General features: G+C 71.7%; 87 protein-coding genes. 40 read left to right on the forward strand and 47 right to left on the reverse strand.

Annotation, left to right across the window (positions count from 1 at the left end; all coding sequences use genetic code 11):
- Positions 1 to 148: 148 nt before the first annotated feature.
- From ACFTQE_RS01815 to ACFTQE_RS01830, 4 genes are all read right to left on the reverse strand, one after another.
- Entirely contained in the window at positions 149 to 1,771 is a 1,623-nt protein-coding gene (locus ACFTQE_RS01815) for a sodium:solute symporter (RefSeq protein ID WP_376923459.1), read from the reverse strand.
- A 90-nt stretch (positions 1,772 to 1,861) separates the two neighbouring features.
- Positions 1,862 to 3,538: a thiamine pyrophosphate-binding protein gene (locus ACFTQE_RS01820; RefSeq protein WP_376923460.1), complete on the reverse strand. Its 1,677-nt coding sequence runs from the start codon at positions 3,536 to 3,538 to the stop codon at positions 1,862 to 1,864.
- Positions 3,531 to 4,490 (reverse strand): agmatinase, encoded by a 960-nt coding sequence (speB, locus tag ACFTQE_RS01825; RefSeq protein ID WP_204461645.1) that lies wholly within the window; start codon positions 4,488 to 4,490, stop codon positions 3,531 to 3,533. The genes ACFTQE_RS01820 and speB overlap by 8 nt, the downstream gene beginning before the upstream one ends.
- 211 nt (positions 4,491 to 4,701) lie before the next feature.
- The gene (locus tag ACFTQE_RS01830) at positions 4,702 to 5,280 is read right to left on the reverse strand and encodes a helix-turn-helix domain-containing protein (protein ID WP_376923537.1); all 579 of its coding nucleotides are present in this window, start codon (positions 5,278 to 5,280) and stop codon (positions 4,702 to 4,704) included.
- A 44-nt stretch (positions 5,281 to 5,324) separates the two neighbouring features.
- Here ACFTQE_RS01830 and ACFTQE_RS01835 point away from each other — a divergent pair, with 44 nt between their 5' ends.
- Positions 5,325 to 6,248: a rhodanese-related sulfurtransferase gene (locus ACFTQE_RS01835; protein ID WP_376923461.1), complete on the forward strand. Its 924-nt coding sequence runs from the start codon at positions 5,325 to 5,327 to the stop codon at positions 6,246 to 6,248.
- On the opposite strand, the gene ACFTQE_RS01840 is transcribed toward ACFTQE_RS01835, so the two are convergent.
- Both ACFTQE_RS01840 and ACFTQE_RS01845 read right to left on the reverse strand, forming a co-directional pair.
- Positions 6,218 to 7,324, reverse strand: coding sequence for a serine hydrolase domain-containing protein (locus ACFTQE_RS01840; protein ID WP_376923462.1), 1,107 nt, complete (start codon positions 7,322 to 7,324; stop codon positions 6,218 to 6,220). The genes ACFTQE_RS01835 and ACFTQE_RS01840 overlap by 31 nt on opposite strands.
- 47 nt (positions 7,325 to 7,371) lie before the next feature.
- Positions 7,372 to 7,965 carry a TetR/AcrR family transcriptional regulator gene (locus tag ACFTQE_RS01845; RefSeq protein ID WP_376923463.1) on the reverse strand — a complete coding sequence of 198 codons (594 nt, stop codon included), beginning with the start codon at positions 7,963 to 7,965 and terminating at the stop codon, positions 7,372 to 7,374.
- Positions 7,966 to 8,070: 105 nt separating this feature from the next.
- Here ACFTQE_RS01845 and ACFTQE_RS01850 point away from each other — a divergent pair, with 105 nt between their 5' ends.
- The gene (locus ACFTQE_RS01850; protein ID WP_376923464.1) at positions 8,071 to 9,312 is read left to right on the forward strand and encodes an FAD-dependent monooxygenase; all 1,242 of its coding nucleotides are present in this window, start codon (positions 8,071 to 8,073) and stop codon (positions 9,310 to 9,312) included.
- Between the two features lie 39 nt (positions 9,313 to 9,351).
- Here the strand turns inward: ACFTQE_RS01850 and ACFTQE_RS01855 are convergent, their stop codons facing one another.
- From ACFTQE_RS01855 to ACFTQE_RS01865, 3 genes are all read right to left on the reverse strand, one after another.
- Positions 9,352 to 10,023 carry a DUF2306 domain-containing protein gene (locus tag ACFTQE_RS01855; RefSeq protein ID WP_376923465.1) on the reverse strand — a complete coding sequence of 224 codons (672 nt, stop codon included), beginning with the start codon at positions 10,021 to 10,023 and terminating at the stop codon, positions 9,352 to 9,354.
- A gap of 92 nt (positions 10,024 to 10,115) precedes the next feature.
- The gene (locus ACFTQE_RS01860; protein WP_376923466.1) at positions 10,116 to 10,625 is read right to left on the reverse strand and encodes a hypothetical protein; all 510 of its coding nucleotides are present in this window, start codon (positions 10,623 to 10,625) and stop codon (positions 10,116 to 10,118) included.
- On the reverse strand, positions 10,622 to 11,521 hold the full coding sequence (locus tag ACFTQE_RS01865; protein WP_376923467.1) for an LssY C-terminal domain-containing protein: 900 nt from the start codon (positions 11,519 to 11,521) through the stop codon (positions 10,622 to 10,624). The genes ACFTQE_RS01860 and ACFTQE_RS01865 overlap by 4 nt, the downstream gene beginning before the upstream one ends.
- Positions 11,522 to 11,569: 48 nt before the next feature.
- Here ACFTQE_RS01865 and ACFTQE_RS01870 point away from each other — a divergent pair, with 48 nt between their 5' ends.
- The 5 genes from ACFTQE_RS01870 to ACFTQE_RS01890 all read left to right on the forward strand — a co-directional run bounded on the left by ACFTQE_RS01870 (position 11,570) and on the right by ACFTQE_RS01890 (position 16,683).
- Positions 11,570 to 12,784 (forward strand): cysteine desulfurase-like protein, encoded by a 1,215-nt coding sequence (locus tag ACFTQE_RS01870; RefSeq protein WP_376923468.1) that lies wholly within the window; start codon positions 11,570 to 11,572, stop codon positions 12,782 to 12,784.
- A gap of 97 nt (positions 12,785 to 12,881) precedes the next feature.
- Positions 12,882 to 13,655 carry an isocitrate lyase/phosphoenolpyruvate mutase family protein gene (locus tag ACFTQE_RS01875; RefSeq protein WP_376923469.1) on the forward strand — a complete coding sequence of 258 codons (774 nt, stop codon included), beginning with the start codon at positions 12,882 to 12,884 and terminating at the stop codon, positions 13,653 to 13,655.
- 177 nt (positions 13,656 to 13,832) lie between these two features.
- On the forward strand, positions 13,833 to 14,732 hold the full coding sequence (locus tag ACFTQE_RS01880) for an ATP-binding cassette domain-containing protein (protein WP_376923470.1): 900 nt from the start codon (positions 13,833 to 13,835) through the stop codon (positions 14,730 to 14,732).
- Entirely contained in the window at positions 14,729 to 15,559 is an 831-nt protein-coding gene (locus tag ACFTQE_RS01885; RefSeq protein WP_376923471.1) for an ABC transporter permease, read from the forward strand. The genes ACFTQE_RS01880 and ACFTQE_RS01885 overlap by 4 nt, the downstream gene beginning before the upstream one ends.
- Positions 15,560 to 15,561: 2 nt before the next feature.
- Positions 15,562 to 16,683 (forward strand): winged helix DNA-binding domain-containing protein, encoded by a 1,122-nt coding sequence (locus ACFTQE_RS01890; RefSeq protein ID WP_376923472.1) that lies wholly within the window; start codon positions 15,562 to 15,564, stop codon positions 16,681 to 16,683.
- Positions 16,684 to 16,704: 21 nt separating this feature from the next.
- Here the strand turns inward: ACFTQE_RS01890 and ACFTQE_RS01895 are convergent, their stop codons facing one another.
- A complete protein-coding gene (locus tag ACFTQE_RS01895) occupies positions 16,705 to 17,094 on the reverse strand; it encodes a winged helix-turn-helix transcriptional regulator (protein ID WP_376923473.1) in 390 nt (129 codons plus the stop codon).
- Between the two features lie 165 nt (positions 17,095 to 17,259).
- Between ACFTQE_RS01895 and ACFTQE_RS01900 the strand changes: the two genes are divergently transcribed.
- On the forward strand, positions 17,260 to 17,910 hold the full coding sequence (locus ACFTQE_RS01900) for an FMN-dependent NADH-azoreductase (protein ID WP_376923474.1): 651 nt from the start codon (positions 17,260 to 17,262) through the stop codon (positions 17,908 to 17,910).
- 40 nt (positions 17,911 to 17,950) lie between these two features.
- The gene (locus tag ACFTQE_RS01905; protein ID WP_375836396.1) at positions 17,951 to 18,331 is read left to right on the forward strand and encodes a DUF1304 domain-containing protein; all 381 of its coding nucleotides are present in this window, start codon (positions 17,951 to 17,953) and stop codon (positions 18,329 to 18,331) included.
- 56 nt (positions 18,332 to 18,387) lie between these two features.
- On the opposite strand, the gene ACFTQE_RS01910 is transcribed toward ACFTQE_RS01905, so the two are convergent.
- From ACFTQE_RS01910 to hemB, 3 genes are all read right to left on the reverse strand, one after another.
- Positions 18,388 to 18,762 carry a hypothetical protein gene (locus ACFTQE_RS01910; RefSeq protein ID WP_376923475.1) on the reverse strand — a complete coding sequence of 125 codons (375 nt, stop codon included), beginning with the start codon at positions 18,760 to 18,762 and terminating at the stop codon, positions 18,388 to 18,390.
- Positions 18,763 to 18,860: 98 nt separating this feature from the next.
- Positions 18,861 to 20,186 (reverse strand): glutamate-1-semialdehyde 2,1-aminomutase, encoded by a 1,326-nt coding sequence (gene hemL, locus ACFTQE_RS01915; RefSeq protein WP_376923476.1) that lies wholly within the window; start codon positions 20,184 to 20,186, stop codon positions 18,861 to 18,863.
- Entirely contained in the window at positions 20,183 to 21,184 is a 1,002-nt protein-coding gene (gene hemB, locus ACFTQE_RS01920; protein WP_376923538.1) for a porphobilinogen synthase, read from the reverse strand. The genes hemL and hemB overlap by 4 nt, the downstream gene beginning before the upstream one ends.
- Before the next feature lie 93 nt (positions 21,185 to 21,277).
- Here hemB and ACFTQE_RS01925 point away from each other — a divergent pair, with 93 nt between their 5' ends.
- The gene (locus ACFTQE_RS01925; RefSeq protein WP_376923477.1) at positions 21,278 to 22,177 is read left to right on the forward strand and encodes an SDR family NAD(P)-dependent oxidoreductase; all 900 of its coding nucleotides are present in this window, start codon (positions 21,278 to 21,280) and stop codon (positions 22,175 to 22,177) included.
- Between the two features lie 81 nt (positions 22,178 to 22,258).
- On the opposite strand, the gene ACFTQE_RS01930 is transcribed toward ACFTQE_RS01925, so the two are convergent.
- Genes ACFTQE_RS01930 through hemQ form a run of 4 tightly spaced genes read right to left on the reverse strand, consistent with a single transcriptional unit; the run spans position 22,259 to position 25,825 of the window.
- A complete protein-coding gene (locus ACFTQE_RS01930) occupies positions 22,259 to 23,053 on the reverse strand; it encodes a uroporphyrinogen-III synthase (protein ID WP_376923539.1) in 795 nt (264 codons plus the stop codon).
- A 14-nt stretch (positions 23,054 to 23,067) separates the two neighbouring features.
- Positions 23,068 to 24,021: a hydroxymethylbilane synthase gene (gene hemC / locus ACFTQE_RS01935; protein ID WP_376923478.1), complete on the reverse strand. Its 954-nt coding sequence runs from the start codon at positions 24,019 to 24,021 to the stop codon at positions 23,068 to 23,070.
- Positions 24,018 to 25,088, reverse strand: a complete 1,071-nt coding sequence (locus ACFTQE_RS01940; protein WP_376923479.1) for a ferrochelatase — start codon at positions 25,086 to 25,088, stop codon at positions 24,018 to 24,020. The genes hemC and ACFTQE_RS01940 overlap by 4 nt, the downstream gene beginning before the upstream one ends.
- Positions 25,088 to 25,825, reverse strand: a complete 738-nt coding sequence (gene hemQ, locus ACFTQE_RS01945) for a hydrogen peroxide-dependent heme synthase (protein ID WP_376923480.1) — start codon at positions 25,823 to 25,825, stop codon at positions 25,088 to 25,090. Before hemQ ends, ACFTQE_RS01940 begins: the two co-directional genes overlap by 1 nt.
- Positions 25,826 to 25,938: 113 nt before the next feature.
- Here hemQ and ACFTQE_RS01950 point away from each other — a divergent pair, with 113 nt between their 5' ends.
- On the forward strand, positions 25,939 to 26,406 hold the full coding sequence (locus tag ACFTQE_RS01950; RefSeq protein ID WP_376923481.1) for a pyrimidine dimer DNA glycosylase/endonuclease V: 468 nt from the start codon (positions 25,939 to 25,941) through the stop codon (positions 26,404 to 26,406).
- Here ACFTQE_RS01950 and ACFTQE_RS01955 read toward each other — a convergent pair.
- A complete protein-coding gene (locus ACFTQE_RS01955) occupies positions 26,397 to 26,948 on the reverse strand; it encodes a MarR family winged helix-turn-helix transcriptional regulator (protein ID WP_376923482.1) in 552 nt (183 codons plus the stop codon). The genes ACFTQE_RS01950 and ACFTQE_RS01955 overlap by 10 nt on opposite strands.
- 75 nt (positions 26,949 to 27,023) lie before the next feature.
- Here ACFTQE_RS01955 and idi point away from each other — a divergent pair, with 75 nt between their 5' ends.
- The 7 genes from idi to ACFTQE_RS01990 are packed head-to-tail and all read left to right on the forward strand — an operon-like array spanning position 27,024 to position 32,662.
- Complete coding sequence (idi, locus tag ACFTQE_RS01960) at positions 27,024 to 27,611, forward strand: isopentenyl-diphosphate Delta-isomerase (protein ID WP_376923483.1); 588 nt, start codon at positions 27,024 to 27,026, stop codon at positions 27,609 to 27,611.
- On the forward strand, positions 27,608 to 28,672 hold the full coding sequence (locus tag ACFTQE_RS01965) for a polyprenyl synthetase family protein (RefSeq protein WP_376923484.1): 1,065 nt from the start codon (positions 27,608 to 27,610) through the stop codon (positions 28,670 to 28,672). The genes idi and ACFTQE_RS01965 overlap by 4 nt, the downstream gene beginning before the upstream one ends.
- The gene (locus ACFTQE_RS01970; protein ID WP_376923485.1) at positions 28,669 to 29,595 is read left to right on the forward strand and encodes a phytoene/squalene synthase family protein; all 927 of its coding nucleotides are present in this window, start codon (positions 28,669 to 28,671) and stop codon (positions 29,593 to 29,595) included. Before ACFTQE_RS01965 ends, ACFTQE_RS01970 begins: the two co-directional genes overlap by 4 nt.
- Positions 29,592 to 31,157 (forward strand): phytoene desaturase family protein, encoded by a 1,566-nt coding sequence (gene crtI / locus ACFTQE_RS01975; RefSeq protein ID WP_376923486.1) that lies wholly within the window; start codon positions 29,592 to 29,594, stop codon positions 31,155 to 31,157. Before ACFTQE_RS01970 ends, crtI begins: the two co-directional genes overlap by 4 nt.
- Positions 31,154 to 31,486 (forward strand): lycopene cyclase domain-containing protein, encoded by a 333-nt coding sequence (locus tag ACFTQE_RS01980; protein WP_376923487.1) that lies wholly within the window; start codon positions 31,154 to 31,156, stop codon positions 31,484 to 31,486. Before crtI ends, ACFTQE_RS01980 begins: the two co-directional genes overlap by 4 nt.
- On the forward strand, positions 31,483 to 31,788 hold the full coding sequence (locus ACFTQE_RS01985; RefSeq protein WP_376923488.1) for a lycopene cyclase domain-containing protein: 306 nt from the start codon (positions 31,483 to 31,485) through the stop codon (positions 31,786 to 31,788). Before ACFTQE_RS01980 ends, ACFTQE_RS01985 begins: the two co-directional genes overlap by 4 nt.
- A complete protein-coding gene (locus ACFTQE_RS01990; RefSeq protein WP_376923489.1) occupies positions 31,778 to 32,662 on the forward strand; it encodes a prenyltransferase in 885 nt (294 codons plus the stop codon). Before ACFTQE_RS01985 ends, ACFTQE_RS01990 begins: the two co-directional genes overlap by 11 nt.
- Positions 32,663 to 32,742: 80 nt before the next feature.
- On the opposite strand, the gene ACFTQE_RS01995 is transcribed toward ACFTQE_RS01990, so the two are convergent.
- The 9 genes from ACFTQE_RS01995 to ACFTQE_RS02035 all read right to left on the reverse strand — a co-directional run bounded on the left by ACFTQE_RS01995 (position 32,743) and on the right by ACFTQE_RS02035 (position 40,376).
- Positions 32,743 to 33,903, reverse strand: a complete 1,161-nt coding sequence (locus ACFTQE_RS01995; RefSeq protein WP_376923490.1) for a class I SAM-dependent methyltransferase — start codon at positions 33,901 to 33,903, stop codon at positions 32,743 to 32,745.
- A gap of 35 nt (positions 33,904 to 33,938) precedes the next feature.
- Entirely contained in the window at positions 33,939 to 34,628 is a 690-nt protein-coding gene (locus ACFTQE_RS02000; protein ID WP_376923491.1) for a GntR family transcriptional regulator, read from the reverse strand.
- Between the two features lie 43 nt (positions 34,629 to 34,671).
- Entirely contained in the window at positions 34,672 to 34,983 is a 312-nt protein-coding gene (locus ACFTQE_RS02005; protein ID WP_375836375.1) for a DUF3618 domain-containing protein, read from the reverse strand.
- On the reverse strand, positions 34,967 to 35,374 hold the full coding sequence (locus tag ACFTQE_RS02010; protein WP_056006637.1) for a phage holin family protein: 408 nt from the start codon (positions 35,372 to 35,374) through the stop codon (positions 34,967 to 34,969). Before ACFTQE_RS02010 ends, ACFTQE_RS02005 begins: the two co-directional genes overlap by 17 nt.
- Before the next feature lie 19 nt (positions 35,375 to 35,393).
- The gene (locus ACFTQE_RS02015) at positions 35,394 to 35,879 is read right to left on the reverse strand and encodes a hypothetical protein (RefSeq protein ID WP_376923492.1); all 486 of its coding nucleotides are present in this window, start codon (positions 35,877 to 35,879) and stop codon (positions 35,394 to 35,396) included.
- Between the two features lie 100 nt (positions 35,880 to 35,979).
- Entirely contained in the window at positions 35,980 to 37,539 is a 1,560-nt protein-coding gene (gene hemG / locus ACFTQE_RS02020; protein ID WP_376923493.1) for a protoporphyrinogen oxidase, read from the reverse strand.
- The gene (hemE, locus tag ACFTQE_RS02025) at positions 37,536 to 38,693 is read right to left on the reverse strand and encodes a uroporphyrinogen decarboxylase (protein WP_376923494.1); all 1,158 of its coding nucleotides are present in this window, start codon (positions 38,691 to 38,693) and stop codon (positions 37,536 to 37,538) included. Before hemE ends, hemG begins: the two co-directional genes overlap by 4 nt.
- Positions 38,694 to 38,742: 49 nt before the next feature.
- The gene (locus ACFTQE_RS02030) at positions 38,743 to 39,567 is read right to left on the reverse strand and encodes a GDSL-type esterase/lipase family protein (RefSeq protein ID WP_376923495.1); all 825 of its coding nucleotides are present in this window, start codon (positions 39,565 to 39,567) and stop codon (positions 38,743 to 38,745) included.
- Positions 39,564 to 40,376 carry a hypothetical protein gene (locus ACFTQE_RS02035; RefSeq protein WP_376923496.1) on the reverse strand — a complete coding sequence of 271 codons (813 nt, stop codon included), beginning with the start codon at positions 40,374 to 40,376 and terminating at the stop codon, positions 39,564 to 39,566. Before ACFTQE_RS02035 ends, ACFTQE_RS02030 begins: the two co-directional genes overlap by 4 nt.
- Before the next feature lie 52 nt (positions 40,377 to 40,428).
- Here ACFTQE_RS02035 and ACFTQE_RS02040 point away from each other — a divergent pair, with 52 nt between their 5' ends.
- From ACFTQE_RS02040 to ACFTQE_RS02075, 8 genes are all read left to right on the forward strand, one after another.
- A complete protein-coding gene (locus ACFTQE_RS02040) occupies positions 40,429 to 40,920 on the forward strand; it encodes a MarR family winged helix-turn-helix transcriptional regulator (RefSeq protein ID WP_376923497.1) in 492 nt (163 codons plus the stop codon).
- Between the two features lie 122 nt (positions 40,921 to 41,042).
- Positions 41,043 to 41,531: an ATPase gene (locus ACFTQE_RS02045; RefSeq protein WP_376923498.1), complete on the forward strand. Its 489-nt coding sequence runs from the start codon at positions 41,043 to 41,045 to the stop codon at positions 41,529 to 41,531.
- Entirely contained in the window at positions 41,528 to 41,848 is a 321-nt protein-coding gene (locus tag ACFTQE_RS02050) for an ArsR/SmtB family transcription factor (RefSeq protein WP_376923499.1), read from the forward strand. The genes ACFTQE_RS02045 and ACFTQE_RS02050 overlap by 4 nt, the downstream gene beginning before the upstream one ends.
- Positions 41,849 to 42,116: 268 nt before the next feature.
- Complete coding sequence (locus ACFTQE_RS02055) at positions 42,117 to 42,839, forward strand: hypothetical protein (RefSeq protein WP_376923500.1); 723 nt, start codon at positions 42,117 to 42,119, stop codon at positions 42,837 to 42,839.
- 78 nt (positions 42,840 to 42,917) lie between these two features.
- On the forward strand, positions 42,918 to 44,330 hold the full coding sequence (locus ACFTQE_RS02060; protein ID WP_376923501.1) for a glutamyl-tRNA reductase: 1,413 nt from the start codon (positions 42,918 to 42,920) through the stop codon (positions 44,328 to 44,330).
- On the forward strand, positions 44,308 to 44,997 hold the full coding sequence (locus ACFTQE_RS02065) for a GNAT family N-acetyltransferase (protein ID WP_376923502.1): 690 nt from the start codon (positions 44,308 to 44,310) through the stop codon (positions 44,995 to 44,997). The genes ACFTQE_RS02060 and ACFTQE_RS02065 overlap by 23 nt, the downstream gene beginning before the upstream one ends.
- A gap of 134 nt (positions 44,998 to 45,131) precedes the next feature.
- Complete coding sequence (locus tag ACFTQE_RS02070) at positions 45,132 to 46,076, forward strand: hypothetical protein (RefSeq protein WP_376923503.1); 945 nt, start codon at positions 45,132 to 45,134, stop codon at positions 46,074 to 46,076.
- A gap of 2 nt (positions 46,077 to 46,078) precedes the next feature.
- On the forward strand, positions 46,079 to 46,603 hold the full coding sequence (locus ACFTQE_RS02075) for an HNH endonuclease signature motif containing protein (RefSeq protein ID WP_376923504.1): 525 nt from the start codon (positions 46,079 to 46,081) through the stop codon (positions 46,601 to 46,603).
- Positions 46,604 to 46,674: 71 nt separating this feature from the next.
- On the opposite strand, the gene ACFTQE_RS02080 is transcribed toward ACFTQE_RS02075, so the two are convergent.
- On the reverse strand, positions 46,675 to 48,060 hold the full coding sequence (locus tag ACFTQE_RS02080; RefSeq protein ID WP_376923505.1) for a glycine--tRNA ligase: 1,386 nt from the start codon (positions 48,058 to 48,060) through the stop codon (positions 46,675 to 46,677).
- Between the two features lie 122 nt (positions 48,061 to 48,182).
- On the opposite strand from ACFTQE_RS02080, the gene ACFTQE_RS02085 reads away from it, so the two are divergent.
- Positions 48,183 to 49,517: an alpha/beta hydrolase gene (locus tag ACFTQE_RS02085; RefSeq protein WP_376923506.1), complete on the forward strand. Its 1,335-nt coding sequence runs from the start codon at positions 48,183 to 48,185 to the stop codon at positions 49,515 to 49,517.
- Positions 49,514 to 52,111 (forward strand): rhomboid family intramembrane serine protease, encoded by a 2,598-nt coding sequence (locus ACFTQE_RS02090; RefSeq protein ID WP_376923507.1) that lies wholly within the window; start codon positions 49,514 to 49,516, stop codon positions 52,109 to 52,111. The genes ACFTQE_RS02085 and ACFTQE_RS02090 overlap by 4 nt, the downstream gene beginning before the upstream one ends.
- 4 nt (positions 52,112 to 52,115) lie before the next feature.
- Here the strand turns inward: ACFTQE_RS02090 and ACFTQE_RS02095 are convergent, their stop codons facing one another.
- Entirely contained in the window at positions 52,116 to 53,429 is a 1,314-nt protein-coding gene (locus ACFTQE_RS02095) for an alpha-hydroxy-acid oxidizing protein (RefSeq protein WP_376923508.1), read from the reverse strand.
- 72 nt (positions 53,430 to 53,501) lie between these two features.
- Between ACFTQE_RS02095 and ACFTQE_RS02100 the strand changes: the two genes are divergently transcribed.
- The gene (locus ACFTQE_RS02100) at positions 53,502 to 53,909 is read left to right on the forward strand and encodes an NUDIX domain-containing protein (protein ID WP_376923509.1); all 408 of its coding nucleotides are present in this window, start codon (positions 53,502 to 53,504) and stop codon (positions 53,907 to 53,909) included.
- A gap of 61 nt (positions 53,910 to 53,970) precedes the next feature.
- Entirely contained in the window at positions 53,971 to 54,768 is a 798-nt protein-coding gene (locus tag ACFTQE_RS02105; RefSeq protein WP_376923510.1) for an esterase/lipase family protein, read from the forward strand.
- Between the two features lie 4 nt (positions 54,769 to 54,772).
- Here the strand turns inward: ACFTQE_RS02105 and ACFTQE_RS02110 are convergent, their stop codons facing one another.
- From ACFTQE_RS02110 to ACFTQE_RS02125, 4 genes are all read right to left on the reverse strand, one after another.
- Positions 54,773 to 55,291, reverse strand: coding sequence for a GNAT family N-acetyltransferase (locus ACFTQE_RS02110; RefSeq protein ID WP_376923511.1), 519 nt, complete (start codon positions 55,289 to 55,291; stop codon positions 54,773 to 54,775).
- A 4-nt stretch (positions 55,292 to 55,295) separates the two neighbouring features.
- Positions 55,296 to 56,204, reverse strand: coding sequence for a serine hydrolase (locus tag ACFTQE_RS02115; RefSeq protein WP_056006693.1), 909 nt, complete (start codon positions 56,202 to 56,204; stop codon positions 55,296 to 55,298).
- Between the two features lie 83 nt (positions 56,205 to 56,287).
- Positions 56,288 to 58,342, reverse strand: coding sequence for a M13 family metallopeptidase (locus ACFTQE_RS02120; RefSeq protein WP_376923512.1), 2,055 nt, complete (start codon positions 58,340 to 58,342; stop codon positions 56,288 to 56,290).
- A 100-nt stretch (positions 58,343 to 58,442) separates the two neighbouring features.
- Positions 58,443 to 59,633 (reverse strand): D-alanyl-D-alanine carboxypeptidase/D-alanyl-D-alanine-endopeptidase, encoded by a 1,191-nt coding sequence (locus tag ACFTQE_RS02125; RefSeq protein WP_376923513.1) that lies wholly within the window; start codon positions 59,631 to 59,633, stop codon positions 58,443 to 58,445.
- 217 nt (positions 59,634 to 59,850) lie between these two features.
- On the opposite strand from ACFTQE_RS02125, the gene ACFTQE_RS02130 reads away from it, so the two are divergent.
- The 4 genes from ACFTQE_RS02130 to ACFTQE_RS02145 all read left to right on the forward strand — a co-directional run bounded on the left by ACFTQE_RS02130 (position 59,851) and on the right by ACFTQE_RS02145 (position 65,015).
- The gene (locus ACFTQE_RS02130) at positions 59,851 to 61,587 is read left to right on the forward strand and encodes a histidine kinase (protein ID WP_376923514.1); all 1,737 of its coding nucleotides are present in this window, start codon (positions 59,851 to 59,853) and stop codon (positions 61,585 to 61,587) included.
- A gap of 182 nt (positions 61,588 to 61,769) precedes the next feature.
- Positions 61,770 to 62,426 carry a response regulator gene (locus ACFTQE_RS02135; protein WP_376923515.1) on the forward strand — a complete coding sequence of 219 codons (657 nt, stop codon included), beginning with the start codon at positions 61,770 to 61,772 and terminating at the stop codon, positions 62,424 to 62,426.
- A gap of 130 nt (positions 62,427 to 62,556) precedes the next feature.
- Positions 62,557 to 63,486: an alpha/beta hydrolase gene (locus tag ACFTQE_RS02140; protein WP_376923516.1), complete on the forward strand. Its 930-nt coding sequence runs from the start codon at positions 62,557 to 62,559 to the stop codon at positions 63,484 to 63,486.
- A gap of 95 nt (positions 63,487 to 63,581) precedes the next feature.
- Positions 63,582 to 65,015 carry an MATE family efflux transporter gene (locus tag ACFTQE_RS02145; RefSeq protein WP_376923517.1) on the forward strand — a complete coding sequence of 478 codons (1,434 nt, stop codon included), beginning with the start codon at positions 63,582 to 63,584 and terminating at the stop codon, positions 65,013 to 65,015.
- Positions 65,016 to 65,066: 51 nt separating this feature from the next.
- Here the strand turns inward: ACFTQE_RS02145 and ACFTQE_RS02150 are convergent, their stop codons facing one another.
- The 5 genes from ACFTQE_RS02150 to ACFTQE_RS02170 all read right to left on the reverse strand — a co-directional run bounded on the left by ACFTQE_RS02150 (position 65,067) and on the right by ACFTQE_RS02170 (position 70,653).
- Positions 65,067 to 66,293 carry an amidohydrolase gene (locus ACFTQE_RS02150; protein WP_376923518.1) on the reverse strand — a complete coding sequence of 409 codons (1,227 nt, stop codon included), beginning with the start codon at positions 66,291 to 66,293 and terminating at the stop codon, positions 65,067 to 65,069.
- 32 nt (positions 66,294 to 66,325) lie between these two features.
- Entirely contained in the window at positions 66,326 to 66,793 is a 468-nt protein-coding gene (locus tag ACFTQE_RS02155) for a GbsR/MarR family transcriptional regulator (protein WP_375836350.1), read from the reverse strand.
- Positions 66,794 to 66,848: 55 nt separating this feature from the next.
- Positions 66,849 to 68,495: an ABC transporter permease gene (locus ACFTQE_RS02160; protein ID WP_376923519.1), complete on the reverse strand. Its 1,647-nt coding sequence runs from the start codon at positions 68,493 to 68,495 to the stop codon at positions 66,849 to 66,851.
- Positions 68,492 to 69,433, reverse strand: coding sequence for an ATP-binding cassette domain-containing protein (locus ACFTQE_RS02165; protein ID WP_376923520.1), 942 nt, complete (start codon positions 69,431 to 69,433; stop codon positions 68,492 to 68,494). Before ACFTQE_RS02165 ends, ACFTQE_RS02160 begins: the two co-directional genes overlap by 4 nt.
- 149 nt (positions 69,434 to 69,582) lie before the next feature.
- Positions 69,583 to 70,653, reverse strand: coding sequence for a LacI family DNA-binding transcriptional regulator (locus ACFTQE_RS02170; protein WP_376923521.1), 1,071 nt, complete (start codon positions 70,651 to 70,653; stop codon positions 69,583 to 69,585).
- An 87-nt stretch (positions 70,654 to 70,740) separates the two neighbouring features.
- Between ACFTQE_RS02170 and ACFTQE_RS02175 the strand changes: the two genes are divergently transcribed.
- The gene (locus tag ACFTQE_RS02175) at positions 70,741 to 71,505 is read left to right on the forward strand and encodes an SDR family NAD(P)-dependent oxidoreductase (protein ID WP_376923522.1); all 765 of its coding nucleotides are present in this window, start codon (positions 70,741 to 70,743) and stop codon (positions 71,503 to 71,505) included.
- 24 nt (positions 71,506 to 71,529) lie between these two features.
- Here the strand turns inward: ACFTQE_RS02175 and ACFTQE_RS02180 are convergent, their stop codons facing one another.
- Both ACFTQE_RS02180 and tdh read right to left on the reverse strand, forming a co-directional pair.
- On the reverse strand, positions 71,530 to 72,720 hold the full coding sequence (locus ACFTQE_RS02180) for a glycine C-acetyltransferase (RefSeq protein WP_376923523.1): 1,191 nt from the start codon (positions 72,718 to 72,720) through the stop codon (positions 71,530 to 71,532).
- Between the two features lie 2 nt (positions 72,721 to 72,722).
- Entirely contained in the window at positions 72,723 to 73,766 is a 1,044-nt protein-coding gene (gene tdh / locus ACFTQE_RS02185; protein WP_376923524.1) for an L-threonine 3-dehydrogenase, read from the reverse strand.
- A 347-nt stretch (positions 73,767 to 74,113) separates the two neighbouring features.
- Here tdh and ACFTQE_RS02190 point away from each other — a divergent pair, with 347 nt between their 5' ends.
- From ACFTQE_RS02190 to ACFTQE_RS02205, 4 genes are all read left to right on the forward strand, one after another.
- The gene (locus ACFTQE_RS02190) at positions 74,114 to 76,627 is read left to right on the forward strand and encodes a collagenase (protein WP_376923525.1); all 2,514 of its coding nucleotides are present in this window, start codon (positions 74,114 to 74,116) and stop codon (positions 76,625 to 76,627) included.
- 248 nt (positions 76,628 to 76,875) lie between these two features.
- The gene (locus ACFTQE_RS02195; protein WP_376923526.1) at positions 76,876 to 78,177 is read left to right on the forward strand and encodes an MFS transporter; all 1,302 of its coding nucleotides are present in this window, start codon (positions 76,876 to 76,878) and stop codon (positions 78,175 to 78,177) included.
- Between the two features lie 48 nt (positions 78,178 to 78,225).
- Entirely contained in the window at positions 78,226 to 78,921 is a 696-nt protein-coding gene (gene nucS, locus ACFTQE_RS02200; protein ID WP_376923527.1) for an endonuclease NucS, read from the forward strand.
- A 68-nt stretch (positions 78,922 to 78,989) separates the two neighbouring features.
- On the forward strand, positions 78,990 to 79,697 hold the full coding sequence (locus ACFTQE_RS02205) for an HAD hydrolase-like protein (protein ID WP_376923528.1): 708 nt from the start codon (positions 78,990 to 78,992) through the stop codon (positions 79,695 to 79,697).
- A 20-nt stretch (positions 79,698 to 79,717) separates the two neighbouring features.
- Here ACFTQE_RS02205 and ACFTQE_RS02210 read toward each other — a convergent pair whose 3' ends face one another.
- A complete protein-coding gene (locus ACFTQE_RS02210) occupies positions 79,718 to 80,137 on the reverse strand; it encodes a hypothetical protein (protein ID WP_376923529.1) in 420 nt (139 codons plus the stop codon).
- 315 nt (positions 80,138 to 80,452) lie between these two features.
- On the opposite strand from ACFTQE_RS02210, the gene ACFTQE_RS02215 reads away from it, so the two are divergent.
- Positions 80,453 to 83,332: an immune inhibitor A domain-containing protein gene (locus tag ACFTQE_RS02215; protein ID WP_376923530.1), complete on the forward strand. Its 2,880-nt coding sequence runs from the start codon at positions 80,453 to 80,455 to the stop codon at positions 83,330 to 83,332.
- A 94-nt stretch (positions 83,333 to 83,426) separates the two neighbouring features.
- On the opposite strand, the gene ACFTQE_RS02220 is transcribed toward ACFTQE_RS02215, so the two are convergent.
- From ACFTQE_RS02220 to ACFTQE_RS02245, 6 genes are all read right to left on the reverse strand, one after another.
- The gene (locus ACFTQE_RS02220; protein WP_376923531.1) at positions 83,427 to 84,551 is read right to left on the reverse strand and encodes an alcohol dehydrogenase catalytic domain-containing protein; all 1,125 of its coding nucleotides are present in this window, start codon (positions 84,549 to 84,551) and stop codon (positions 83,427 to 83,429) included.
- Positions 84,544 to 84,849, reverse strand: coding sequence for a putative quinol monooxygenase (locus tag ACFTQE_RS02225; RefSeq protein WP_376923532.1), 306 nt, complete (start codon positions 84,847 to 84,849; stop codon positions 84,544 to 84,546). Before ACFTQE_RS02225 ends, ACFTQE_RS02220 begins: the two co-directional genes overlap by 8 nt.
- Positions 84,850 to 84,931: 82 nt before the next feature.
- The gene (locus tag ACFTQE_RS02230; RefSeq protein ID WP_376923533.1) at positions 84,932 to 85,552 is read right to left on the reverse strand and encodes a glycerol-3-phosphate responsive antiterminator; all 621 of its coding nucleotides are present in this window, start codon (positions 85,550 to 85,552) and stop codon (positions 84,932 to 84,934) included.
- Between the two features lie 7 nt (positions 85,553 to 85,559).
- Positions 85,560 to 87,089: an FAD-binding oxidoreductase gene (locus tag ACFTQE_RS02235; RefSeq protein ID WP_376923534.1), complete on the reverse strand. Its 1,530-nt coding sequence runs from the start codon at positions 87,087 to 87,089 to the stop codon at positions 85,560 to 85,562.
- Positions 87,086 to 88,759 (reverse strand): FAD-dependent oxidoreductase, encoded by a 1,674-nt coding sequence (locus ACFTQE_RS02240; protein ID WP_376923535.1) that lies wholly within the window; start codon positions 88,757 to 88,759, stop codon positions 87,086 to 87,088. The genes ACFTQE_RS02235 and ACFTQE_RS02240 overlap by 4 nt, the downstream gene beginning before the upstream one ends.
- A gap of 13 nt (positions 88,760 to 88,772) precedes the next feature.
- Positions 88,773 to 90,108, reverse strand: a 1,336-nt coding sequence (locus ACFTQE_RS02245) for an FGGY-family carbohydrate kinase (protein WP_376923536.1), incomplete at its 5' end; no start/stop codon positions are given.

Here is a 90,108-nt window from a genome sequence, read left to right on the forward strand (position 1 = left end):
GTACGCCGTGGGGGCCGCGCGCGCCCCCCCACCGGGTATGCGGTGGGGGCGGGGGGGGCGCCGAACCGCGCCCCCCCCCCGGGGATCCCGATACGGCTGCCTCGCGGCCCACTCGGCGGCGGGACCGATGCCCCGCCGCCGTGCGCGACTACTCGGCCGCGGGTCGGATCGCGCCCGGTGCCGCAATGGGCGCGGCAGCGATGGCGGTCGGGGCGGCAACCGGCGCGGTGGCGGCAACGGGCGCGGCGGCATCCGACCCGGCCGCAGCCGCAGCCGCGTCGACGGCAGCTACCTCGTCGACGGCGGCTGCCTCGTCGGCCGCTTCGTCCTCGTAGCGACCGGCGAGGCGGTCGTTCCAGATCTTCAGTACCGAGGCGGGGGTCTTCGGCGTGAGCAGGCTGACCACGATGTAGACGAGGAGGCTGGCGCCGAGGCCGAAGTAGATCGGCTCGTTGGCGAGCACGTTGCCCATGACGGCCATCGTGCCGAGCGTCACGACCGTTCCGACGCCCATCGACCAGAGGGCGCCGGCGCCCGTCGCGCGCTTCCAGACGAATCCGCCGAGGATCGCCACGAGCAACCCGCCGACGAGGATGTCGTAGGCGACGGTCAACGCGGCGACCACGTCGTTCAGCAGGGCCGCGACGATGATCACGGCGATGCCGAGCACCATCACGTAGAGGCGGTTCGAGCGCACGTCGTGCTCGGGGTTGGCGTGCGCCGCGGCATCCGCTGCGCTGCGACCGAAGAGTCGCTTGACGAGCGGCATGACGTCGGCGCGGGCCACCGTCGCGGTTGCGATGAGTGCGCCCGAGGCCGTCGACATCATCGCGGCGACGGCCGCGGCGAGCACGATGCCGCTGAGTCCCACCGGGAGGATCTGCTGCGTGATCGCGGCGTACACGTCGTCGCTCGCCTCGATGCCGGGCAGGAACGCCGCCGCCGACATGCCGATGACGGCTCCGGCGACGCCGTAGAGCAGGCAGTAGACGGCTGCGGCCGTGCCGCCCCACTTGGCGACCTTCGGCGAGCGCGCGGTGAACACGCGCTGCCAGATGTCCTGGCCGATGAGCATGCCGAAGGTGTAGATCACGAAGAAGGTGATGATCGTGTCGACGCCGATCGCGCCGAGGTCGAACGCCGCGGCGCCGAGGCGGTCGACGATGCCCTCGTACCCGCCCGCGTTGGCCCACGCGAACGGCAGCAGCAGGAAGAAGACGCCGATGGTCTTCAGCACGAACTGCACCATGTCGGTGAGCGTGATCGACCACATGCCGCCGATCGAGGAGTACAGCATGACGATGCCGCCGCCGATGATGACCGAGATGGTGCGATCGGTGCCGAAGAGCACGTTGAAGATCGTCGCGTAGGCGATGGTCGACGTCACCGAGAGCATGAGGGTGTACGCCATCATCACGATGCCCGACGAGCTCGTGGCGTTCATGCCGTACCGGAGCTTCAGCATCTGGGCGACGGTGTACACCTTCAGCTTCTGGATGCGCGAGGCGAACAGGATGCTGAGGAGGAAGAGGCCCACGGCGATCGAGACGACGAGCCACATGCCCGAGATGCCGTACTTGTAGCCGAGGCCCACGCCGCCGACGGTGGAGGCGCCGCCGAGCACGACCGCGGCCATGGTGCCGGTGTAGAGGCCGGGGCCGAGGCGGCGGCCGGCGACGAGGAAGTCGGCCGAGTTCTTGGTGCGGCTCTTGCCCCACCAACCGAAGAGCAGCATCGCTCCCAGGTAGATGATGATGATCGCGATATCCATCGTTGGATCCTTTGCGTCAGGTTCGTGTCGGGTATTGGGTCGGGTGTTCCAGTCGGATGCCGCGGCACGCCGCCGAGAACGGGGTGCGCGTCAGTCCAGGTGCGTCGCCGCGAACATGCGCAGCAGTGCGGGCACGACCACGACGGCGGGGCCGGGCTCGGTGAAGGTGCGGGCGATGGTCGCGCCCACGTCTTCGAGGGTCGACTCGTGGGCCGTCACGCCGAAGGAGCGTGCGAGGGCTGCGAAGTCGGGGCGGGCGAGTTCGGTGGCGGTGGCCTGTCCGAACTCCTCCGTCATGTACTCGCGGAGGATGCCGTAGCCTCCGTCGTCGATGATGAGCCAGGTCACGTCGGCGTCGTGCTGGCGGGCGGTGGCGAGTTCGGCGATGGAGTACATCGCCCCGCCGTCGCCCGAGACCGCGAGCGTGCGACGGCCGGAGCCGATCGACGCCGCGAGCGCCGCGGGGAACGCGAAGCCGAGGCCGCCCGATCCCTGCGCGGAGTGGAACTCGCCCTGCTTCGGGTCCCATGCCGACCACGCCCAGTAGCCGGCGATCGTCATGTCCCAGAAGGTGTGGGCATCGGCGGGCACGGCCGTCCGCAGGTCGGCCATGAGCGAGAGCTCGGGGCCGAGGTCCTGTGCCGCGAGTCGCGCCTCGACGTCGGCTCGGAGCCGGGCTGCGATCTCGGCGCCGTGCGCCGGGGCATCCGCTGGCCGCGCCGGAAGCCGGTCCGCGATGGCCGACAGGGCGAGCGCGGCGTCGGCGTGGATGCCGAGGCCCTGGTGGTTCGACTCAAGCACGCGCGCCTCGGCGTCGACCTGGATGAGCCGGCCGCGCGGCGCGAACGTGAAGTAGTTGCTCGTCACCTCGCCGATCGAGGTGCCGACGGCGAGCAGCACGTCCGCCTCCTCGAGGAGCGACGTCGTGTGCCGGTCCTCGATCCAGGATGCCGCGGAGAGCGGGTGATCGAAGGCGATCGCGCCCTTGCCGCCGACGGTCGAGACGACCGGGGCGTCGAGCGACTCGGCGAGACGGCGCAGGGCCGCTCGCCCGCCCTCCGAGCGCCGCACACCGCCGCCCGCGAGGATCACGGGCATGCGCGCAGCGGCGAGGAGCGCCGCCGCCTCGTCGACGAGTTCGGCGCGCGGCATCCGCTCGGCGATCGAGGTGACCGCCGAGCGGACGGGCGGGACGTGCGTCGCCTCGAGCAGCACGTCCTCGGGGATCTCGACCCAGGTGGGACCGGCCGGAGCCGCCTGGGCGAGCGCCCACGCATCGGCGAGCGCCGACGGGATCTGCGCAGCCTCGCGGACGACGGCCGTGCTCTTCGTCACGTTCTGCGCGCTGCGCTGCTGATCGTCGAGCTGGTGCAGCAGGCCCTTGCGCGTGCCGCCGAGGCCGCGGCGCGGCACCTGGCTCGTGATGACGAGCAGTGGCACGGCCGTGGCATACGCCTCCTGCAGGGCGCCGAGCGCGGTGAGCGCGCCGGGCCCGGTGGAGAGGAACAGCACGCCGACCTCGCCGGTCGCCCGCGTGTACCCGTCGGCGCCGAATGCCGAGTTGTTCTCGACGCGCGAGCTCACGAACTCGAGGTCGCTCCGGCGGATCGCGTCGAAGAGGCCGAGCGCGTGCTGGCCCGGGATGCCGAAGACGTGCGAGACGCCGAGCGCCTCGAGCGTCTCGACGACGACGTCGCCGCCGTTGCGCACGTGCTCGCCGTGCTCGCCGGACGCGCCGGCCGTGGGCTCGGTCGTCGACTCAGGCATGAGCGGATGCCTCGTGGCGGAGGGCGAGGAGCGACACGAGGTCGTAGCCGAGGTGCGATGCCGCGACACCCGTGATCTCGGCGTGGTCGTAGGGCGGCGAGACCTCGACGACGTCGGCGCCGATGAGGTTCAGGCCGACGAAGCCGCGGAGGATCTCGAGCAGCTCGCGGCTCGTGATGCCGCCGGCCTCGGGCGTGCCCGTGCCGGGAGCGTGCGCCGGGTCCATGACGTCGACGTCGATGGAGATGTAGAGGGGGCGGTCGCCGATGCGGTCGCGGAGCTTCGCGACGACCTCGTCGACGCCCTGGCGGTAGACGTCGGCGCTCGTGACGATGCCGAAGCCGAAGCGCCGGTCGTCTTCGAGGTCCTTCTTGCCGTAGAGCGGGCCGCGGGTGCCGACGTGGCTGAGCGCCTCGGTGTCGATGATGCCCTCTTCGAAGGCCCGGCGGAACGGCGTGCCGTGCGTGTACTCGGCACCGAAGTAGGTGTCCCACGTGTCGAGGTGGGCGTCGAAGTGGAGGAGCGCGACCGGGCCGTGCCGCTCGGCCGCGGCGCGGAGCAGCGGAAGGGCGATCGTGTGGTCACCGCCGAGCGTCACGAGGCGGGTGCCGCCCTCGGTCAGTTCGAGCGCCGCGGCCTGGATCGAGTCGATCGCCTCGCCGATGTTGAAGGGGTTCACCGCGATGTCGCCGGCGTCGGCGACCTGGGCCACCTCGAAGGGCGAGACGTCGAGGGCCGGGTTGTACGGGCGCAGCAGGCGCGAGGCCTCGCGGATGTGCGTCGGCCCGAAGCGCGCCCCCGAGCGGTACGAGACGCCGCTGTCGAACGGCACACCCGCCACGACGATGTCCGCGTGCTCGACCTGGTCGAGCCGGGGCAGGCGCGCGAACCCCGCGGGGCCGGCGTAGCGCGGCGTCTTGGAGCTGTCGACAGGACCGATCGGCTGCGTCATCTCGCAACCTCCTTGTTGCTTCTCGGGAATCTTTTGTTTCGTCCTAGGCATCTAGGACTGGATGACAAGATAGCGCCGTCGGGAGGGCGCGTCAAGCGGATCATGAGCGGATGTCACGAGCGCGCGGCATCCGCTCACCTCATGGACGAGGCGTCGATCGCCTCGTGGATGAGGCGCCGGTCACGTCACGCGCGAGCCGCGGGAACCTGCCTCAGGCGCTCCAGAGCGCGGGCGCGAGCACCCAGATGACCTCGGCCCCGGAGTCGCCGACGGCCCGCCAGCTGTGCGGCTCGTGGCCGTTGAACGTCAGGCTGTCGCCGGGACCGAGCTCCCAGTCCTGGTCGGAGAACCGCACCTGCATCGTGCCCGACAGCACGTGCAGCACGTCGACCTCGGCCGCGACGGCGTAGAGCTCGTCGCCGCCGTGCCCGCCGGGCTGGATCACCGATCGGATCACCTGCACCTTCGACTCGCCGCGCGCCGAGAGCAGCCGCTCCTCGGTGTCGACACCGCCGAGGTTGATACGGGGGCCGGTGCCGGCCGGCACGAACTGCACGTCGGGCGCCTCGAACAACGAGCCGACCGAGATCGACAGGACGTCGCAGAGCGTGATGAGCGAGGAGACGCTCGGCGAGGTCATGTCCCGCTCGACGCGCGAGAGGAACCCCTTCGTGAGGCCCGTGACGCGGGCGACCTCGTCGATCGTGAGCTGCTGCGCCTGCCTGGCCGCACGCAGGCGGGAGCCGATCGCGACACGGCGACTGTTGGGCTCGAGCGGCATCGGGCGCATGATGCTCACACGCTACCCGAAGCGGCCGCCCGTATGATCTCGGGGTGGCCCTCGCCAAGATCCTCCTCTACTACGTCTTCACTCCGCTCGCCGACCCCGACGCCGTGCGGCTGTGGCAGCGCGACCTCGCCGAGACGCTCGGGCTCCGCGGTCGCATCCTGATCTCGGAGCACGGCCTGAACGGCACGCTCGGCGGCGAGCTGAAGGCGCTGAAGCGCTACGTGCGCAAGACCCGGGAGTATCCCGCCTTCAAGCACATCGACTTCAAGTGGAGCGAGAGCACCGGGCTCGACGAGCGCGGCGCGAGCGCCGACTTCCCGAAGCTGAGCGTGAAGGTGCGGGGCGAGATCGTCTCGTTCGGGGCACCCGACGAACTCTCCGTCGACGAGCAGGGCGTCGTCGGCGGCGGCACCAAGCTGAGCCCCGACGCCCTTCACGAGCTCATGGCCGAGCGCGGCGACGACGTCGTCTTCTTCGACGGGCGCAACGCCCTCGAGGCGGCGATCGGCCGTTTCGCGGGCGCGATCGTGCCCGATGTCGAGACGACCCGCGACTTCGTCGACGAACTCGACTCCGGGAAGTACGACGAGTTGAAGGGCAGGCCCGTCGTCACGTACTGCACCGGCGGCATCCGCTGCGAAGTGCTCTCGAGCCTCATGACGAGCCGCGGATTCGGCGAGGTCTACCAACTCGACGGCGGCATCGTGCGCTACGGGGAGCGGTTCGGCGACGACGGTCTCTGGCAGGGTTCGCTCTACGTCTTCGACCGGCGCGGCTCGATCGACTTCAGCGACCACGCCGCCGTCATCGGCACGTGCGCGCGCTGCGGCACGGCGACCAATCGCACCGCCAACTGCACGGATGCCTCGTGCGACGCCGAGTTCGTGCTGTGCGAGTCGTGCGGCGCCGCGACGTGCGAGGCGCACGCCGACGCGGCTCAGTCCTCGTTGTCGGCCTCGACGAGGTAGCGCAGCGCGAGCTCGTCGATATCGCGCTGGGAGTTCGCGAGCACGATCGAGGCGATGCCGGCATCCCGGTCGATCATGAGTGCGCTCCGGAAGCCGCCCGTCTCTCCGGGGTGCCCGGTGATGATCCGCGGGCGTTCCGCGCTGATCCACCAGAAGTAGCCGATGTGCTCGAACCGGTCGTAGCCCGGCGCGACCGGCTCGAGCGCCGCGCTGTCGCTGAGCGGCCCGTCGAGCACCGCCTGGGCGAGTGCGACGAGATCGTCGAGCGTCGCGTGCACGGCTCCGGCGGGCGCGAACCCCTCGCTCCACCAGGGCCCGATCGGATCGCCGGACACGTCGGTGCCGCCGGCGTGACCGTCGGGCACCTCGTCGGGTGTCGTGACGAGCACCGCGTCGTCCATGCCGAGCGGCTCGAACACGCGATCCGCGATCAGCGCCCGGTACTCGGTGCCGGCTGCGGCGGCGAGTGCGTGACCGAGCAGCGCCGCACCGAAGTTGCTGTAGACGGGACCCTCCGACGGCACCACGGGTTCGACGCGCGCGAGCGCGAGCACCTCCTCGAGCGAGGCCGCGTAGGGATTGCGACCGGCCTCGAACTCGGCCGTCGCCTCGGCCACCCATGCCGGATCGGTCGGCTCGAGGGGCAGCCCGCTCCGATGCGTGGCGAGCGACTCGAGCGTGACGGATGCCGCGGGGGCGTCGCCGAGCGGCAGGTAGGCGCCGAGGGGGTCGTCGGCCGCGACCTCCCCGCGCTCGATCGCGATCGCCAGCAGCTCCCCGGTCAGCACCTTCGTGATCGCGCCGATCTCGAAGAACGTCCCCGCGTCGGAACGCTCGTAGACCGTCGACACCTCACCGTCCTCGATCACGGCGACGGCGGCTCGTTCGTAGTCGTTCGTGAACGACCGCCGCACGTCGCTCTCGAGCGACGACTCGACGGGGCTCTCCGTGCCGGCGCCGGCCCCCGACGGATCGCCGACGGGGGCGATGCAGCCGGTGAGCGAGACCGCGAGGAGGCCCGCGAGGAGGATCGCGACCCTCCGGGCGTCTCGAATCGACACCAGCCGCGCGGGCATAGCCGTATCGTACGCCCGGGCGGGCGCCGCGTCGACGTCTTCCGGCGTCAGGCCCCGGTCGACCCGGCAGGCGCTTCGGTGCCGGCGATGACGGCCACCGCCCGGGCGAGCTCGTCGCCGCTCGGCAGGCTGTCGGGCGCGAGCAGCCACAGGATGCCGAGACTCTGCACGAGCGCGAAGTCGAGCTTCGCGACCGCGTCGACCTGCTCGTCGGAGAGCTCCGGGCGTGCGGCGCGGAGCTGCTCGGCGATGCCCAGGTAGCCCTCCCCCGCGGCCTCGGCGAGATGCCGAGCGGCCTCGGGGTCGCGCAGCACGCGCACCGTGTTGTCGAGGCTCGCGAGCAGCGGTTCGCGATTCGCCGCGAACACCTCGGGCATGCGATTCCAGAGCTCGGCGAAGCCGTCGAGCAGCGGGAGGGCGGCGGTCTCGCCGACCACAGCCTCCATGCCGTCGCCGATGCCGTCGCCGAGCGACTCCATGAGCGCTTCGGTGATGAGCTGCTCCTTCGAGCCGAAGTGATAGCCAATCGCGGCGAGGCTCACGCCGGCGGCGGTCGCGATGTCGCGCGCCGTCGCCTTCGCGACCCCGCGCTCGACGATCACCCGGCGCGCCCCGGCCAGCAGGTCTTCACGATTGCCCATGCGTCGATCGTACGCGAACGATTCAGACATACGTACTAGACATTCGTCTCAATCGTTGTTAGACATACGTATGAGACAAATGTCTGAATCGAGAGAGGCACGGCGATGACCACCACCGGCACCACCCCGCACATCCTGATCTCCGGCGGCGGCATCGCCGGGCACGCGCTCGCGCTGCAGCTCGTGCGCAGCGGCATCCGCACCACCGTCGTCGAGCGCGCCGCCGCTCCCCGCCCGGGCGGCCAGGCCGTCGACCTCCGCGGAGCGAGCCGCGAGGTCGCCGAGCGCATGGGACTCATGCCCGGCATCCGGGCGCGGCTGCTGCACGAACGCGGCCTCTCCTACGTCGACGGCGCCGGCCGGGTGTTCGGCCGCATGTCGATGGAGGACTTCGACGGCAAGGGAGCGGTCGCCGAGATCGAGATCGCCCGCGGCGACCTCGACGAAGTGCTGCGCGACCGGCTCGCCGCCGCGAGCGCGGCGGCCCCCGGACTGCTCGACCTCCGCTACGGCGACCGCATCACCGCCATCGCGCCCGACGCCGGCGGCGTCGACGTCGGCTTCGAGCACGCGGCCGACGAGCGGTTCGACCTCGTCGTGGGCGCCGACGGCGTGCACTCCGCGACCCGGCGCCTGGCGTTCGGCCCCGAGGCCGACTACTCGACCCACCTCGGCGGCTGCATGGCGTTCTTCACGCTGCCGACCCCCGCCGATGTGGAGCCGGGCTGGTTCTCGATGCGATTCGTGCCGGGCGCGACCTTCGGCATCCGGCCCGACTTCGACCCGTCGACCTCCAAGGCGATCATCACGCTCCGGGTCGACCGCGACCCGTCGCTCCGCGGCGACCGGGCGGCGCAGGAGGCGCTCGTCCGCCGGGCCCTCGACGGCGCGGGATGGCACGCACCCACGGTGCTCGCCGCCATGCCCGAGGCATCCGACTTCTACTTCGACGAGCTCGCGCGCATCGACGTTCCCGAGGTCGCGAACGGCCGGGTCGTGCTCATCGGCGACGCCGGATCGTGCGGCTCGCCGATGTCGGGCATGGGCACGGCGACCGCGCTCATCGGCGCGTACCTGCTGGCCGCCCGCATCGCCGAGACGCCCGACGACCCGGCCGCCGCCGCCGAGCGGTACGCGGGCGACATCGTGCCGTTCGCCGAGGCGGGCAAGCAGCTCATGGGCGGCGGCATCCGGCGCATGGTGCCGGCGAGCCGGTTCGAGGCGCTGATGACGCGGGCGATGACGGGGATCATGCTCTCGCGGCTCGCCCGGCCCCTCGTGAAGCGCATGTTCGCCGCGAACCAGGTCGAGCTGCCGCTCCCCGTGACCGCGCCCGCGCTCTCGTGATCGCGTCGTCGAGCACCGGCTCGACCGACATGCCGGCGGTCACGCCTCGGCGCGCGCCCCCACGGCTCGGGGCAGCCCGTCCTCGTCCGGCCGCCACCAGAGCCAGAGCTCTCCGGCGACGACGTGCATCGAGAGCCCGAGCCAGAACCCCGGCGCGAAGCTCTCCTCGAGCGAGAGGATCTGGAAGCCCGCGAAGATGCCGACCCACACGCGGATCATGCCGACGCCCAGGCCGACGGCGAACGCGCGGATCATCCAGCGCCGGTGCATCCGCACGTCGCCGCCGCGGATCGCCCGGAACGCGAGCGCGAGCGTCACGAGGAACCAGCTGCCGAAGACGGCCGCCGCGAGCGACTGCCACGCGCCGCCGTAGGAGAAGGGCACTCCGAACGCGAGGGCGAACACGCCGCTCACGAGTCCGAACGAGAGGAGCACCCGCCCGAACCGGCGGTGGAACGTGAAGTGCCGCTCCCGGAACCGCCGCCAGAGCTGCAGCGGCGCACCCACGAGGTAGATCACGCCGGGCACGATGTGCAGGTAGGCGAGCCAGGGGTTCTCGACGTAGCGCAGTTCGAAGCTGTCGCCTTCTGCGGCGGTGCCGGTCACGATCAACGGCCCATCGGTGCCGAACCGGATGCCGGCGAAGACGAGCACGATCGCGATGAGCAGGAAGACGACCGACCACATCGAGATCGCCACCGCACGCGACATCCGGTCGCCCCCTCGCCGGCTCGCGATCGCGGCCTGTCGGCGCTCAGGCTACTCCGCGACGGGACGCGCGAACAGCAGGTTACGAGGATTTCTCACCGCCTGCGCCGACGCGCATAGGCGCGGGCGTTGCGGCTCGAGAGCGCGAGCATCACGAGGATGTCGAGTGCGAGGGTGATGAGCGTCGTGCGCAGGGTGATCTCGGCGTCGGCGCCGAAGTAGTCGAACGCCGACCCCGTGATGCTGAAGGTCGCGAAGACCATCACGGTGATGCGCGCCCAGTTGCTGCCACGGAAGATGAGGAGGGCCAGCACGAGCTCGACTGCGAGCACGACGACTCCCACGACCAGCACGAAGATGAGCGCGGCGTTCGAGCCGGCATCGGCCTCGGCATCGGCATCGAGCGGGATGCCGAGGTCCTCGATGAGCGTCCTCCGCCACAGGAGCCCGAGCGAGATGAGCCACACGACACCGGCCAGGACCCTCAGCACCACGAGCACGGCGCCGAAGGTCGTGGCGACCGGGCGCCGCATCACGGGCGGGTCGGGCGCGGGGCTCGCGAGCACGATGGGCGACTCGAACGCCGGCCGCTTCTCGCCGCTCATCGCGCGCCCTCCGTCTCGCTCGGCACCGCGCCGACGGCGACGACCGGCAGGTCGCCATCGGTGCTGATCGTGTCGCCGCCGCCGTTGCGCGAGTGGTACCCGGTCGAGAAGTCGGCGAGCAGGTCGACCCGCGCCTCTGGGTTCGCGGCGAGCACGGTCTCGACGATGTGGTCGCGCTCGATGTCGATGTCGGCGTCGATCTTGTGGGTGATCTGCAGGGTGAAGAGCGAGAAGCCGACGGCACGGTCGAAGGTGCCGGCCGCGAGCCAGTCGACGCGGCGACCACCGGGCAGCAGCCAGCCGTCGGGCGTGCGCCAGAACCGCACGTGGTGGCGCTTGGCGGGATTGCCCTCGACCTCCTGCTGGTAGGCGAAGTCCTGCTGGCGGCCGAACAGGAAGAGCGGGCTGACCGGCGCCTCGTCGTAGCTGCGACGGGTGAGCGTCGAGGCGATGATGCGCCAGCTCGACGCCCCGTTCACGTCGTCGGCGCGGGTCCACCCGGCCTTCGCCATCGCCGCGTGCAGCGATTCCTCGTCGCCGTCGAAGGCGAGGTTCACCGGGTCGCCGAGCAGGCCGTCGCTCGTGCGGGCCCGACCGATGAAGTAGTCGGGCACGTAGATGGTCGTCAGGATGCGATGCAGTCGCGGCAGCACGAGGTAGGCGAGCACGAGCCAGAAGGCGACGAAGAACAGGATGCCGAACCATCCGAACGCGAAGGACTCGGTGAGCACGAGCCAGGCGAGCCAGATCGCGGCGACGCCCGCGAAGACGAAGAAGAATCCGTCGAGCAGTGCGTTGAACGAGACCCGGCGTCGACGCGCGGCGGGCATCGGCGCTGCACCGCTCGGCGCCCCGCCGATCAGGTCGCCGGATGTCTCGGCCCCCACCTCACCCATGTCTGCATGCTATCTGCGCCGGATGCCCCGAGTGGCTATCCTCACTCCATGGCCTACGACGTCGCGCGCATCCGTACGGAGTTCCCGTCGCTCGAGAGCGGTTGGGCGCAGTTCGACGGCCCGGGCGGCACCCAGACGCCGCGGTCGGTCGGCGACGCCGTGGCATCCGTGCTCACCGGCCCGCTCTCGAATCGCGGCACGATCGGCGTCTCCGAGGAACGCGCCGAGGCCGCCGTGCACGGGTTCCGGCTCGCGATGGCCGACCTCGTCGACGGGCATCCGCGCGGCATCGTGCAGGGCCGCAGCGCCACGCAGCTCGCCTACGACTTCTCGCGCCACCTCTCGAAGCAGTGGTCGGCAGGCGACGAGGTCGTCGTGACGCGGCTCGACCACGACTCCAACGTGCGCCCGTGGGTGCAGGCCGCCGAGCGCGTCGGCGCCACGGTGCGCTGGGCCGACTTCGACCCCGCCACCGGCGAGCTCCCGGTCGAGGCCGTCGCCGCCGTGCTGTCGGATCGCACCCGGCTCGTCGCCGTCACCGCGGCGTCGAACCTCATCGGCACGATGCCCGACATCCCCGCGATCGCCGCCGCCGCGCACGCTGCGGGCGCCCTCGTCTACGTCGACGGCGTGCACTACACGGCGCACGAACTGCCCGCCATCGGCGCCCTCGGCGCGGACTTCTTCACGTGCTCGCCCTACAAGTTCCTCGGTCCGCACTTCGGCGTGCTCGCGGCCGACCCCGAGCTGCTCGAATCCATCGCGCCCGACAAGCTGGCGCCGTCGACGAACGTCGTGCCCGAGCGGTTCGAGTTCGGCACGCTGCCCTACGAACTGCTCGCGGGCGGCACTGCGGCGGTCGACGCGCTGGCCGGCCTCGCCGACCTCGCCGAAGCGGATGCCGCGAGCTCCCGTCGTGCGCGACTCGTCGCGTCGTACGCGGCGCTGCACGAGCACGAGGAGGTGCTGCGCGCCCGCATCGAGGCCGGGCTCGCCGAGCTGCCGGGAGTCACCGTGTGGTCGCGTGCGGAGCGCCGCACCCCCACGCTGCTCATGACGTTCGACGGACACGAGGCATCCGAGATCACGAAGCGCCTCGCCGAGGGCGAGGTGCTCGCGCCGAGCAGCAACTTCTACGCGCTCGAGGCCTCTCGGCGGCTCGGGCTCGGCGACGCCGGCGGCCTGCGAGTCGGGCTCGCACCGTACAACGACGCGAGCGACGTCGAGCGACTGCTCGACGGCCTCGCCGCCGCACTGGGCTGAACCACCGGCAGCGCGGGTCCGCCATACGCTGGAACATGATCTTCGCCGCCGCACTGGGCTGAACCACCGGCAGCGCGGGTCGCCATACGCTGGAACCATGACCCTCGCCGACACCGCCGCCGAACTCCGCCGCCTGCACACCGACCCCGAGCTCCTCCAGGTGGTGAACGTCTGGGATGTCGTGAGCGCCACCGCGGTCGCCGCACTGCCGCAGACCCGCGCGCTCGCCACCGCGAGCCACTCGATCGCCGCGACGTTCGGCTACCCCGACGGCGAGCAGATCCCGGTCGAGCTCATGCTCGACATGTGCGGGCGCATCGCGCGCGCCGTCGACGTGCCGGTGAGCGCCGACCTCGAAGCGGGCTACGGGGATGCCGGCGAGACGATCCGCCGCGCCATCGGCGAGGGGATCGCCGGCGCGAACCTCGAGGACCAGCTGAAGCCGCTCGCCGACTCGGTCGCCGCCGTCGCCGCCGCCGTGGCCGCCGGCGAGGCCGAGGGCGTGCCGTTCGCGCTCAGCGCCCGCACGGACGCGTTCCTCCGCGGTCGTGAGCGCCCGCTCGACGTGAACGTCGCCGATGCGATCGAGCGCGGTCGCGCCTACCTCGACGCCGGAGCGACGAGCGTGTTCGTGCCCGGCATGTTCGGCGAGGAGGTCGTGGCGCAGCTCGTGGCGGGCATCGGCGAACTCAAGGTGACCCTCATCGGCCTGCCCGGCGTGCCGGCGCCCGCACGCCTGCAGGAGCTCGGCGTCGCGCGCGTCTCGTACGGGCCCACGACGCAGCGCGTCGCGCTCGGCGCCCTGCAGGACCTCGCGACGAGCCTCTACGACGGCGGCGTGCTGCCCGAGGGCATCCGGCCCCTCAACTGAGCGCGATCCGGCCCGGGGCGGTCTCGAGCGCCCCGGGCCCGAATCCGCGAATCCCCCGCGCGACGGATGCATCCGGCCCCGCTTGCTCGCTATGGTGAGCGTGAGGCGGCCTGGCTGCCCGGGTCGTGCGGGGGTGCGACCTGCGCGACCGAGCTCGCCCCCACGTGAGGAGAGCGCATGGCGAGCGGCATCCCCATCGAGATCGCGGGGCTCAGCAAGCACTTCGGCCCCGTGACCGCGGTCGATGACCTGACATTCACGGTGCAACCGGGCAAGGTCACCGGATTCCTCGGTCCGAACGGGGCCGGCAAGACCACGACGCTGCGGGTGCTGCTCGGGTTGGAGCGCGCGAGCGCCGGCACCGCGACCTTCGGGGGGACGCCGTACTCCGCGCTGCCACGGCCGCTCGAGACCGTGGGCGCCGCACTCGACGCGAACTTCCACCCGGGGCGCACGGCGCGCAACCACCTCAAGGTGTACGCGACCGCCGCCGGCCTCTCGTCGGCCCGCGTGCCCGCGGTGCTCGAGCAGGTGGGCATGTCCGAGTACGCCGACCGTCGCGTCGGCGGCTACTCGCTCGGCATGCGGCAGCGACTCGCGCTCGCCTACACGCTGCTCGGCGACCCCGGCGTCTTCGTGCTCGACGAGCCGATCAACGGCCTCGACCCCGAGGGCATCAAGTGGATCCGCGGGTTCCTGCAGAACCTCGCCCGCGAGGGTCGCACGGTGCTCGTCTCCTCGCACCTGCTCAGCGAGGTGCAGCAGAGCGTCGACGAGGTCGTCATCATCGCGAAGGGCCGGCTCATGAAGAGCGGCACGCTCGCGAGCCTCGAACTCGACTCGGCGCCGCGCACGATCGCGGACTCCCCCGATCGTCCGGCGCTGGCCGCGGCGCTCGAGGCGGCCGGCCTCGAATTCACCGAGGGCCGGAGCGGGTTCATCGTCGACGAGCCCGACCCCGCCAAGGTCGGTCATGCCGCGTTCGTCGGCGGCGTCGAGCTCGCGGCCCTGCATCGCCTGAGATCGGGGCTCGAGGAGTCGTTCCTCTCGCTCGTCGGCGGCGGTGAGGAGTCGTGAACCTCGTGCGCGCGATGGGGTCGGAGTTCCAGAAGGTCTTCACGACGCGCATGTGGTGGCTCCTCGCGCTCCTCCTCGCCGTCTACGTCGCCTTCATGGCGGGTGGGTTCGGCGCCTTCCTGGGGTGGGCGACCGAGAATCCGGATGCCGCGGCATCCGCCGGCGGCACGACCACGGTGCCGCCCGGCACCGAGCTCGCACCGCTCATCTACAGCTTCGCGTCGTCGGTCGGCTACGTGTTCCCGGTGCTGCTCGGCGCACTCGCCGTCACCGGCGAGTTCCGTCACAAGACCCTCACGCCGACCTTCCTCGCCGAGCCGCACCGCACCGTCGTGCTGAGCGCCAAGTTCGTCTCGCAGCTCGTGATCGGGGCGGGGCTCGGCGTCGTCGCCTTCGCCGTCTCGGTCGGCGCGGGGGCGGCGGCACTCGCCGGCTTCGGCCTCGACACGGGGCTCGACTCGAGCGACACGTGGGCGCTCGTCGGCCGCGGCGTGCTCGCCATGGCCCTCTGGGGCGCGATCGGCGTCGGCCTCGGCGTGCTCGTCGTCAACCAGGTGGCCGCGATCGTCATCGTCATCGCCTTCACCCAGTTCGTCGAGCCGATCCTGCGGGTCGTGGCGTCGCTCAGCGACGTCACTGCGTCGATCGGCCGGTTCCTGCCGGGCGCGGCGAGCGACGCGCTCGTCGGGGCGTCCTTCTACAACCTCGCCTCGCTCGGTTCGACCGAGACCCTCGAATGGTGGCAGGGCGGGCTCGTGCTGCTGGCCATCGCGGCCGTGGCGACGGTGATCGGCGGGGCGACGACCTGGCGACGGGACGTGTCGTAGGGGTGGAGCTCGCCGACCTCCGACGCATCCGACTGCACGTGCAGGGGCTGCGCGAGCTGCGCGCGGCGTCGGCCGCGGGCGTCGTGCGCGACTTCGTCGCGGTGCAGTCGCAGGAGTTCGTGCCGGCCCAGTGGGGGCTCGCGATGCGGGTGCCGGCGGGGCGCCGGCCCGATCTCGCGGCGGTCACCGCGGCGCTCGATCGGGGCGAGATCCTGCGCACGCACGTGCTGCGGCCGACGTGGCACTTCGTCGACCCGGCCGATGCCCGGTGGCTCATGGAGCTCTCGGCCGAGCGGGTGCATCGGGCGAACGCGACGTACTACCGTCGCACCGGCGTCGACGGCGACGCCGGAGCGCGCGCTCTCGACGTCGTCGCCGCGACGCTCGCGGGCGGCCACCGCACGCGAGCCGAACTCGCCGCTGCGCTCGAGGCGGCCGGGCTGCCCTCGACCGGACTCGGCTTCACCTACGTGCTCATGCTCGCCGAGCTCGAACGAGTCGCGATCAGCGGGGCGAACGTCGGGAAGCAGCGCACGTACGCGGCGTTCGACGAACGGGTCCCGGTGGCGCCCCCGAAGGCGCGGGAGGCGGCGCTCGTCGAGCTCGCGGCACGATTCATCCGTTCGAGGGGGCCCGTGACCGACCGCGACTTCGCCGCCTGGTCGGGGTTCACGCTCGGCGACACCAGGCGGGCGTTCACGATGCTGGCCGAGGAACACGGCGGGCCCATCGCGACCATCGAGGTCGACGGCGCGACGCACTGGCACGACGCCGAGGCGACGGCGGCTGCGACGGATGCCCCGCGGCCGCCGGCCGGCGTCGTCGACCTGCTGCAGGCCTACGACGAGTACATCATGGGCTATGCGGCGCCCCGCACGTTCCTGCAGCCGCCCGGGCGGGGCGACCCCGTGCACCCCGAGTTCCCGCTGCACGCGCTCATGATCGACGGCGTGATGGTCGGTCGCTGGGCCCCCGTCACCTCCGGGCGGAACGCGGTCGTCAGGCTCGTGCCGTGGCGCTCGTTCTCGGCCCGCGAGGAGCGTGCGCTCGAGGCATCCGTCGCCGAGGTCGAGCGGTTCCTCGGCGTGCCGGTGACCGTCGAGCGCGAGACCGCGGCCGACTGACCCGAGGCCGGCGGCCCGCGGTCACGTCCCTGCGGCGCGACGGTGCCATTCGACCTCCGCCATGTTCGCGTCCGCCCAGTCCTTCATGTGGTGCACGATCGGCATCAGGCTCTCGCCGAGCGCGGTGAGCGAGTACTCGACGTGCGCCGGGTAGACCTGCTTCACCTCTCGGGAGACGAGGCCGTCGCGTTCGAGCAGCCGCAGGGTCTCGGTGAGCATCTTCTGGCTGGCGCCGGCGACTCTGGCGCGCAGCTGCGAGTGCCGCTGGGGTCCCTCCGAGAGCGGCAGGAGCACGAGTGTCGTCCATTTCGCGCCGAGGATGTCGAGCACCTGTCGAGACGGGCACTCGGCGAGGTACGCCGCGAAGGCGTCCTTCGCGGCCGCGCGCTGCTGGTCGGCGGTCAGGGTCACTGGGTCTCCAAGCTCTCGGTCGACGACGGCGGATGGGCACCTGCGGCATCCCACGGCACTCTGAAGTGCCTGCTGGTGCCGGCGCTCAGGGCGATGTGACGATCGAAACCGCACGGCGACGCGATCCATTCCCGGACCGCGCAGAACACCAGTGAAGGAACCCCGATGACCCACCTGCTGCATGTCAACGCCTCCGCCCGCGGAGACGCCAGCCGCTCCCTCGAGCTGGCGACCAGCTTCATCGGCGAACTCGAGACGATCGACGACGGACTGGCCGTCGACCGCCTCGACGTCTTCGACGGGTCGCTGCCCGAGTTCGGCACGGTCGCGGCCGGCGCGAAGATGGCGACGTTCGCGGGACAGGGACGCACCACCACGGAGGAGCGGGCGTGGTCGGAGGCGCGCGCCGTGTTCGACCGCTTCGATGCCGCCGACTCCTACGTCTTCAACGTGCCGTTCTGGAACGCGGGAGTGCCGTATCCGCTGAAGCAGCTCGTCGACGTGATCACCCAGCCGGGCTGGGCCTTCGCCTTCTCGCCCGAGTCCGGCTACCGCGGACTGCTGCAGGGCAAGCGGGCCTTCGTCGTGTACACGAGCGGGGTCTACGCCGAGGGGTTGCCGCCGTCGTTCGGCGCCGACTTCACGACCACGTTCTTCCGCGACTGGCTGGGCTTCATCGGCATCACCGACGTCGAGGAGGTGCATTTCGCACCGACCATCGTGAACGCCGACGTCGAGGGCACCCATCGGGCGGCACTCGACGCCACGATCGCGGCCGCGCAGCGGTTCGCGTCGGCGGAGCGGTTCGCGGCGTGAGCTGACCATGCCTGGGGGCGACGGCCGCTACGATCACGGCATGGCCGTCATCGGAAGCGTGTTCGTCGCCCTCGCCGCGCTGCTGCACGGCTACATCTTCCTCATGGAGAGCGTCTGGTGGACGAGGCCCTCCACGTGGAAGCGCTTCGGCGTCGCCGACCAGGCCGCGGCCGACGTGACGAAGCCCATGGCCTACAACCAGGGCTTCTACAACCTCTTCCTCGGCATCGGCGCCGCCCTCGGCCTCGCGCTCTACTGGGCCGGCGCGATGCCCGTCGGCAAGACCCTCGTGCTCTTCACGACCGCGTGCATGGTGCTCGCCGCCGCCGTGCTCACGACCACGGGTCGCGGCTACCTGAAGCCGGCGCTCGTGCAGGGCACCCTGCCGCTCATCGGCTTCGTGCTGTTCGCCTTCGCCTGAGCCGACGAGGAGCAGAGCGGAGCGGATGCCGCAGCGCGCGCCGCGCGAGGGTTCGATCAGTCGCCGTCGACGACGTCGGGCGTCGCCGTGAGCTTCAGCCGGTCGATGAGCTCCGCGGCGTGATTGGTGCTCAAGATGATGCGCGTGAACTCGCCGGCGGCGAGCTCGAGCACGACGGCCTGACGCTTGCCCTTGACGATCACGAAGTCGCTGCCGCCGTGGTACTTCCAGACGCCGACGGCGACGACGAGCGGCACCTCGGTGCCGCGACGACGGATGCCGCGGATCCAGATCCACGGGTCGGAGGTGATGGTCGCGGACCGGATGTCGTCGCGCTGCACCACGAGATCGGCGCTGCGGAGCGCGAGCGACTTCTCGGCCGGGGTGAGGTGTACCTCGATCCGGTCGGTGTGCACGCGCAGTTTCGCCATGCTTCCATCCTGCCCGAGTCGCGCGTCGGGCGTCGTGTCGACGCCCCACAAAGCGATAACGGTTTGCTGCAGGAAACGTTGCGTACCGGTTCAGCCGGTTACGCGGGTCGAGCGGATGCCGCGGCGCGCGCCGCCCCCGGAAGGGCCTCGAACACCCGGGCGATCGCCGAGTCGTCGTGCGCCGCCGTCACGAACCACGCCTCGAACACGCTCGGCGGCAACGAGACGCCGGCGTCGAGCATCGCGTGGAAGAAGGGGGCGTAGCGCCACGACTCCTGGCGCTGCACGGTCGCGTAGTCGCGCACCGGTCCGGCCGCGGCCTCTTCGCCGAACACGAAGCTGAACAGGTTGCCGGCGTGCTGCACGCGGTGCGCGACCCCCTCGGCGTCGAGGGCGGCGGAGACCGCGTCGCTGATCGCCTCGGCGGTGGCGTCGAGCTTGCGGTACACCGAGGCATCCGCCGCCCTGAGGGTCGCGATACCGGCGGCGACCGCGACGGGGTTCCCCGAGAGCGTGCCGGCCTGGTAGACGGGGCCGAGCGGCGCGAGCTGCTCCATGATCTCGGCCCGACCGCCGAGGGCGGCGACCGGCATGCCGCCGCCGATGACCTTGCCGAACGTCATCAGGTCGGGCGTGTACGCCGTGTCGGTGCCGTCTTCGAGGCCCCACCAGCCGGCGGCCGAGACGCGGAAGCCCGTGAGCACCTCGTCGGAGATGACGAGCGAGCCGTGCGCGTGGGCGAGTTCGACGACCGCGCGGTTGAACCCGGCGGCCGGGGGCACGACGCCCATGTTCGCCGCCGCCGCCTCGGTGATGACGGCCGCGATGCGGTCGCCGTGCTCGGCGAACACCGCGGCGAGCGCGTCGAGGTCGTTGTAGGGCACCACAAGGGTGAGCGCCGCGATGTCGGCGGGCACGCCGGCGGAGCCAGGCAGCGCGAAGGTCGCGAGGCCCGAACCGGCCTCGGCGAGGAGCCCGTCGGAGTGGCCGTGGTAGTGCCCGGCGAACTTCACGAGCAGGTCGCGGCCCGTGAAGCCGCGCGCCAGGCGGATGGCGCTCATCGTCGCCTCGGTGCCCGTGGAGACGAGGCGCAGCCGCTCGATCGGGCCGACGCGCTGTTCCACGAGCTCGGCGAGTTCGGTCTCCGCCGGAGTCGATGCGCCGAACGAGAGTCCGCGCGCGGCGGCATCCGTCACCGCCTCGATGACCCGCGGGTCGGCGTGACCCAGGATCGCGGGGCCCCAGCCGGCCACGAGGTCGATGTACTCGCGACCCTCGACGTCGGTGACGTACGGGCCGCGGGCGCTCACGAGGAAGCGCGGCGTGCCGCCGACCGAGCGGAAGGCGCGCACGGGCGAGTTCACGCCGCCCGGGATCGCGGCCTGGGCGCGGGCGAAGAGCTCGTCGTTCGTGGGGGCGTTCATGCCGCGTCTCCGTTCCGGATCCACTCGGCCAGTTCGACGGCCCAGTAGGTGAGCACGGCGTCGGCGCCGGCGCGGCGGATGCCCCGGACCGACTCGATGACGGCGCGCTTCCGGTCGATCCAGCCGTGGGCGGCGGCGGCCTCGATCATCGAGTACTCCCCCGACACCTGGTAGGCCCACACGGGCACCTCCGATGCCGCGGCGACGTCGGCGAGCACGTCGAGGTAGCTGCCCGCCGGCTTCACCATGACGACGTCGGCGCCCTCGTCGATGTCGATCATCGCCTCGCGGAGCCCCTCGCGGCGGTTGCCGGGGTCGAGCTGGTAGGTGCGGCGGTCGCCCTCGAGGGTCGACTCGACGGCCTCGCGGAACGGGCCGTAGTAGGCGCTCGCATACTTCGCCGAGTAGGCGAGGATCGCCGTCTCGTGGCGACCGGCGTCGTCGAGCGCCTCGCGCACCGCGGCGACCTGGCCGTCCATCATGCCCGAGAGGCCGAGCAGCTCGGAGCCCGCCCGCGCCTGTGCGAGCGCCATCGACGTGTAGCGCTCGAGCGTGGCGTCGTTGTCGACTCGGCCGCGCTCGTCGAGCACACCGCAGTGCCCGTGGTCGGTGAACTCGTCGAGGCACAGGTCGGTCTGCACGACGAGCCGGCCGGCGGATGCCTCGGCGGCGACGCTCGTCGCGACGTTCAGGATGCCGTCGGGGTCGGTGGCGCCCGATCCGCGCGCGTCGCGCACCTCGGGCACGCCGAACAGCATCACGCCGCCGACGCCGGCCGCGGCGGCCTGCTCGACCGCGTCGGGCAGGCTCGCCAGGGAGTGCTGCACGACGCCCGGCATGGAGCCGATGGGCACCGGGGCGGAGACGCCCTCCCGCACGAAGATCGGGAGCACGAGCTCGGCGGGGTGCAACCGGGTCTCGGAGACGAGGCGGCGCAGCGCCGGGGTCTCACGCAGTCGGCGCGGGCGGACACGGGGAACGGGCGTGGAGCTCACCAGTCAAGCCTACGTCGGCCCCGCTGGACGGTCGCTGACGTGATAGATTCCCGGATCGAACCGGCGCCGAGGTCGTCGCCACGAAGGAACCCGACCATGCCACGCATCACCCCCGCCTACCGTTCCCGCCGCGCGCGCCTCGAGCTCCGTGACGCCGTCTGCGTCGTCACCGGCGCGGCGAGCGGAATGGGCCTCGAGTCCGCCCGTCTCCTCGCCCAGCGCGGCGCCGAACTCGTGATCGTCGACCGCGACGGCGCGGCGCTGCACGACCTCGCTGTCGAACTGCGCGCGGGCGGCACCACGGTCAGCATGCACGTCATCGACCTGCGCGAGACCGACGCGATCGAGGCGCTGCCGGCCGCGGTGCTCGCCACCCACGGTCGCGTCGATGTCCTCCTGAACTGCGCCGGAGTCTCGATGCTCGGGCGCTTCGAGCAGTTGAGCCTCGACGAGTTCCGCTGGGTCGTCGACATCAACCTCTGGGGCACGGTCGCGATGAACAAGGCGTTCCTGCCCGCGCTCGCGCGGCGGCCCGCAGCGCACATCGCCAACGTCGCGAGCCTCTACGCGCTCGGCGCTCCGGCCGGTCGGGTGCCGTACGTCACCTCGAAGTTCGCCGTGCGCGGCTTCACCGACGCGCTGCGCCACGAGCTCGAGCGCACCGGCATCACGATGTCCGCCGTCTACCCGGGAGGAGTGCGGACGGCCATCATCCACAACGCACGGGTCGCGGAGGGAGTGCCTGCCGACGTCGCAGCGCGAGCCGCCGACGCGCAGGCCTCGCTGTACCGCACCACGGCGCAGGAGGCCGCCGCGCGCATCGTCGACGGCATCGAACGACGCCGGCCGCGGGTGTTCATCGGGCGCGACGCACGACTCGCCGACATCGCGACGCGGCTCGCCCCCGTCTGGTACTGGTCGGTGATGCGCGGCGTCGTCGCGAAGGCGGGCCACACGGAGACGGCATCGGGGGCCTCCGCGGCACATGCGCGGTGACACGGCCGACCCGGTGACCCGGCTGCGGGTCGGACGCCGATGACCCGGCTGCGGGTCGGGCGCCGATGAACTGACTGCGGGTCAGGCCTTGGCGGTCGCCGCGTCGACCACCGCGTCGATGAGCGACTCGGCGGTGCGCTCGCGCGCGACGACGTCGACGCGGAGGCCGATCTGGGCCGCGTCCTTCTTCGTCTGCGGGCCGATCGCGGCCACGAGGATCGACTCGGGGATCGGCCCGAGCTGCTCCTGCACCTGCTCGGCGACGCTGCCCGACGTCACGAGCACCGCGTTGACGCGGCCGGAGCGCACGTCGTCGGCGACCTTCGCCGAGACGGGAACGCCGATCGTCCGGTACGCCACGACGGCCTCGACGTGATGGCCCATGCGCTCGAGGCCGATCGAGAGCACCTGCTTCGCGATCGCCGAACGCAGTGCGAGCACCTTCAGCCCGGGTGCGCCGTCGGTCGCGGCCTCCCACTCCTCGAGCATGCCTCGGGCGGAGTTGTCCTCGGACGGCACGATGTCGGCCTGATACCCCGCCGCGATGAGCGCGGCTGCGGTGGTCTCGCCGACCGCAGCGACCTTCGTCGTCTCGGGGATGACGGCGTTGTACGTCGAGAGCACGTCGACCGTCGTCGCACTCGTGACGGTGAGCCAGTCGAAGCCGCCGGCGGCGAGCTTCGCGAGCGCCGCCTCGAGGGCGGGCTGGTCGTCGCTCGGCGCGAAGTTGATCAACGGGGCGATCACGGGCGAAGCGCCGCGGGCGCGCAGGGCGGCGGCGACGCCGTCGCCCCAGGGCCCGCCGCGCGGCACGAGCACCCGCCAACCGGCGAGGGGCTTGCCGGCGGAAGCAGGCAGGTTGATGGCACCCGTCATCGATTCGAATTCGCTCACAGCGACTCCTCTGGTGGTGCAAGATCAGCGGCGCCATTGCCGAGGAGTTCCGCGACGACGCGTTCGGCGAGGTCGCGTGCCGCATCCGCCAGGTCGGCGGCCGAGCGGCTTTCGGGGGTGGCCGCGTGCGAACTCACGAGTCGCCGGGCCCCGTCGGCACTGTACACGCTCGCCGACAGGAACAGAAGTTCGTCCTCCATGAAGGCCGTGGCGCCGATGGGGGCCGAGCAACCGGCCTCGAGACCGGCGAGCACGAGCCGCTCGGCGAGCACCGTCGCGCGGGTCATCGTGTGGTCGACGGCCTCGAGCGCGCGTTCGAGCGAAGCGTCGCCGACCTCGCGGCGCACCTCGATCGCGAGCGCGCCCTGACCCGGTGCCGTCGGCCAGTCGCCGAGTGACAGGAGGTCGGTCACGGCGTCGGAGCGGCCGAGACGACCGAGGCCGGCGGCGGCGAGCAGCACGGCGTCGAGCTCACCCGACTCGACCTTGCCGAGGCGGGTGTCGATGTTGCCGCGCAGGTCGACGGCCACCACGTCGGGACGCGCGGCGCCGAGCTGGGCGATGCGACGGGGCGAACCCGTGCCGACCCGCGCACCCTCGGGCAGCGTCGCGATCGTGAACCCGTCGCGCGCGCAGAGCGCATCCCGGGCGTCGGCGCGCTTCGGCACCGCGCCGAGGCGCAGCCCATCGTGCTCGGCGGTCGGCAGGTCCTTCAGGGAATGCACCACGACGTCGCACTCGCCGGCGAGGAGCGCCTCGCGGAGTGCGGCGGCGAACACGCCCGTGCCGCCGATCGATGCCAGCGATGCCCGCGACGTGTCACCCTGGGTCGTGATCGGCACGAGCTCGATCTCGGCCTTGGCGGCCTTCGCGAGCCGCTCGGAGATCTGACGGGTCTGGGCCATCGCGAGTGCGCTGCCCCGGGTGCCGACACGGATGACGCCGGTCATCGCGACGTCGCCTCCTGAGCGGCGACCGAGCCGTCGACCTCTGCTCCATCGGCGATGCGGGCGTGGTCGGGCCACGGGCCGAGCGCGGTGAGGTGCGGGCGCTCGGCGTCGGGCACGTCGTTCACGCGCTCGAGCACGAGGTCGACGAGCCCCGAGACGTAGGCGGGGTGCACCCCGGGGGTCGGGGCGCGGCGCACCTTCAGCCCGTGCTCACCCGCCGTCTCGACGGCCTCGTTGTCGAGGTCCCACATGACCTCCATGTGGTCGCTGACGAAGCCGAACGGCACGATGACGATCGCCTCGGTGAGGCCGCCTGCTGCGAGCTCGCCGATCGCGTCGTTGATGTCGGGCTCGAGCCACGGGGTGCGCGGGTCACCCGAACGCGACTGGTAGACGAGCGACCACGGCGAGGCCGGGGTGGCGGCGTCGTTGATGACGGATGCCACGGCCAGGTGCTGTGCGACGTACGCGCCGCCCGGGCCGAACGACGGCCCCGAGGCATCCGCTGCGCTGTTGGGGATGGAGTGGGTGACGAAGAGCACGTGGATGCGCTCGGGCGCGACGCCCTCGGCGACGAGCTCGGCGGCGGCCGTGGTGACGCCCTCGATGAACGGCTGCACGAAGCCGGGGTGGTCGAAGTACTCGCGCACGCGGTCGATCGCGACGCCCGTGCCGGCGGTCGCCTTCTCGAAGTCCTCGCGGTACTGGCCGACGCCCGAGTAGCTCGTGTAGGCGCTCGTGACGAGCCCCAGCAGCTCGGTGTGGCCGTTGGCCTCGGCCTCGCGCACGACGTCGCCGAAGTAGGGCGCCCAGTTGCGGTTGCCCCAGTAGACCGGCAGGTCGATGCCGCGCGCGGCGAGCTCGGCCTCGAGCGCGGCCTTCAGCTGCCGGTTCTGCTCGTTGATCGGGCTCACGCCGCCGAAGTGGCGGTAGTGGTGGGCGACCTCTTCGAGCCGCTCGTCGGGGATGCCGCGACCGGCGGTGACGTTGCGGAGGAAGGGGATGACGTCGTCTTGACCCTCGGGGCCGCCGAACGACGACAGCAGGATCGCGTCGTAGTGCGCCATTACTGCAGCACCTCCACGAGCTCGGCGGTCGTGATGCGGCGGCCCGTGTAGAAGGGCACCTCTTCACGCACGTGACGGCGGGCGTCGGTGTCGCGGAGTTCGCGCATCAGGTCGACGAGCTCGGTGAGCTCGTCGGACTCGATGGGCAGCAGCCACTCGTAGTCGCCGAGCGCGAAGGCGCTGACGGTGTTCGCGATGGCGCCGCGGAACGCCGCGCCCTTTCGGCCGTGGTCGGCGAGCATGCGGCTCCGCTCCTCGGCGGGCAGGAGGTACCACTCGTAGCTGCGCACGAAGGGGTAGATCGTGAGCCACGACTTGGGCTCGATGCCGCGCAGGAACCCGGGCACGTGCGACTTGTTGAACTCTGCGTCGCGGTGCACGCCCATGGCGTTCCACGTCGGCAGCAGGTGCTTCAGGATGCGGGCGCGGCGGAGCTCGCGGAGCGCCCACTGCAGGCCCTCGGCGGTCGGGCCGTGCAGCCACAGCATCACGTCGGCGTCGGCGCGGAGGCCCGAGACGTCGTAGATGCCGCGAAGGGTGACCCCCTCGTTCTCGACGAGCGCGATGACGCCGTCGAGTTCTTCGACGATACGGCGCACATCGTGGCCGTCGTAGTCATCGGGCCTCGCCGGATCCCGGCGGAACACGGCGAACACCGTGAAGCCCTCGGGAGAATCGGCGGTTTCGGATTCGGGACGGAGCGCGTCGGCTGCCGCTTCGGCAGCGGGGGAAGACATGCCTCCAGTCTCCCCCTTTCCGCGTGATCGGCCAAAAGGGACTCCATCGCGCCGCGGTCGTCGTCACCCGCGCCGGCGCCGACGCCGACGAATCGGGCACGTACGCTCGTCGCATGAGGATCTGGTCGCTGCACCCGCGCTACCTCGATCGCCAGGGGCTGACCGCCTGCTGGCGCGAGACGCTGCTCGCGCAGGCGGTGCTCGAGGGCGCCACGCGCGGATACACGCAGCACCCGCAGCTCGAGCGGTTCCGCGCGGCGCCCGACCCGCTCGGCGCGATCGGCGACCACCTCGCGGGCATCGCCGAGGAGGCGACCGCCCGCGGCTACCGCTTCGACGGGAGCAAGGTACACCGACGGAGCACTCCCCCGGTGCAGCTCGAGGTCACGAGCGGTCAGCTCGCCCTCGAATGGGAGCACCTGCTGCGGAAGCTGTCGACGAGGAGCCCCGAACTCGCGCGGCAGTGGGCCCTCGTCGAGTCCCCCGACGCGCATCCGCTGTTCGTCGTCGTCGACGGGCCCGTGGCGTCGTGGGAGCGCGCGACGCGGCCCGCCGCCGGAGGAGCGCCGCCTCAGTCCTGATCGCGCTCGGTCGCGCTGAGCGCGTCGAGGAACCTGATGACGACTTCGCGCTCGTCGGAGGTGAGGGCCGCCGCGGCGTCGAAGCGCCGGGCGTGCAGACGCCCGACCGACTCGCGCGCGACGATGCGCGTGGCGTCGGTGACCGAGATGGCGAGCGCACGCCGATCGCTCGGATGCGGTGCTCGCACGATGTGACCGCCGCGTTCGAGGCGGTCGAGGAGCTTGGTCGTCGATGCGCTCGAGATGCCGAGGTACTCGCTGATCGCGCCCGGGGTGGCGATCTCGCCCTGGTTGCGGGCGGCGATGAGGAAGCGCAGCGCGCGCATGTCGGTGGCGTTGAGCTTCATGTACCTGCTCGACGCCTCGCTCATCCGACGCTCCGCCTCGTGCCAGCCGCGGAGGCTCTGCATGACGCGCACGATCTGGTCGAGCTGTTCGTCGTCGAGGCCGGCACGGTTCACGAGCTCTTGGTCGTGGTCGGAGATGCGGGGATCGTGCATTGCGGCGGCGATGTCGTGCCGCGTCTCCCGCTCACTTGCCATGGAGTGATTCTAGCCAGTCATGTATATTTCTCGCTAAGCTAACTACTAGCCAAAGCAGTTAAGACTGGAGTCACCATGACCCTCAGCGACATCGAAGAGGTCGTACTGCTCGACGCCGACGACCGGGCCATCGGCCGCGCGCCGAAATCGAGCGTGCACGGCGCCGACACCGCGCGCCACCTCGCCTTCTCATGCCACGTGTTCAACGAGCGCGAAGAACTCCTCGTGACCCGCCGCGCCCTCTCGAAGCAGACCTGGCCGGGCGTCTGGACCAACTCGTTCTGCGGCCATCCGGCGCCCGCGGAGACCCTGGTCCACGCGATCCGCCGCCGCGGCGAGTTCGAGCTCGGACTCCTGCTCGACGGCATCGAGCCGGTGCTCCCGTTCTTCCACTACCGGGCGACGGATGCCTCGGGGCTCGTCGAGAACGAGCTCTGCCCCGTGTACACGGCGTATGCGGCCTCGGAACTCGAGCCGCATCCCGGCGAGGTCATGGACTTCGCGTGGGTGCCGCCGCAGCGACTCGCCTCGGCGATCGAGCACGCGCCGTGGGCGTTCAGCCCCTGGTTCGTGCTGCAGGCGCGCCTGCTGCCGTTCCTCGGCGGTTCCCTCGACCACGCCGTCGGCTGCTCCGTCGACGGGCGCGAGGCCATCGCATCATGATCGGCGCGACCCTCGATCGGCGGATCGACCGCGGCGGGGTCGCCGTCGCGGAGTTCCTCGACGACTTCTTCGCCCGACAGCTCGAACGGGCGGCGATGCACGGCGACGACTACGTGCGGCTCTGGGTCGCCGCACGCGACGGCGCCGCCGGAGGCAAGCGCATCCGCCCCGAGCTCGTGCTCGCGGCGCACGCAGCCTTCGCCGGTTCGAGCACGGCGGAGTCGGTGCGGCTCGCCTCGGCGTTCGAGATCCTGCACACGGCGTTCCTCGTGCACGACGACGTGATCGACCACGACCTCGTGCGCCGAGGCGCACCGAACGTCGCGGGGCGCTTCGCACTCGACGGCGTCGCCCGCGGGCTGACGACCCGCCGGGCGAACGACTACGGCGAGGCATCGGCGATCCTCGCCGGCGACCTGCTCATCGCGGGCGCGCTGCGAGTGGTCGCCGAGCTCGAGGCTCCGCGGCGGGTGCGCGCCGCACTGCTCGGGATCGTCGACGAGTGCGTATTCGTCGCGGCGGCGGGCGAGCACGCCGACGTGCGCCAGGCCGGCGCGGCCCCCGGCGAGCGCGACATCCTCGCCATGATCGAGAACAAGACCGCGTCGTACTCGTTCAGCGCCCCGCTCCAGGCGGGGGCGGTGCTCGGCGGGGCATCCGACGCGGTGGTCGCACGACTCGGCGAGATCGGCCGCCACCTCGGCGTCGCATTCCAGCTGCGCGACGACCTGCTCGGCGTGTACGGCTCGCCGGAGGCCACCGGCAAGTCCGTGCTCTCCGACCTCCGCGAGGGCAAGGAGACACTGCTCATCGCCTACGCCCGCGTGCACCCCGACTGGGCTCGAGCCGCCGAGGGGTTCGGGAACCCCGAGCTCGACGACATCGGCGCGGCACGGCTCCGCCGGGTGATCGAGTCGAGCGGAGCCCGTGCCCGCGTGGAACGGCTCATCGATGCGCGCTGCGCGGCCGCGGTCACTGCGATCGCGGCGGCGGATCTGCCGCACGGCCTGCACGAGGCGCTGACCGTCACCGCCGGCACCTGCACGGAGCGTGCACGATGACCGCGGCACCGACCGGACTCGCGCTCTACGACCGCACCGCGCACCTCGGCTCCGCCCAGGTGATCTCGCACTACTCGACGTCGTTCGGACTCGCGAGCCGCTTGTGCTCGCGCCCGGTGCGCGACCACTTGGCCGACGTCTATGCGCTCGTGCGCATCGCCGACGAGATCGTCGACGGCCCGGCCGAGGAGGCGGGGCTCGCACCGGAGGAACGGCGTTCGATGCTCGACGCGCTCGAGGTCGAGACCGAGCAGGCGATCCTCCGCGGCTACAGCTCGAACCTCGTCGTGCACGCCTTCGCGCGCACCGCCCGCACCACGGGGTTCGGACGGGAACTGACCGCCCCGTTCTTCGCATCGATGCGGCGCGACCTCGACCCGGTGGACTTCGACGAGGCCGAGCTCCGCGAGTACATCCACGGATCGGCCGAGGTCGTGGGGCTGATGTGCCTGCGTGCCTTCAGCGAGGGTCTGCCCGACGACCCCGAGCGCGACGCGCGCTGGCAGCGCGGCGCCCGCCATCTCGGCGCGGCGTTCCAGAAGGTGAACTTCCTGCGCGATCTCGCCGACGACTACGGTTCGCTCGGCCGTCGCTACTTCCCCGGCATCGACCCCGCGCGCCTGAGCGAGGCCGACAAGCTGCGGCTGCTCGACGACCTCGATCGCGACCTCACGATCGCGGGCGAGGTGATCGCCGAACTGCCGAGCGGATGCCGCAGGGCCGTCGCCGCCGCGCACGCCCTGTTCTCCGCCCTGTCGTCGCGGCTCCGCCGCACGCCGGCGCGCGAACTGCTCACGACGAGGGTCAGCGTGCCGACGCCATTGAAGCTCGTGCTGCTCGCGAGGGCCGCCGGGGCGCCGTCGCGACGCCCGTCCGCCGTGAGCACGAACACCCGCGTCCCGCTGCCCGGAGCGCCCGCATGAGCCGGGTCGCGATCGTCGGAGGCGGCATCGCCGGCCTCGCGACGGCGGCGCTGCTCGCTCGCGACGGGCACGAGGTCACGGTCTACGAGGCGAACGAGGTCGTCGGCGGTCGCGCCGGACGGTGGGACGCCAGGGGCTTCCGATTCGACACCGGCCCGTCGTGGTACCTCATGCCCGAGGTGTTCGAGCACTTCTACCGGCTGATGGGCACGAGCGCCGATGCCGAGCTCGACCTCGTGCGGCTGGAGCCCGGCTATCGGGTGTACTTCGAGTACCGCGTGGAACCGCTCGACCTCGTGGCCGATCGGGTCGCGTCGGCCGCGGCGTTCGAGGCGATCGAGCCGGGCGCCGGGCACCGCCTCGAGCAGTACCTCGACTCCGCCGAGGAGACGACGCGGCTCGCACTCGACCACTTCCTCTACAACGACTTCTCCTCACCGACCACGCTGCTCGTGTCGCCGGTGCTCCGGCGTCTCGGCCGGCTCGGCCGGCTGCTGCTGCAGCCGCTCGACCGCTTCATCGCCGGCCGGTTCCGCGACGAACGCCTGCGCCAGGTGCTCGGCTACCCCGCCGTGTTCCTCGGCACCTCTCCGTCGGCCGCGCCGAGCCTCTACCACCTGATGAGCCACTTCGACCTCGACGACGGGGTCTTCTATCCGCAGGGCGGCTTCCGCGAGGTCATCGACAGCGTCACGCGACTGGCGCGGCGGGCCGGGGCGCGCATCGTGACGAACGCCCGGGTCACGAGCATCACCGTCGAGTCGGGAGCGGCACGCGGCGTCGTCTTCGTCGACGAGCGGGGCCGGGCGCACGAGATCGAGGCCGACCTCGTCGTCTCGGCGGCCGACGTGCACCACACCGAGACGGCCCTGCTGCCGCCGGCGTCGCGAAGCCGGTCGGACGCCTCGTGGCGTCGAGCCGATCCCGGTCCGGGCGCGGTCCTCGTGATGCTCGGCGTGCGCGGCGAGCTCCCGCAACTGCTGCACCACACGCTGCTGTTCACCGACGACTGGGCGGAGAACTTCGACCGCATCTTCGGCAGCACGCCCTCGGTGCCCGATCCGGCGTCGCTCTACGTGTGCCGCCCGAGCGCGACCGACCCGTCGGCGGCGCCGACCGGTCACGAGAACCTCTTCGTGCTCGTGCCGGTGCCCGCCGACCCGGCGATCGGCCGCGGCGGTGTCGACGGCAGCGGCGACGACTCCGTCGAGCGCATCGCCGACGCCGCGATCGCCCAGATCTCGGCCTGGGCGGGCATGCCCGACCTCGCGGATCGCGTGGTGGTGCGCCGCACCATCGGCCCCCGCGACTTCGAGTCCGACTTCAACTCGTGGCGGGGGTCTGCGCTCGGACCGGCGCACGTGCTGCGCCAGAGCGCGTTCCTGCGGGGGCGGACGGCATCGAGCTCGGTGCGGGACCTGTACTTCGCCGGGGCGACCACGGTGCCCGGCATCGGCCTGCCGATGTGCCTGATCAGCGCCGAGCTCGTGGCGAAGGCGCTGCGCGGCGAGCGCGGCGCCGGCCCGATGGCCGAGCCCGAGGTGCGGAGCGTGGCGGCATGAGCCTCGTCTACCTCGGCGTGCTCCTCGCCGGCATCGCGTGCATGGCGTCGCTCGACGCCCGATTCCACCTCGTGTTCGGCGCCCCCGGTCGTCGCGTGCAGGCGATCGTCGTGCTCGGAGCCGGACTCGTGTTCTTCCTGGCATGGGATGTCGCCGGCATCGGCCTCGGCATCTTCCACCGTGGCGAGAACGCGGTGAGCACCGGCATCCTGCTCGCCCCCGAGCTGCCGCTCGAGGAGCTCGTGTTCCTCGGGTTCCTCTGCTACCTGACCCTCGTGCTCTACACGGGCGCCCTGCGCCTGGTCGCGATGAGGCGGGTGCGCCGGTGACCTACCTGCTGCTCTCGGCCGCGTTCCTCGCGGTGGCGGCCGTCGTCGCGGCGATCGGCTGGCGCCGCGCGCCGCGCGGCCACGGGCGCGCCGTCGCGATCTCCGCACTCGTGCTCGTGCTGCTCACGATCGCGTTCGACTCGATCATGATCGCGACGGGCCTGTTCGACTACGCCGATGCGCACATCTGGGGAGTCCGCCTCGGCCTCGCCCCCGTCGAGGACCTCGCGTACCCGATCGCCGGCGTCCTGCTCCTCAGCGGGCTCTGGAATCTCATGGGGGAACGCGTCGATGCCGACTGAGACCCGCCGCAGCGCGGTCGCCGACCTCCTCACCGCCTCGCGGCCGCTGAGCTGGGTGAACACCGCGTTCCCTTTCGCGGCCGCGTACCTGCTCACGACGCGCGAGATCGACGTCGCGTTCGTCGTCGGCACGCTCTTCTTCCTGGTGCCGTACAACCTCGCGATGTACGGCGTGAACGATGTCTTCGACTACGCCTCGGATGCTGCGAACCCGCGCAAGGGCGGCGTCGAGGGAGCACTCCTCGTGCCGGAGCGGCACCGGTCGACCATCGTCGCCGCGATCGCGATCTGCGTGCCGTTCGTCGTCGTGCTGCTCGCGCTCGGCGGCCCCGCGTCGTGGGCGGTGCTCGCGGTGAGCCTGTTCGCGGTCGCGGCCTACTCGGTGCCCGGCCTGCGCTTCAAGGAGGTGCCGTTCCTCGACTCGCTGACCTCGAGCGTGCACTTCGTGAGCCCCGCCGTCTACGGGCTCGTGCTCGCGGGCGCCGCGTTCACCCCGCCCCTGCTCGCACTGCTCCTCGCCTTCCTCGCCTGGGGCGTCGCCAGTCACGCCTTCGGCGCCGTGCAGGACGTCGTGCCCGATCGCGCCGCCGGCATCGCCTCGATCGCGACCGCCCTCGGGGCGCGCAGCACGGTCCGGTTCGCGATCGCCATGTGGGCGGCCGCGGGCGTGTTCATGCTCGCCACGTCGTGGCCGGGCCCGCTCGCGGCGGTGCTCGTGGTGCCGTACATCGCCGCGGCCGCTCCGTTCGCGAGCGTCACCGACGCGTCGTCGGGCCGGGCGAACGCCGGGTGGCGGCGCTTCCTCGCCATCAACTACGTCGTCGGGTTCCTCGTGACGATGCTGCTCATCTGGTACGCCGCCCTCACGGCGTGACCCTCATCCGCCGAGCAGCAGGCGGGTCGAGTGCTCGAGGGTGCTCGGCCAGAGTGCCGAGCGGATGCCGCGGCATCCGCTCAGTGGAGCAGCCGCGTGAATCGGAAGAACGCGAATCCTTCGATCGGCAGCAGCTCGATACCCGAGAACCCCGCCTCACGGGCGTACCGCTCGAGGGTCGATTGGCGCATCACGGTTCCCGTGCCGACGGACCCGGGCGTGGACAGCCCATCGGGCAGGCACATGAAGATGCTGTACCCGTACATGATGCGCTCGACGTCGTCGCCGTCGGGTGCGAACAGGTCGGCCACCGCCTCGTCCATGATCACGACCTCGCCGTCGCGCTTCACGGCCCGCCTGATCGAAGTCAGCACCTCCACCGGGAACGGCATGTCGTGCAACGCCTCGAACACGAACGCCGCGTCGAAGACCGCCTCCTGCGGCATCCCCTCGCCCGCGAGGTGGTGGAACCGCACCCGGTCACCGACCTGCGCCTCATCGGCGTGTCCGCGTGCCGCGACGACCGATTCGGCGTCGACGTCGAAACCCTCCACCCGCGCGGACGGGTACGCCCGTGCCATGGCGATCGACGACCATCCGTGTCCCATTCCGATGTCCGCGATGCGCGCGCCGGGCCGCGAGAGCACGTCGTGCAGCGACGGAACGCTCGCGAGCGCGTCGCCGAGCCGGTGCAGGAACCACGGCCGGTTGATATCGCCCTGCGCCCATCGCGCCTCGTCGCCGAGCTGCGCCCACGAGACGCCCCCACCCGACCGGTACGCCTCGAGCAACGGCCCGAGTTGCGCGCCGACCGCGGCGATGAAGCGTCCGAGGGGTGCGACGTGGTCGAGCGAGTCGGGGTTCACGAGGGCATCGGCATGCGCCGGCGGCAGGGCGAATCGGCGAGCGGATGCCTCGGACCCGGCGTCGTCGACGGTGAGGATGCCGGAGACCGCCTGCTGCTCGAGCCACTCGCGGGTGTAGCGCTCGTGGGTTCCCGTTCGCTCGGCGAGTTCGGATGGGTCGAGCGGCCCTCCGTCGGCGAGCGCACGGTACCAGCCGAGCCGATCGCCGAGATGGATGCTGAGCAGTTCGAACGCTCCGAGCATGTCGCCGAAGATGCGCTCGGCGAAGGCCGTCGTCGCGTCGCCGTCTCCGGGCCCGGGCGTCGTGTCGGGCTGTTCCGTCGTCGCGTCGCCGTCTCCGGGCCCGGACGTCGTGTCGGGCTGTTCCGTCGCCATCGACGGCTCCTTCCTTCCGGCCCGGCGCGATCGCGTCAGGCGCCGATGAGGAGTCTCGTGGAGTGTTCGAGGTGCTCCCGCACGGCCTCGCCGCCGCGGGTCGGGAGCTCGTCGAGCAGAGCGCGGTGCTCCTCGATGAGGCTCTCGAGGGTGTAGTGCGGTCGCACGTGCAGGAGGAACAGCAGCAGCTCGCTGCCGAGCGCCGAGTGCGCCTCGATGATGCGAGGGCTCGCCGACGCCGCCACGATCGCCCGGTGGAAGTCGGCATGGATGCGCTCGGCCTCGAGCCAGTCGTCATCATCTTCATCGTCGGTGGCGGAGGCATCTCGCGCGAGCGAGTCGAGCCTCGCGAGCGCGTCTCGCGCCGGCGCCAGCACGGGATCGGGCCACACCTCGCCGTAACGCTCTCCCACGATGCGCACGGCCTCGACCTCGAGCGCCGCGCGCAGCTGCTGCAACGCGATCACCTGGGCACGGTCGAAGCTCGTCACCCGCACCCCGCGGTACGCCTCGGCGACGGCGAGCCGCTCGGCGACGAGCCGCTGGAACGCCGCGCGCACGGTGTGCCGCGAGACGCCGTACTGCTCGGAGGCGGCCTCTTCACGCAGCGGAGTGTCGGGCGGCAGCACCCCGCTCAGGATGTCGGCGCGAACGAGCGCGGCGACGCGGTCGACAGAGGTTCCGGTCGAAGCCGGGAGGCCCGGATCGTGTGCTGGCGTCGGCATCGTGGCATCCGCTCGCTCTGGTTCGTTTCGACTCGCGGCGCGATCAGTCGAGCTTCGAGCGCACGATGAGCCACACCCCGATGCCGACGACGGCCACGACGCCGACGGCGGCGACGACCGCCGCCACCGGCTGCTCGTCGGCGAAGCGGCGCAGCCTGCGCTTGGCTCGCTCGGTGCGGATGCCGACCTGCTTGGGCACATTGAGCTTGTCTTCGAGGGCGTTCAGCGTCTCGGCGAACTCGGCACGGGCCTGCTGCGACGCCTGCTTCGCCTGCAGGCGGGTGAGGTTGCGTTCGCGAGTTGCGGCGTCGCGCTTCGAGGGACGAGGGCCGGAGGCGTCAGTAGCGGCGGTCATAGTCACCCGTTCCCTTCAGGGCGTCGAGATCGGCCTTCAGGCTCTCGACCGACTCGAGGGGCTCCGAACCCCGCTTGAAGTTGACGTAGGCGATCCACAGCAGCACCGCGATGATCAGGAGCAGCACTCCCGACACCGTGAGCGCGGCGGCCCACGCGGGCATCACGAGCGCGAGGGCGAAGATCGCGGTGGTAATGAGCGTGAAGAGCAGGAACACGCCGACCACGGCGGCGCCCGCGACGAGCCCCGAGCCGATGCCGAAGTGCTTGACCTTGTAGGAGATCTCGGCCTTGATCTGGTCGATCTCGGCGCGAACGAGCGACGAGATCGTGTCGGGCAGGTCGCCGATCAGCGTGAAGAGGGAGCGGTCGTCGTTCGAGGGCGCGGTCATCGCGTGGTCACCTCCACGGTCATGAATCGGATGCGGCGGGCTTGGCCTTGCCCGTCGTGCTGCGCTTCGTCGGAGCGCGCTTCGCGGTGCTCTTCGCAGTGCCCTTCGCACCGGACGCTGCCGATGAAGCGACATCGGCGGCGTCGTCGATCGCGTCGTCGAGCGCCGAGGCGGCGCTGTCGACGGCGGACTTCGCTGCTGCGGCCGTCTTCGAGACGTTCTGCTTCGCGGTCTTCGCCGCGCTCGAGACGTCGCTCCTGGTGGCGCCGGCGCCGCGGGTCGCGTTGCCGATGAACGACTTCACGCCGTCGAGCACGGAGTCGGAGAGGTCGCCGACCTTGTCGGCTGCGAACCCCTTCACGGTGTCGACGCCCTGCTGCACGGCCGGCGTGTTCCACACGCCCTCGGCCGCCTTGCGGATCTGCTCGTAGCGCTCTCGACCGGCGCGCGTACCGAGTACGTAGCCGACTCCGAGCCCCACGACGAAGAGGATCTTGCCTTTCATGTGCACCCCATCTCCCCCTGTGGTTCACCACAGCGACTGTTCCAGCGTAGACCCCGGGGCAAGCGGCGCAAGGGGGTTGCGTCGAAATATTCCGTTTCGGCTATGCGTCGCCGTCGGGCTGCACGCGGCGGTGCCGGACCCGGCGCGCCGCCTCGAGGGCGTGCGGCACGACCGAGGCGAGACCGGTGCCCGCGACCCATGAGCCGGTCGCCTCGATGCCGGGTTCGGCGGCGAGCGCGTCCTCGAGCGCCTGCACGCGCTCGTGCTGGCCGATGGTCGCCTGCGAGAGGGCGTCGCGCCACACGGTGCGACCCGAGGCGCGCAGCATCCGCTCGTCGAGGGGAACGCCGAGGAGCAGCGCCGCGTCGGCGAGCGCGAGCTCGGCGACGTCGGCGTCCGAGCGCCCGTCGAGCGGGTTCGCAGCGCCGGCGCGACCGTAGGAGAGGCGCACGACGTGACGCCCGCCCGCCTGCTCGGCGAGCCACGACCACTTCGCGGTCGAGTGGGTGAGGGCCTTCGCCGTCACCCCGGGCGCGTCGGCCGCGACGAGCACGCCGGTGCCGCGCGGGGCGGCGTCGAGCTCCGGCGCATCGAGCACGAGGGTGACGAGTTCGACGGATGCTGCGGCTGGCCATGCCCCGCCGGCGGTGTCGCTCGTGCTGGTCCAGCCGTCGAGGGCGTCGTCGACGAGGGCGAGGGCCGCATGGCCGGAGGCGGCGAGCACGACGTCGGGAGCGGTCACGAGCAACCGGCCGGCCTCGGTCGTCGCGGTGACGAGCCATCCGGATGCTTCGGACGATGACGCGGCATCGCGCTCGCGGGTCTCGGCATCGCGTTCGAGCCCCGTGACCTCCGCGCCGCGCACCACCGTGACGCCGAAGTGGGCGAGCTCGCGCTCGAGGGCGTCGACGAGCCGGTGCATGCCGCCGCGGAGACCCCGCACGGCTCCCCCGGCCTTGCGCTCCTCGACGAGCTGGCCGACACCGCCCGAGAGCGAGCCGGTGCGGGTCATCGCCTCGTTGAGCCCGGGCGCGACGATGTCGAGGTCGAGGTCGACGGGGTCGGTCGAGTAGACCCCCGCGGAGATCGGCGTGACGAGCCGGTCGAGCACGGCCTGGCCCATGCGCTCCCGCACGAGTTCGCCGAGGCTGCGCGCGCGGCCGATGCGGAGGATCGGCTTCACGCGATCGAGGTAGGCGCGGGTCGCACCGCTCCAGCCGATGATGCGCCGCACGTCGTCGCCGAGCGGGTTCGCCGGGATGCCGAGGATTCCCGTCTTCGGCAGCGGGGCGGCGTCGAGGCCCTGCTTGCCGGGCATCACGAGCCAGGCGCCGGCGGGATTCGGGTTCTCGATGTCGGAGTCGAGCCCGAGCGAGCCGAGCAGTTCGGCGACGGCGCCGCCGCGGGTCGCGAACGACTCGGCACCGCTGTCGAGGCTGAGTCCGTCGAGCTCGATGCGACCGACGCATCCGCCGAGGTCGTCGCGACGCTCGAGCACGGTGACCTGCAGGCCGACCTTCGCGCACTCGAGTGCTGCGACGAGGCCGGCGACGCCGCCGCCGACCACGACGACGTCGGCGGTCGCGCGTTCGACGACGGGCTCCGCGGCCTGGCCGGGCGCGGGCGACGAGTCGGGCCCGGGCGTCATCGCGTCGCTCATGCCGAGGCCTCGTGCACGAGCTCGGCGACGCGCGTCAGCACGGTCGGGTCGGTCTCGGGGGGCACGCCGTGACCGAGGTTGAAGACGTGGGCGGGGGCCGCCTGACCGCGGCGCAGCACGTCGCGCACGGCGGCCTCGAGCACGGGCCACGGGGCGGCGAGCAGGGCGGGGTCGAGGTTGCCCTGCAGCGGCACCCCCTCGCCCACGCGCTCGACGGCGACGTCGAGCGGGATGCGGTAGTCGACGCCGACCGTGTCGACGCCGATACCGTGCATCGCGCCGAGCAATTCGCCCGTGCCGACGCCGAAGTGCACGACGGGCACGCTGCGGGTGGTCGGGGCGGCAGCGCCGCCCGAGGCATCCGCCGTCTCGTAGGCGAGGTCGTGCACGTGGGCGAGGGCCGCCGCCGAGGCGGGGGCGACGTGCGTCTCGTAGTCGGCGAGCGAGATCGCGCCGGCCCACGAGTCGAAGAGCTGGGCGGCGGATGCCCCGGCGAGCACCTGCGTGCGCAGGAACCGGCCGGTGAGCTCCGCGGTCCAGTCCATGAGCGCGCGCCAGGCGCCGGGGTCGGCGTGCATGAGGGTGCGGGCGGCGAGGTGGTCCTTCGAGGGGCCGCCCTCGGCGAGGTAGGCCGCGAGGGTGAACGGCGCACCGGCGAAACCGATGAGCGGGGTCGGGGTGCCGGAGCCGTTGTCGGTCGTGTTCAGCTCGGCGACGGTGCGCGCGACCGCCTCGGTGATGGGGCCGGACGTCTCGTCGAGCCGTGCAGGGTCGATCGCCGTGAGCTCGGCGACGCCCGCGGCATCCGCGTAGCCCCTGCCGAAGACGGGGCCGCGACCCGCCTGGATCTCGACGTCGACGCCCACGAGCTTCAACGGCACGACGATGTCGCTGAAGAAGATGCCGGCGTCGACCTTGTGCCGGCGCACCGGCTGCAGCGTGATCTCGCTCGCCATCGCGGGGTCGAGGCACGCGTCGAGCATGCGCGTTCCGACGCGCAGGTCGCGGTACTCGGGCAGCGAACGGCCGGCCTGCCGCATGAACCAGACGGGCGCGGCGTCGGCGCGCTCTCCTCTATATGCGCGAACGAGGCGCGAGTCGGAGGTCAGGCCGGCGGAGAGCGGATGCTGCGGGGAGAGGATCACGCCTGACATTGTCGCGCATCGGGCTGAGTGAAGGGTCGCTGTCGGGCTGCGCTGCCGCTCAGCGGTCGGGGCCCGCCAGCTGCTCGAGCACGTGCGCCGCGAGCGCCACCTGGGCATCGAGCTGCGGGTGCAGGCCGTCGTCGAGGAGCGGCAGGGGGCCGGCGGCATCCGCCGGGTCGATGACGAGGTCATCGGGGTCGGCCGTCGCGTGCAGGATCGCGGCCGTTGCGCGCACGTCCGCACCGGTCCATGCGAGGCCGACGCCGCCGAGGTACGGGTGCGCGGCGATGCGCCGCTCGTCGATGGGCGTCGGGGCGATCCAGACCCATCGCGCGCCGGGGCCGCCCACGGCGCCGCGACGGATGAGCCGCAGGTTCCGGGTGGTCTCGGCGGCGCTCACGAGCCGATCGCCCTCCGCGCCGGGGAAGCGACGGGCGTCGTTGGCCCCGAGCATGCAGAAGACGACCTCGGCCTGCCGCCGCCGGAGTGCCGGCAGGTTGGCGAGGGCCTGCGTCGTCGTCGACCCCGAGATCGCGAGGTTCTCGAACTGCAGCCCGAGGTCGGGCCGTTCTGCGGCGAACAGCGCGGCGAGCAGCTCGAACCACGAGAGCCGGTCGGCGGTGGTGCTCTCGCCGATCGTGATGACACGGTCGCCGGTCGTGAACGGAGCGCGCCCGAGCGCCGACCGCACCGACGGCGTCGCCGCGAGGCGGCGCACGGCATCGGCGCGCTGGGCGTCGAGCGACTGCACCGCGGTCGCGTAGCTCGCGGGATCGGTGCCGAAGACGGCTGCGCGGGCGGCGTCGTCCATCGCCCACGCGTACGGGAGCGAGCGTTCGGGCCGCTCGAAGCGCACGAGCTTGTCGAGCATCGGGCCGCTCACGAGCGCGACCCCGCCGCGGTGCCGGAGGCGGCGCCTGCGGGGGCGGCGCCTGCTCGGCCGCGCCCCGGCCGCGGGGCATCCACTCGCCGGAGCGGCAGCAGGAAGGCGCAGAGCACGATCCACGCGAACGACGGGAAGCGCACGATCGGCAGCAGCACGGCGAGCTCGGGAATCGCGACGACGAGCGTCGCGACCATGGCGAGACCCGCCAGCACGAGCCCCGCCCATGCATGCCAGCGCGGCAGCAGGCCGGCCAGCAGCCCCGGCACGGCGAGCCCCGCGACGAGCAGACCGAGCGGCACGACGAACCCCGGGCCGCCGGCGAAGAAGGCGAGGTCGTGCAGCAGGCGCACGATGCCCGGCTCTTCGAGCAGCTCGGGTCGCGTGAGCGCCCAGCTGAAGCCGGCCGACAGCGCCATCGCCGCCGAGGCGAGGATGCCGCCGGCGAAGCCGATCGACACGCCGGGCGCACGCACGCCGAGCTGGGCGAGCCGCGTCGTGGCGGTTGCAGCGAAGATCGCGAGGGGCACGGATGCCGCGAACTGCAGCAGCGCGGTGATGAGCACCGAGAGCCCGTGGTCGCGGAAGTAGGCGACGATCGCGTCGCCATCGCCGAACGGCGAGGGGTAGGTCGCGCCGCCGGCGATCACGGCGGGCAGCACGATCGAGGCCATCGAGAGCGCCACGACGACGATCGCGAGGGGCGGCAGCGGCGGCCCGGCGGGCGTGCGCCGCGACCCCGCCGACGGCGCGGAGTGCTGGGACTCGGCCGCGGCGGTTCCGACCGCCGCATCATTCGTTCTGTTCATGTAATCATTCATAGCACAGAATGATTCAGCCGCAACTGGTAGAGTCGGCGACATGGAGACGAGCGCACACGAGGCACCCTTCCGGCCGCCCGCGGAGCGCGTCGGGTTCCTGCTCTCCCAGGTGGGCGCCTACGCCTCCGCGCGCTTCGCGGAGCGCCTCGCCGAGCTCGACGTGCAACCGAGCGACGTCGGGCTGCTGCGCATGATCGCGACCGAACCGGGCCTCAGCCAGCAGGCGCTCGCCGGCAAGCTCGGCGTGGTGCCGAGCCGCGTCGTCGCCCTCGTCGACGCCCTCGAGCGCAAGGAGCTCGTCACCCGAACCCGGAGCACCACCGATCGGCGCACGCACGAGCTGCACCTCGCCGATCGCGGACGAGACGTGATGACGCAGATGCGCCGCATCGGCCGCGAGCACGAGGACGACCTCGTCGCCGAGCTCAGCGACGAGGAGCGGCAGACGCTCGGCCGCCTGCTCGCGCGCATCGCGGCAGCCCACGACCTCGATCCCGGGGTGCACCCCGGCTACCGGGCGACGCGCGGCTGACTCCTCTGCGTCGCGACGTCGTCTCGAGTCGCCTCGATGGTGCAACGCGATGGTTGCGCTTCTTGCGCACTAGTGCAACTATTGTGTTGCACATCATCAGGCACGACAATCGAGGAGGACGCATGAACGGCACCACAGGATCACTCGACCGGATCGACCAGCAGATCGACATCGACGCCTCGGCGGAGCGCGTGTGGGAGCTCGTCTCCACCGCCGGTTGGTGGATCAACGACGACCGCATCGTCGAGCACCGCATCGAGCAGCAGGGCTCTCGCGTCGTCGTGCACGACGACAAGCACGGCGCGTTCACGCTCGCGGTCGAATCGCTGGATGCCCCGCGGTACGCCGCCTTCCGCTGGTTCAACACGGCCCCGGCTTCGACGGAACCCGACCCCGAGCACGACCCGCTCGTCTCGACGCTCGTCGAGTTCTGGGTCGAGGATCGGGCCGACGGCGGTGTCGTGCTGCGCGTCGCGGAGAGCGGCTTCGAGGGCCTCGACCGCAGCGCGGAGGAGCGCCGCCGCATGTTCGACGGCAACACCGAGGGTTGGGCGATCGAGCTCGGTTTCGCGCGCGACCACCTCGCGAACGAGCTCGCGGCGGGCCGATGACGATCGGCGTCGAGAGCCTCCCCGCCGCGTTCGCCGCCCTGGGCGACGACACGCGGTGGGAGCTCCTGCAGCGACTCGGCACCGCGCCCGCATCGGCGACGATGCTCGCGGCCGATCGACCGATCAGCCGGCAGGCCGTCGCCCGGCACCTCGAGGTGCTGCGCGAGGCCGGGCTCGTCGAGACCGAGATCCACGGCCGCGAGGTGCGCTACCGCGCGATCGGATCGCGCCTGAGCGCCCTCGCCCGCGACCTCGACACCCTCGCCCAGGGCTGGGAGCGCCGGCTGCGCACGATCAAGGCGGCCGCCGAGGGCTAGCACCGCTGCGACCGCCGCGGGCCGACCGCCCGCGGCGGCGCGCGGGCCCGCCCGCGGCGGCGCGGCGAGCCGGCCCGCCGATTCGTTCGGAAGCCTTACATTCCCGCGCCCATCAGCGCTAAGGTCGAGACGTTGTGCGCCCCCGAGCACGACGACGCGCGGGTCCCCGAGCCCGTGCGCCTCCGCATCCCACGGAGATTCACATGCCCCCACTGCGCCCGTCGCACCCGTCCTCCTGCGTGCCGTCCCGATCGCCGCGAGTCGCGCGATGAACGCGGCCGCACCGCATCGCACCGGCGTCACCTTCATGGTCGCCGCCGCGGCCGCGATCGTGATCGGCGCGCTCATCGCCGGCTCAGGTTTCCTCGAGCGCCTCATGCTGCGCCTGCCCGAAGTTCCCAGCAGCGGGGTCGTCACGCTCGCAGTCGCCTCGGTCCTCGTGCTGGCCGGCGTCATCTGGATGATCGTCCGCCTCGGCGAGCGCGCCCGCGCCCGCTCCCGTCGCCGCGCGCTCGAGGCCAGCGTCCGCGGCGAGGTGAGCTGCGGCATCCGTCGCCGTGAACTCGTCGCCCGGCTCAATGAGCTGACGGCCGACGACGGCGAGCAGATCGCCCTCGCCGCCCGCTACTCGATCGTGGCCGACGAACTCGGCATCGCGCTCTGGAACGGTGGTCGCCGCCCCCGGCGTGCCGCCCACTTCGCGTGGCGCGAGGTCCGCGGCATCCGCAGCGACTCGATCATCGCCGGCGAGACGGTGCTCTCGGTGCTCGTGCTGCGCGTGCGTCGCGGCGGAGTGAGCGTCGAACTGCCGATCGTGCTCGCTGCGGAGCGGCCGGGACGCTACGCGCTCTCCGACGCCCCCTTCTTCGCCGTCGTGCGCAGCTGGAAGGCCAAGCACCGCGAGGCGCTCGCAGCCGAGGGCCTCGAACTGCCGCCGCTCACCGCACCGATCCAGATCATCCCGCAGAACGCGGTGTTCGCCGGCCGCTGAGTCGCCCCGGGCCACCCCCGAGTTGCCCGCGGTGTCGCTCTGGGCGAACCCTGATTCGACGGCGAGTAGAATCCCTTCGTGCTCATCTGCCTCACCGCGAGTCACAAGAACGCCGGGTTCGACATGCTCGAACGCCTCTCAGTGACCGCGGACGCCGCCGGCCCCCGTCTCCGCGAGGGTCACCCCTCCGTGCAGGGCGCCGTCGTGGTCGCCACCTGCAACCGCTTCGAGGCGTACCTCGACCTCGACGCCGCAGAGGGTGACTCACCCGTGCCCGCGGTGCACGAGGCGATCCGCGCCGTCGGCGCCGTCGCGGGCCTCGAGCCCGAGGAGCTGCGCTCGACGTTCGGCTTCGTGCACGGCAACGCCGTCGCCGGCCACCTCTTCGCCGTCGCGTCGGGCCTCGAGTCGGTCGTCGTCGGCGAGGGCGAGATCGCGGGCCAGGTGCGTCGCTCGCTCGAACGCGCCCGCGGCGAGGGCACCACGACTCCCGACCTCGAACGACTCTTCCAGCGCGCCTCGCAGATCTCGCGCCGCGTGAAGAACGAGACGGGCATCGGCAACGAGGGCCGGTCGGTCGTGCGCCTCGCGCTCGAGCTCGCCGAGAGCCGCATCACCGACTGGGCCGCCACCCGCGTGCTGCTCGTCGGAACCGGTCGCTTCGCGGGGGCCTCCCTCGCAGCCCTGCGCGACCGCGGCGTCACCGACGTGCGCGTCTTCTCCCCCTCGGGTCGCGCGGCGAAGTTCGCGACGAACCACGGCATCGAGGCGGTCGGGCGTCGCGACGTCGCCGCAGCGGCCGCGACCTCCGACGTGATCGTCACGTGCACCACGGCCGAGCACCACGTCGTCGACCGCGCGCTGCTCGAAGCGGGCAGGGCGGGTTTCGAGGCATCCGTCGCCGACGTGTCGGTCGCCGGTTCGCCGGCTGCTGCGCCTGCCGCCGTTCGATCGCTCGGTCTCGTCGCCGAGCCCGTCGCAGCACCCGTCGAGCGCCAGCTCGTGATCGACCTGGGTCTCCCCCGCAACGTCGCCCCCGACGTCGTCGAGGTGCACGGCGTCGAACTGCTCGACCTCGAGACCATCCGCATCCACGCCCCGCTCGAGGAGTTCGGTGCGACGGATGCCGCGCGCGCGATCGTCGGCGGAGCGGCCCGGGCCTTCGGCGAGGCGCGCGAAGAGCAGGACCTCGCGCCGGCCGTCGTCGCCCTGCGGCGTCACGTCTTCGACCTGCTCGACGGCGAGATCGAACGCGCCCGCTCGCGCGGCGACGCCGACGGACGCACCGAAGAGGCCCTGCGCCACATGGCGGGCGTGCTGCTGCACACCCCCATGGTGCGCTCGCGCGAGCTCGCACGCGCCGGCGAGCAGCAGGCCTGGATCGACGGCATCGCGGCGATCTTCGGCGTCGCTCCCGAAGCGGATGCCGCGGCGGCCACGTCGGAGGCGCACGGTACGCTTCGTGACGATGCACGAGAACGCCACGCCTGACCCCGCGACCACGACTCCGCTCGATCGAGCTGCCGCCGCAGCCGCCGACGGGCCGCCGGCGCTGCGATTCCCCTACGACGCAACCGCACTGACCGAGACGCCGATCAGCACGGAGCGTCTCGTACTGCGGCCGCTCGAGGCATCGGACGCCCCCGACGTGTTCGAGTACCAACGCATCCCCGAAGTGCTCCGCTACATCCCGTGGCCCGAACGCGACCGCGGTGAGGGCTATGAGGCGACCGCGCGGCGCGCGGCCGCCCGCGTGCTGGCCGGCGACGGCGACTACTTCGTACTCGCCATGACGCTGCCCGACACCCCGTCCGTCGGCGACGACGACGGCCCGCGCGTGATCGGCGACATCATGGTGAGAGTCTCGAGCTTCGCCAACGCGCGACTCGAACTCGGCTGGATCGTGCATCCCGACTTCCAAGGCAGAGGCTACGCCTACGAAGCCGCCGCGGCGGTGCGGGACTTCGCGTTCGACCGGCTGGAGCCGCACCGTCTCGAGGCGTACCTCGACCCGCGCAACACGGCATCCGCCGCCCTGTGCGAACGTCTCGGCATGCGACACGAGGGAACCATGCTCGAAGAGGCGTACAACGACGAGTGGCAGGACTCCGCCGTGTACGGCATGCTCCGCCGTGATTGGGCGGCTTCTCTCACGTAGGGCTCCGCAGCACGCGGAGCTTCCCTCGCTCTCTCGCTCTCTCGCCCCGCGCTCTCGAGCAGCGCTCTCCACAGAGTTATCCACAATCTGTGGAACATACGTTCGAATGTCGGCGTTTCGCGAGACCATGGAACATGTCCGAAGCGCTCCCCGATTTCAGTGGTCTGACCGCCCTGATGTCGTCGTGCGCACCGTCGTCGAGCAGCTTCAGCGCGCTCGACGACCGTGCCCTCGTCGAAGCCGTCGAGGCGATCACGGCGCTCAGGCACGAGGTCGAGCGAGCACAGGCACTTGCGGCCGCCGAGGTCGTTCGCCGATCGAAGATCGCCTTCGGACTCCAGGGGCTCGCGCAGCGCGCGGGCCATGCGAACGCGGGCGAGTTGCTGCAGTCGATCACGCACTCGTCGAAGCGCGAGACCACGGCGCTGGTCGGGGTCGGGCAGATGGTCGCCGAGACCGAGGCTGCGGCGGTGTTCGAGACCGCGCGGCACGATGATCCCGAGCTCGCCGCACTCGTGGCGGCACCGGTCGCGCCGTGGTTCCGCGAGTTGAGCCATGCCGTCACGAGCGGTCGACTGACCGTTGGCGTCGCCGATGCGATCCGGTCAGGGCTCGGCGAACCCGGCGGCGATGCCGACGACGACGCACTGGCCTCGATGCTCGTGGGCGTCATCGCCGAGTGCGAGGGCCTGCATGCCGACGCCGCTCGGCGTCTCGCCCGGCAGGCTCGCGATCGCATCGATGCGGCCGGGGTGGCCGTTCGTGCCGAGCGGCAGCGCGAGCAGCAGTTCTGGCGCGTGTGGGTGAAGCCCGACGGCATGGTGCGCGGCGAGTTCGAGCTCGACGCCGAGAGCGGCATGCTCGTGAAGGCGGTGTTCGACCAGCTCACCCACCCTCGTCGCACCGCCGCCCGATGCGGCGCGGCTTCGGCGATCCCGTTCGCGGCGATACCGCCTTCGCCGATGCGCGGGCGGCTCGTGAGCGCGACGCGGCCGAGGGGCTCGTGCAGCTGCTCCGCGCCGGAGCGAGTGTCGACCCCACGCGCGTGCTCGACGACAGGAAGCCGTCGGTTCGGCTGATCGTGAACGCCGCCTCACTCGGCTCGGGCATTGGTTCGGGAGCCATCGAGGGGCATCCCGATCGCATCCCGCTCGTCGACATCCACACGGGGCTCTGCGAGGGCTACCTGCCGATGCTCTTCGATGACGACGGCGCCTGCCTCGACCTCGGCCGCGACGAGCGGCTCTTCACCGACCGGCAGAAGGTCGCGCTCGCGGTGCGCGACGGCGGCTGTCTCGATCCCGACTGCACGCGCCCGCCCTCCTGGACCGAGGCGCACCACATCGACCACTGGCAACGCGACGGCGGGCGCACCGATCTCGCCGACGGCATCCTGCTGTGCCGAAGAGACCATCTCAGGTACCACAACCAGGGATGGGAGGTCCGGCGCACCGGTGCGGACTACTGGCTCATCCCGCCGGCCGGCGTCGATCCAGCGCAGACGCCGAGAGCGATGCGGCCGAAGACGCCCGCCAGACATCCTCAATCCAGTCGATCCGGCGCGACTCGCCCCGGCACCTGTCGGAGCGGGGCCGGCCGAGTCTGAACGCGTCGCCTCCATCGCGGGGTAGAGCTCTGCGCAGATCGCGCAACGCGCCAGCGCTCTACCCGAGCGCGCTACGCGCCGATCAGGCGCGCAGCGAGGAACCCCTCGAGCTCGGCGAGCGGCACGCGCACCTGCTCCATGCTGTCGCGCTCACGCACCGTCACCGCGTTGTCGTCGAGCGAGTCGAAGTCGACCGTGATGCAGAACGGTGTGCCGATCTCATCCTGACGCCGGTAGCGACGACCGATGGCACCGGCGTCGTCGAAGTCGACGTTCCAGTGCTTGCGCAGCGACGCGGCGACCTCGCGAGCAAGCGGCGACAGCTTCTCGTTGCGGCTGAGCGGAAGCACGGCGGCCTTCACCGGAGCGAGACGCGGGTCGAGCCGCAGCACCGTGCGAGTGTCGACGCCGCCCTTCGCGTTCGGCACCTCTTCGACGTGGTACGCGTCGACGAGGAACGCCATGAGCGAGCGGGTGAGACCGGCGGCGGGCTCGATCACGTACGGGATCCAGCGCTCGTTCTTCGACTGGTCGAAGTACGAGAGCTCCTTGCCCGAGTGCTCCGAGTGCGTCGTGAGGTCGAAGTCGGTGCGGTTCGCGACGCCCTCGAGCTCGCCCCACTCGCCACCGGTGAAGCCGAAACGGTACTCGATGTCGACGGTGCGCTTCGAGTAGTGCGACAGCTTCTCTGCGGGGTGCTCGAAGCGACGCAGGTTCTCGGGGTCGACGCCGAGGTCGACGTACCAGTCCCATCGGTAGTCGAGCCAGTACTCGAACCACTGGTCGTCGGTGCCGGGCTCGACGAAGAACTCGAGTTCCATCTGCTCGAACTCGCGCGTGCGGAAGATGAAGTTTCCGGGCGTGATCTCGTTGCGGAACGACTTGCCGATCTGGCCGATGCCGAACGGCGGTTTCATGCGAGCGGCCTGCAGCACGTTCGCGAAGTTCGTGAAGATGCCCTGCGCCGTCTCGGGGCGGAGGTAGTGCAGCCCCGACTCATCCTGGACCGGGCCCAGGTAGGTCTGCAGCATCATGTTGAAGTCGCGAGGCGGGGTCCACTGACCGCGGGTGCCGCAGTTCGGGCAGGCGATGTCGCCCATGCCGTTCTCGGGTGCGCGACCCTTCTTCTCCTCGAAGGCCTCGAGCAGGTGGTCTTCACGGAAGCGCTTGTGGCAGTGCAGGCACTCCACGAGCGGGTCGGTGAAGACACCGACGTGCCCGGAGGCGACCCAGACCTGCTTCGGCAGGATGACGCTCGAGTCGAGACCGACGACATCGTCACGGCCGGTGACCATGTACCGCCACCACTGACGCTTGATGTTCTCTTTGAGCTCGACGCCGAGGGGTCCGTAGTCCCACGCGGAACGGGATCCGCCGTAGATCTCGCCGGCCTGGAAGACGAAGCCCCGGTGCTGGGCGAGGGCGATGACGGATTCGAGACGGCTGGGTGCGGCCACGGTGGCTCCAATGGTCCTGGGGGGATCTGGCGAACGCCGCATCGGGCGAATGCCGGAAAACGACACGGTGTCACCATCCTACGGGCGGGCGCGACCGCGAACGAGCGCACGGTCGGTACGCTGTGCCCATCACGTCCATGGCCGAGGGGGCGACGGTGTGGGATTTCATCTGGGAACTGAACGTGATCGACGGGCCGTTCGTGATGACGGTGTATGCGCTCGCGGCGCTGGTCTTCCTCTACCTGCTCTTCCGCGGGCCGGGCTGGGCCTGGGTGCTGACGGTGTTCGTGCTGCTCATCCTGGGCGCGCTCATCGGCGTCGCGGTGCTCTGGATCGGCGTCAACGTGCTCGACGCGTTCGGCGGCCCGGTCGATGATTCGGCGTGGCTCTGGGTGCCTGCGGCGTTCGCCGGCATCACCGTCGCGATCTGGAACCTCTGGCACTCGCGGTGGTGGCGGAAGCTCATCGCACTGCTCGCGATCCCGCTGTTCTCGGCGGCCGCGGCGTTCGGCGTGAACGCCGCCTACGGGCTGAACCCCACGCTCGGGTCGATGTTCCACATCTCGACCGCCGACACGATCGACCCGCCCGTCCCCGACCCGGCGACGATCGTCGACCCGGCCGAACCGCTGTACGCGACGTGGACGCCGCCGCCCGACATGCCCGCGACCGGTGAGGTCGGCATCGTGCAGGGCGGGGTGCCGAACGCGGTGTCGGGTTTCGCGGCACGGCCCGCGCAGATCTACCTGCCGCCGGCGGCGCTCGTGACGGATGCCCCGCGCCTCCCCCTCGTCGTCATGATGATGGGCCAGCCCGGCGACCCCGACGCGAGCTTCATCGGCGGCGTGCTCGACGACTTCGCGGCCGAGCACGGCGGGCTCGCACCGATCGCCCTCGTGATCGACCAACTGGGCGATCCGTCCGACGATCCGCTCTGCCTCGACAGCAAGCTCGGCAAGGTCGAGAGCTACGTCATGCAGGACGTCGTGCCGTGGGCGAAACAGCGACTCGGCGTGCTGCAGGGGCGGCAGTTCACGACCGTCGCCGGGTACTCGAACGGCGGCGGCTGCGCGGCCTACTTCGGCGCCAAGTACCCCGAGGTGTTCGGCAACCTGCTCGCCGTCTCGCCCGTCGAGTACGCGGGCGCCGAGAACCCCGATGAGGTGCTGGACGAGATCTTCAACGGCGACCAGTTCGCCTACGACCTCGTCAAGCCCGCGAACAGCATGGCGGCGAAGGCGCCCTACCCCGATTCGGTCGCGATCTTCACGGTCGGCGAGAACGACCTCGCGTTCGTGCGCGGCACCGAACGACTGGCGGATGCCGCGACGGCGGCCGCCATGCAGACGACGCTCTTCCTCGTTCCCGGCGCCGATCACGACGTGGTGGCGCTGACGGGCGGCCTCGAGAAGGGCTTCGACGTGCTCTCCCCCAGACTCGGATTGTCGGCACCATGAGCGAGATGCAGGAACACGGCGAGCGAACGGCCGACCGCGCCGGAGGCCTCGAGGACTCCGAGCCGAACGGCCGGCTGCGCTCCACGGCCGAGGCGCTCGGCGGATTCATCCGCCGTGTACCCTTCAGCATCGCCGTGGCGGTGCTGCTCGTCGTGACGGCGATCGTGACCGGGACGTTCTTCGGCCCCGCGTCAGAGCAGACGGCGACGACGTGGGCGGCCGGAGTGATCACGACGGTCGACGGCCGGCAGTGGTGGACCGTCGCGACCGCGCTCGTGATTCCGTTCGACCCGTTCCAGCTGGTGTTCGGCGTGCTCGCGGCGCTCGTGCTCCTCGGCGTCGCCGAGCGGCGCATGGGCACCTGGCGCACGATCGTCGCGTTCCTCGTCACGGGCGCGCTCGGCGTCGCGATCGGCACCGTGCTGCAGTGGATCGGCTCACTGGCCGGCGAATGGTGGGCGTCGGGCACCGCCGCCGACCTGACCCTCGACCCGCTCGCCGGCATCGTGGGCGCGCTCATCACGGCGACGGCGTTCATGGGCAGGCTGTGGCGCCGACGCATCCGTGTCGTGACGATCGCCTTCATCCTCGTGTTCGTGCTCTACGACGGCGACTCGTCGAATGCGTACCGCCTGGTCGCGGCGATCGCCGGCTACCTGCTCGGCGCCGTGTTCACCCGCGATCCCTCGACCCTCTCGGCCAAGCGCAGCTCGCACCGCGAGACCCGCACGCTCGTCGCCGCCGTCGTCGCCGTGACCGGCATCGGCCCGATCGTGGCCCTCGTGAACCGCTCGGAGCTCACGCCCTTCGCCTTCGGCTCGTACCTCTACGCCGACGAGCCGCTCGAGCGCGCGGCCGTCATGGCGCAGTGCGGCGGTGACGCCGCCACCGCAGCGGCGGCCGCCTCCGAGTCGTGCACCGCGCAGCTCGCGCTGCTGAGCGCCCAGGGGTTCGGCATGTTCCTGCTCTCGTTCGTGCCGGTGCTGCTCCTGCTCGTCGCCGCATGGGGGCTCCGGCACGGCCGACGTTTCGCCCGCTGGCTCGCGATCGCCGTGAACGCCGCCATCCTGCTCTTCGCCCGCACGGCGTTCGACGTCACGGTGACGACCGCCGACGTCGACGACGGCACGTGGACCGTGTTCGACTTCGGTGAGCTGCTCGTCTGGATCCTCGCGGTGCTCGCGCTGCCGATCGGCATCATCGTCATGCTCATCGTCACGAGACGGCATTTCCAGATCCGGGCGCCGCAGGGTGCGTTCGCGCGATTCGCGGTGATCGTGAGCGGTGCGTTCGTCGTGCTCGCCGGCCTGTACCTGGCGGTGGGCCTCGCGACCGTCGGCGAGTACTGGCCGGCGGCGACCGGGTGGGACGTGCTGCTCGACACGTTCAAGCGGTTCGTACCGCCGCACTTCCTCGCCGTCGTCGACCCGATCGTCCTGCCGGGTCACGACCTCGCGAGCTTCCTCGCCCAGGCCGTCGGTCCGGTGTTCTGGGCCGTGTTCATCGCCGCCGCGATCCGGCTCATGTCGCGCACCGGCACCGCCGCGAAGACCGCCGACGACGCGCGCCTCCACGAGCTGCTGCACCGCAACGGCGGCGGCACGCTCGGGTTCATGTCGACCTGGCCCGGCAACGTCGCGTGGTTCAGCGACGACGGCGACTCCGCCGTGGCGTACCGGGTGATCAACGGCGTCGCGATCACGATGTCCGACCCGATCTGCGCACCGGGTGCCGGCGGGCGGGTCATCCGCGAGTTCGCCGCCTTCTGCGACGCGAACAGCTGGGTGCCCGTCTTCTACAGCGTGCACCCCGAGTACCTGCCCGTGTTCGACGAGCTCGAGTGGGAGCACATGTCGGTGGGCGAGGAGACGCTCGTGCGCACGAAGGGACTCGAACTCACCGGCAAGCCGTGGCAGAAGGTGCGGCAGGCGCTGAATCGCGGCATCAAGGAGGGCATGACCACGGTCTGGACCAGCTGGGACGAGCTGCCCCTCGCGACGGTCGCCCAGATCAACGCGATCTCCGAGGAGTGGATCGCCGAGAAGGAGCTGCCCGAGATGGGCTTCACGCTCGGCGGCATGGAGGAGCTGAAGGATCCAGAGGTGCGGCTCATGCTCGCCGTCGGGCCCGACGGGCGGTTGCAGGCCGTCACGAGTTGGCTGCCCGTCTACCGCGGCGGCGCCGTGATCGGCTGGACCATCGACTTCATGCGCCGCGCCGACGGCAGCATGAACGGCATCATGGAGTTCCTCATCGCCTCGGCGGCGCTGCACATGAAGGAGACGGGGGCCGAGGTGCTGAGCCTCTCGGGCGCCCCGCTCGCGACGAAGCCACTCGCGCCGGGTGAGACGCCGCCCGAGCCGACGGTCATGACACGGCTCCTCGACTTCCTCGCCACGACCCTCGAACCGGCCTACGGCTTCTCGTCGTTGTTCAGGTTCAAGGCGAAGTTCAACCCCGAGTACGAGACGATCTCGATGGCCTACCCCGATCCGCTGGCCCTGCCCGCGATCGGGCTCGCGATCGGCAAGGCCTACCTGCCCGAGGTGTCGCCGGCCGAGGCCGTCGCGCTCGTGAAGACGCTCACGAGGTAGCGGCTCACGCCTCGCGCAGCGAAGCCGGTCCGATGTCGGCGACCGAGCTGTGTCCGGCGAGCCCGAGCGTGAGGTCGAACTCGGCGATGTGGTTGCGCACGACCTCGCGCACTCCCGCGGCCCCGGCGACCGCGAGTCCGTAGACGTAGGGGCGGCCGATGCCGACGGCCGTGGCGCCGAGCGCGAGGGCGATGAACGCGTCGGCGCCGCCGCGCACGCCGCTGTCGAGGATGACGGGCACGCGCCCGCCGACTCGGTCGACGACGCCGGGCAACGCGTCGAGGCTCGCGACGGAGTCGTCGACCTGACGGCCGCCGTGGTTCGAGACGACGATGCCGTCGACGCCGTGGTCGAGGGCCTGCGCCGCGTCATCGGGATGCAGCACGCCCTTCACCAGCACCGGCAGCTTCGTCCACTCGCGCAGCTTCGCGAGGTCGGCCCAGGTGAGGGCGGGGTTCGAGAACACGTCGAGGAAGGTCTCGATCGCCGCCCGCGGCAGCGGCGAGCGCAGGGCCGCCCGCACTCCGCCGTCGACGAGCGGGGTGCGAGCGCCGGCGCGGGCGATCGAGAACGCCGAGGCGAGCAGCTTCGGGGTGACCTTCGGGCGCGCCCCGCCGCCCGCCCCCGCGGTGACCCGCTGCCGCACGAGCTCGGCGAAGACGGGGTCGCTCGTGTACTGCGCGATGCCCTGCCCGCGCGTGAACGGCAGGTAGGCGGCGTCGAGGTCGCGCGTGCGCCAGCCGAGCAGGTGCGTGTCGAGCGTCACCACGATCGCCTCGCAGCCGGATGCCTCGGCGCGACGCACGAACGAGGCGTTGAGCTCGTCGGAGGCGCTCCAGTAGAGCTGGAACCACCGCGATCGCGCGCCCATGGCGGCGGTGACCTCCTCCATCGGGCGGGAGGCCTGGTTCGACAGGATGTACGGCACGTCGAGCGCCGCGGCGGCCCGACCCACCGCGACATCCGCCTCGGCGTGCGCCATCTCGGCGACGCCGATCGGCGAGAGCACGAACGGCGTCGCACGGCGCCGACCGAGCAGTTCGATCGAGAGGTCGCGCTCGGAGACGTCGCGGAGCACCCGGGGCCAGATCTGCCGGCGCGCGAAGGCCGCTCGGTTCGCGGCCATCGTCGCCTCGGCCCCGGCGCCGCCGGCGAGGTAGGCGAACGCCTCGGCCGACACGGCCTTGCGCGCTGCGCGCTCGAGTGCGGCGAAGTCGACCGGCACCGAGGGGCGGATGCCGGACAGGCCCGCCCGGTACACCTCCGACTGCACGTCCCTCGCGAATCCTCGTGGACTGGTCATCGCCTCGGTGGCCATCGGCTCGCTCCTTCGCTGCATCGGGTGCGAGCCAGCGTAGCCGGGCCGAAGCGACGACGTATGGTGGAACGGATGCCTCAGCTCACCGACATCCGCGTCGCCGCCATCGCCCTCGTGCGCGATCGCCGCGTGCTCATGGTCACCGCACGCGACCGAGACGTGTACTACATGCCCGGCGGCAAGATCGACGACGGCGAGACCGCGGCGGAGGCTGCGGCCCGCGAGGCGCTCGAGGAGGTCGCCCTCGTGCTCGACCCCGCCGCGCTCGTGGAGCTCTTCGAGGTCGTCGTGCAGGCGCACGGCGAGCCCGACGGCCGCCTCGTGCGCATGCGGGTCTTCCGCGCCGAGACGGATGCCGCGCCCTTCGCGTCGGCCGAGGTCGGCAGCCTGCACTGGGTGACGACGGCCGATCTGCATCGCTGCCCGCCCGCCGGTGCCGAGGTGCTGGAGCGGCTCGCCGCGGCCGGTCTCATCGACTGACGGGCCACGGCTCACGGGAGACACCGGCACCGCTTCGCCCACGCCCTCGTAGACTGCGGGCATGTGGTCTCCCGCACGGATCGGGGCGCTCGCTCTCTGGTGGGCGCTCGACTACCTCGACGCGGCGAAGCAGCAGCTGCGGGTGCTCACCGTGCCGAAGCCGCCGAAGCGGTGGACGATGGGCGACGCCGGCAAGCCGACGATCCTGCTGCTGCCCGGGGTCTACGAGCACTGGTCGTTCATGGAGCCGCTCGGCGATGCGCTGAGCGCGCACGGCTACCGCGTGCAGGTCGCCCACGGGCTCGGCGCGAACCTGCTCGCCATCCCCGAGACGGCCGAGCGCCTTGTGCGCGCCCTGTCGCGGAACGCGGTGCCGACGGCGGGCCGGGTGGTCGTGGCGCACTCGAAGGGCGGCCTCGTCGGCAAGCGGCTGCTGCTCGCCGACACCGATCACGGCCTCGACATCCGCGGGCTCGTGGCGATCGCCACCCCGTTCGGCGGGGCGCGGCTCGCGCGCTACCTGCTCGATCCGAGCATGCGCGAGTTCGACCCCGACAGCGCCACGATCGTGGAGCTCGCGAGCGCGGCATCCGTCAACTCGCGCATCGTGTCGATCTTCGGCGTCTTCGACCCGCACCTGCCGGAGGGCAGTTCGCTCGCCGGCGCGACGAACCGGTTGCTGCCGGTGGCCGGCCACTTCCGCATCCTCTCGGCGCCCGAGACGGCGGTGGCCGTCGTCGCCGCCGTCGAGTCGCTCTCGGCGACGCCGGAGGCGGTCGCCGATGCGGCCGCAGCGACCGTGGCGGCCGCGGAGGAGGCGGGCGAGGGCGAAGCCGCCGACGCCCACGCCCGGGCGTGATCGTTCAGAGCTCGTCGAAGGGGCGCGCGTAGCGGAACCCGCCGCGATGCGCGTCGGTCGCCGCAGCCAGCCGGAGCGCCTGGAAGTACTCGCCCCACCCGGCATCGGGTGCCGTGATGCCCAGTTGCGAGCCGGCGACGAAGCCGAACCTGCCGTAGTAGGCGGGGTCCCCGAGCAGGACGATGACGGCCTCGCCGTGCTCATCGGCCACGCGCACGGTCTCCGCGACGAGCGCCGCGCCGATGCCGCGCCCCTGGTGCGAGGGGAGGACGCCGATCGGGCCGAGGCCGAGCGCCTCAGCCTCGCCGATCGTCGCGCGAGTGCTGATGCAGTAGCCGACGACCTCGTCGTCGACCTCGGCCACGAGCGCGAGATGCGGGATCAGGGCGTCGGAGCCGAGCAGCGCCGTGTTCAACCCGACCTCGATGGGCGGCGCGTCGGCGGTGGTCGCCGGCGTCTCGAACGCGATGGCGAGCAGTCGCTCGACGACGGCGCGATCGCCTGGCCGGAACGGGCGGATCACCACGTCAGTGCACGTACTCGAGCAGGTCGAGGCCGACCTGGCGCATGCCGTCGAGCACCGCGAGGCGCGAGGAGATCATGGTGTCGGCGTAGTACATCGACACGGCGTACGAGACGCTCGCGCGCGGCCCCCGGAGCACGCCCACCTCGCTGCGCACGCCGCCGTCGGTGCCGGTCTTGTTCATGAGCAGCACGTTGTGGTCGGGGGTGCGGTGCGCGAGCGGGTCGAGTCCGAACGCACTCGCGACCATCGAGAGGTCGGCGTTCAGCGAGAGCCAGCCGACGACGCGCTGCGACACCTCGGGCGAGACGATCTCGCCGCGGGCGAGCGAGGCGAACAGCCACGTCAGCTCCTTCGCCGAGCCGATCGAGAGCTGCGGGGCGTCGTCGGGGCCGCGGTGGTCGCGCACGAGGTCGAGCAGCGCCGTTCGGGTCAGGCCGAGCGCCTCGGTGCGGGCGCGCACGGCCTCGAGGCCGACGTGACGGATGAGCACGTTCGTCGCGAGGTTGTCGCTCGTCGCACCGATGAGCGCCGCGAGATCGGCGAGCGGCAGCGACGGCGACTGCATGTGCTGCCAGATGCCCGAGTCGCCGACGGCGTCGCGCGGCGCACGGTCGAGCACCGTGAACGACTCGCTGCTGTCGCCCGCGAGCCGCGAGGCGACCTCGACGAGCAGCAGCACCTTGCCGATCGACGCCGTGGGCATGACGACGTGGTCGTCGACGGAGAAGAGCACCTTGCCGGTCGCGAGGTCGGTCGCACGAGCCGAGACCTGCACCCCGGCGAGCGCGAGTTCGCCGAGCGCGTCGAACCCGCGGGCGAAGTTCTCGCCCGGCTCCTCGGTGCGGTGCTTGCCGCGCCGGAGGTCGCTATGCCGCGCACGCCGCTCCGAACCCTGCGACGACGTCACCACGGTGATTCCACGGCCTTCCTCTGACAGTCGGCGCTCCCCCACCGCAAAGCGGCGCGCTCGAATTTGCTCGGTTGTACTTGCGACTACCAGATCGTCACGCGCTCGGCTGGCTCGAGCCAGAGGGCGTCATCGGGAGTCACTTCGAAGCTAGCGTAGAACTCGTCGATGTTCCTGACGATCTGGTTGCAGCGGAACTCGTTCGGGGAGTGCGGGTCGATCGCGAGCAGGCGCACGACCTCCTCGTCACGGCCCTTCATCTGCCAGGCCTGCGCCCACGACAGGAAGAAGCGCTGCGCGGCGGTGAGTCCGTCGATCACCGGCGCCGAGTCGACGTCGCCGCCGAGCGAGATCACGTACGCCTTCCACGCGATCGCGAGGCCGCCGAGGTCGCCGATGTTCTCGCCGATCGTGAGGGCTCCGTTGACGTGCGGCGCGCCGTTCGAGGCATCCGCTTCGCCGCCGACCTGCTCGTCGCCCTCGCCGGCCGCAGCGTCGCCCTCGCCGGCCGCACCCGGCTGCGCGGTCGCGAGCTGCGACGGCACGAGTGCGTCGTACTGGGCGATGAGCGCCGTCGTGCGCTCCTCGAACGCGGCGCGGTCGGCCTCGGTCCACCAGTCGGTGAGGCGGCCGTCGCCGTCGTACTTCGAGCCCTGGTCGTCGAAGCCGTGCCCGATCTCGTGCCCGATGACGGCCCCGATCGCACCGTAGTTCGCAGCGGCATCGCGCTCGGCGTCGAAGAACGGGTACTGCAGGATCGCCGCCGGGAACACGATCTCGTTGAACCCGGGGTTGTAGTAGGCGTTGATGGTCTGCGGCGTCATGAACCACTCGTCGCGATCGAGCGGCTTGCCGATCTTGCCGAGCTCGCGGTTGAACTCGAACTCGGCCGTCGCCCGCACGTTGCCGACGAGGTCGTCGGTGATCTCGAGCGAGGAGTAGTCGCGCCACTTCACCGGGAAGCCGATCTTCGGCGTGAACTTCGCGAGCTTGTCGAGCGCCTTCGCCCGGGTCTCCTCGCCCATCCACTCGAGCGCGTCGATCGACTGGCGGTACGCCTCGACGAGGTTCGCGACGAGGTCGTCCATCGCCTCCTTCGCCGCGGGAGGGAAGTGCCGCTCGACGTAGATGCGGCCGACGGCCTCGCCCATGGCGCCCTCGACGAGCGAGACGCCGCGCTTCCATCGCTCGCGCATCTGCGGGGTGCCAGTGAGCGTGCGGCCGTAGAAGTCGAAGTTCGCCTCGACGAAGTCGTTCGAGAGGTAGGCGGCGCTGCCGCGCACGACCTGCCAGGCGAGCCAGTCCTTCCAGGCCTGCAGGCGGTCGTCGGTGAGCAGCGCGCCGAGCCCCTGCACGAACGAGGGCTCGCGCAGCACGATCTCGTCGAATGCGCCGGCGGGCACGCCCATCGCGTCGCGCCAGATGTTCAGGTCGACGGATGCCTCGGCGACGGCGTCGCTCCACGAGAACAGGTTGTAGGTCTTCTCGCTGTCGCGGGTCTCGACGTTGCTCCAGTGCGCTGCGGCGATCGCCGTCTCGAGCTCGAACACCCGGGCGGCACGGTCGCCCGGCGCTTCGAGCTGCGCGAGCCGCAGCATCCGCTCGAGGTGCGCACGGTACGCCTCGCGAACGGGCTCGAAGCGCTCTTCGCGGAAGTAGCTCTCGTCGGGCAGGCCGATGCCGCCCTGCTCGACGAAGACGAGGTAGCGCTCGGGGTCGCCCGGGTCGTTGTCGACGTAGAGCTGCAGGAAGCCCGGCACGCCCTGGCGCTCGAGCCGGCCGAGGGTCTCGAGGAACGCATCGACCGAGTCGATGAGGTCGACCTCGACGAGCTGGCCCGCGATGGGAGTGGCGCCCAGCAGGTTCGCCCGCTCCTCGTTCATGAAGCTCGCGTACAGGTCGCCGACCTTGCGCGCCTCGGTGCCGGGCTCGGCCTCCTGCGACTCCTCGATGATCTCGCGCACGGCGTGCTCGGCCTCTTCGTGGAGCACGAGGAACGAGCCGTACCTGGCCTTGTCGGCCGGGATGTCGGTGCGCTCGATCCACTTGCCGTTGACGTGTCGGAAGAGGTCGTCTTGCGGGCGGATGCCCGCGTCGAGTTCGTCCTGCTTGATTCCGGAGGGCAGCGCGACATCGGTCATGCCCTCCACCCTAAACGCGGGTGCCGACGATCGGGCACTCGGGATGCGGGCGACGCGCGGGCGTCCGGCGACCTCGCAGCTTTCCCCGATCTCCCGGGGGTCAGGCCGCGTCGGCGCCCTCGAGATACAGGCTCGCGACGAACGCGTCGATCGCGGCTCGTGCCGGATCGCCCATCATCTCGCCGACCGCGTAGACCGCGAATGCGAGCTCGGTGCCGTCGGCGGCCCGCACGATGCCGCCGAGGGAGCACACGATGTTGATGTAGCCGGTCTTCGCGCGGACCGCGTCGCCGACGATCGCGTCGTCGCCCGTGAAGCGACGGCGGTTGAAGGTGCCGTTCGGGCCGGTGGTCGGCAGCATGTCGTCGATCACGCCGAGCCCGTGCTCGCGGCGATGCGCCAGCACCAGCAGCTCGGCCACGAAGCGCGCGGGCACCGAGTTGCGGTCGCTGAGGCCCGAGCCGTCACGGAGGGTCAGCCCATCGACGGGCAGGCCGCAGCGCGCGAGCAGGGCGGGGATCGCCCGCGAGACCCCGGCGAAGTCGGCCGACTCGCCGATCGCGATCGCCGAGAGCCGCGCGAGCGATTCCATGAGCGCGTTGTCGGAGGTCTCGAGGCCGAAGCGGATGAGCTCGGACAGCGGCGGGGAGAGGACCTCCGCGAGCACCTCGGCGGACGGGAGGGCGCGACCGCGGGTGATGCGGATGTCGCGGCCACGGCCGACGAGTTCCGCGAACGCCGTGCCGACCCGCCCGACCGGGTCCTCGCTCCTCGGGGTGTCGTCGATCGTCGGATCATCGCGATCGCCGTCGACCTGGAGCGCCGTGATGAAGGGGATGTACCCCTCGGGGCTCCGGCCCTCGACGTCCCATTCGGGCAGCCAGGGCTCACCCGAGAACAGGGAGTCGTCGAGCACGAGGTGGTCGACCGTGCCGTCGCCGATCGCCGCGAGCACGGCGTCGGCGAGGGTCTCGAGGTGCGCCGACTCGCGGTAGAACGAGGCGGTTCCGACGGGGAGCCGGGTCAGGGTGACGTCGCCTCCGCCCACGAGCACGATCTCGCCGGGCTCGGAGCCGGCGACCACCCGCGTCGCGATGCGGTGATCGGGGCCGAGGGCGGCGAGGGCCGCGGCGGAGGTGAGGAGCTTCAGCACGCTCGCGGTCGGCCCGGGGAGGTCGCCGTCGCGATCGAAGACGACCCGGCCGTCTGCGACGTCGATGACGTGGATGCGCGCCGCGCCGAGTCTCGGATCGGCACCGCTCGCCGTCGTGCGCGTCGCCACCGCTGTCATCGGTCATCCCCTCACCGCACCACTCGGGCGCAACATACGAAACGTATCTTCACTGACTGGCCAGAAGCCTACGGCACCGAGCACCTCCAGACATACGGCATTCGGAGCGGATCCCGTCGAGAACGACCGGAGTGGACCTGGGTCCATTCCGGTCCGCGCCGGAATCGGCCATGATGTGCACTGAGGCCACCCTGTCGGCGCTCGGAGGCGAGGTCACGTGGAACGCGGAACGCCCGGGCCGCCGCTCGCCCGGTCGCTCGGGGCGGCGCTGACGCTCCTGCTGTCGCTCGGCACGCTCTTCGCGCTGCTCGAGGTGGCGATGCTCCTGCCGGTCGACGCCTCGGTCTGGGTCGTCCTGCTGTTCCCCCTCGTGGCGCTCGTGTGGTTCGTCGCGGGCACGGTCGCCTGGCGACGCCGCCCGGGCAGCCGCATCGGCCTCATCATCTGGATCGGCGGCATCGCGACCCTCGTCGCCGGCCTGATCAACACGGATGCACCCATCGCCGCCGTCATGGGCGCGATCTTCGCGTCCGTGATCATCGCGGTCACGGTGCACCTGCTCCTCGCGTTCCCGAGCGGGCGCCTGCCCGACACCCGCTCGCGAGTGATCGTCGTCGCCGCGTACCTCACCGCGACGGTGCTGCAGATGCCGACGGCCGTCTTCGCCGCCGGGATCCTCGAGCCGTTCGGCGTACCGATGGATGCCGAGCTGGCCGGGACCGGCGCCACCGTGCAGCGCATCGCCGCCTTCGCACTGTCGGTCGCGACCGCGTTCGTGCTCGTGGACCGCCTGCGCCGCGCCTCCCCGGCTCGACGGCGGGTGCTCGCTCCGCTCTACGGCTACGGCGTCGGCTCGGTGCTGCTCATCCCGACCGTCGCCCTCGCACTCGGCCCGCTGCCACTGACCGTCGTCGCGGCGATCCAGCTGGCGCTCGTCGCCGGCATCGCCGTCGCCTTCGCGGTGGGCGTGATGGTCGGCGGCTTCGAACGCACCGCGGAGGCCGAGGAACTCGCGGCGTGGCTCGGCGCCGAGGAGCCCGGCCGCGCACCGCTGCGCGCCGCGATCGCACGCGCGCTCGGCGACCCGAGCGTCGACGTCGTCTACTGGCTGCCGGTGCGCGACGGATTCGTCGACGATCGCGGGGTCACCGTCGACCTCCCGAACCGCGACGGCCGCGATGCCGTGGTCATCGAGTCCGCCGGGCTGCCGGTGGGCGCGATCATCTACGACGCCTCGCTGCTGCCCGAGCCGGGTCGGGTGAAGGCCGTCGGCCGCGTCGCGGCGATCGCCATCGCCCGCGAGCGCCTCACCACCGAACTGCGCACGAGCCAGACCGCGCTGCGGCACTCGAGGGTGCGCCTCGTCGAGGCCGCCGACCGCGAGCGCCTGCGCATCGCGAAGGACCTCCACGACGGCCTGCAGGTGCAGCTCGTGCTGCTCGCCCTCGAGGCCGGCCGCATCGAGGGCGGTGCCGACGACGCGGCGGCTCGGCTCGAGGCGGCCGAGCTGCGGAAGGGCATCGAGGCGGCGGCCGATGCCCTGCGCCGCCTCGTGCACGACGTGATGCCCGCCGCCCTCGTCGAGCGCGGGCTCGTGCTCGCAGCCGAGGACCTCGTCGACCGCATGCCGATCCCCACACGACTCGAGACGAGCGGCCTCGAGTCCCCGCTCGAGGCGATGGTCACGAACGTCGCCTACTTCATCGTCGCCGAGGGGCTCGCGAACACTGCCAAGCACGCGAGGGCCGCCTCGGCCTCGGTGCGGCTCGTCCGCCGGGCCGACGTGCTCACGATCGAGGTCGCCGACGACGGCATCGGCGGCGCCACCGACCGACACGATCGAGGCCTCGCCGGGCTCGGCGACCGCATCGACGCGATCGGCGGGCGGATGTCGCTCGCGAGCCCGCCCGGCGGCGGCACACTGCTCACCGCGGAGCTGCCATGCAGGTCGTGATCGCCGAGCGTCACCGCGGAGCTGCCATGCGCATCAAGACCACGGAGCTGCCATGCGGGTCGTGATCGCCGAGCGTCACCGCGGAGCTGCCATGCGCATCAAGACAACGGAGCTGCCATGCGGGTCGTGATCGCCGAGCGTCACCGCGGAGCTGCCATGCGCATCAAGACCACGGAGGTGCCATGCGGGTCGTGATCGCCGAGGACGAGGTGCTGCTCCGGCAGGGGCTGCGGCTCCTGCTCGAGGAGGGCGGGTTCGACGTGGTCGCTGCGGTCGGCGACGGGGACGCGCTCATGGCCGAGGTCGGCGCCCACCGCCCCGACCTCGTGATCACCGACATCCGGATGCCGCCGTCGAACAACGACGAAGGGCTGCGCGCCGCGGTCCGCATCCGCGAGGAGCACCCCGACACCGCGATCGTCGTGCTCTCGCAGTACGTGCAGCGCCGGTACGCGATCGAACTGCTCGACGGCCGCGCCGCTCGCGTCGGCTACCTGCTGAAGCAGCGCATCGCCGACATCCCCGCCTTCCGCGACGACCTGCACCGCGTGGTCGACGGCGGCACGGCGCTCGACCCCGAGATCGTCGCCGTGCTCATGTCGCGTGCCGGCCGCGGCGCCGGGGTCGTGCGCGAGCTCACGCCGCGGCAGCGGGAGGTGCTCGCCTACATGGCGGAGGGCCGATCGAACGCCTGGATCGGACAACGGCTCGTGCTCACCGAGAAGGCGATCGTGCAGCACACCTCGAACATCTACGACGCGCTCGGGCTGCCCGTCGCCGCCGACGACCACCGGCGGGTGCTCGCGGTCATCCGCTATCTCGACGGTGTCGCCGGTTGAGCCCGCCGGGCTCGCGCTCCGGCCCGATCCGGGCGTGCGCACACCGGCGACCTAGGCCCATGGCGGCTCCGCTCACGGGCGGCCAGAGTGTTGGCTGCGCGATCGATGCGCGCGACCGAGAGGATCTGCCATGGCCCTGTCCGCTGCCATCCCGATGACGAATGCCGCGATCGGCGTCGCCCGCGCCGCCGACCTGATCTCCCCCGCCCTCGCGGCGAGGGTCTCCGCGCCGATGTTCGGAAGCTCCCGACCGGTGCGCCGGGTCCACGCCTCCGAACGCGGCGTCCACGAGACCGCGAGCCGGCGCCCGCTGCGACTCCCGGGCGGCGAGGGCGTCGCCTACGAATGGGGATCCGGTCATCGCACCGTGCTGCTCGTGCACGGCTGGCGCGGCCGCGCCTCCCAGTTCGCGCCGATCGTGCGGGAGCTGCGGGCGGGCGGATACCGCCTCGTCGCGTTCGACGCCCCCGCGCACGGCGACGGGTACGGGCGTCGCACGGTCATCCGCACGTGGATCGACGCGATCGACGCGATGCACGAGCGCTACGGGCCGTTCGAGGCCATCGTCGGGCACTCGCTCGGCGCCCTCACCGCGATCAACGCCGTGCGCGAGGGCGTCTCGGCGCCCCGCGTCGCGGCGATCGCCCCCGTCTCCTCGGGCAGGTACCTCTTCGACGCGTTCGCCGGCTACGTCGGCCTCAGCGAGCGGGCCGCGGAGATCCAGCGCGATCGGTATCGCGAACGCGTCTTCTCCGACTTCGAGGATCCGTGGCGCTACTTCGACGCCGTGCGCGCACCGATGCCGCCGGACATCGAGCTCCTGCTCGTGCACGACCGCGACGACGCGCAGATCGCCGCGAGCGAGAGCGAACGCCTGCACGCCGCCCACGGCGAGAACTCGCGGTTGCTGCTCACGAGCGGCCAGGGGCACGGTCGCGTGCTCGCCGCCGACCAGACCCTCGACGCCGTGAGCTCGTTCGTCGACGGCGGCATCGCGGCCATCGACCTCGACGAGATCGACGAGATCGGCGACGAGCGAGTCGTGAACTCGTTCGCCTGAGTCCGCGCGAGCGGGAGCGGGGGCGGGCCGCTCCCGCTCGTCGCGTCACCGCGGACACCCCGCCGTCGGCCGGCGCCCGTAGGCTCGAGACGCCCATGAACGAGCATCGCAACGAGCCGCAGAGCGCTTCCCCCTCCGCCCCGAAGGACGCGTCCGCCCCGACGCACGCCTCCGCCTCGAAGGACGCGTCCGCCCCGACGACCGCGCCACGAGCCGGCGTCGACCGCGAGATCCTCCGGCTCGCGGTGCCCGCGCTCGGCGCGCTCATCGCCGAGCCCCTCTTCCTCCTCGCCGACACCGCGATGATCGGCCACCTCGGCGCCATTCCCCTCGCCGGCCTCGGCCTCGCGAGCGCGGTGCTGCAGACGATCATCGGCCTGATGGTGTTCCTCGCCTACGCCACCACACCCGCCGTCGCGCGCCGGGTCGGGCTCGGCGACGTGCGGGGCGCCGTCGCCTCGGGCATCGACGGGCTCTGGCTCGCACTCGGCATCGGCCTCGTGCTCGCCGTCGCCGGGTGGTTCGCCGCGCCGGCCCTCGTCGGGCTCTTCGGCGCCTCCGAGGCGGTGACGGCCGAGGCATCCGTCTACCTGTCGATCTCGATGGCCGGGCTGCCCGCGATGCTCATCGTGTTCGCGGCCACCGGGCTGCTGCGCGGTCTGCAGGACACGCGCACACCGCTCTGGGTCGCGGGCATCGGCTTCGCGGTGAACATCGCGCTGAACTACGTCTTCATCTACGTCGCCGGCTGGGGCATCGCCGGGTCGGCCCTCGGCACCGTCGTCGCGCAGTGGGGCATGGTGGCCGTCTACCTCGTCGTCGTCGCCCGGCACGCCGCCCGCGCCGGCGCGAGCCCGTGGCCGCATCATGCGGGCGTGCTCCGCGGCGCGGCATCCGGCGGCTGGCTGTTCCTCCGCACGCTGAGCCTGCGGCTCGCCCTCCTGCTCGCGACGTGGTCGGCCACGTCGCTCGGCTCCAACGAGCTCGCGGCCTTCCAGGTCGCGATGACGATCTACTTCACGATCGGCTTCGCGCTCGACGCCCTCGCCATCGCGGCGCAGGCGCTCATCGGCCGCGACCTCGGCGCCGGCGACGTCGCCGGCGTGCGCGCGGTGCTGCGCCGCTGCCTGCAGTGGGGCCTCGGCAGCGGCGCCGTGATCGGCGTCCTGTTGCTCGCGACGGCCTGGGTGCTGCCGTCGCTCTTCACGAGTTCGGCGGATGTCGCGGCGCTCCTGCCCCCCACGCTCGTGGTGCTCGCGCTCTCGGCCCCGCTCGGCGGCATCGTGTTCGTGCTCGACGGCGTGCTCATCGGCGCCGGCGACGCCCGCTACCTCGCCTGGACGGGCATCGTGAACCTCGTCGTGTTCGTGCCGCTCGCCCTCTGGGTGGTCGCCGTCGCGCCGGCCGGTGCCGCCGGTCCGGCATGGCTCATGGCCGCGTTCGCGATCGGCTACCTCGGGGCGCGGGCGGTCACGCTCGGCCTGCGAGCACGAGGCGCGAGCTGGATGGTGGTCGGCGCCGGACGCTGAGGGCGCCGGGCCGACGCACGCTCAGGCGGCCGGCGCTCAGGCTCCCGGCGCTCAGGCGGCCGGCTCGCCCAGCCACTCGCGCGCCGCGGCGACGAGCGCATCGACCCCGGCGCCGAGCGTGGGCTCGATGAGCGGGGCGAAGTACGGCGAGTGGTTCGACGGGATGTCGTCGGGCATGCGGCCGGTGGCGAGCGCGTCGCCGAAGAGCGACGGGTCCGAGCCGCCGAGGAACCAGTACACGAGCGGCACGCCGGCGGCCGTGGCGAGCACGCCGACGTCTTCACTGCCCGAGATCACGCCGGGGTCGATGACCCGCTGCTCGCCGAGCACCGCGCGCAGCGCCGCCGCGGTGCGCTCGGTCGCGGCCGGTTCGTTCACCGTGACCGGGAAGCGCTCCTCGTAGTCGAACTCGGGTTCGCGCGGCGCACCCGAGGCCGCGGCCTCCGCGCGGGCGATGCGCTCGATCGCCGAGATCACCTTCGTGCGCACGGTCTCGTCGAAGGTGCGGATGCTGAGCCCGAGGGTCGCCTCCGCCGGGATGATGTTGTTCTTCAGGCCCGCGTGGATCTGGCCGACGGTCACCACCGCGGCATCCGTCGCCGCCAGCTCGCGGGCGACGATGCCCTGCAGGCGCACGACCGTCGATGCCGCGAGGTAGGCGGGGTCGACCGTCGTCTCGGGCCGGGAGCCGTGCCCGCCGGTGCCGTGCAGGCGGATCGTGAGCGAGTCGGCGCCGGCCATCGCGACGCCGCCGCGCACCGCGGCGAACCCGGCGGGGAACGGGGCGACGTGCTGGCCGAGCACGACGTCGGGCTTCGGGATCCGGTCGTAGAGCCCGTCGGCGATCATCTCCTCGGCGCCGCCGCCCCACTCCTCGGCGGGCTGGAACAGCGAGACGAGGGTGCCCGACCATGCGGCCCGGTCGGCGACGAGTCGCTCGGTGGCGCCGAGCAGGCACGTGACGTGCACGTCGTGGCCGCACGCGTGCATGACCGGCACGTCGTGCCCGTCGGGGTCGGTGCCGCGAGCGGTGCTCGCGTACGGCAGGCCGGTGGCCTCGAGCACGGGCAGGCCGTCCATGTCGGCGCGGAGCAGCACGACCGGGCCGTCGCCGTTCTCGAGCACGCCCACGACGCCGGTCCGTCCGATGCCCTTCGTCACCGTCAGCCCGAGCGCCTCGAGCGTCTCGGCCACGATGCCGGCGGTGCGGTGCTCCTGGAACGAGAGCTCGGGGTTGGCGTGCAGGTCGCGGTAGACGGCAGCGAGGTCGAGGGTCATGCCGTCAGCCTAGGGGCGGAGAAGCGGCGGGCTCACGCCCCGCGCTCGGCGCGCCACTCGACGAGCAGCTCCGGCATGCGCCGCTGGATGAAGAGGAAGAAGTCGCTCATCTCGGCGATGCGCTGCGAGGCGAGCGAGTCGGGGTCGTCGATCGCGGCGACGGCCTTCGACGCGAGCACCTCGAGGTGGTCGTAGAGCGGGTTCTTGCCCATCGTCACCGTGTACCAGGCGTGCTCGGGCAGCTCGTAGAGCACGCGTCGCGACCCGGGCTGCGAGACCCGGCGCACCATCCGCAGGGTCTGCAGGTAGCGCACCGCCCCCGAGATCGCGGCGGCGCTCGCGACGAGCTGGTCGCTCAGCTCCCGCGCTGTGAGCCCGGTGGACTCTGCAGCGATGAGCGCCATCAGCACGCGCGCCGGCATGCGTGGGAAGCCCGCCTCGGCCATCGCCGCGGCGGACTGCTCGACGAACTCGTTCATCGCCTGTTCGTCTCGCGCCATGCTCCCCATCCTCACAGAATCGGCGGGGCGTCCGGCGGACGCCCCGCGCCCGCGTTCACCCGCCGAGTGCCAGATCCCGTCGCCGCACGAGCGCGGTGGCCCCCGCCGCCACGACGACCGCGATGCCGGCCATCACCCACGCCGCGGTCCAGTCGATCGTCTCGGCGGTGACGATCGGCGTGTGGCTGAACGGCGAGACGTCGCGCAGCCACTCCGGGAATCCGAAGAGCCCGCCGAACTGGCCGAGCACGATCGCGACGAGCAGCACCGCCCAGCCGAGGGCGATCGAGGCCCGCGGCACGAGGGCGAACACGAGGGCGGCGACCGCGACGATCACGAGGCAGGCCGGCAGCTGGGCGAGCCCTGCCTCGGCGACGGTCGACATGCGCTCACCGGCATCCGGCGAGCCGATGAGCCCGACGAAGGCGCCGAGCACCGCGAAGGCGAGCACCCCGGCGACCGAGACGGCGCCGATCAGGAGGTAGGCCGAGAACCAGCGGAAGCGGGAGACGGGTGCGGCGAGCACGAGCTCTGCGGTGCCGCCCGCTTCGTCCTGTCGGGCGCGCATGACCGCCTGCACGCCGCCGACCGCGGCGAGCACGCCCACGAGGCCGAAGAGCCCGGTCGTGAAGAGGTCGATGAGGCCGCCCTCGGCGTTCGGCCCGGCCAGCGAGGCGAGGGTGTCGCTGATCGCCTGCCCCGCCTCCTCGCCGTCGGGCGTGTTCACGAGGTCGACGACCGTCTGCCCCACGGCACCGAGCACGAGGCCGAAGAGCGCGCCGCCGACGACCCAGCCGATGACCGGGTTCCGGAGCGTGCGCCAGACGAGGCCGATCGGGCCCGAGAGGCTCAGCGGCGCGTGCAGGCGCCCGGCTCGCTCGGGCACGATGCTCGAGTCGAGGTCGCGGTGCGACTGCAGCCACGCCGAAGCGGCGAAGAGCACGCCCCCGAGCCCGACGCAGAGCGCGAGCGGCCAGACGAGCTGGTGCGTGTACGGCGCGACGGCCTGCCCCCAGCCGATGGGGCTCAGCCAGCTCCACCAGCCCGCCTCCATGCTGAGGCCGTCGGGTTGCACGGTGCCCGTGGCATCGCCCATCGCGCGAAGGGCGTAGCCGAGGGTCACGATCGCGGCCGCGAGGCCGTTCGCGCCGCGCGGGGTGCGCATGAGCTGGGCGCACGCGAGCCCGACGCCGAGGTAGGCGATGCCCACGGCCGACATGGCCGCGCCGTAGAGGAGGGCGCCCGAGGCATCCGCGCCGTACGCCCAGGCCACGCCGCCCATGATCGCGCCGACGAGCGCGCTCAGGATGACGCCCTCGAGCGCCGTCGCGAGGAGCGGCGCGATGCGACCGGCGGGCGTCGAGCCGACGAGCTCGGCCCGGCCCGCCTCCTCGTCGCCGCGCGTGTGGCGCACGGCGAGGAAGGTCATCATCAGTCCGATCATGAGCCCGAGGAAGCCGAACAGCAGGAAGAACTGGAACGCGTCGGGCGCGGTGCCCTGCGGAGTGCCGCGGAGCATCAGGATGGCCGGACTCATGATGACCAGCCGGATGACGCTCGCCCGCTCGGCCTCGTCGCCGTAGGTCTCGGTGACGGCGGCGTGGCCGACGACCTCGAGCAGCGCGAAGAGGGCGAGCCACACGACGATCTGCACGCGGTCGCGCCGGAACCGCGCGAGCAGCAGGGTGGGCAGGGTGTTCATCGCACGCCCTCGAGGCTCGAGCGAGCGGACTCGTCGACCTCATCGTGGTAGTGCCGCATGAACAGCTCCTCGAGCGAGGGCGGGTTCACCGTGACCCCCGTGGCGCGCAGGCGAGCGAGGGCCGCGAGCACCTCGGGCATGGCGTCGGAGTCGGCGGTGAAGCGCACGCGAGCACCGTCGACCACGAGGTCGTGCGCGCCGGGGATGGCCGCGAACCCGCCCGGGTCGAGCCCCTCGCCGGCGAAGGAGATCTCGGTGCGGGTGAGGTGGCGGAGCTCGGCGAGGGTGCCCGTCTCGACGGTGCGCCCGGCGCGGATGATGCTCACGCGGTCGCACAGGTGCTCGACCTCGGACAGGATGTGGCTCGACAGCAGCACGGTCGCACCGTCGCCGAGGAGCGCCGCGATCTCCTGCCGGAAGACCGCCTCCATGAGGGGGTCGAGGCCCGAGGTGGGCTCGTCGAGGATGTAGAGGTCGGCGGGCGTCGCGAGGGCGGCGATGAGGGCGACCTTCTGCCGGTTGCCCTTCGAGTAGGTGCGGCCCCTCTTCGTCGGGTCGAGCTGGAAGGCCTCGGCGAGTTGCTCGCGCCGCGCCGCGTAGGCGCGCTTGTCTGTCGCGCCCCCGCGGAGGCGAGTGAGCAGGTCGATCGACTCCCCGCCCGAGAGGTTCGACCAGAGGTTCACGTCGCCCGGCACGTAGGCGATGCGGCGGTGCAGCTCGACGGCGTCGCGCCAGGGGTCGCGGCCGAAGAGCGTCGCGTGGCCGCCACTGGACCGGATCAGGCCGAGCAGCACGCGAATGGTGGTGGACTTCCCCGCGCCGTTCGGGCCGAGGAACCCGTGCACCTCGCCGGCTTCGACACTGAGGTCGAGCCCGTCGAGTGCACGCACGCGGCCGAAGCTCTTCTCGAGGCCGCGTGTTTCGATGAGGGTGTTCATGCGGCCGAGACTACGCCTGATTCACAAATTTGTGAATCTTCCTAACGGAACCCTAACGGCCGGGTATGACGGATGCCGCGGGGCGGGTCAGTCCGCCGCGCGGGGCGGGTCAGACCGCAGCGCGGCGGGTCGGCCCGCCGCGGGGCGGGTCAGACCGACGCGGATCGCGGCGGCGCCGTCGTGTCGCCGACGTGGAGCGTGCTCGTGAAGCACCTCGACTCCGGCGGTTCGCCCGCGAGCATCTGCACGACGGCCTCGCCCGCCGCGCGCCCCTTCGCGACCGAGGGCTGCGCGAGCGTCGTGAGGTCGTGCTGCAGGCCGTCGACCCGGATGCCGTCGAAGCCGAGCACGCTGAGGTCGGCCGGCACCTGCATGCCGAGCTCCTCGGCCGCCTGGATGACCCCCGCGGCGAGCAGGTCGCTCTGGGCGATGATCGCGGTCGGCCGGTCGGCCGCATCCGCGAGCAGCGCCCGCGCGGCCTCGAGCCCCTCCTCGATCGAACTCGCGCCGGCGACGCGCCCCGTCGCCTCGGGGAACACCGCGCGGACTCCCGCGAGACGCTGGCTCGCGGTGGCGGCGGTACTCGACTGCAGCAGTTCGTCGGTGAGCGGCCCACGGGTGCGTGCCGCGTCGAAGGGCAGGGTCACGACCGCGACATCCGTGTGGCCCAACTGTCGCAGGTACTCGGCACCGCGCCGGGTCGCCTGGAGGTTGTCGATCGAGATCTCGGGGATGTCCTCGCCGGTCTCCCCCTCGATGGCGACGGCCGGGATGCCGCGGCGTCGCAGCGCCTCGATCGAGACGGCGAGACGCGGGCTGCAGCCGATGAGCACGACCGCGTCGACCGGCGCGCTCTCGATGCTGACGGCGTTCTCGCCCGCCTCGCCGGTGTCGGTGAGGAGCAGCAGGCCCGCGCCGAGCGGCGCGATGCCCTCGGAGATGCCGTCGAGCATCTGGATCTTCACGGGGTCGAGGAACGCCGCGCGCACCCGCTCCTCGAGCACCACGCCGACGATGCCCGACCGCCCGCGGCGCAGCGACCGGGCGCGCGGGTCGGGGCCGGCGTAGCCGAGCTCGGATGCCGCGGCGAGCACCCGCTCCTTCGTGGCATCCGAGACAGGGCCGGAGCCGCTGAAGGCGAGCGAGGCGGTCGACTGCGAGACCCCGGCGCGCGCCGCGACATCGGCGAGCGTCGGGCGGGGAGCTGCATCGGGCTGCATGCGCCCGAGTCTAGGCCGAATCGATTCGATCCGGCACTCGCGGGGCGGAGGACGCCCGAGTGCGCGGCATCCCCTAGGCTCGGCCGCATGTCGAGAACCGCCCTCATCACCGGTGCGAGCTCCGGGCTCGGCGCCGAGTTCGCCCGACAGCTCGCCGCCACCGGCGCCCACCTCGTGCTCGTGGCGCGCGACCGCACCGCCCTCGACGAGCTCGCCGCGCGAATCCGTCGCACGCACGGCGTCGAGGTCGAGGTGCTGCGCGCCGACCTGCTGAAGCCGCGACACCTCGATCGGGTCGTCGCGCGCCTCTCCGACCCCGAGCGGCCCGTCGACCTGCTCGTGAACAACGCGGGCTTCGGCCTGCCGCTCGACTTCGCCGGCAATGACATCGACGACGAGGTGCGCCACCTCGAACTGCACGTCGAGGTCCCCATGCGCCTCAGCCACGCGGCGCTCCGCGCGATGCTCCCCCGCAAGCGCGGCCGCATCATCAACGTCGCCTCGGTCGCCGCGTTCATCCCGAGATCGACGTACGGGGCGTGCAAGGGCTGGCTCGTCGCGTTCAGCGAGTGGGCGAACGGCCGGTACGGACCGCAGGGAGTCACGACGACCGCGGTGTGCCCGGGCTACACGCACACCAACTTCCACGAGCGACTGGGGCTGCCGCCGGGGCAGGAGGGCATTCCGGGCTGGATGTGGCTCGACGCCCGAACGGTCGTCGCCGAGGGCCTGCGCGACGCCGCGCGCGGCAAGGCCGTCTCGGTGCCCTCGTTCCGGTACCGGGCGATCGTCGCCCTCAGCCGCTTCGCGCCCCGCTCGCTGGGCGCCCGGGTCGGCGCGCGCGGACGCTGACGCCGACCACAGCTCCTGCTCGGCCTACTCCGCCGCCGCCGTCACCTCGTCGCGAGCAGCGACGAAGGCGGCGACGCAACGACGGATCTCGTCATCGGAGTGCGCGGCCGAGAGCTGCACGCGGATGCGCGCGGCGCCTCGGGGCACGACCGGGAAGCTGAACGCCGTGACGTACACCCCGTGCCGCTGCAGCGCATCGGCCATGCGGGCCGTGAGCGCGGCGTCGCCGAACATGACGGGAACGATCGGGTGCTCGCCGGGCAGCAGCTCGAACGAGGCATCCGCCATCAGTGAACGGAAGAGCGCCGCGTTCGCCCGCAGCTTCTCGCGCAGCTCGCCCGAGGAGGCGAGCAGCTCGAGCGCCTGGATCGTGCCGGCCACGATCGCGGGCGCGAGCGTGTTCGAGAAGAGGTAGGGCCGCGCGCGCTGGCGGAGCAGGTCGACGATCTCCTGGCGGGCGGCGACGTACCCGCCGGATGCCCCGCCGAGCGCCTTTCCGAAGGTGCCGGTCGTGATGTCGACCCTGCCCTCGACGCCGCAGTGCTCCGGCGTGCCGCGCCCGTGCTCGCCGACGAAGCCGACGGCGTGCGAGTCGTCGACGAACACGAGCGCGCCGTACTCGTCGGCGAGGTCGCAGATCTCGGCGAGGGGTGCGATGTAGCCGTCCATCGAGAAGACGCCGTCGGTCACGATCACCCGGCGACGGGCATCGGATGCCGCGATCAGCTGCGCCTCGAGGTCGGCGAGGTCGCGGTTCTTGTACCGGTAGCGCCGGGCCTTCGAGAGGCGGATGCCGTCGATGATCGAGGCGTGGTTCAACTCGTCGGAGATGATCGCGTCGTCGGGCCCGAAGAGCACCTCGAACACGCCGCCGTTCGCGTCGAAGCACGAGGAGAAGAGGATCGTGTCGTCGTAGCCGAGGAACTCGGAGACGCGCTGCTCGAGCTCGAGGTGCAGCTCCTGCGTGCCGCAGATGAAGCGGACGCTCGCGAGGCCGTAGCCCCACTCGTCGAGGCCCGTGTGCGCCGCCGCGACGATGCGCGGGTCGTTCGCGAGGCCGAGGTAGTTGTTGGCGCAGAAGTTCAGCACCTCGCGCCCCGCGACCTCGATCTCGGAGGACTGCGGTCCGTGGATGCCGCGCTCGCGCTTCGTGAGGCCGGCGGCCTCGATCTCGTCGAGCTCGGCGCGCAGCTGCTGCTTCACCGTTCCGTACATGTCTACAGCTCCGTCCAGTCGAGGATGACCTTGCCCACGCCGCCCGAGGCGGCCGCATCGAACGCCGCCCGCCACTCGCGGGCCGGGTAGCGGTCGCTGATGATCGAGGCGACGCGCGAGCGCAGCTGCGGGCTCGTCTGCAGCATCGCGCTCATGGAGTTCCACGTCTCGAACATCTCGCGCCCGTAGATGCCCTTCATCGTGAGCATGTGGGTGACGACCTTGCCCCAGTCGATCGCGAACGGCTCGGCGGGCAGGCCGAGCAGCGCCATGCGCCCGCCGTGGTTCATGTTCTCGATCATCTCGGGCAGCGCCTTCGCCGATCCCGACATCTCGAAGCCGACGTCGAAGCCCTCGCGCATGCCGAGGCGCTCCTGCGCCGAGCGAACGCGCTCCTTCGACACGTCGACCACGGCGTCGGCGCCCATCGCGAGCGCGAGCTCGAGTCGGGCGGGCGAGACATCCGTCGCGACGATGAAGCGGGCCCCCACGTGCCTGGCCACGGCGATCGACATGAGCCCGATGGGGCCGCAGCCCGTCACGAGCACGTCTTCGCCGACCACCGAGAACGCGAGCGCCGTGTGCACGGCGTTGCCGAAGGGGTCGAAGATCGCCCCGACCTCGGGCTCGATCGAGGCGTGGTGCACCCACACGTTCTCGCCCGGGATGACGATGTACTCCGCGAAGGCGCCGTCGCGGTGCAGCCCCACGCCCTTCGTGCGGATGCACATCTGGCGGCGGCCGGCGCGGCAGTTGCGGCACATGCCGCACACGATGTGGCCCTCGCCCGAGACGCGGTCGCCGACGGCGACGTCGTGCACGAGCGGCCCGACCTCGACGACCTCGCCGAAGAACTCGTGGCCGGGGATGAGCGGCGCGGCGATCGTCGACGCGGCCCAGTCGTCCCACTTCTCGATGTGCAGGTCGGTGCCGCAGATCCCGGTGCGGAGCACCCGGATCTTCACGTCGGCCGGACCCGTCTCGGGCTCCGGTCGATCGACGTACTCCAGGCCGGCGCCGGGGGCGGGTTTGAAGAGGGCCTTCATCGCAGGAAACTCCAGTGTTCAGAACATGAACCGCTGGGTGCGGCGGCTCATGCGAGTGGTCCGGTGGGTGCGCCGGATGACTCAGCCATCGTACCGGCGATGCGGCGGATGACTCAGCGCCGCGGTGCGCCGACGTGCGCTCGGTCGCCCATCGATGGCCGGCACCAGGCACGAGGCTCGGCGCGATCTTCGGACAGATTGTAGCGCGTGACGTGTGATATATGACACTATGACCGCGGTGCGTCGACGACGACGCGCCGCCCCGGTCCGAGACCGGGGATCGCACAGGGTCGGGGAACCTGCAGCGCCGGTTCGCTCGATCCGAAGCAGATGATCAGGAGTCGACGATGACCCAACCCATCCGACGACGCGCATCCAGCACAGCCATCGCGCTGTCGCTCGTGCTCGCATTCAGCCTCGGCGCCCCGCTCGGGGCCAACGCGGCGGCACCGCCCGATCCGGTTCCGTCGGGCTCGGGCCCGGCGGCCGACACCGGGTCCCCATCCGCCACGGGATCGGGCGACGCGCTCCTCCCCGCGCCCGATGCCGAGCCCGCGGCACCGCTCACGGCCAATGCCGCCGTGCACCGCACCGAGGCCGGCGACGAGGTCGCCGTTCCCGAGCGGCCCTCCGCCGGCAGCCCCAGCGCGGCGGGGCGGCAGGCGTCCGCCGCCGACACCTGCTCGACGGCGGACTTCGCCGCAGCCGGCGGCCAGGCGCTCGTCGACCTCGTCACCGCGAGCCCGATCGACTGCGTCAACGCGCTCTTCCTCGTGAAGGGCGCCGACGCCAAGGCGATCTTCGCCGAAGCGCAGATGGTCACGATCGCGAACGCGCTCCGCTCCGTCGCCTCCTCCTACCCGGGTGACAACTCGACGTCGGCCGGCCAGCTCGTGCTCTTCCTCCGGGCGGGCTACTACGTGCAGTACTACGACGCGGCGAACGTGGGCGAGTACGGGACGGCGCTGTCGCAAGCGGCGGCCGGTGCGCTCGACGCCTTCTTCGGCAACCCGCGCTCGCGCGACGTCACCGACGCCAATGGCGAGGTGCTCGGCGAGGCCGTCATCCTCATCGACAGCGCGGTGCTCAACGACCGCTACCTCGACGTCGTCGAGCGGCTGCTCACCGAGTACGACGCCGAGTACGAGGCGTCGTGGTGGATGCGCAATGCCGTGAACAATGTGTTCACGGTGCTGTTCCGCGGCCACCAGGTGCCCGAGTTCGTCGCCGCCGTGGCAGCGGATCCGTCGATCCTCACCACCCTGCACGACTTCGCCGTCGCCCACCTCGACCGGCTCGGCGGCGACTCGGCCTTCCTGCCGACGAACGCGGGCCGCGAGCTCGCCCGCTTCCTCGGCGACGACTCGGTGCGCGCCGCGGCGAAGCCGCTCGTGGCCGACCTGCTCACGCGCACCTCGCTCGACGGGCCGACCGCCCAGCTGTGGGTCGCTCTCGGCCAGATGGCGAACTACTACGACCCCGAGGCGTGCGCCGACTACGGCACCTGCGACCTCTCCGACCGCGTCGCCGACGCCGTGCTCGTCACCGAGCACGAGTGCTCCTCGAGCATCACGATCCGCGCCCAGGAGATCAGCGCCGAACAGCTCGCCGCGAGCTGCTCGAGCCTGCTCGCGCAGGACCGGTACTTCCACGCGGTCGCGAAGGATCCGGGGCCGGTGCCGAACGACGTGAACTCCAGCATCGAGGTCGTCGTGTTCGACTCGAGCAGCGACTACCAGAGCTACGCGGGGGCCATCTTCGGCATCGACACGAACAACGGCGGGATGTACCTCGAGGGCGACCCCTCGGCGGCCGACAACGTGGCGCGATTCATCGCCTACGAGGCGGAGTGGCTCCGCCCGGCGTTCGCGGTGTGGAACCTGAACCACGAGTACACCCACTACCTCGACGGCCGGTTCGACATGCACGGCGACTTCGAGGAGGGGATGCAGACGCCCACCATCTGGTGGGTCGAGGGCTTCGCCGAGTTCATCTCGTACCACTACCGGGGTGAGGACTACACGGCAGCGCAGGCGGCGGCCGCGCAGGGCACCTATACGCTCAGCCAGCTCTTCGACACGAACTACGACCACGGCCAGGAGCGGGTCTACCGCTGGGGCTACCTCGCCGTCGCCTTCATGCTCAACGAGCGCCCCGCCGAGCTGCAGACCATCCTCGGCTCGTACCGTGCCGGCGAATGGGACGCGGCCCGCACCTACATCACCGACACGATCGGCACGCGGTACGACGCCGACTTCGCCGCGTACCTCGCGCGCTGCGCTGCGGGCGAGTGCAGCGCCGACCTCGGCGGCGGCACCGACCCGGTCAACCGCGTGCCGGTGGCGTCGTTCGGCATCTCGGTCGACGGCTTGAACGTCGGCTTCACCGACACCTCGACCGACGAGGACGGCGCGATCGCTTCGCGCCGCTGGCAGTTCGGCGACGGACAGGAGTCGACCGAGGCGAGCCCGACGGTCGCCTTCGCCGCGGCCGGCACGTACTCGGTCACGCTGACGGTGACCGACGACGACGGGGCGACCGGCACGGTCACGCTCCCCGTCACGGTCGCGGACGGCGGCACCCCGGCACTCCCCGAGTGCACGGCGTCCGACCTCCGTCAGCTCGACGACGGATGCAGCCGCTCGGGGCGCTCCGCCGCACGCGGTGACACCGACGGCCTGTTCATCTGGATTCCGGCGGGCACCGCGCAGGTGACCGTCACGACGACGGGCGGCACCGGCGACGCCGACCTCTACTACAACTGCTACGGCTGGGCCGACGCGAACGCGCACGTCGCGCGCTCGACGACCCGCGGCAGCAACGAGGAGAGCGTCGTGGTCGCCTGGCCAGCAGCCGGATAGAACTACGTGGGCCTGACGGGCGTCGAGGACTTCGCGGGGGTGAGCGTCACCGCCAGCTACTGATCGAACGACCGGCGGCCGTGCGATCCGGGGATTCCCGGGCCGCACGGCCGCCGCGGTTGCGGTCCGCCGTCGCGCCAGATATCGTTCACTGATCGCCGAATCGAATCGATTCGATTCCTCACGGAATCCCGAAGGTCCGATTCGAGACCGCACACGCCACGACCGCCGAAGACAGAAGCCGAACGATGACCGACCCCCAGCAGGCGACCCCGACCACGACCCGCGCGCGCCACGAGCTCATCGCCTGGCGCAACGCGATCTTCGCCATCTTCTTCCTCTCGGGCCTCAGCCTCGCGAGCTGGGTCGCCCGGCTTCCCGAGGTCCGCGACGAGACCGGGCTCAGCACCCAGGGCGTCGGGCTCGTCATCCTGGCGGGGTCCATCGCCTCCGTGCTCGGCCTCGTCGCCGCCCCCCCGCTCATGGCCCGCTTCGGTGCGCGAGCCGGAATGGCCGGCGCGCTCGTCGCCGTCGCGCTCGGGCTCGTGCTCATCGGCGTCGGCGGTTCGCTCGTGCCGTCCGTGCCGCTCATCGCGATCGGCCTCGCCTTCGCGGGATTCGGCAACGGCACCGTCGACGTCATGATGAACGTCGAGGGCGCAGAGGCCGAGCGCGAGATCAGCCGCACGCTCATGCCGCTCATGCACGCGTTCTTCTCGTTCGGCACCGTCGCGGGCGCCGGCCTCGCGGCTGCGGCCGCCGCGCTCGCGGTGCCGGTCGTCGCGCATCTCTCGACGATCGCCGCCGTCATCGCGGTCGCCGCGATCGTGTCGGTGCGATTCGTGCCCAAGCGCAGCGAACTCGGCGACCCGGCCGCCGCCGATGAGCGAGCGGATGCCGCATCCGCACGCCCGTGGACCGAGCGGTTCCGCGACGGCCTCAGGGTCTGGGGCGACGTGCGCCTGCTCCTCATCGGCGTCATCATGCTCGGCATGTCGTTCGCCGAGGGATCGGCGAACGACTGGCTCACGCTCGCGGCGGTCGACGGTCACGGATTCGACCCCGCCGTCGGCGCCGCCATCTTCACGGTCTTCGCGGTGTCGATGACCACCGCCCGCGTGCTCGGCGGCCCCCTCGTCGACCGCTTCGGCCGGGTCGCGACGCTGCGCGTGCTCGCCGCCACCGGCGTGATCGGGCTCAGCCTGTTCATCTTCGGCACCGAGGTGTGGGTGATCGTCGTCGGCACCGTCATGTGGGGCGTCGGCGCCTCGATGGGCTTCCCCGTGGGCATGTCCGCGGCCGCCGACGTGCCCGACCGCGCCCAGGCCGCCGCCCGCGTGAGCGCCGTGGCGATCATCGGCTACTGCGCCTTCCTCGTGGGCCCGCCGTTCATCGGCTTCCTCGGCGAGCACTTCGGCCTGCTGAACGCCCTGCTCGTGATCCTCCTGCTCATGGTCATGGCCGGGCTCGCGGCACCCGCGGCGCGCGAGCGCTCGCGCCTGCCGGGCGCCACGGGCGGCGAATCCGACGGCCCCGCCGCCGGGGCCTGACGCCCGCGCCGGGCCGTCGCTCGCCGTCGCTCGCCGTACACTCGACTGGTGCGCCTCGTCATCGCCCGCTGCTCCGTCGACTACGCCGGACGCCTCGCGGCACATCTCCCGCTCGCCACCCGCCTGCTGATGGTGAAGGGCGACGGAAGCCTCCTCGTGCACTCCGACGGCGGCAGCTACAAGCCGCTGAACTGGATGAGCCCGCCGTGCACCCTCACGACGCTCGAGCCCGACGACGACCAGCGCTCGGCCGGCATCGTCGAGCTCTGGAAGGTCGTGCACCAGAAGACGGCCGACCAGCTGATCGTCTCGATCCACGAGGTGCTGCACGACTCGAACCACGAGCTCGGCGTCGACCCCGGCCTGCAGAAGGACGGCGTGGAGGCGCACCTGCAGAAGCTGCTCGCCGAGCAGATCGAACTCCTCGGCGACGGCCACCGGCTCGTGCGCCGGGAGTACATGACGGCGATCGGCCCGGTCGACATCCTCGCGACGGATGCCTCGGGCGCCTCGGTCGCCGTCGAGCTCAAGCGCCGCGGCGACATCGACGGCGTCGAGCAGCTGACCCGCTACCTCGAGCTCATGAACCGCGACCCGCACCTCGCGCCCGTGACCGGCGTCTTCGCGGCGCAGGAGATCAAGCCCCAGGCCCGCACCCTCGCGGAGGACCGGGGCATCCGCTGCCTCGTGCTCGACTACGACGCGATGCGCGGTGTCGACGACGGGCACTCCCGGCTGTTCTGACGCGGCGCCGATCCGCGCGGAACCTGAACCTGAGCGTCCCTCGGATTTTCGCGCCCTAGGATGTCACGGTGACTACCGAGCCCCTGACGACGATCCCGCCGGCGACCGCGCCGACCACCACGCCGACCCGCACCTGGTCGGCCGTGCTGTTCGACCTCGACGGCACGATCGTCGACTCGGCATCCGACATCACCGGGTCGCTCGCGCACATGTTCACCGAGCTCGGACTTCCCGTGCCGAGCGACGAGGTGCTGCGCGCCTACGTCGGCCCGCCGCTGCTCGACAGCCTCCGCCTGAGTGCCGGCTTCGACGACGCCGAGGCGTGGGAGGCACTCAACATCTACCGCGACCACTACGGCGAGCACGTGCTGCGCTCCCCCGTCTTCCCGGGCGTGGCCGGCGTGCTCGAGCGCCTGCATGCGGCGGGCATCCCCGTCGCGCTCGCGACCTCCAAGCCCGAGTCGATGGCGGTCAAGGTGCTCGACCACCAGGGCCTCAGCCAGTACTTCACCGTCATCGCCGGCGCGAGCGACGACGAGCAGCGCAGCACGAAGGCCGATGTCGTCGCCGAGGCGCTGCGGCGCCTGAACGAACTCGGCATCAGCACCGAGCACGCCGTGATGGTCGGCGATCGCGGCTACGACACGCTCGGCGCCCTCGCGAACGGCGTGCCGACGATCCTCGTCGAGTGGGGCTACGGCTCGCCCGCCGAAGCCGCCGACGCCATGGCGGTCGTTCACTCGGCCGACCAGCTGCGGAGCCTGCTCCTCGGCTGAGGCCGGCCGCGCCGCGGTCGTCAGTAGCCGGATGTCGCCGGCACGACCTCGACGGTGAACGAGACCGTCTCGCCGGTCGCACTGTTCTCGAGCTTCACCGCGGTCGAACCGACCGCCGTCGCCGTGAGGCCGGGGTTGAACTGGGCGCTCCCGTCGTCGCGCCCCGGCGTGAACTCGACGATCGCCGGATCGTCGATCTCGGCGTCCCACTCGGTGTACGTCTCGTCGTCGCCCGCCAGGTCGATCGCGTTGCCGTCGATGACCTCGATCGTCTCGCCGTCGATGTCGTCGAGCTGCACGACGACCGGCGCGGGCAGCGTCTCGGTGCCCGTGCTGCACCCGGCGAGCGCGAGTCCGGCCGCGACGACGACCAGCAGCGACAGCCCGGCGCGGCGCCGCGCACGGGGCATCCGCTCGTCCGCGGTCGATCGATCGTCCATCGCGGCCCCCTCCGCCACGCGGCACTCGGCCGCTCCGCCCAGCGTAGCCCGCCCACGAGGCTCATGGCGGATTCATAACATGACGAATGCTCGAACCCGATCGAGCGCAAGAATCTCCCCCATTCGAGGGACCTGCGCGCATGATCGGCATGAATGCCGACACCCACGCAACAGACACGCGTCGTGCTGAGCGAAAGCCCGCACAGCTCTTCCATAGGGAGCGCAGTCCACGGCAGTATTCCGAGTACGTTCGCCCACCGACGAACGTCGTATGCGCCCCGCGGTCACCACCACGGGGCGTTCGAAGGGAGAAGCATGTCTGGATTCACGGGCCGCGCGCGGAGGCGCGCGGTTGCGGTCATCCCGGTGTTCGCGCTCGCTGCCACCGGTTTGGTGACATTCGGCGCATCGGGAGCGGTCGCTGCTGAATCACCGGTCTCACCACCGGTGATCAGCGATTCCGAGTACTACATGAACTACGCGGCACCGCGCATCGAGGGCCGGTTCGACACCGACGGCGAAGTCCTCGTCGACGCCGGCGGCCAGCTCAGGGCAGCGACGCCCGAGGCTGTGCAGGCCGAGGCGATCGAACGGGCCGAGGCGTTCGACCAGAAGTACTCGCAGGGCAATCCGGTCGCAGCGAAGGGGCTGGCCACGCTCGAGGCATCCTCGATCGACACCGGCAAGAGCCCCCGCCAGCTGAAGCAGGAGAACCACAAGGGCGATCGCGGCAAGGGCCGGCACCACAAGAAGCCCGAGTACAAAGAGGCCGAGACGACGCAGGAGGCGAAGCTCCTCACGATCCTCGTCGAGTTCAACGAGAACGCCAATGACGACTTCTCCGGCACCTACGTGCCGACCGAGTTCGGCTCGAAGGAGTGCAAGCCCGGCGACGTGCAGAACGGCCCGGTGCACAACAACATCCCGAACCCCGCCGACTACGAGCTCGAGGACAACAACTCGATGTGGGTGCCCGACTTCTCGTCGGAGCACTACAACACGATGCTGTTCTCCGAGAAGGGCATCACCGAGCGGGTCCGGAAGGACCTCAGGGGCCCCGACGGCCGCCGCGGCATCGACATCTCGGGCTCGACGATGAAGAACATGTACGAGGAGATGTCGCGCGGCGCCTACACGGTGACCGGCGAGGCGACGCCGTGGATCACGGTGCCGCACTCCGAGGCCTGGTACGGCGCGAGCACGTGCTTCCAGAACGCCGAGGGCGTCTACGAAGCCGGTGAGATCCAGGACCAGCAGGGTCACCCCGACAACCCCCTCGGCGCGGGTCAGCTCCCGATCGACGCCGTGACGGCACTGGCCGATGCCCAGCCCGACTTCCCGTGGGCCGACTACGACATCGAGGACCAGGGCGACCGCGACGGCGACGGCGACTTCAACGAGCCCGACGGCGTGATCGACCACGTCGTGCTCGTGCACGCCGGCGAGGACAAGTCGGGCGGCGGCGGCGAGCAGGGAACGTACGCCATCTGGGCGCATTCCTCCGCTGTCGCAGGCGGCGCTGACATCCCGGGCACCGACCTCCAGCTCTCGAACTACATCGTGCAGCCCGAGGACTCGGGCGTCGGCGTGTTCGCGCACGAGTACGGCCACGACCTCGGCCTGCCCGACCTCTACGACACCTCGAACCAGGGCAACTCCGACATCGACTTCTGGGACCTCATGTCCTCCGGGTCGCACTCGGGCCCCATCTTCCAGTCGATGCCGACCCACATGGGCATCTGGGACAAGTGGGTGCTCGGATGGGTCGACCCCGTCGAGATGAACCCGGGCGACGCGGCGAAGACGCTGAAGATCGGCCAGGCCTCGCGTTCGCCGAAGGGCACCGAGGACGGCGTGAAGATCAACCTCCCGCCGAAGCACATCACGCTCGCCGAGCCCGCCAGCGGTGAGGAGATGTGGTACTCCGGCGCCGACCAGGACTGGGGCGACATCCGCATCTCCCGCTCCGTCGACGTTCCCGCCGACGCGAAGTTCTGGATGAGCAACAACTTCGTGATCGAGCAGGACTGGGACTTCGGCTTCGTCGAGGTCTCCACCGACGACGGTGCCACCTGGACCGACGTGAAGGTCTACAACGAGGACGGCAGCGAGGCCACCACGCCCGACGGCTACCCCGACCCGAACGGCAACCTCGCCACCTTCGGCAACAAGAAGTACGGCCTCACGGGCACCTCGGGTGGTTGGGCGCGCCAGTACATCGACCTCGCCGCGTACTCGGGCACGACGATCGGCGTGCGCCTGCGCCAGGCCACCGACGCCGCGTTCCAGGAGCGCGGCTGGTTCGCCGACGACTTCGCCGTCACGAGCGGAGCGACCGAGGTCTGGGCCGACGACGTCGAGAACGGCGAGAACGGCTGGACCGCCGAGGTCGCATCGTTCACCGACACGACCGGCCCCGGATGGCGCATCGACACCGGCTCCTCGGAGAAGGCGCAGTACTACATGGTCGAGTGGCGCAACTTCGACGGGTTCGACGAGGGCCTGAAGTGGGGCTACAACTCGGTCTACAGCGCCGGCGCGTGGAAGGTCGAGCGCGTCTCCTACAACGCGCCCGGCGCTCTCGTCTGGTACCGCGACACCACCTACGGCAACACCAACCACGTTCGCACGAACGAGACGGCGCTGCCGAGCTACGGTGCCAAGGGCGGCCTGCTGCTCGTCGACAGCCACTTCGACCCGCTGCGCCGCACCGGCGACGCGGCAGCGGCCGACGGCACCCTGCAGCACAACCTGCCCTCGCGTTCGCAGTCGTCCGACGTGGCCTTCGGCCTCGGCAAGACGTACAAGTTCACCGAGTGCATCACGGGCGAAGAGCTGACCGACGAATTCTGCACCAAGGTGCCGGCTCGCAAGGGCGTCTCGACGTTCACCGATGACCTCGGCTGGACCTCGGGCCTCGAGGTGCTGCCCGACGGACGCCTCGCTCGTCGCTTCCGCGACGGCTCGGCGGTCGTGCCCTCGTTCGGCAACTCGCCGTACACGACGCGGATCGTCGACTTCGACGGCAACCCGCTGACCGACCTGTACGGACAGCCGAGCCCGCTCGGCGGCGAGTACGGCACGGGCAACCCGGCCGACTCCGGCGTCGGCTTCGGCACGAAGATCGAGGTCAAGAAGGCCGAGAAGGGCAACATCGCCGCGCAGATCAAGATCACCCCGCCGCGCGCGGGCTGATCGATCGGCAACGCACACGACGAGGCGTCGGCTCCTACGGGGAGTCGGCGCCTCGCCGCGTCTCAGTCGCAGGGGTGCGTCGGAGGCGGTGCGCTCAGGCCGCGTTCGGCACGAAGAGCCGGCGGATGACCCGGCCCGCCGCGAGCGCATCGAGGCTCTCGTTGATCTCGTCGAGCGGCACGGTATCGGTGTGCAGCAGCTCCATCGGCAAGCGCCCGGCGCGCCACAGCTCGACGTAGCGCGCGATGTCCCGAGCGGGCACGGCGTCGCCCATGTACGAGCCGAGCAGGCGCTTGCCGGCGCCCGCGAACTGCAGGGCCGGCACCGCGAGCTCCTGCTCGGGGTGCGGCAGCCCGACCGAGACGAGGGCGCCGCCGCGAGCGAGCAGCTCGAGGCACGCGGCCATCACTCGCGCACTGCCGACGGCCTCGATCGCGACGTCGACGCCGCCGTCGGTGAGCGCCGCGACGAGTTCGACGGCGCCGTCGGGCGTGGCGACCGCGTTCGCGCCCGCCCGCAGTGCGAGCTCGTGCTTGTCGACGTTCGGGTCGACGGCGATCACGGTGACGTCGTCGACCTGCGCGGCGGCCATGACCGCTGCGAGCCCGACGGCGCCGAGGCCGAAGACGATCACCGACTGCCCGGGCTGCACGCCCGCCGTGTTGAAGACGGCCCCCATGCCGGTGAGCGCGGCGCAGCCGAACATCGCGGCGACGTCGAACGGCACGTCGCGGTCGACGACGACGAGCGACTCGGCGGCGACGACGGCGTACTCGGCGAACGCCGAGACCCCGAGGTGGTGGTTCACCGTGGCGCCGGCGGCATCGCTGAGCACGGATGCCCCGTGCAGCAGCTCGCCCGAACCGTTGACCTCCGCCGCGCGCGAGCACAGCGCGGGCCGGCCCGCGCGGCACTCCCGGCAGTCGCCGCAGCTCGGCACGAAGACGAGGACGACGTGGTCGCCGACCTCGATGCCGTCGACGCCGGCGCCGACCGTCTCGACGACGCCCGCCGCCTCGTGCCCGAGCGCCATCGGCAGCGGCCGGGGCCGGGAGCCGTCGACGACCGACAGGTCGGAGTGGCAGAGGCTCGCCCGCTCGATGCGCACCCCGACCTCGCCGGCGCGTGGGGCGGCGACGTCGAGGGACTCGATCGTGAGCGGGCGGCTCTCGATGTACGGGCGGGCCGCGCCCTGCGCGCGGAGGACGGCGCTACGCATCCGTCGCCTCGACGTAGCGCTCGATGACCCGGTCGGCGAGCAGCGGGATGATGCGGCCGACGCCGATGCGCTGGAAGTGCGGGGACTCCCGGTGGGCGGCGAAGCCGGCCTCGTCGTCGTAGCGCTCGAGGATCACGATCTCGTCGGGGTTCACGACCCCGCGGTAGAAGTCGTAGGCGCGGTTGGCCGGCTCGGTGCGACTCGCGGCCGCCAGCTCGCCGAGCAGCTCGAGCACGTTCTCGGTCTCGCCGGGCAGCGGGAAGTAGCGGGCGACGACCTGGAACTGGGGTGCGGACATGTGGGTCTCCTGTCGAGTGATGCAGCAGGCCCGGTGGGAGCGACGGGTGCCCATGGCCGAGGACCGGCCACGAGGCATCCGCTCAGCGCCGGGTGATCGACCAGAGCTCGACGTCGCTCGTCGAGACGGCCTTGGCGCCGCCCTTGAGGGCGGCGATCACGTCGTCGCGGCTCTGCACGAAGCCGGCCGCGACGTAGGGCGTGAGCTCGGCGAGCTCCTGCTGCTTGATGTAGGGGATGACCGGCCACGGCATGAGCTGCACGAGGTGCGGGCGGTTCTGCCGTACCGCGTTCGTGCTGCGCGGCAGCGTCGACCGGTCGGTGACGAAGACCTTCTGCATGGTCACCATGCCGAGCTGGTTGGCCTTCTGGATGAGCATCGTGCGGGTCGTGATGAGGCCCTGCGAGCCGATCTTGCGCAGGTACTCGACACCGCCGCGGTCCTGGGCGAGACCGTCGCTGTTGTCGATGTTGACGAAGACGAACTTGCCCGCAGATGAGAGCGTCGAGACGATGCCCTCGAGGTCGGGGAGCGCCACGTTCGCGGCGATCGCGACCTGGCACGGACCGGCGAGGAAGGCCTCGACCGACTCGGTGCCGTAGAGCGAGGCGACGACGGGGTTCCGGTAGAGCCGCTCGTCGAGCGAGCGGGGAAACTCCAGCACGTTCACCGCATTCCTGCCCTCATCTGCGGACTCGTTCATCGCAGCATCAGGCGTCGAGCCCGAGTTTACCGGGGTTCAGCAGGTTCTTCGGGTCGAGCGCCGCCTTCACGGCGCGCAGCACCTCGAAGCCGGCGCCGAGCGATTCCGCCATGTACGGCGCGCGCAGCAGGCCCACGCCGTGGTGGTGGCTGAGGGTCGCGTCGTGCTTCAGGATCACGGCGTTCGCGGCATCCCACGCCGCCCGGTACCACTCGGCGCGCCGGTCGACCTCGACGTCGCCGCGGAGCGAGAAGTAGAGGCAGGCGCCGTCGACGTAGGCGTGCGACTGATGTGCGGAGCCGGCGAGAGTGCCGGGCACCGCGTCGATCGCCGCGACGACCTCGTCGTAGATCGCCGGGAGGTCCCGCCAGCGGCCGATCATCTCGAGGGTGTCGGCGACGAAGCCGGGGCTGCGCTTGAAGCCCTCGGCGCTCTTGCCCGTGAGGTAGCGGGTGTCGAGCCAGCGCTCGAAGATCGCCTCGTGGTCGAGCTCGACGCCCGTCTCGGCGCAGATGCGCTCGCTGATCACGAGGCCGGCCTCGACGAGTTCCTGCGTGCCCTCGTCGGCGATGAGCAGCACGTTCTGCGACGGCAGGTCGAACTGCACGCCGCTCTCGAGCTCGTCGTAGAGACGGAGCGCAGCGGGGTTCGCGCCCTGCTGCATGATCTGACGGCACGCCTCGAGCCCGGCGGCGAACGTCGGGAAGCCGTAGGCGATCGCGCGGCCGTACGACGGCAGCCGGTGCAGCTTGAAGCGGATCGTCGTGATGACGCCGAGGGTGCCCTCCGAGCCGATGACGAGCTGCAGCAGGTCGGGTCCGACGGCGGCGCGTGCGCTCTCTCCCACGGTGATGAGCGAGCCGTCGGCCAGCACGACATCCATGCCGTAGACCATGTCCTCGATCTTGCCGTAGCGGGTCGACAGCTGGCCGGCGCCGCGGCAGGCCACCCAGCCGCCGACCGTCGAGATGCCGTACGACGAGGGCCAGTGGCCCATCGTCATGCCGTACTCCGACTGGATGAGCTCCTCGAAGACGTCGCCGAACATGCCGGCCTCGACCTCGATGATCTGGCTCTGCTCGTCGAAGCCCACGAAGCGGTTGAGCTCGCAGACGTCGAGCACGATGCCGCCGCGCACGGGCAGGGCGGCGCCCGTCACGTTGCTCCGGCCCGCCGACACCGTCACGGGCAGGTCGTTCGCGTTCGCGATGCGCATGACGGCCTGCACCTGCTCGGTCGTCGAGACCTTGACGATCACGGCGTTCGGCGTTGCGGGCCGGCCCCCGGTCTCGCCGATCATGGTGCCGGCCCACCAGTCGCGAGTGCCTTCGACGACGGATGCCGCGTCGGTGACGACCTGGTCGGCCGCAGCCTCGAGCTCGGCGACCACGGCCGCCGGCACGGCGACGACGTCCGCCTGGAAGGACGCCTCCTCGCCGATCGTCTCGATGCTCGCGGCGTAGTGCGGCTGGGTGGGCGCGCCCACCACGTAGTTGCCGCGGTTGTAACCGCGCTTGACGGCTTCCTTGCTGATCATTCGGACTCTCCCATCAGGATGGCGCGTTCGTGCGCCGTGGCGGTCTGGTAGGCGGTCACCTGGGCGGTGACCGCGGCGTCGCTGAGGCCGAGCTCGGCCTGCAGCAGCTGGCCCACGCGGGGCGCGGCGGCAGCGGAGGCGTCGCGGGCCATGAGGCGGGCGCGGGTGCGGCGGCTCAGCACGTCGTCGACGCTGCGGGCCATCTCGTGGCGGGCCGAGTACACGACCTCGGCCTCGAGGTAGGGCAGGCCCTCGACGATCGGCTTCGCGAGCGACGGGTCGTTGCCGAGGATGTCGGTGATGAACGGCGCCTCGTTGCCGTAGCGCTCACCGAGGTGGGCGGCGAGGCCGCCCGAGGCGGTGACGGCCTCGGGGTCGTAGCCGGCGGCACCGAGCAGGTAGGCGTCCTTCGTGACGCAGCGACGGCGTTCGCCGAGCACCTTCTGCGCGGCGTCGATCGTCTGCTGGGCCATGTGGCGCGAGGTCGTGAGCTTGCCGCCGACGACGGTCACGAGGCCGTCGCGGTCGGTGCGGATCTCGTGCTTGCGCTTGACGTCGATGGTCTTGCCGCCGGGCGGCGCGACGAGCGGCCGGCAGCCGCCGATGCTGCCGACGACGTCGGATGCCTCGAGGTCGGTGTTCAGCGCGGTGCGCGCCCCCGAGATGAGGAAGTCCATCTCCTCGCGCGTGCAGTTCACGTCGTCGAGGTCGCCCGTGTAGTCCTCGTCGGTCGTGCCGAGGTAGGCGGTGTCGCCCCAGCGGGTGATCGTCGCGCGGCGGTTGCGGCCCGGGATCGGGATCGTGACCGTGCAGTCGTTGCGGATCTTGGTCCACGGCACGGCGATGTGCACCCCCTTGGCCGGGCGGATGTTCGGGGCATCCGCGTCGGCGCCCGCGCCGTTCCAGTCGCGCAGCCAGGCGCCCGTCGCGATGACGACGACGCTCGCGAGCGCGGCGATCTCGCGGCCGTCGACCTCGGCGACGATGCCGTTGACCTTGCCCCTGCTGCGCGTCACCTCGGTGACCTTGGCGCCGTTCAGGATGGTCGCGCCGTGATGCGCCGCCGTGCGGGCGAGGGTGAGGGTGAGGCGGGCGTCGTCGGCGCGCGCGTCGTAGTACATGAAGCCGCCGTCGAGGTTCTCGGCCTTGAAGGTCGAGCAGTGCGCGAGCACCTCGTTCTTCGAGAGCTTCTGGTGCAGCACGCCCTCGCGCCATCCGCCCGCGAGGTCGTAGGTCCAGAGCAGGCTCTCGAAGCCCGCCGCGAGGCGACGGTCGAAGACGCCGTCGTGCGAGAGCACCGGGAAGAGGAACGGCAGCCGCTGCACGAGGTGCCGGGCGTTCTTCCGCAGTCGCTGGCGTTCGAGCAGCGAGTGGCGCACGAGCGGCAGGTTGCCCTGCTCGATGTAGCGGAGCCCGCCGTGGATCATCTTCGACGACTTCGAGGAGGTGCCCGACGCGAAGTCGTCCTTCTCGAGGAGCGCGACGCGGTAGCCGCGGAGCGCGGCGTCCATCGCGGCGTACGCCCCGGTGACGCCGCCGCCGACGATGATCATGTCGAAGCGACCGCCCTCGACGCTCGCCACCTGCTCGGCTCGGCTGAGCTGCAGGGGCTCGACCCTGGTCATGCGCTCGCGCGCGGTGTCGGTCTTGCGGGCTGGCAGTCCTACCATCGTGTGGTTCTCTCTACTTCCGTGTTGCACGGCTCGTGGTGAGCCGGAGTTCGTTGTCGATGCGTTCGTTCCACGCCGCTCGGCGTTCGGCGCGCTCGTCGCCGCTGATCAGGGGCTCGAAGACGTCGCCGTCGCCCATCGAGGCCGCGGCCTCCTCGAGCGAGTTCCAGAGCAGTCCGTCGGAGCCGGCGAGGAAGGCGGCGCCGCGCAGGCTCGCGCCCTCCGAGGCGGGCAGTCGCCGCATCGGCACGCCGACGAGGTCGGCCTGCATCTGGATCAGCGGGTCGCTCGCCGACATCCCGCCGCCGACGACGATCTCGGTGATCGCCGTGCCGGCGACCTGCTCGTCGGCCTCGGCGCTCGAGGCGACCGAGTGCGCGATGCCCTCGAGCACCGCGTAGGCGATCTCGGGCAGCGTCGTCGACATCGAGAACCCGGTGAGCGAGGCCTTCGCCCGCGGCTCCATGACGGGCATCCGGAGGCCGGTGAGGGCGGGCACGAACATGACTCCCTTCGCCGACGAGACGGTCGCGGCGAGCTCGCTGATGCGCTTGGACGACTCGAACCAGCCGAGCGTGTCGCACACCCAGTCGAGGGCCGAGCCGGTCGTCGCGGTGAACGTCTCGATGGCGAAGACGGATGCCCCGTGCCGCCGCCACGCCGTGAGCGTGAGCGCCCCGTCGTAGAGGCCCGGGTTCGCCGGCGCCTCGCTGCCGATCACGAGGTCGACGAAGCTCCCCGTGCCGTGCACGCACATCGCCTGCCCCTTGCGGAGGCAGCCGAGGCCGACGGTGCCGGCGTGCTGGTCGCCCGCTGCGGACAGGATCGGCACCTCGATGCCGAGCACCGAGGCATCCGTCACGCCGAAGTCGTCGGCGTCCTGCCGCAGCTCGGGCAGGAGCTCGCCCGGGAAGCCGAGCGCCTCGATCCAGTCGCGCTCGTACTCGTGGCGGGCGAGCACGTAGGCGCCCGCCGAGGTCGCGTTCGTCGAGGTCGCGGCGTAGGTGCGATCGCGCGAGAGGCTCCAGAGGAGCCACGTCTCGATCGTGCCGAAGCCGAGCCGGCCCGCCCGGTGCGCCGCCGTGACCTCGGGGGTCTCCCGCAGGTGGTGCGCCGCCCAGAGGTAGGGCGAGCGCACCCCCGTCGGGCGTCCGACCGAGCGGATCAGCCGCTCGTTCCACTCGGGCCCGAGGGCCGCGAGCTCGTCGGCGTAGCGGCTGTCCTGCCACACCATCGCGGGCACGAGGGCCCGGCCGGTGGAGGTGTCCCAGAGCACGGTCGTCGCGCGCTGGGTGGCGATCGCGAGCCCCACCAGGGAGACCCCGTCGCCTGCCGCGCGGGCGATGACC

It is taken from the genome of Agromyces sp. NPDC056965, assembly GCF_042673425.1.
In the GTDB taxonomy this organism is placed as follows: domain Bacteria; phylum Actinomycetota; class Actinomycetes; order Actinomycetales; family Microbacteriaceae; genus Agromyces.

Bases quoted from the DNA above. Each gene is read 5' to 3' on its own strand.
- ACFTQE_RS01965 (WP_376923484.1), top strand. From the start codon at position 27,608: ATGATCGGCGCGACCCTCGATCGGCGGATCGACCGCGGCGGGGTCGCC.
- ACFTQE_RS02120 (WP_376923512.1), bottom strand. From the start codon at position 58,342: ATGACCGATGTCGCGCTGCCCTCCGGAATCAAGCAGGACGAACTCGAC.
- ACFTQE_RS01955 (WP_376923482.1), bottom strand. From the start codon at position 26,948: ATGGCAAGTGAGCGGGAGACGCGGCACGACATCGCCGCCGCAATGCAC.
- ACFTQE_RS02040 (WP_376923497.1), top strand. From the start codon at position 40,429: ATGGAGACGAGCGCACACGAGGCACCCTTCCGGCCGCCCGCGGAGCGC.
- ACFTQE_RS01820 (WP_376923460.1), bottom strand. From the start codon at position 3,538: ATGCCTGAGTCGACGACCGAGCCCACGGCCGGCGCGTCCGGCGAGCAC.
- ACFTQE_RS02210 (WP_376923529.1), bottom strand. From the start codon at position 80,137: ATGGACGATCGATCGACCGCGGACGAGCGGATGCCCCGTGCGCGGCGC.
- hemE (WP_376923494.1), bottom strand. From the start codon at position 38,693: ATGTCAGGCGTGATCCTCTCCCCGCAGCATCCGCTCTCCGCCGGCCTG.
- tdh (WP_376923524.1), bottom strand. From the start codon at position 73,766: ATGAAGGCCCTCTTCAAACCCGCCCCCGGCGCCGGCCTGGAGTACGTC.
- ACFTQE_RS01845 (WP_376923463.1), bottom strand. From the start codon at position 7,965: ATGGGCAATCGTGAAGACCTGCTGGCCGGGGCGCGCCGGGTGATCGTC.
- ACFTQE_RS02100 (WP_376923509.1), top strand. From the start codon at position 53,502: ATGCCTCAGCTCACCGACATCCGCGTCGCCGCCATCGCCCTCGTGCGC.
- ACFTQE_RS02105 (WP_376923510.1), top strand. From the start codon at position 53,971: ATGTGGTCTCCCGCACGGATCGGGGCGCTCGCTCTCTGGTGGGCGCTC.
- ACFTQE_RS02000 (WP_376923491.1), bottom strand. From the start codon at position 34,628: ATGCCGACGCCAGCACACGATCCGGGCCTCCCGGCTTCGACCGGAACC.
- ACFTQE_RS02055 (WP_376923500.1), top strand. From the start codon at position 42,117: ATGAACGCGGCCGCACCGCATCGCACCGGCGTCACCTTCATGGTCGCC.
- ACFTQE_RS01970 (WP_376923485.1), top strand. From the start codon at position 28,669: ATGACCGCGGCACCGACCGGACTCGCGCTCTACGACCGCACCGCGCAC.
- ACFTQE_RS02050 (WP_376923499.1), top strand. From the start codon at position 41,528: ATGACGATCGGCGTCGAGAGCCTCCCCGCCGCGTTCGCCGCCCTGGGC.
- ACFTQE_RS01900 (WP_376923474.1), top strand. From the start codon at position 17,260: ATGACCCACCTGCTGCATGTCAACGCCTCCGCCCGCGGAGACGCCAGC.
- ACFTQE_RS01830 (WP_376923537.1), bottom strand. From the start codon at position 5,280: ATGCGCCCGATGCCGCTCGAGCCCAACAGTCGCCGTGTCGCGATCGGC.
- ACFTQE_RS02160 (WP_376923519.1), bottom strand. From the start codon at position 68,495: ATGAACACCCTGCCCACCCTGCTGCTCGCGCGGTTCCGGCGCGACCGC.
- ACFTQE_RS01855 (WP_376923465.1), bottom strand. From the start codon at position 10,023: ATGTCGCGTGCGGTGGCGATCTCGATGTGGTCGGTCGTCTTCCTGCTC.
- ACFTQE_RS02150 (WP_376923518.1), bottom strand. From the start codon at position 66,293: ATGACCCTCGACCTCGCTGCCGTCTACCGCGACCTGCACGCCAACCCC.
- ACFTQE_RS02005 (WP_375836375.1), bottom strand. From the start codon at position 34,983: ATGACCGCCGCTACTGACGCCTCCGGCCCTCGTCCCTCGAAGCGCGAC.
- ACFTQE_RS02240 (WP_376923535.1), bottom strand. From the start codon at position 88,759: ATGGTAGGACTGCCAGCCCGCAAGACCGACACCGCGCGCGAGCGCATG.
- ACFTQE_RS01980 (WP_376923487.1), top strand. From the start codon at position 31,154: ATGAGCCTCGTCTACCTCGGCGTGCTCCTCGCCGGCATCGCGTGCATG.
- ACFTQE_RS02180 (WP_376923523.1), bottom strand. From the start codon at position 72,720: ATGTACGGAACGGTGAAGCAGCAGCTGCGCGCCGAGCTCGACGAGATC.
- ACFTQE_RS02215 (WP_376923530.1), top strand. From the start codon at position 80,453: ATGTCTGGATTCACGGGCCGCGCGCGGAGGCGCGCGGTTGCGGTCATC.
- hemC (WP_376923478.1), bottom strand. From the start codon at position 24,021: ATGACCGGCGTCATCCGTGTCGGCACCCGGGGCAGCGCACTCGCGATG.
- ACFTQE_RS01815 (WP_376923459.1), bottom strand. From the start codon at position 1,771: ATGGATATCGCGATCATCATCATCTACCTGGGAGCGATGCTGCTCTTC.
- ACFTQE_RS01850 (WP_376923464.1), top strand. From the start codon at position 8,071: ATGACCACCACCGGCACCACCCCGCACATCCTGATCTCCGGCGGCGGC.
- ACFTQE_RS01990 (WP_376923489.1), top strand. From the start codon at position 31,778: ATGCCGACTGAGACCCGCCGCAGCGCGGTCGCCGACCTCCTCACCGCC.
- ACFTQE_RS01860 (WP_376923466.1), bottom strand. From the start codon at position 10,625: ATGAGCGGCGAGAAGCGGCCGGCGTTCGAGTCGCCCATCGTGCTCGCG.
- ACFTQE_RS01880 (WP_376923470.1), top strand. From the start codon at position 13,833: ATGGCGAGCGGCATCCCCATCGAGATCGCGGGGCTCAGCAAGCACTTC.
- ACFTQE_RS02045 (WP_376923498.1), top strand. From the start codon at position 41,043: ATGAACGGCACCACAGGATCACTCGACCGGATCGACCAGCAGATCGAC.
- ACFTQE_RS01875 (WP_376923469.1), top strand. From the start codon at position 12,882: ATGACCCTCGCCGACACCGCCGCCGAACTCCGCCGCCTGCACACCGAC.
- ACFTQE_RS02230 (WP_376923533.1), bottom strand. From the start codon at position 85,552: ATGAACGAGTCCGCAGATGAGGGCAGGAATGCGGTGAACGTGCTGGAG.
- crtI (WP_376923486.1), top strand. From the start codon at position 29,592: ATGAGCCGGGTCGCGATCGTCGGAGGCGGCATCGCCGGCCTCGCGACG.
- speB (WP_204461645.1), bottom strand. From the start codon at position 4,490: ATGACGCAGCCGATCGGTCCTGTCGACAGCTCCAAGACGCCGCGCTAC.
- ACFTQE_RS01995 (WP_376923490.1), bottom strand. From the start codon at position 33,903: ATGGCGACGGAACAGCCCGACACGACGTCCGGGCCCGGAGACGGCGAC.
- ACFTQE_RS02070 (WP_376923503.1), top strand. From the start codon at position 45,132: ATGTCCGAAGCGCTCCCCGATTTCAGTGGTCTGACCGCCCTGATGTCG.
- hemL (WP_376923476.1), bottom strand. From the start codon at position 20,186: ATGAACGCCCCCACGAACGACGAGCTCTTCGCCCGCGCCCAGGCCGCG.
- ACFTQE_RS01865 (WP_376923467.1), bottom strand. From the start codon at position 11,521: ATGGGTGAGGTGGGGGCCGAGACATCCGGCGACCTGATCGGCGGGGCG.
- ACFTQE_RS02125 (WP_376923513.1), bottom strand. From the start codon at position 59,633: ATGACAGCGGTGGCGACGCGCACGACGGCGAGCGGTGCCGATCCGAGA.
- ACFTQE_RS01930 (WP_376923539.1), bottom strand. From the start codon at position 23,053: ATGACGGGTGCCATCAACCTGCCTGCTTCCGCCGGCAAGCCCCTCGCC.
- ACFTQE_RS02175 (WP_376923522.1), top strand. From the start codon at position 70,741: ATGTCGAGAACCGCCCTCATCACCGGTGCGAGCTCCGGGCTCGGCGCC.
- ACFTQE_RS02095 (WP_376923508.1), bottom strand. From the start codon at position 53,429: ATGGCCACCGAGGCGATGACCAGTCCACGAGGATTCGCGAGGGACGTG.
- ACFTQE_RS01910 (WP_376923475.1), bottom strand. From the start codon at position 18,762: ATGGCGAAACTGCGCGTGCACACCGACCGGATCGAGGTACACCTCACC.
- ACFTQE_RS02220 (WP_376923531.1), bottom strand. From the start codon at position 84,551: ATGCGTAGCGCCGTCCTCCGCGCGCAGGGCGCGGCCCGCCCGTACATC.
- ACFTQE_RS02165 (WP_376923520.1), bottom strand. From the start codon at position 69,433: ATGAACACCCTCATCGAAACACGCGGCCTCGAGAAGAGCTTCGGCCGC.
- ACFTQE_RS02090 (WP_376923507.1), top strand. From the start codon at position 49,514: ATGAGCGAGATGCAGGAACACGGCGAGCGAACGGCCGACCGCGCCGGA.
- hemG (WP_376923493.1), bottom strand. From the start codon at position 37,539: ATGAGCGACGCGATGACGCCCGGGCCCGACTCGTCGCCCGCGCCCGGC.
- ACFTQE_RS01870 (WP_376923468.1), top strand. From the start codon at position 11,570: ATGGCCTACGACGTCGCGCGCATCCGTACGGAGTTCCCGTCGCTCGAG.
- ACFTQE_RS02195 (WP_376923526.1), top strand. From the start codon at position 76,876: ATGACCGACCCCCAGCAGGCGACCCCGACCACGACCCGCGCGCGCCAC.
- ACFTQE_RS02065 (WP_376923502.1), top strand. From the start codon at position 44,308: ATGCACGAGAACGCCACGCCTGACCCCGCGACCACGACTCCGCTCGAT.
- ACFTQE_RS02145 (WP_376923517.1), top strand. From the start codon at position 63,582: ATGAACGAGCATCGCAACGAGCCGCAGAGCGCTTCCCCCTCCGCCCCG.
- hemQ (WP_376923480.1), bottom strand. From the start codon at position 25,825: ATGTCTTCCCCCGCTGCCGAAGCGGCAGCCGACGCGCTCCGTCCCGAA.
- ACFTQE_RS02135 (WP_376923515.1), top strand. From the start codon at position 61,770: ATGCGGGTCGTGATCGCCGAGGACGAGGTGCTGCTCCGGCAGGGGCTG.
- ACFTQE_RS02010 (WP_056006637.1), bottom strand. From the start codon at position 35,374: ATGACCGCGCCCTCGAACGACGACCGCTCCCTCTTCACGCTGATCGGC.
- ACFTQE_RS02035 (WP_376923496.1), bottom strand. From the start codon at position 40,376: ATGAACAGAACGAATGATGCGGCGGTCGGAACCGCCGCGGCCGAGTCC.
- ACFTQE_RS02140 (WP_376923516.1), top strand. From the start codon at position 62,557: ATGGCCCTGTCCGCTGCCATCCCGATGACGAATGCCGCGATCGGCGTC.
- ACFTQE_RS01840 (WP_376923462.1), bottom strand. From the start codon at position 7,324: ATGCCCGCGCGGCTGGTGTCGATTCGAGACGCCCGGAGGGTCGCGATC.
- ACFTQE_RS02170 (WP_376923521.1), bottom strand. From the start codon at position 70,653: ATGCAGCCCGATGCAGCTCCCCGCCCGACGCTCGCCGATGTCGCGGCG.
- ACFTQE_RS01905 (WP_375836396.1), top strand. From the start codon at position 17,951: ATGGCCGTCATCGGAAGCGTGTTCGTCGCCCTCGCCGCGCTGCTGCAC.
- ACFTQE_RS02190 (WP_376923525.1), top strand. From the start codon at position 74,114: ATGACCCAACCCATCCGACGACGCGCATCCAGCACAGCCATCGCGCTG.
- ACFTQE_RS02015 (WP_376923492.1), bottom strand. From the start codon at position 35,879: ATGAAAGGCAAGATCCTCTTCGTCGTGGGGCTCGGAGTCGGCTACGTA.
- ACFTQE_RS01950 (WP_376923481.1), top strand. From the start codon at position 25,939: ATGAGGATCTGGTCGCTGCACCCGCGCTACCTCGATCGCCAGGGGCTG.
- ACFTQE_RS01925 (WP_376923477.1), top strand. From the start codon at position 21,278: ATGCCACGCATCACCCCCGCCTACCGTTCCCGCCGCGCGCGCCTCGAG.
- idi (WP_376923483.1), top strand. From the start codon at position 27,024: ATGACCCTCAGCGACATCGAAGAGGTCGTACTGCTCGACGCCGACGAC.
- ACFTQE_RS02155 (WP_375836350.1), bottom strand. From the start codon at position 66,793: ATGGCGCGAGACGAACAGGCGATGAACGAGTTCGTCGAGCAGTCCGCC.
- ACFTQE_RS02225 (WP_376923532.1), bottom strand. From the start codon at position 84,849: ATGTCCGCACCCCAGTTCCAGGTCGTCGCCCGCTACTTCCCGCTGCCC.
- ACFTQE_RS02235 (WP_376923534.1), bottom strand. From the start codon at position 87,089: ATGATCAGCAAGGAAGCCGTCAAGCGCGGTTACAACCGCGGCAACTAC.
- ACFTQE_RS01940 (WP_376923479.1), bottom strand. From the start codon at position 25,088: ATGGCGCACTACGACGCGATCCTGCTGTCGTCGTTCGGCGGCCCCGAG.